Raw genomic sequence first — 100198 nt, 5'->3', positions numbered from 1 at the left:
AAAACCGCTCGTCCTGCCCGCGCGCATCGAAGACTTCGATATCCGCGATTTTGTATAACCCGTTAACAAGAAACGACAATGAAAGAAAAAGACTACGGATAAGGTGCACCTGCTGCCACTATATCCACAAGAAAGTTAAGTAAGACAATTCAATCCAACCCCGACGGGCGGCGCATGGCCGTTTTTCATGCGCGCCCGTCACCAAACAACGCTTTATGAACAACAAGTAAAAACCATTTCTTTTGCATTCTGTGTTGGGGACTGACCATTTCAAAGCAGAATGCGATAAACTCTTTTCTTGCTTCTCTGCGCAACTCCTTGTACAATGTTTTCAGTTGCGAATGATTGCCATTGATGTAGATTTCATACATATACTCGAAGATATTGTCCACTTCGTAGTATCGGCATTGCTGGCTGGGTGTCTTGCTGTGTCTTGTTTTCATCTTGAATTATGTTATAGGGTGAATATCCAAAGAATAAGGGCGAAAAGACTTACGAGGGTAAGCACGTAGAGGACTATTGCCCAAAAGATGCGGAGCACACCTGCGATGACTTCCGCAAGCAAACCGACAACCACACCGACCGCTCCAAAGGCGATGTTTATAACGTTTGTGAGCAGCAGGCGAAGGGTTGCGCGCAAGGCTCGGTGAATGTTGATTGACTTTTCCATTTTATTCGAGTTTTTAATGTTTAATGCGGATCCAAGAGCTTGAGGGAGTTGAGTTTCACTGCTTATCCGTCTCTCGTTTATCCGACATTTTTTTTAATGTGTCTTCCTGTCGCATCGGTCGTTTTCGTTTCAGGTGCCTCACAAAGGTAGGGATGAGCGAATGCAAGGTTTTTGAGGGAAAATACTACCCGAAGTAAAACGCAGTGGAGCGCAGGCGTGGAGATTTTCTCCAAAACCGAAGGCACCGACCTTGCAGCAGCGTAGCATCCCGGAATTACCTTTGCGCCTGAACGGGGACGACCAGCGGATGCGATACGGTGAAGACCGCTCCAAATGGAGGTAAACGGAAAAGAGACAGATTCGGATGAAATCAAAAATCTGATAGCATGCCATACAATCAGATAGTAAAAAGCGTAATGAAGCGGGCATGTAAAAGCCACCTATAGAAGACAAAGACGGAAGAGGAAAGGTACGAAGTCTGCCTTTCGGGCTTGCTGCGATGGGCAGGCGTGTACTTTTCCTACGGCTTTGTCAGACAAGTCGGAGGTGTCGGAGGTAGACGGGTGAGGGATTTATCACCACCTGAATAGCTCCGACTTCTTCGACGACAAACAATGCGGCTTTTACAACTGCTTCCAAGAAAAGGAAAAACATCGAAAAAGAAAAATCTGAAAAATTGTCTTGCCGGAATCCGTACCTTAGAAAGTATGACCAATACACAGAAATGTGGCAGGAAGCAGATTTGCCGAAACTCTTTCGACAGACTGCTCCCTGCCTCTTTTGTCGGTCATGCTAAAGGCAGGAATGTGTTATGCCTGATAGCGAAGTTTACGAAGAGAGAGCATAACTTGTTCCTGCCGAAGATGAGAAGGATTTCAGCAAGACAATTAAACCATCGAAATAGCAAAAGAAAAGTCTGCTCGACAAGAAAAAACAAATGTTTTCTTTGGCCGTACAGCACATTTTAGTTATCTTTGTACCAATAACAAGAGTTGTTTGAAACGACAGCAAATCAAGGAAGTCCGGGGAATTTGAGTAGTAACCAAATCGTAACCCTTTTCCTTTCTTCAATTTTATAAGTACTTATAATCAAAGAGTTATAAAGAACCGACTCTTTCCTATCAAAAAACTGCAGTTTTTCATCAGATTTTTTCTTTTTCTGCCAAAAAACTGCAGTTTTTCATCGAAAATTGTTGTTGGCTGCTCAGAAACTCGAGTTTTTCATCATAAATTGTTGTTGGCTGTTCAGAAACTTGAGTTTTTTGATGAAAATTGACGTTGTGCGCGTTTCGTGCGGAGCGGAAATGCGCGTGGCATGTATTTCTACTTTTCTCTCAACGGCACGGAGCGCATGATGCGGTTGGCGTTCTCGATGCGTGCTTGCGACGGGGGCATGACGCCGGCGAGCGGATATTTTATTCGGAGCTGTTCGTATTTATAGGTGCCGAGCGTGTGGTAGGGCAGGATTTCGATGCGCTCGATGTTGTGGAGGGTTTTCAGAAAGGCTGAAAGTTCGCGCAGATAGGTGTCGTTGTCGGTCAGCCCGGGGATAAGCACGTGGCGTATCCACACGGGCTTGTCGATTTCGGAAAGATAGCGGGCACAGTCGAGAATGTTGCGGTTGGTCCACTTGGTTAGTCGGCGGTGCTCGTCGTCGCGAATGTGTTTGATGTCGAGCAGCACGGTGTCGGTTGCGCGCATCAGTCGTTCGAACTTTCTGAACCAACTGCCGTTGCGTGTGAAGGGCTGGGCCGATGTATCGAGGCACGTGTTGATGCCGCGGTCGTGGGCATGCTCGAAGAGTTCGATGAGGAAGTCGAGCTGCAATAATGCTTCGCCGCCGCTGACGGTGATGCCTCCGGTGCCGGCCCAATAGGCGCGAAAGCCTTCGGCTTTGTCGAGCAGCTCGTCGGCTGTGGTTTCGTTGGTGCTTTCGATGGCCCAGGTGTCGGGATTGTGGCAGAATTGGCAGCGCATGGGGCAGCCTTGCAGGAAGATGACGAAGCGGATGCCCGGTCCGTCTACGGAGCCGAATGTTTCGATGGAATGGACGCGGGCTGTGTTTTGCTGCGCGTCGTGCGTGGCGGCGGCGTGCTGTGTGTTGTTGTTGTTCATAAATTTCTGAATGTTTTGTCGGCGGTTTATGTTTCGCCCCCTGTCGCTCTCCCGAGGGGGAAGGACAGGGGGCGAGGGTGGGGTTCGGACGGTGTTTTCGTGCAGCCGTCCGGGGTGTCTTATAATCTTCCGTGTGCCTGACGGGCAATCACATCGAGTTGCTGTTCGCGGGTCAGGTCGATGAACTTAACGGCGTAGCCGCTGACGCGTATGGTGAAGTTCTGGTAGGCCTCTTTCTCTGGGTGCTCCATGGCGTCTTTCAATTTTTCGACGCCGAAGACGTTTACGTTCAGGTGGTGTGCGCCTTGGTCGAAATAGCCGTCCATGACGCCGACAAGCGTGCGCGAACGTTGCTCGTCGTCGTTTCCTAAGGCTCCGGGCGAGATGGTTTGCGTGTTAGAGATGCCGTCGAGCGCATACTCGTAGGGAAGCTTGGCCACGGAGTTGAGGGAGGCCAGCAGTCCGTTCTGCTCGGCGCCATACGATGGGTTGGCCCCGGGCGCGAGCGGTGTTTCGGCCCTGCGTCCGTCGGGCATGTTTCCGGTGTATTTTCCGTAGACAACGTTTGACGTGATGGTCAGGATACTGGTCGTGGGCTCCGAATTGCGGTAAGTGTGGTATTTTCGTATCTTGCTCATGAAGGCCTTAAGCAGCCATACGGCAATCGCGTCGGCGCGCTCGTCGTCGTTGCCGTAGCGGGGGAAATCGCCTTCGGTTTTATAGTCCTTGGCGAATCCTGTCTCGTCTCGCACGATGTGTACCTTCGCATACTTGATGGCGCTGATGGAATCCACGACGTGACTGAAGCCTGCGATGCCCGTTGCGAACGTCCGGCGCACGTGGGTGTCGATAAGTGCCATTTCTGCTGCCTCGTAGAAGTACTTGTCGTGCATGTAATGGATGAGGTTGAGCGTTTTTACGTAGATGCCGGCCAGCCACTCGAGCATGGCGTCGAAACGCGGCATGAATTCGTCGTAGGTGAGCACATCGGCCGTGATCGGGCGGTAAGCCGGGCCGACCTGCTCGTGTGTGCGGCCGTCAACGCCACCGTTAATGGCATAAAGAAGGGCCTTTGCGAGGTTCGCCCGCGCGCCGAAGAACTGCATTTCCTTTCCTGTTTGCGTCGCGCTCACGCAACAGCATATCGAATAGTCGTCTCCCCAAATCGGTCGCATCACATCGTCATTTTCATACTGTATGGAGCTTGTCGTAACCGAAATCTTTGCGGCGTAATGGCGAAATGCCTCGGGAAGTCGGCTGCAATAGAGCACCGTTAGGTTGGGTTCGGGCGACGGTCCCATGTTTTCAAGCGTGTGAAGGAAGCGGAAGTCGTTCTTCGTCACCATCGAACGGCCGTCTTGCCCCATGCCGGCAACTTCGAGCGTAGCCCAAACCGGGTCGCCGGAGAATAGCTGGTTGTAGGACGGAATGCGTGCGAACTTCACCATTCTGAACTTCATCACGAGATGATCGATAAGCTCTTGCGCCTCCTCCTCGGTCAGTTTGCCTTCCTTGAAGTCGCGTTCGAAGTAGATGTCGAGGAAGGTTGAGATACGCCCCACCGACATTGCTGCGCCATTCTGCGTCTTCACCGCGCCAAGATAGCCGAAATAGAGCCATTGAACGGCCTCGCGCGCGTCGTTGGCCGGCTGTGATATGTCGAAACCATAGATGGAAGCCATCTCTTTCAAGCCTTCGAGTGCGCGGATTTGCATGGACACTTCCTCGCGCAAACGAATGACTTCGTCAATCATTTCACGGTCGCCAAGGTTCTCAAGGTCGCGCTTTTTCTCGGCAATCAGATAGTCGACGCCGTACAAGGCCACGCGTCTGTAGTCGCCAACGATGCGTCCTCGGCCGTAAGTATCAGGCAAACCGGTCAGGATATGATTGTGGCGCACGCGCTTCATCTCGCTGGTATAGGCATCAAACACGCCGTCGTTGTGCGTCTTGACATAGCGTGTGAAGATGTCATGCAGCTGCTCCGACGGCTGATAACCATAGGTTGTGCAAGCCTGTTCGGCCATTTTAATACCGCCATAAGGCATGAAAGCGCGTTTCAATGGCTTGTCGGTTTGCAGGCCGACTACGCGTTCCAAGTCTTTTGTCTCATGGTCGATGTAGCCCGGTCCGTATGCCGTCAGTCCCGAAACCACCTCAGTCTCCATGTCGAGCACACCGCCTTTGGCCCGCTCTTCCTTTTGAAGTGCGCGCAATTTCTGCCACAATATCTCCGTGGCACGCGTAGGTTGGGCCAAGAAATGCTCGTCGCCGGTGTAGCCCGTATAGTTATTTTGAATGAAATCCCGCAGGTTCACTTCTGTCTGCCACTTGTTTCCTTTGAAACCTCTCCATTCTGTTCTCATGATTCAGTAAAGTTTATGATTAAAAAATAGCTGTTGTTGCATTTAAAGGTAGCGGGAAAACAACCTGAAAGTCATTCCCCCGCTCCTTGTTCCGTTATCCTCGGATCATCGTAATCACCATTTTGAAACGCTCGTTGGCCTTTACGGAGTGACGGGCGCCACTTGGAATGACGAAAGACTCACCTGACTTGATGTCGAAAACCTTGTCTTCAACGGTCAATTCCATCACGCCATCGATCACTTGCAACAGTGCATCGTACGGCGCAGTGTGCTCTGAAAGCCCCTGACCTGCGTCAAAACTGAACACAGTAACGCTGCCCGCATTGCTGTGAATGAACTCTTTACTGACCACACCACCGTCGGTATAGTCGATTACTTCGGTTGCCTTGAATACTTTTCCTTTTTCAAACTTAGTCATACTTATTGTTTTTAATTGGTTATGGAAGATATGATAGCGACCATCAGCATGGTCTTTCTCTTTCTTTTTCATCAATATTGCAGCAAGAATGATGCCGCATTGCCCATCGGTAACATATGTGGCCGAAGCCTGCCGCGGCCACTTTAGAATGCAGCCTCACGCTCGAAAGTCATTCGTTTGCCCGTCGTTGGGTGCGTGAATGACAGTGCTTCGGCGTGAAGATACAGGCGGTCGGCCTTGGTGCCATAGAGTTCGTCGCCCTTGATGGGGTCGTTCAACCCGTCGGGGTGGGCACAATGCACGCGCAGTTGATGGGTCCTGCCTGTCAGCGGCCTGAGAATCATGCGGCCGTTTCCTTCATGTTGATAAACGGTCACGGCCGTTTTGCCATGCAAAGTATCGACAACTTGGCGCGGACGGTCGCAGGGGTCGGGGCGCAAGGCCAAGTTTATTCGTCCTTCGTTTGCTTCAATGGGTCGCTCAAGTTGTGCGATGTAGCGTTTTTCCACGCTGTGTTCCTTGAATTGGCGTTGCAGGTTGAGATACGATTCCATGCGGAGTGCTACTACAAGCAGCCCACTTGTCGCCATATCGAGGCGGTGAACGATGACCGGCCCCGTGGCTTCAGGGTGGCGTTCGCGGACAAGTGAAAGCACACTTTCACGTCCGTTCTTTCCCGGAACGCTCAACATTCCGGCCGGTTTGCACACAACGGCGATGTCATTGTCCTCGTAAATCCACTCCAATTCCTGCTTTGTTTCGGCCTCCAATGGGTGCTCTTCGATGGCAATATCGTTCAACATCCATTTCAATATAGGCTTGCATTTGCCGTTACAGGCCGGATAGAAGTGCAGATGATGGCGTATTTCGTCGCGCGGACTCGCCCCCCACCAGAACATAGCCATGCGCAATGGCTGCCAACCTTGACTGAAAGCGTATTGCAACAGCTTGGGTTCGCAACACTCACCGCTGCCTGCCGGCGGTGTAAAAGGGGCGAAAATGCGGAGTAAATCCTTTTGATTTCCGTGGCTGTCAAGCATGACAAAGTGACCGAACAACCAGCGTTGCAGGGCGTCACTTTGCTGCCGTCGCTGTGCTTTCAGGGTGATTATCTCGGCTTCCATCTTGTCAACCACCGTTTTTCTATCGACAATTTGAAGGGCCAGACGCTGTTTCATGCGATGCAATTCGGCCTTCAGAAACTGCGAACGGCGTATCATTTCGGGTGTCAACTCCTTGGGGCGACCTTCCTTTTCGCGCTTGATTTCAATCTTGAATGCCGCAAGTTGCCTTTCAGCCTCATGCGTCGCGTCCTCCCATTCGCGGCGTGCAGTTGCTAAATCCTTGCTTTGTTCCAATGCTTCGATACGCTTGTTGAGTGCCGTTATGGCTGCCTCATGCCGTTTGAAATAGCCGTCGGGCTGCAGATAATCAAAGACGGCAGGCACGAATCCCGGCCAATCACTACGCCCGTTCAGCTGTCCGCTGTAGCCGGCCACAAAGCCGATGTCGTGCTTCCGCCTGACAATAAGCACACCAAACATCTTGCCTTGGTCGGCTTCGGCCTTGAATTCGGGCGGAGCTTCTGTAATCCAGCGTTTCACTTCGTCCACGGCTGCGCGGCAAAACACATCGGGCTCGTAGCAGAACGGATTGTTCATGCGGGCCGGAAGGGCCGTGACAGGCAGGCGAAGTGGGTGGAATATCATTTCAATTTGTTGCGGTCGAGGATTTCAATCGTCTTGCCATCGACCCTTATAATGCCCTCTTTCTCAAAGTCGCTGAGCACTCTAAGGAGCGAAAACTTCTGAATTCCGAACGAGTCGGCTATCTCTTGGCGACTCCTTTCAAGGTGAATGGTGTTGGAATTCTGCTCACCTGCGCGCTCCAAAAGCAGGTAGGCAACCTTCTCCCTGACCGTGAACAGGCTCAAAACCTTCATTTTTTGCGTCAGGAAAACATCAATGTTCGACAGCGTATGGATAAAGTTCATGCGGATATCTTCGTCTTTATCGATCAGTGTCTTCAGCGTTTCAGGGGTCATGCGCAGGATATTTACCTTCGAATCTGTCTCCACACTGACGGGGAGCGTAGTGTCTTTGGCAAAGATAAAGGCCGGGGCAACGAGGTTACCCGGGCGCAACCGGCTCACTTCTACTTGCTTTCCGCTGAGCGAAACCATGCGGCAGATGAGGCTTCCGCTGATGATAATGTCGGCAAACCGGCAGGGCATACCCGCCAAAGCATAGACATCTCGCTTGTCATAGCCAACGATTTGATAGGCAACATTGCCCAAAGCCAACTCTATGCTGAGCTCGTTCATGCCGGCAAATAGGGGACACTTCTGCAGTGCCTGCATCACTTGGTCGTTTATCATCCTGTAGGTTGCTTTTTAATGTAGATGTGCAAAATTAGCAATAAAAAGGTGATAAAAGGTACATCGTAAGCAAAAAAGCAGTAACTTTACCGACAAATGAGTACTATTTGCATATGAAAAAAAGTTTAATCAGTTTGATTTTGCTGTGCGTCGTACTGGGAATACGGGCACAGGATTTGCGTTTCAAAGACGGGAAATTCAAGATTGTGCAGTTCACCGACCTGCATTATAAGTTGGGAAATCCCGCATCTAAGCAGGCAACCGACTGCATGTATGAAGTCGTAAAGGCTGAAAATCCCGACTTGATTGTGCTCACTGGCGACGTCATTTACGCCAAACCGGGCGACGCCTGCCTGCAACAAATCCTCAATGTTTTAACGGATTTGAAACGTCCTTTCTGCTATCTTCTGGGCAATCATGACCCGGAACAGGGCATAGCTGTGGGCAAATTGTATGACCAAGCAGCCCAGAATAGCTTCTGTGTGCAGCCAAAACGCGATGGCAATGTCCTTGATTATGCGGTGCCGATCAAGTCGGGCGACGGTGCAAAGACGGCTGCCGTGCTTTATTGTATGGACACGCATGCCTACTGTAAGATGGAAGATGTGGGGCTTTATCAATGGCTTTCGTTCGACCAAATCGGCCGTTATCGCGACTGGTCTGCTGCATTTACCAAGCAGAACGGGGGCAAACCGCTGCCTGCTTTGATGTTTATGCACTACCCATTGCCCGAATATGACCAGGCTGTAACCAGCAATCAAGTGCCCCTTTACGGTATAAGACTGGAGAAAAACTGCTCACCTTGTCTCAATAGCGGCATGTTTACGGCCCTCAAAGAGGGTGGGGATGTGATGGGAGTCTTCTGTGGTCACGACCATGACAACGACTATTCGACGATGTATTATCAGGTGCTTCTGGCCTATGGTCGCTTTTCTGGCGGCAATACCGAGTACAATCACCTGCGCAATGGCGCCCGCATTATCGTGCTTTATGAGGACCAACGCAAGCTGGATACGTATATCCGAGAGCGTGGCGGCCGCGTTCTTTGCCCGACAACCTACCCGGACAGCTACACAAAAGACGATTGGAAGAAGCGCAACGGCACGCGATAGGCCGGCTTTGGACAAGTATAAAACCGTTTGTTGTGCGACAGGTTGTCGCGTAATTCACCCATGATTGCATGACGAAACCGCAAGGAGACTCTCCTGTCCGCCAGCGGTCTATCCGAAAAATCAATCATTTTAGCGGGTAATATGGTAGGAGAAGGGATGTAGGGACGCACGGCTCGTGCGTCCGGCCCCATGGGGTTTGACGAGTAAACAAGTTGCCTTGTGAACGAGTTGCCTGCTTTGAGGCATGTAGGGACGTACGGTTCGTGCGTCCGCCCAGTGAGAATTGAAAGCAAATAGTATGGTTGATGGAGCGGACGCACGAGCCGTGCGTCCCTACATGCAATCAAACGAACCGAGGCATCGGCCACATTGATAATCAACGGCTTACACCTTGTGTTTCAATCTCAGCCATTTTACCGTGTAATCTCAGCCCTATTGCGCGGCAATATGGCTGACTTTACCGCGCAATATGGCTGAGATTGAAAAACGAAATAGGCGAGGCCGCAAACCACCGCATGGAAAACGCCTCGCAAGTAGGCCCACTATACGTCGCCATACCATGGAGAAGCGGGGGCTTGCGCAAGGTGCAATCAAAACGAAACGAATGCCGTCAGAGCCGCCCAACGCTCTTGATGCTTGTCGGGCATGGGCTTTAGCATCGGAGCCGTAGCGGGAAAGCCGATGGTTCCACTGTAGGAAACATCGCTTTTTCGGTTACCGTCGGCCAGATAAAGCTTGGCATTCAAACCTACATCCATTTTCTTCAGGCGGTGTAGCCACGTGATGTCCACCGCAATCTCATGGAGTTCGGCACACCGAAAAGCGTAAGGAGCAAAGGCATGTTGGAAGTCGAGGCGCTCAATCCCCCCGCGCTGAAGCGTCACATCATAGACATGGTCGGCCACATGCTGCCGGGCAAACAGCAGACTTAGCCCAATGTCGTCCCGAATGCCCTGTCGGTCGATGCCCAATTTGACGTGGGGCGTCAGCGTGCGCACCCTGATTTTGTGGTTGTTTGCCTTGTATTTCTCCTCAAAAAGCTCCGTCGTGGCTCCTCCCTGCAAGCTGATTTCAAACCGGGCAAGCCGTTTTGACGCCTTTAATGCGCCCGAAAACCGGCCCGTATTGCAGCTATAGTGCTGCCGGGTGTCGATGGTTCGGAAGTCATAAATGTTGTTTTCCCTGTCAATCAAGTATTCCTCGATGATGTTTTCATAGCCTTTGCGCAGCATAATGTCGCCCGTGGCGGCCAATTCCAATTGCCAGTCGCCCCGAAAGGCGTATGTCAGGCGCAAGAGTGGCGACAATCGGTGGCTACGTGACTCATATAGGTTATAGATGTCGCTCTCTTCGGTCTTCATATGGGCGAAAGCGTAGCCCAGCGCCGCATGTATGTGCAACGGTCCGGCCTGTGTTGACAGGTATTGCAGCCGTGCATTGAACTCATCGACGTAGTACATGCGTGACTTTCCGAATGAAACCGTACTCTGACGCGTGTCATATAGTCCGAAACCATAGCAAACGAAGAACCTGTCTTGCTGGCCCGGACGCCAGTAACGCAGCCGCACGTGCTGCTTGTTGCGGCCATATCCGGCATCAAGCAACAGCAGATGGTGTCCCAAATGGCGGGCCACGCCGGCATTGAAGCGCAACCATGTGGTGTTGTTCAGCGCACGTGGGTCGGTCAGACGGTAAGCTTGCTCGCCGTAAAAGGAGGCTTTCACGCCCAAAGTCCATTGGTTGAGTGTGAACGCATAGTTTCCTTCGGCGAAATAAGTGTCGAATTTGAAGTCTCCACCGCAGGAATCGGTCGAGATATAAGGCAAATAAAGTTCCGGAAGCCGCATTGCACTCCACCCAATGTGGCGATGTTTGCCTTGTGCATACTGGATACAACCTGACAAAGTGCCGCTTTTAGGCGTGTCATATTCGCCATAAGCCCCGGCACGATAGTCTGTTGAGCCGCTGCCTTCATAAGGAATGAAGTCTCCTTTGCCGTCGGCACCGCCCAATCCTGCGTAAACGATGGCCGAACGCCTGTGCGTGGTGGTGTCATTCACGTTGTTCCATCGCGTGAATGCGGGGTTTGCATAGGCAGTCTTGGCTCCGGCCAGCGCGAAGTCGGCGTTGTTGACATGGAAACGCGTCTCGGTTGGCGACAAACTGCGGTTCGCACGGTCGAGAAGTGCTTGAGAATAGAGCTGATTGCAGGCCATCAAGACAGACGAGAGCAGGTATATTCGTAGGTTACGTGTCATAGATTGAAGTTAAAATACAGTTCAAGTCCGAAATAAGGGTCGTGCCATTCGCGCTTGGTTATCTTGCTTCCCGAGAGATATTTAGGACTGACGTCGAGCAAACCATTGACAAAGAACGACAACTTGGTGCCTTTCGCGAACTCTTTGGTGGCCTTGATGTTCCAAAGCAGGGATATCGGCATCTTGTTGCAGGCATATTTCACGGGAAGAATCGTGCGACGGAAGTAGCGGAACGTGCCATCGTCGGCCTCGATCAATGAACGTATCCGCTCATCTACAGGCCGTCGGTTCCCTTGCATGTCGATATACGCCGTTGGGATATAGTCGTGGTTGTCCTTATACTGCGAAGTATTGAGCCAAACGACCTGAAAGAAGTTCGTCAGGAACAGTTTGAACTTCGGAATATGCGTGTTGAGCCACACGTTAGAGTTGAAACGGCGGTATTGGTTTCGTGCTCCATTGTCGTAAATGCACACATATGGATACTCTTTTCCGCCGATTTTCACGTCAGGATAGTAGTAGAGCGGCAGAGAAGAGGCGTAATCGGTCTGATAATAGGCGCCGTTGATTTCTATTGTCGTGAGCAATGGTTTTAATTTCGGTAATATCAGGCGGTATTCTATCCCTCGTTTGGTGACTTTTTGGGAGTTCTTGACCTGTTGCGACGTGGTGAAGATGCTGTATTTCTCTTGTATGTAGTCGCTCTTTTGGGGCGTTCGGCCCTCGATGTTCGCCCCGGGTTTCAACTGAGAGTAGAGGTCATAGGTCAAAGGATGATAGGTCGTGAAGTACTCAAAGCCTGCATCCGACTGCTCATAAAAGGCAGTAAGCGATAGACTGAAGCCGCGATAGTCGATGTCCCAGCCTGCTTCCATCTTGCGATTCTTGTTGACATGCAGGTCGCGGTTAGCCACATCGTAGATGTTGGTGTATGTGATGAGGTGGCGATAGCGCGGGTCTATCGTGTAAGCATTGAGCATATAGAAGTCTTTATACAGCTTTTCGGGATAGAGATAGTCAAGCGTCGGCGTCTTACTCTCCTCACCATAGCCCACACGGAACGTGTTTTTGAATGCTTTTCCCATGATATAAGAGAGGTTCAAGCGTGGGTCTTTCAGCAAATAGCCATGCAAATAATAGTCACGGGGTAGATTTAGCAACATAGAAGCACGGCCCCCGACGGAGAGTTGCAGGACATTGCTGTTGTTATCATCGTAAATGAAGTCTGCCTGTGCGTAGATTGCACCGTTACCCAAGGCAGGTATGGCCCAATTAGGCCTTGGTCTCATGTACGAATTGTCGTAAGGAAAGGGCGGACGTGACTCATCTTCGATGACAGCTCCAGCTCCGTGGTTCTTCACATTGCTGTATTCTGCGCCGTATTGCAGGTTGAGCATCGTGTTCTTCAGCAGTTGAATGCGCGAAACGGCATTGAGTTGGGCATAGAAGTTCAGCGGTTGATTGTCGATATAGAAGTCACTATAGTACTTACGGGGCAGATATATGCCCTCATGTTCGCCCGCTTCGTGGGCCAAAGGCATGTTCAATGGACCCGAACCTGATAGGACCATGCGATGACGAGTTATCCTATCGCGCGTGTAATCGGCTGACATGATCAACTCCAATTGGCTCAACCACGGCTTACCGAGCGTCAACAGGCCCTTCATCATCAAGGCCGTGCGACTGTAATCGGCCTTGTAAGACTCGTTATATTCATAGGTCAGCTCGTCTTTCTTCATCTTATTGGCAGTGAGGGTCTGGCTTAATCGACCGTCAAGGTCGAGGGTATAGCTGCCAAGCTTCACCTTATTATTATAATAAAGCTGTCCCGTTAGACGCGAGAACTTGTCCATTTCCTCGCGAATGTCATCAATTGAGTGCAGAAAGTCAATGCCTGCGTGGAGCGAACCAGCCTTTTCACCGAGTCGCCAGCCTTTCCCTGCATACAAGAGCGTGTTCTTTAGATCGCTTTTCAGGCGTACACGCAGCGGAGTCACGCCATGTTTCGACGAAATACTTATCATTCCGCTCGACAGATTGCCGTAACGTGAAGACGAGATGCCACGCGTGAACTCCACACTTTGGATATGATCGGTAGAAATCATGCGCATATCGGCCCCTTGGTTGATGCCCGTTCGGCTGCGAACCTCGCCATCATAGTGTTCGCTTCCCTCGGTAATGCCCACCAATTGAGAACGAATACCGTCGTTTGTCACTGGCGCTCCGTCGGTAACAATGCCCACACCGAGCGACGTGTTGGCGTCAGTTCCTACCTGACGGCTACTGATTTGCGCGAATTGTGTCAGGTTGTTTTCTTTATAAACACTGCCCGGAAGCAGCAACATCACGTCGGCCAGCGAGGTAGGTTGGATATATTCCAATGCAGCCTCGTCGACAACGACTTTTCCCTTGCGGCTTTTCCTTGCCATTATCTCAAACTCCGGCAGGGTGAAACTGTTGCTTTGCAACCGAAGCGACAGGCTGACGTCTTTCATGGCCATGAACTGATGCTGCAATTTGACGTAGCCCAGACACTCTACCTCGATGGTATGTTTGCCAATCGGTACATTACGGAGTTCAAAGTAGCCGTTGACGTCAGACAAGGTGCGTAGTTCTTGGTCCCGGATACTGACGATGGCGAAGCTTGCTGCCTCGCCATCGTGGTCAGTTACAATCTTTCCCTTCACCGTGCACGTCTGTCCTACGGCCGAAATCACCATGCAAAGTAGGGAAAGTGTAAAAAGTAGTGTTCTATTTTTCAAAGTGTTCTGTCGTTGTTTCCCACAGATCGACTGGCGGGTTTACTTGTTTCGCCAGCCAATAGGGAAGGCGTTTTGGAAGTGTCCGGCTGCTTTTCTTGCTTTCGCGTTCTGCATATCCTCAACACTATTATTGGTATCTTTGTAGAATATCTTGTTGCCCACTTTTATTTCCTTGCGGATACAAAGCTCTTGCTGGTGACATCCGCTGACAAGGAACTGGCCGCGGTCTACAACTTCAGGCACTACGCGGGTCTTTACCTTCTGATTTTCGTCGCTGGTTTGAATGCCATCGATGATTTTATCCGTCTCAATGGCGAGGATATGAATGTCGATGTCGCCTTCGGGCGTGTCCTTTGTTGCCTTTACATGGGTCTTCGACGTCGTAGTATGGCTCTTGACGAAGGCATCAACGGTTGACTGTTGGCCGTTTTCCAAGCGGAACATCACCGGAGACCAATAGCCTCTGGGGTGTAAGAAGAACCCATAAGTGTCGCCATTCTCTGTGAGTAGCACGTTTGGAACAGCTGGATTGTCCACGTCTTTGCTCTTAGGACCGTAGTAAATCTCAAAGTCTGCGCCGCTCAAATCAACGGAATTCTCATAGGCAATGCCTCCGTTTACAATCTCATGATGGTTGATTGCGGTGAAAGCTATCACGAGTTTCTCGCCCGGTTGCACGGGATGGTCTTTCCCATTGCCTGGAATTGTGATGAAACCTCCTATGGGTACGCGGGTAGGATAGTATTTATTGTACCACAATTGCGGGTCTTGAAAAGCCGCATGCATGGTAACACCGATGCTCACACCGTCGGCATAGAGCACATTCTCAGTCGGATTGAACAGCACAATGTACTGATCGGGGTGCATCATACGCCTTGAATTGGTCTCACCATTGAAGAAAACCTCGCTGAAAATAAAGTCCTTGCCAAGCGCACTGGCTGGAAGTGAGTTCACATAGCCCTCGATTTTCTGCCCTGCGGCGTTCACATTGACATTCTCCATGCGTAAGGAAATCATCACTTTTTCGCCTTGTGCGTTGGTAATCTCCTTGTCTATGGCAATGTCATAGACGCCCATCGGCAGCGAAACAAGTGCCTTTCCAGTGGCATCGAGCGGGAACTGGCTCGTGTTTTGGCTGCGCACCTCGGTGAACTTGACGGGTGTTCCCGCCAAACTTGCGATATCCAATGCCCCCGAAACCCTCGGAACGGCGTTGAATGTCAGGTCAATTTTCTTCTCACCCTCGTCGTCTGAAGAGCAAGAAACGAGGAACAACGGGCAGAGAAGCACTACCCATGCAATTTTTATTAATCGATTCATACAGTAATAAATTATAGATTGTTTACTTGGTTTCCTTATCATGTCCGCAACCTTCGCCACCACACTTGTGTTCGCCGGCTTTTTGTTGCTTCGTTTTCGTACTGCAGCGATGCTCCGGCGCCTTTCCTTTGTGCTTGCAATCGCCCTTTTGGTCGCAAGGTGCAGCCACTTTGGCCTCGAACTTGGCCTCGGTCAGTGCCTTTTGCAGTGCCTCGACATTGGTTTTTGCCGCATCATAGCTCACATTGACAGCCTTGCAGGCAAGATCCACCTTCACTTCGCCGACAGCCTTATTGGCTTTCAGGGCCTTTTCCACGCGATTTGCACAGTTCTGACAGTGCATGTTGCTTATTTCAAATCTCACATTGTCTGCCCAAATGCTTGTGGTGAACAAGCAGGCAAACAGCATCATCACCATTTTTTTCATGTTATTGTTTGGTTGTTAAATTGTTTTTCCGAATGCAAAGATACGTTCCTTTCTTGCAATATGCAATACCTAAAAATTAGTCTTTTTCATACCTAATAATAATGACATTGTATTTAAGTATTCATCTCAGTCCTATTGCCACGCAATAGGGCAGGGGAGGCATGTAGGGACGCACGGTTCGTGCGTCCGTTCCAATGCGTTTGACGAGTAAATAAGTTGCCTTATGAACGAGTTGCATGTTTTGAAGTATGTAGGGACGCACGGTTCGTGCGTCCGTTCAAGGTGAATGGAAACGCAAATACATGATTATTGGAGCGGACGCACGAGCCGTGCGTCCCTACATGCAATCAAACGAACCGAGGTATCGGCCACATTGATAATCAACGGCTTACACCTTGCGTTTCAATCTCAGCCATTTTACCGTGCAATTTCAGCCATTTTACCACGCAATATGGCTGACTTTACCGCGCAATATGGCTGAGATTGAAAAACGAAATGGGCGTGATGATGGTTCAATAGGAAACAACACGTGTCGCAAGGCGTGTGAAACCCGACTTGAAAGGCCGCTTTTTTGCGGCGCAACGGAAAGAACATTGCACTGCCATTCTCTTTTGTTAAATTTCCTTTTCGCGTGACAACGAATCGAATAAATCGCTATATTTGTTACGAGAAAACATGACACGAACTTTAATAACGAAAGGGAAACAACTATGAAAATCGGTATTCCAAAAGAAATCAAGGACAATGAGAACCGCGTGGGCATGACTCCTGCGGGCGTAAGTGAGCTGTTAAGGCACGGACATGAGGTCTTCGTGCAGCACAAGGCGGGCGAGAATAGCGGCTTTCAAGACTGCGACTACGAGGCCGTGGGGGCCAAAATACTGTCCGACATTGCCGAGGTTTACCGGCAGGCCGACCTGATCGTGAAGGTGAAAGAGCCCATCGAGCCGGAGTATTCGCTTGTCCGGAAAGACCAAGTTGTGTTCACTTACTTCCATTTCGCCTGCGAACGAGCCCTCACCGAGGCTATGATTGAGAGCGGAGCTGTGTGCATTGCCTATGAAACCGTGCAGAAACCGGACGGCTCTTTGCCCCTTTTAATCCCCATGAGTGAGGTTGCCGGCCGCATGGCTACACTCAATGGGGCCTACTATTTGCAGACGACGAAAGGCGGAAATGGCAAGCTTTTCAGCGGAGTTCCGGGCGTAAAGCCGGCCAATGTGCTTGTGCTTGGTGGCGGAACCGTGGGAGAAGCCGCCGCAAGAGTGGCCGCCGGAATGGGCGCCGAGGTCACGATTACCGATGTAAGTCTGCCACGTTTGCGCGAATTGGACCTTGAATTGCCGGCCAATGTACACACGCTCTACTCGTCGGACTACAACATTCGCCGGCAAATTCCCACGGCCGACATCGTCATCGGCTCTGTTCTTGTGCCCGGAGACAAGGCGCCCAAGCTCGTCACCCGCGACATGTTGCACCTCATGCAACGTGGTTCGGTGCTCGTAGATGTGGCTATTGACCAAGGAGGATGCTTCGAAACGTCGCGTCCGACCACCCATTCCGAACCCGTATATGAGGTGGATGGCGTGCTTCACTACTGTGTGGCGAACATTCCGGGAGCCGTTCCTAACACCTCGACTACGGCACTTACGAACGCAACATTACGCTATGCGGTGGCCTTGGCCGATAAAGGTTGGCAGCAAGCTTGCCGAGAAGACGAGACTTTGCACAAGGGATTGAACATCGTCAACGGTAAAGTTACCTACAAAGCCGTGGCCGATGTCTACGGTCTGGCCTATACGCCTATATAATATAAGGTGTATTTCGGTAAAGAAAGGCTGTCATTGAAAAGGGAAAGCGCAATCACGGTGTGCGCTTTCCCTTTTTCTGCATGGTTGAACAAGGCCTTCGGGCTGCTTTTATGCATAACTGTGCATGCCACCGAGCACGTAGTTCACGCCGAAATAGGTCATGATGATGGAGAGAAATGCCAAGAGTGTGTAGAGATGATAGCCCATCGGGCGACGCAAAGCAGGCAGACTTTGCGCGTGAAGCGGCACGGCATAGACCATGAAAGTGATGAGTGCCCACGTCTCTTTCGGGTCCCACGACCAGTAAGTTCCCCAACTGATGTTGGCCCAAACGGCACCGATGAAGATGCCAAGCCCCAAGGTTGTGACGGCAGGATAGAGGAACAGTTGCGAAAGACCGGTGAGTTGGGCGTTGACCTTGGCCACCTGCGGCCGCTGACTGCGTGCCGTTAGGAAATAGGCAACGGCACTGACGAACGTAAGTGAGAAGAGTGCGTAGGCAATCATGATGATGCTGACGTGCAAACTTAGCAACGGACTGTTCAAAACCGGCATGCGTGGCGTGATAGCGGGGTCCATTTGGCCGATGTGACTCACCAAAAGCATGAAGCCACTCATCAGCAATCCGAAGGTAGTCATCAGGCGTATACGTCGCATGATGGGCATCGACAGCAGCATGACGAGCCATGCAAGGAAGAGCATCGTCTCATATCCGTTGCCAATGGGGACCGTTCCGCTGATAATCCAGCGAAGTACCAAGGTGAACGTAAGGACACTCCACGACAATGCCATGAGCCAAGCAAAGCAGGCGTAGCCTTCCCGGCGCGTGAGGAAGCCGATGGAAACAAGACCGAGCGTGAGATTGAAGATGAAAAGCAGCGTAGCAAAGGGCACATGGTTGTAGACCTTCTCCGCCCACACCTTGGTTTGCGACGGAACGGTGCTGCCTCCGAACCGGTATTGATACTTCCGCAGCCGCTGAAAGAGGTCGTTCAGCATGTCAATCTTGCCCTGAACGGCCAGTTCTCCGGCCAAGCCAATGATGGAACGGACGTATTGTTGCTGCGCTTTCGGCATGGAACGGGGCAGTCGGTCGGCCGGGGCGAACCAATCGACACGGCCGTTTCGCTGCGCATAAGGGAACATCTTGAGCGTTCTGCCCTGTGCAAGGTTCATCAGCAACGCCATCTTGTCGTCGATGTCAAGCACTTGGCGTGAAAAAGCGTCTTGGTTTTCCTGCGCATCTTGGAGATATGGGCCGAGGATATAGCCTTGTTGGCCGAACAATCGCATGGGCGCCACATATTCGTCGAGCTGAAAGCGGGTGCGCAGTTCGCTGCCTTTCAGTCGGAGAACGGGCTCCTGCAGCCACTCATTACGCCAAAACATGAAGCCTGTGAGCACTTGGCACGGCGTGAAATCCTTGTAACGGGCCTTTCCATAGAGCTTTTTCGTGAAGTCAATGGCAAAGGTTTCCACGGGACAGATGCGTCCGTTGTAGACGATAAAGGCTTTTCCGAATGCCTCGGCCGTGGCCTTGGGCAACGCGGGCTGTGCTTTCAGCGACGAAAAGGCAGACATCAGCAGCAATAATGCCACGGTTGGGCGCGCCATCAAGTCGCTCTTCAGCAGCCGGCGGAACGTTCCTTGCCGGTCAATCAGCATACCTATCAAGCCAATAAAGAGCAAAGCGTAGCCCAAATAGGTGACCGGAATGCCGAAAGGGTCGGCATTGACTGACAAGTAAGAGCCTTTCAGGTCGTCATCGAAGCTGCTTTGATAGAGACGTATGCCGTAGTTGTCGTAGATTTTGTTCATGGAAATGCGGCAATGTGTCTCGTTTCCGTCGTCGTTCAGCGTCACCTCCGACGTATAGTCCATGGCGGCGGCGTTGCCGGCATGGTAGCTGATGCTGAATTTGTCTAACCTGATGGTGAAAGGCAACGGCTTTTCGGCCCCGTCCTTGGTGGTATAGCTGGCGACCCATTGCCCCTGACGGAGGTGAATCATGCCGCGTCGGGCCGTGACATGGGTGAGAAAGGCCCCAAAAAGAATGACGGCGAACGACAGGTGCAGGACGACAAGGGCGGGACGGCGCACCTTTTGGTGGACGAAGTAGGCCACGGCGACGGCCAATCCCAGCGCCCAAAGCAGGCAAAACCACCACGAACCGAACACATGGTCGGCCGCATCGGCTTGCCCGGCATACTTTCCTACGACTGTTCCCATGGCCATCACGGCGATAATGAGGACATAGAGGGCTTGTAATGTCTTTTTTAGTTGCATGTTTCAAATGAAAAAGGAAGGGGTTCCGTCTAAAGTAGGACTACATCTCGTGTGAAGTAGGACTACATCATGTCTAAAGTAGGACTACATCTTATCTAAAGTAGGAGTAGACGGAACCTGCATCTGGACTCGAATTTGACAAGTATAGGACTTGTGCCCCACAAGTATAGGACTTGTAGTCGACAAGTATAGGACTTGTGCCTCACGGGTATAGGACCTCTACTTGACAAGTATCGGCCCCGTACCCGTGCTTGATGGTTCGCCTTAAATCGAGCGAATGAACTTCACGACAGCGTCCCTGTCTTTCTTCGGCAGTTTGTAGAACTTCTCCGCAGCCCGGTAAGCCTGACTGTTCTTGCTGTAGGCATGCCACATGATGGCCTCGACTTCGTTGCGGGCACGCGCATCGTGCAGTCGATCTTCGGCTCCTGAGTTGATGAGCGACAGGCCTCTGCCCCACAACGGCGTGGTGCGACACCACGAACCGTGTATGTCGTTCTTCATATCAAGCTTGTGTTGAATGAAATCCGAGTAGGGATAAATCTTCTGTTTGGCGTACTTAGGCAGTTGTTTGCTGCCCAGAATGCGAGAAGAACCATGATTGTCGGCCCCCGTGGTCCATGAGGCACGGTGGCAATTCACGCAACCGAGGGCGCCGGTGAAGAGCTCTTTGCCACGTTGCACAGCCTTGTCGTTCAGGTTTCTGGCGCGCGGAACGGCGATACCTCTGTGCCATACCATGAAAGCATGATAGGCATCATCGGTCATTTCGGGCTTGAAATTGAAGTAAGGGTTGTTGTATAGGTTCACATGGTCGCCCGGCGAGAGCAGATAAGCCACTGCTTTCTTGATGCCTTCGCGTGTTCCGTCGTTGTAATAAGGGTGAACATCGGAGAAAGGACTCTTGCCGTTGCGTTGTATATAGTCGATGACTGCGCTGTTTTCTGACATGGCTTTGGCCCATGCTTCAGTGGAACAGATGTGCTTGATGTCTGAACGAAGCACGTTAAGTTCGTCCCACAGTGCGACATCGTTCTCAAGACAGCCGTCGAGCAGGTCGTAATTGAAGCGCTTAATGAACTTGTTTCCGAAGTAATCGCTGGCGTATGCGTCGGCTTTCAGCCTCTTTGCCGCGTTATCCCACAGCTCCGGGTTCAGCTGAACGAACTTTCCTTCGGCCTTATATTGCGCTTCTAAGTCTTCATTTGAGATGGCATCGATCAGTCCAAGCCCTTGGAAATTGCACGAAGCGATGAGCCTTACGGCATAGTTGCTGGGCTTTGGATTGGTATTAAAGGCCGATTGGGGTATCTCTACCGATGGATAACGCAGCCGGAAAGCCTCACCATCGGGGAATTTCATGGGAAGTCCGCTCGGCATTGCAGTCACATCATGCCACGTAATCTTGATTTTTGTGGGGTCGAGTGGCGGAAGGAACGGCTCTACGGCCTGAAGCATGGTGAACGTTGTCAGCTGATCGACGGGCGTTCCGTTGTTGCTTCCGGGGGCATCTGGGTAATAAACCGAAACGATATAGCCGTTTCCCTTCACGGGGTCCATGTCGCTGCGGCTGTGTCCATGGGCATAACCGCCCGAATGGCAGTATTCGCATGACCGACGCGAGGCAATTGGCCCCCAACCTTTGTAAGGTTCGGTGTTCAGTGTGTATTTTGCGCTTGCCATAAGGTCGCCTTGGTTGAACAAATCGCTCAACCCTTGGTCGTCAACTGCAGGCGTATTGTCTTCATAACAGTTGGAAGAGGTGTTCTGTGTCGTGCCGAGTGCGCCGCCGGGATACCACTCCTCTGCGGTAAAATTGCCCACGGCCTGCCCGATGTACTTGGCTTCGGGTTCTTGTTTCTCGGGTATAACGGGGTCACTGTCGTCATCCGAGCAAGCAGAGAACAGGCATAACAAAGCCAAAGAGGCCAATGGCACGCGATAGCTGTTGATTTTCATAATGTCATCATTTGTTGATTAAACGTATGAAACGCAGCCTTGCCTTTTCAGGCAAAGCCACGTTCGTTCTTAATGTTTCAAGTGTTATCTATCAAGGCATGCGTTCTTTCTTATTCATCTGCCTGCATGTCGATCCACTTTCCTGCTTCGTTCAGTGCCTCATTGAGCGCATCAACCTTGTCGATGCAGGTCTTCACCTGAGGATCACCGGGTTTGTCGATGAAAGCCACGCCGCTCTTCTTTGCCTTTTCCAATGCATTGATGGCCTCGTTGAGGGCATTGTTCAAGTCGTTATACTTGGTATAGCCCTTGTTCTTCAAGTAAGTCATGATTGAATTGGCTGCCGGAGTAGAGATGTTCTCAGTGCCACGAACGCCATAGAGCGAGTTCTTGATGGAATAAATATTGTCTTGATAATCTTGGAAAGACCGTTTACTGTAAGGAGACTCGATATAATTGGCTGCATCATCCTTTGTTCCGGTTCCCGTTGCAGTGCGATAAGCCTGTCCCAGCTTCTGTGTTGCAACCTCTTCACAGATGTTTGAGCAACCACCGACAAAGATATTCTGCAATGTTTCGTGCCATGTTGGGAACAATCCTTTGTCTGTTCCCGCGCTCTTCACGTAATCACGATAGGGAATACCCTTTGGAGAGAGTCCTTTATTACGCAGTGCTTTGATGACCCACATGGATTTAGCAAGCTGATTCTGGTGAGATACGGCTGCACCTGAGCCCAACCAGCCATATTCCAGCAGGTAAGTCATGTTGCGAAGGTCACCGGAAACGGCTGCAGCAAAAGCAGCTTCGTTCACCGTCTTCACGCTGGTCAGACCATTTTCCTTCTCATTTTCTGACATGAAATCGCTGAGCTTGCGGTTTGCCCCATTGCGGAACAGCACGAACTCCAGTCCATGGAAGCCTATAACACTGTCGAAATCCTTGTGTGCATTGTAAACATACTCGACAGGATTGTTGCCGTTGATGCCAGCTATCACGTCTTTATTGTTCAAGGCCTTTACCAATTGGTCATGATCCAGCGGCCATGAGTCGATATGCGGGTCGATTTCGTTATCGGAAGCAGCTCCGTAAAGGAATGCTTCGCTTTGTTCCCAATCCCTTCTTGCATCTTTGAACGCCTCACAAGCTGCGTCAATGTCGGCCTGTGTCAGTGTTTTAGCCTTACGTTTGGCGTAAAGGTTCTGGCAAGCCTCGTAGAGTTTGTCGGCCTTGTTGGCCAAATCCTGATAGGTTGGCTTGATGACTGCCTCCAAATAGTTGGCAACCACCTTGCCCATTGCCGTCTTTTCGGCATTCGAATTGGCGTCACTTTCAACCTTTTTCAGGTTGTTCTGCTGCTCTTCTGTGAGCAAATCGTTCTGCAACACTTCCTCGTCGTCGCTACTGCTGCATGAGAATAAGCCCGTTGTCAGTGCTCCTGCAAGGAGGAACATGGCAAATCTTGTTACTTTTTTCATTGTAATCTGTCTTTTATTGGTAGTATAAATGTTGGTTATGAATGTGTTCTTATAAGAAGAAACCCTCGTAAGCGATTCCTATATTGACTGAAGGTTCATCATTATATCCGCTTTTCAGCTTGCGATAATGATACTCTGCTTTAATCGCTATCTGTGGAACTGGGTGATAATTAACGCCACCTGCGAAGATAGTTTTATTGGTCCATTGCTTCGTTGTCCCGTGAACATAGGAGTCATAGTGCTCAATATGTCCGAAGATATAAAGCTTTTGGTTGTCTGAACGAAGCTTTTTGATTTGCGAAAAGACGTCATAACCGGCCTCAAGCATCATGGCCATGGCATGGCTTCCGAAGTTTTTTCCATTGCCGGATTGGTAAGGTTTGACGTATTGGACATTCGGATAAGTCAGTTGGGATATCTTGTTTGCATCGCTGACATAGCCATAATCGGCGTTTCCTCTAACAATCCAGTTGTAACGGTTGTAGGTAAAGTCCACACTTCCCACGTAAACGTTGCCCTTGATCTTCTTTTTCTCGCCTCGTTCACTGTCATGTGGTATGTTGTTATGCATGGATTGGCCCGCATAACCGCTGACTCCGATGCGCAATCCGGGGACGGTATAGTTGTCAACACGCAGCAGGAAGCCGTATTTGTTGGCCACTTCAAACTCGAACGGCGTGGAGCTTCCACCTTGAATCCAATTGCTTCGGCTGAAATGATAGGCGTCCAAACCGGCCACCATCTGTGCTTCATAACGGAAATCTCCCGTGCGTCCCCAGATAGAAACACCCGTCTGATGCCACGTACAGGGCAGAATGGTGTTCTCACCTTCAGGCCGATACACCGTAAAGAAGTTCAATGGTTCGTGATGTGCATTGGTTAGTCCTAAAGGAACAACGATATGGCCGGCCTTAATGTTCAAAGCACGTCCGAAAGTCTTCTGAATCCAGAACTGTTCCAGCTCAACTTCGCCGCCTTTCTCCGTTTCGTGCTCGAATTCTATAGCCTCATCGGCTTCATATTCTATGGAAGCTCCGGTGCCACCATGCTCAAATTCGATCTCAGAACCCATGGACCAGCCTTTGCCGAAGTCGTATCCGAGATAGATAACAGCGTGCGGAATGTCGAAACGCCCATGACTTGGGTCTTTCTTGTACGAACTTGGCGTCGTATAACGATTGCCGTTGTCACTGTAGTACATGCGTGAAAAGGTGGCTTCTCCATAACCTCCCACGCTAAACCGGTTACCTTTCGCATGACTCATCACCGAGTCTGAAGCGTTTACTTGCGCATGTGACTGCACTGCTATCCCCATTAAAAGAACGCTCGCCACTAATCTGAACTTACAACTTCTCATTTATTCCCTTTAAATTAAGGTACATTTATTTAATAAAGAAAAGTGCAGACTATCTGATTGTGAACCATGTCTCACGAAAGAGGCACCTCTATTGAATAGCAAAGCGACCTTCGAAGAAATTCAAGGAGGACAATCACCACTGCACTTATTCGCTTGCAAAGATAGTTGAAATAGTGATTTCCATCAATACCTAAAAGTAATGAAATGCCAAACCCATGTTTTTCATTCTTTTTAGGTATTGCAACTTTATCGGAAAGCCGTTAATTTTGCAACCGTGATTAAACCAGATATCAATTCAATAACAACAATAAAAACAAGAAAGGAAATTAAAGATGAATAAGACTTGTATCATCTATGGCTCGTCAACTGGCACATGTCAGGACCTCGCTTCACGTATTGCAGCAAAACTCGGCGTAGACAATGCCGACGTATTCGACGCAGGTAGCATCTCTGCCGAGCAGCTTGAAGGTTATCAAAACCTTGTTCTTGGCACGTCAACATGGGGCGCCGGCGAAATGCAAGACGACTGGTATGACGGAGTGAAAGCCGTTAAGGCCGCCAATCTCAATGGAAAAACGGTCGCAATCTTTGGTTGTGGCGACTCAGAAGGCTACAGTGACACGTTCTGTGGCGGTATGGGCGAGCTTTACAACGCTGCTAAGGAGGCCGGAGCCAAGGTTATTGGTCAGGTTTCAACTGATGGTTACACCTATGATGACTCAGAAGCCGTCGTTGATGGGCAGTTCGTGGGACTCGCTCTTGATGAAGTGAACGAAGACGACAAGACCGATGAACGTATCGACGCGTGGGTTGCCGCCATAAAACCAGAACTTTAAACGCCAATATCCATCATGCTGCAGACTGAAGTGATGCCTACCGACATGAGAGTGCTCGCCGAGCAGATCTATCAGTATAAGAAAGGGGTGCGAAATATGGTGCTTTACACCTTTCCTGAGCGTTATCAGCAGTTAGCTGTGGGCAAATTGGAACGGCAAGGCATTGATTATCTCATTCAGCCTGTAGGAAACAAACGCATCAACCTGTTCTTTGGACGCAAGGAGTGCATGGATGCCATACGAAACTTCGTGCAACAGCCACTCAGTAACCTTACGCCTGAAGAGGATTTCATTCTCGGTACACTGCTGGGGTATGACATCTGCGGCCAGTGTGAGCGTTATTGTAAACGCAAGGCATAGTCCTTGCAGACTTGTTTAGCCATAACAGATGCAGAGAGAGCCCGCTTGTGAAAGTCTGCTCGCCTCTGTTTGATATATTAGATTACCATTATCAATTCGAATAATCTTGTTCGCTACATAGATTTCATAATGTTTTTGTATAATGAAAAAGGCTTGTCGTGAGACAAGCCTTTTATCGTTGGTGCCCGTGATAAGTCAAGAAAGACATCAATAGGGTTGAGATGGGTATGTAGGGACGCACGGTTCGTGCGTCCGTTCCATTCAAGATGTATGCATATATACGTGGTTTTGGGAGCGGACGCACGGGCCGTGCGTCCCTACATGCATTCGAGCAACTCGTCCTATCAACCATTTTATACATCAATCCGGCCATGACGAGTATGTAGGGACACACGGTTCGTGCGTCCGTTCCATTCAAAATGTATGCATATATACGTGGTTTTGTGAGCGGACGCACGAGCCGTGCGTCCCTACATGCATTCGAGCAACTTGTTCTATCAACCATTTTATACATCAATCCGGCCGTGATGGGTATGTAGGGACGCACGGTTCGTGCGTCCGTTCCATTCAAAATGTATGCATATATACGTGGTTTTGTGAGCGGACGCACGGACCGTGCGTCCCTACATATATTCAAAGTGATTTGTTACATCATTCGTGTTGATAATCAATTACTTATGCCTTACGTTCCAATCTCAGCCATTTCACTGCGCAATCTCACCCATTTTACCGTCTAATCTCAGCTATTTTGCCGCGCAATATGGCTGGTATTGCGTTACGATATGACTGTAACAAAAAGGCGGGACGGAGAGAATGGAAGTTCAATATGAGACGACGATACGTTGATTTCGCTCAAAATACGGGCTTAGTAGAAATTGAATGGAGGAGAATATGTTGCATTTAACCAACAAACCGCATCGCGGTTTCGTTGTTTATAGGACAGGGTTGCCGAACATAGTGAGGCAACCCTGTCTACGGAATGCACGAGAAAGCAACGCCATCGGTGTTGCATTTTCTTCTTATAGAATGGATATCGGCATGTTGTATGCACCAAAACATGAAATTCATGCGCCTATATGCAACGTTTGGAAAAAGAGAACGCAACACCTACAGCGTTGCTTTCGTGCGCTATCTTAGGCCGGGTAGCCTCACTATGTTCGGCAACCCAGCCCTATAAACAACGAAACCCCGATGGGGTTTTAATTTGATTCATCAACGCAATCAGTGTATAAAACAAGCGTAAACAACGAAATCGAGATACGATTTACAGCTTTCAGGTTTCTTATTCTTTCTCCATTCAATTTCTATTGACCTTAAAATACGGGCGAGAATAAGCCGACTGACAAGCAAATACGACGTAGAACCCTCTTTCATCAGGAACTTCTTGCAACATGAAACACGTCGACCTACCGTCGAATGCAGCCGAGGACCGAAGAATATTCGGCCCTAAAAGGCCCGGCATTCCAAAAGAAATGATTAACTTTGTGGGGCATATTGCTGCGCAGGGTGACTCGGGCTCGTCGTCGATGTGGCCCTTTCGGCAAGGTCTATGCATGAAAACTGAAAATCAAAACGATATGGCAAACGAATTGAAATTGGGGACTTACAATCTCTTGCGCGTGAAAGAGCCGGCCCGCCGCGAGGGTTTCGGCGAGGTGTTCGGCCTCTATTTGGACGGAGGACGCGAGGGTGAGATTCTCATGCCACAGAAATACGTGCCCGAAGGAGCCAAACCGGGCGACGAAATAGAGTGTTTCGTCTACTTGGATCAAGACGAACGGCCCATTGCCACCACTGAAAAGCCGTTGGCAACAGTAGGGGATTTCGCCTATTTGGAGTGCGCTTGGGTCAATGAATACGGTGCTTTCCTGAACTGGGGCCTGACAAAAGACCTCTTTTGTCCGTTCCGTGAGCAGAAGAAACGCATGGAAATCGGCAACAGTTACATTGTGCATGTGCACATAGATGAGGAGAGTTATCGCATTGTGGCAAGTGCCAAGGTGGAGCATTTCCTGAAAAACGGCACGCAAACCGGCCTGAAACGCCATCAGGAAGTGGACATTCTCGTTTGGCAGAAGACGGAATTGGGCTTCAAAGTCATTGTGAACAACCGCTATCCGGGCCTCATTTACCGTGATCAGATATTCAAATACGTGCACACGGGCGACCGAATGAAGGCCTATATCAGCAGTATTCGCCCCGACGGAAAGCTCGATTTGACGCTCCAACCCACGGGAATGGCTGCCGCCGAGGACTTCTCTTCGGTGCTGTTGCAGTATATCAAAGAGCACAACGGCTATTGTCCTTTGGGCGATAAAAGCGACCCCGAGGTCGTTAAACGGCTGTTTCAGGTGAGCAAAAAGGTGTTCAAAAAGGCCATAGGCGACCTTTATAAGCGGCATTTAATCAGCATTGAGGCAGACGGTTTACACCTGATTGCCTCCCTCGTTAAATAGCTTTAACAGGTTTTATAAATGTCGTAAAACCATTCGATAACCGAAGAAATATTGCTATATTTGCATGCAATAAATTCAAAATCACAATATGTCGTCATTTGTTGCAGATAAAATTGTAATGGACGGGCTGACTTTCGATGACGTCCTCCTGATACCTGCTTATTCAGAAGTGCTTCCTAAGGAGGTAGAGTTAAGAACCCCATTCACACGTAACATCATTTTGAACGTACCTTTCGTGACTGCGGCCATGGATACAGTCACTGAGGCGGCCATGGCCATAGCTATTGCACGCGAAGGTGGCATCGGTGTCATTCATAAAAACATGACCATAGAAGACCAAGCCCGCCATGTTGCCATCGTAAAGCGGGCAGAAAACGGCATGATCTACGACCCGGTGACGATTAGACGAGGCAGTTCGGTCAAGGAAGCACTGGCCATGATGCACGATTATCACATCGGTGGCATTCCAGTTGTTGATGATGACAACCGATTGGTGGGCATTGTGACCAACCGCGACCTGCGTTTCGAGCGCCACATGGATAAACTGATTGACGAAGTAATGACAAAAGACCATCTTGTGACGACGCATTTGCAGACCGATTTGGTGGCCGCGGCACAGATACTTCAAGAAAACAAGATTGAGAAACTGCCCGTTATAGACAAGAACAACCGCCTTGTGGGCTTGATAACTTATAAGGATATCACCAAAGCCAAGGACAAACCAATGGCTTGTAAGGACGAGAAAGGCCGCCTACGTGTGGCAGCTGGCGTCGGTGTTACAGCCGATACGATGGATCGGGTCGCTGCTCTTGTCGAGGCAGGTGTCGATGCTATCGTCATTGATACGGCTCATGGACACTCTAAAGGGGTGGTCGAGAAGTTGAAACAAGTAAAGGCTTCTTTCCCGAAAGTAGACGTTGTCGTTGGCAATGTGGCCACGGGAGCCGCGGCAAAGTACTTGGTTGACAACGGAGCCGACGCCGTTAAGGTGGGCATAGGCCCGGGTTCTATCTGCACAACCCGCGTGGTTGCCGGTGTGGGTGTGCCCCAATTGAGTGCCGTTTATGATGTTTATACCGCGCTGAAAGGCACAGGTGTGCCTCTGATTGCTGACGGTGGGCTTCGCTATTCGGGCGACATTGTGAAGGCATTGGCAGCCGGTGGCAGCAGTGTTATGATTGGATCGCTCGTTGCAGGCACTGAAGAAAGCCCCGGAGAAACGATTATTTTCAACGGACGTAAGTTCAAAAGCTATCGCGGAATGGGCTCCCTTGAGGCCATGGAACAGAAGAACGGATCGCGAGATCGCTATTTTCAGAACGATATCAGCGATGCCAAGAAACTCGTTCCCGAGGGTATTGCCGGCCGGGTTCCCTACAAAGGCACCGTTCAAGAGGTGATTTATCAACTCACGGGCGGCCTGCGTTCGGGCATGGGTTACTGTGGTTCGAATTCCATCGAGCGGCTTCATGATGCCAAATTCACCCGGATTACGAACGCAGGTGTGATGGAAAGCCACCCACATGACATCGCTATCACGAGCGAAGCACCCAACTATTCGCGTCCGGAGTAAGGCTTATGCAGAGAGAAAAGACTGTCATCGCGTCATTGGCCATGCTTCTTTGCGGGAGCATGGCTTTTGGTCAGGCCGGCGATCCCGTGGTGATGACGGTCAACGGCAAGCCCGTTCTGCGCTCGGAATTCGAATATGCTTATCAAAAGAGCAATGCGAACGGTGTCATCGACCGGAAAACGGTGGCCGAATACGCCGACTTGTTCGTGAATTATAAGCTGAAAGTGGAGGCAGCACTCGAGGCACGGCTTGACACTTTGACCTCATTCAAACAGGAGTTTGCGGAATATCGCGACCAACAGGTACGGTCTTCGTTGGTCAACGAGGCCGATATGGAGAACGAAGCCCGCCGGATTTACGAGCAAACCCGGCAGCGGGTAGACTCGTTAGGCGGCTTGGTTAAGTTGCGACAAATCCTCTTGAGACTGGGACAACGCGCTCCGCAAAGTGCAGAAGCACAGGCCAAGCAGCGCATAGACTCTATTTATGAGGCCCTGCGGCATGGCGCTGACTTCGCAACATTGGCAAAGAAATATTCAGACGACAGGGTTTCGGCCGAAACCGGAGGCAGTTTACCTTGGATACAGCCTGGGCAAACGTTGCCAGAATTCGAACTTCGGGCCTATAGTCTGCAAAAAGGTCAGATGAGTGAGCCTTTCTTGTCTCCTGCCGGCTACCACATTATTATATTAGAGGACCGTCGGAACTTCTTTCCTTATGACTCCTTGCGAGCCGATATCCTGCGTTATATCGACCAACGCCATCTAAGGGAGCAGCTGATCGAGGCCCGTCTGAACGAGAAAGCCCGTGAAACGCATGCTACACCGGCTGCCGTGCTGAAACAACATCAAAAGGAAATGGAGTCGAAAGACCCGTCATTGAAGTATTTGATACAGGAGTATCACGACGGTTTGCTGCTGTTTGAAATCATCAATCGTGTCGTTTGGGACAAAGCTGCACATGATGAGGCCGGATTGACAGCTTATTTCAACCGCAATAAGAAGAAATATAAATGGGAATCGCCCCGTTATAAGGGTGTCGCTTACAGCGTGAAAGTGTCCGAAGACGTAAAGAATGTGGCCAAGGCCCTGAAACGAGTGCCCTTCGAACAGTGGGATGAGGTGATTAAAGCACAGTTCAACCAGAACGGGATGGTCCGTGTGAAGGCCCGGAAAGGGCTGTTCAAGCAGGGCGACAACACCATTGTAGACCACAAGGTGTTTAAGCAAGGCAGTCCAAAGCCCGAGAATGATTATCCTTTTACGGCCGTTTATGGCAAGATGCTCAAGGCTCCCAAGACGTTGGATGATGTGCGTCAGGTGGTAATTGCCGACTATCAGGAGGAACAGGAGGCACAATGGGTGGCAACCTTGCGGACCAAGTATCCCTTCAGCATCGATCAAGCGGTCTTGGCTACAGTGAAAGAACAGCAATGACAGGAATAAAATAAAGAAATCATACAGATATGAGCAACGAATATAAACTTTTTGGTGGCTTTATCGGCCTGCTGTTGTTGGCAGGTGTCACGGCGCAGGCCAATAAAGTAGGTGGCAATGCGGCCGAAGTCAAGGATTCCGTAAAAACAGAAGTGAAGGTTCCGGAGCATTGTGTCGTAGATGAGGTGGTATGGATAGTGGGTGACGAACCCATTTTGAAGTCCGATGTCGAACAGATGCGCCTGCAAGGCGAGATGGAAGGCATGAAATGGGGTGGCAATCCCGACTGTCGGATACCCGAACAGATAGCCGTTCAGAAGCTGTTTCTGCATCAAGCCGCCCTTGATTCCATTGAAGTGACGGAGTCAGACATTGCCCAAACGGTGGAACAACAGATAAACTTCTGGATCAACTCGGCCGGTTCGCGCGAGAAATTAGAGGAATACCAAGGCAAAAGCCTGAACCAAATCCGCGCTGACCTGCATGATGACGTGAAAAACAGCAAGATGATTCAGCAAATGAAGAAGAAAATCATGGCCGATGTCAGCGTGACTCCGGCCGATGTGCGCCGTTATTTCAAGGATTTGCCTAAAGATAGCATCCCATTTGTGCCGACAGAAGTCGAAGTAGAAGTGTTGGTTAGGAAGCCACGTATCCCACAAAGCGAGATAAATCGGGTCAAAGACCAACTGAGAACCTTTACGGATAGGGTGAATAAAGGCGAAACTTCGTTCAGTACATTGGCCCGGTTGTATTCTGAAGACCCCGGTTCGGCTCGTCAAGGTGGCGAGTTGGACTATTCAGGACGTGGAACTCTCGATCCAGCTTTCGCGAGTGTGGCTTTTAATCTGACCGACCCCAAGAAGATTTCAAAGATTGTTGAGTCGGAATTCGGCTATCATATCATTCAATTGGTAGACAAACGGGGCGACAAAGTCAAGGTGCGTCATATCTTGTTGAAGCCGAAAGTGTCGGGTGAAGCATTGACACAGGCATTGGAAAGATTGGATTCTATCGGCAAAGATATCAAGGCCGGGAAGTTTACCTTTGAGGAAGCGTGCTCTTATTTGTCTGAAGATAAAGACACACGCAATAATCATGGACTCATGGCTTATAGTGATAACCAGACAGGAAAGATTACTTCGCGGTTCCAAATGCGTAATCTGCCCACCGAGATAGCTGCCGTTGTCGACACAATGAAGGTGAATGAAATCTCAGCACCGTTCAAAATGACCGACAATAAAGGGAAGACCGTCGCTGCGATCATTAAGTTGGTGAACCGAGTCGATGGCCATCGCGCCAAAATCACTGAGGATTTCCAAACCATGCAGGAGGTTGTGACGCAGAAAGAGAGTGAACGGAAACTGCATGATTGGGTGGTCAACAAGATAAAGAACACGTATGTCCGCATGAACGACCGCTATAAGAACTGCGACTTTGAGTATCAAGGGTGGATAAAATAGTGAATGAAGCATAGCAATATCATACATCTTTGCGGGCATAGTGTCGTCATCAGGGTGGCTCTATGCCTGTTTGGGCTAAGTATGTTTCAGTGGATTGAGGCGGAAAATAGGAAAAACAAGCGCCTCAAAGCCGACGAAATGATTTATTTGGTCCATGCCGATGAATTGCGATATGACCAATTTGGCCCCACAGGCGATGCCCAAATCGTGAAAGGGCGCGTGCATTTTACGCATCAAGGTTCAAGCCTTTGGTGCGACAGTGCCTACTTTTATCAAACTTCAAACTCTGTGAAAGCCTTCGGAAACGTGCGATATGTGAAAGGAAAAGAGCTGTCGTTGAAGGCCGATCGCGCTGCTTATGATGGTATGAGACAGCTGTTGGAAGCTCGCAAAAACGTTGTTCTTCATCATTCAGGTAAGACACTTTACACCGATAGTCTTGATTATGACCGCTTCAACGACTATGCTTATTTCTTCGAAGGTGGCCGATTAATCGACGGAAAAGACCGGTTAGTGTCCGATTGGGGCGACTATAATCTGAAGACACGTGAGGCAACTTTCTGGTATAATGTAAGGATGAAGAGTGCTAATCGGACGATAACAACTGACGAATTGCACTACGATACGCGGCAATCTAAGGCACATGTCGTCGGTCCGAGCACGATTGTGCAGAACGGAAGCATTATTCATACGTCGGATGCTTACTTCAACAGCAAGACTGACAAGGCCGAAATGTACGGCCGTTCCACTGTAACCGAAAAGGATAAAGAGATAACCGGCGACAGTTTGTACTACAATAAGCGGACAGGATTGGCGCGCGGGTTGGGCAATGTGGTCTATGTGGACAAGCTGAACAAGAACCAATTGACCGGACAACGGCTGTTTTACAATGAAAAGACAGGCTATGGCTTTGCCACCGGACGGGCTTTGGTGAAAGATTATTCGCAGCGTGACACGCTATATCTGCATGCCGACTCCATGAAACTCTTCACTTTCCACCTCAATACCGACTCCATGTACCGCAAGGTGCATGGCTTCAATCACGTAAAAATCTATCGGAAAGACGTCCAAGCCATTTGCGATTCGTTGGTGTTCAGCAGCAAAGACTCCTGCATAACAATGTATCACGACCCGATTGCATGGAGTGGCGACCGCCAAATCCTTGGCGAAGTGATCAAAATCTACATGAACGACAGTACAGTTCGAGAGGCCCACGTCATCAATCAGGCCTTGAGTGTGGAGCGTATTCCGCAACAAAAGTACTTCAACCAGCTGTCGTCGAAGGAGATTTCCGCCTATTTCACTGACGGAAAGATAAGGCGCACCGTCGCTTCGGGCAATGCAAAGGCCATATTTTACCCTGTTGACGACAAAGACTCAACCTTACAAGGCCACATTTACATTGAAACCGACACCATCAAGATGTATATCTCGCCCGAAAGGAGGCTGGAAAAGATATGGACGCCTAAGAATACGGGCGTAATGTTGCCCATGACGCAAATACCTGCATCGAAATTGAAGCTCCCGGAGTTTGCTTGGTTCGAGGAACTACGCCCAACCGACCCGCAAGATGTGTTCGTTTGGCGAGGCAAAGGAGAAGACAATGCGTTGAAAATCATCAAGCGTCATCAGGCGCCATTGCAGAACTTAGCCGACACAACGCCATGAGTTTTTTCCGACAACCACGTCCCCGACGCTTCCATCACGAGTATATCTATGTCGATGAGCGCAAGGAACGCCTGCAAAGAATCGAACAACGGGCCAAGGAAACGCTTGGTCTTGCGACGCACCGGCCCTTGGATCGTGAGCAATTGCACGAGGCTTTCAAGGCCGCCATGCCCCACATGGCATGCCGAAAACGTCGTCATAGTCCGGCAAGGCAGTTGTTAGAAACGGGCTTTTTGGCTTTCCTGCTCGTGCTGTTCAGTTTATTATTGATGTTTTTACTATAGCTTTATGAGTGATATCATACAACTCTTGCCCGATTCTGTGGCCAATCAGATCGCCGCAGGTGAGGTCATTCAGCGGCCCGCATCGGTCATCAAGGAATTGGTTGAGAATGCCGTTGACGCTGGAGCCAAGAACATCAGGGTGCAAGTCATCGACGCTGGCAAGACATCCATACAGGTCATCGACGACGGAAAGGGTATGTCGGAGACCGATGCACGCCTTTCTTTCGAGCGACATGCCACGTCAAAGATCCGCAAAGCCGATGATTTGTTTGCCTTACACACGATGGGTTTCCGCGGAGAAGCCTTGGCTTCGATTGCCGCTGTGGCGCAGGTGGAACTGCGAACCCGGCAGGAAAAGGACGAAGTTGGGACGCAACTGTTTATCGCGGGCAGCCGTTTCACGGGCCAAGAGCCGTGTTCCTGCCCCGTAGGAAGCAATTTCTCAATTAACAATCTCTTTTATAACGTGCCGGCACGCCGCAAGTTTCTGAAGTCGAACGCCACTGAATTGAACAACATTATCGCGGCTTTCGAGCGCATAGCCTTGGTCTATCCCGACATCGCTTTCAGTCTTCATAGTAACGGAACGGAGCTTTTTAACCTCAAAGCCGGCCTACTTCGACAGCGTATCATCGACATTTTCGGCAAGCGACTCAATCAAGATCTGCTTCAAGTCAAGGTGGATACGACGATGTGTCGCATCAATGGATACGTAGGAAAGCCGCAATCGGCTCGCAAGAAAGGTGCACATCAATACTTCTTTGTCAATGGTCGCTACATGAAACACCCTTATTTCCACAAGGCAGTGACGAATGCTTTCGAGCGACTTGTGCCTTCTGGCGAACAAATACCTTATTTCTTGTACTTCGAAGTGGCTCCCGAAGATATCGATGTCAACATTCATCCCACCAAAACCGAGATAAAATTCGAGAACGAAGTGCCTATTTGGCAAGTCCTTTCCGCTGCGGTAAAGGAGGCTGTCGGCATGTTCAACGACATTCCCGCAATAGATTTCGACACCGAAGGACGCCCCGATATCCCGGTCTACAGCCCAAATGAGCAGGTCGCAGCCCCCACTTTGAAGTACAATCCCGACTACAATCCCTTCCGCACAAGCGGCGGTTCTGCTAAACCTTCATCTGCCAATCGTTGGGAAACGCTCTATGAAGCAGCCCAAAGTCAGCCGAGTCAGGAGTCGGAACTCTTCTCCTCGAAGATGACAATGCCTGAGCCGGCAGACGAACCTTTGTCGATTGCGAGCGTCATAGCCGAGAAATCGCCGGCCCATTATCAGTATAAAGGCCGCTACATGATGACGGCTGTGAAGTCGGGACTGATGATTATCGACCAACATCGGGCGCATGTCCGCATTCTTTTCGACCGTTATGTGGAGCAATTGCGGCGGCGTGAGGTGGTGGCGCAGAAGATTTTGTTCCCCGAAAACATTCATCTTTCGGCCTCGGAGGAGGTCACCTTTTCGAAAATCTCGGCCGAATTGCAAGACCTTGGCTTTGAAATCAGTGCCATGGGTGGCTCGAGTTATGCCGTTCAGGCGGTTCCTGCAGGCCTCGAAGGACTGAATATTCCCGACCTTTTGCGTGATATGATTGCCTCGGCACAAGAGAAAACCACCGCTATTCACGACGAAATCAACAGTACTTTGGCCCTAACCATGGCCCGAAAGGCTGCCATTCCCATGGGACAGGTGCTGAGTAACGACGAAATGGAGAACATTTTCAACTCGCTTTTCAGTTCTTCCAACCCCAATTACACGCCCGATGGCAAGAATATCCTTTGTATCTTGAAACAAAGCGAGATAGAACATCTCTTGGAATAGGGCAGAAGCTGTCGCAATAATCATTTTGTTGTCAGGTGTTTCAGATGGAATAGCTATTAGAATAGAGAAAAATCGACTCCTAATTCCGCCCAAGAAGAATGCCATAACAATACACGTTCGTCTATAATGCCTCGGGCCTATCGCACGAATTCCGCCCAAGAAGAATGCCATAACTATCCATATCATCCCGCTTGGAAGCTGCATTCCCCTCCCTTGGGAGGGGTTAGGGGTGGGCTTTAGAGGGGATATAGCTGGGCTTCCCCTCCCACTTTTTCCTGCAAAATCTTTGATTTCGATTGTTTTTTTGCCTTTTTTATTTGCTACTTTCAAATAAAATGCCTACTTTTGCAATCGCTTTTGGGCACAAGGGCGTTTAGCTCAGCTGGTTTAGAGCATCTGCCTTACAAGCAGAGGGTCGGCGGTTCGAATCCGTCAACGCCCACATGGGGTGTTTCCCTGTAGTCTTTCGGGACTGCAGGGATATTTTTTTGCCCCGCACCGAGGCCCACCTTGAATAACCTCAGCACAGCAATTATCGCGTAATATGGCCGGTATAGCGATGTAGGGACTTTGCCTTTGAACTTTGAATTTTGAACATTGAACTTTAGGGGTTAGCTGCTTTTGAATTTTGAGCTTTGAACATTGAACTTTAAGGTTAGCTGAAAGATAAGATGATTTGTGGCAAGAGGTATGTAGGGACGTACGGTCCGTGCGTCTGTCCCATTCAAAATGCGTGCATATATACGTGGTTTTGCGAGTGGACGCACGAGCCGTGCGTCCCTACATGCATTCGAGTAGCTCGCTTCGTCAGCCATTTTATGCATTAATACGGCTGATGTGGGTATGTAGGGACGCACGGTTCGTGCGTCCGTTCCATTAAAATGCGTGCATATATACGTGGTTTTGCGAGCGGACGCACGAGCCGTGCGTCCCTACACGCCGTGGACTTGGTCTAATCTCATTCCTTTTGCGACGCAATTTCGCCTGTATGGCTGTGTAAAACGGTTCGTTCTGTCACACAAACCGGACTTTTGGAGCACATTTCCTTGATTAATGTTTTTTAAGAAAGAAATCAAAAAAGCGAACAAAAATGGCTGATTGGGGTTGCAACATGTGCACGGTGGTTTTACATTCTCTATCATCTTATTTTACAATATGGCTTGTTTCGCAAGTCAATCTGGGCTGTTTTGTAAGCCAAAATAAGCCACTTCGGCAATCAAAACAGAAATTTTTGATGAAAAACTGCAGTTTCCTGCCATGAAACGGCATGCTTCGCTGCACCATATGGCTTGTATCGGCCCGGCATCAAGGTCCGGTTCGTTCAAGTTCTTTCTTGGTTTGGAACCTTCGATACGCACCTATCAGCGCAAAGAGGGCGACATAGAGGCAGAAGGTCTGCCATGCAGAGATGTAATGGCCGTCGAGCGAGGCGCAAGGTAGGCGCGAAATGGCGGTGACGGCCGTGTTCATGTAACCTGCAATGGTGGTCATGACATGGAAAAACAGGGCTTGCAAGGCCGCAAAAGGCGTGGAGAGCAAGAGCAGAAAGGCCAGAGAAAGGAGGAGTGTTGCAGCAGGTATGACGACGAAATTCGTGAGTAAGAAGTACGAAGCGAAGCGTCCGAAGTAGTGAAGCAGCAGGGGAAACGTGAAGAGTTGAGCCGAAACAGAGACGCAAGTCATTCCCCAAGCCCACCGGAGCAGTCGGTTTGCGGGGTTGAACACCTGGAACAGCGGTTTATAAACGATGAGAATACCGGCCACGGCCATGAACGACAGCCGGAAACCTACGTCCCACAGCGCCATAGGATGGGCCACAAGGATAACCAAGGCAGCCAAGGCCAGCGCATTGAGACCGCTGCTTTGGCGGCTAAGCAGACGGGTAAAGGCATAGATCGTGAGCATCACAGCACTGCGAACCACCGAAGTTGGCAGGCCAACAAGCATCGTAAAGGCCCACATTGTCATTACCGATAGCGTCAAACCCACGCCACGTTGGCCGAAAACCAGCAGGAAAATACTGAAGATTATACCGAGATGTAGCCCTGAAAGTGCAAGGATATGGCTGCCACCGGAGGCTGCATAAGCTTCGCGGGTGGCCTTGTCGAGCACCTGACGGCTGCCCAACACCATCGCTTCCAATAGGGCTTCGTCTTGTTGTTCGACGTGTTGCCGACGGAAATGTCGGACGATTCGGTCGCGAAAGCAGCGGGCCTGCAAGATGATTTGTTGCAGACGACCGAGCCGAACGGGGAAAGCTGCCGTCCGCAATTGCCAATATGGAATGAACGTTTCGGCCTGATAGCCGTGTCGTTTCAGCCAAAGTGCGTAGTCGAAACGGGGATTTTGCAGGCGGTTCTTCGGCTTTTCAAGAACCGATGAAGCGATGATGCCGTTGCCGGTTTGCAGCCGTAGCGGCGCATTGGGGTCGTTCAAGACGGTCGCTTTCACGGCTATGGGCTTGCTGAGTGGCTGTCCGTTGAGCTGAACGAGCAGCAAATCGCACAGCAAAGTCTTGCCCTTTGGCACGGGATTATCGGTGAGAACGGCCTCATAACGGATCTCTTTCCGCGGCAACGGCCGGTCTGTTTGCCTCTCGCTTCGGCTGACCAAGGCGGCTCCCAACGCCAAAGTGACGAAGCAGATGCCGCCATTTCGCCCCCATTCCGACCTGAAGAGGAAGGCAGCCGCAAGGCCCGTGACGGCACAGACGAGCCAAACTGCCGTGCCGACTGCGGGATAACAGGCGTCGCCGACCATGATTCCGATAATCAAAAAGAGGGCTATGCGTAGCAGCGGATAGCGTTGTAGGCGACCGTTTACCTGCATCTTTACTTGTAACCCGGGTTTTGTTTAAGGTTTGTATTGCGCTGAAGGACACCCTTGGGAATGGGAAACAGGCAGGTAAAGCGCGTATTTTCGCCCTCAATAGGCCTGCGCACGTCGTAGGCTTTGTGGAAAAGTCCGAAGCGAATGAGGTCATTTCGTCGCCAACCTTCCCACATAAATTCGAGCAAACGCTCGTCAAGTAGGTTGGAAAGTGTGGCAGGTAGCGACGCCATTCCGGCACGGTTGCGCACAAGGTTCATGGCGATTGAGCCGTCATGTCCGCTGCGTAACTGCGCTTCGGCTTTCATTAAGAGCACGTCGGCATAGCGAAATAGCACGATATCATTGTCTTGTAGGCGGCCATCATCATGGGCCATGCGGTCTATTTCGTACTTGGCCATGCGCGCACCTGCCGTTTTTTCGTATTTACTTCCTGTGAGACTGAGGGCCACTTCCAAAGGATGATAGACCAAAGGTTCGCCATTGGAGAGGTAAACCACCTTGCCATCGACGCGCAAAGTGTCGCTGAAGAAGTTGATGGCATAGCGTTTATCCACCTGCGGAGTGCCGTATTTGTAGGTCGAAAGCGTGGAAAGCGTGGCGCAACTTCCGTTCTCTGCGTTCATTCCTATGGCTCCTCCGTGACTGTAATGCCGGCTTCTAAAGAGGTTAAGAAACTTATTTTCGTAGCGAATCTTATCCATCGGGATTGTGAAAATGTTCTCTTTAGAGTTCTCATTGTGCACGAAGAAGTTCGCTGCATAGTTGCTTTCGAGGGCATATCCGGCCTCGGTTATCTTGTCACAGCAGGCAATGCAGGCCTGAAGGGCATTGAGTTGATGGCCGTCGATGGTGAATTTCAACGTCTTATCTCCAAGATAAACCTCATGATTGAGCAGGATTTTGGCCAGCAAGAAATAGGCCACAGGGCGCGTAAAGCGGCCATAATAGTTACCTTCATGGTTGCTATGGGCATCGGAAAGATAGGGAATTGCGGCCTGAAGTTCGGCAATAAGCGTCGTTGTCACGTCCTTTCTTGTCGATTGCTTCACGTCTTTCAGCGATACATTTTCCTGCATCATGAGGGGCACATTGCCCCACATATCCATGATATAAAAGTAGAATAGCGCACGAAGACCGCGAGCTTCGGCCGTGAATTCCTTGTATTGTAGGTCGGTAAGCAGCTGTTTATGGCGGTCAATCTCCTTGAGGGCGTGGTTGCAAAGGCCCACGCTTTTATAGAGATAGTTCCAAGTATTGAGCAAAGGAAGGTCAGTTTCGGTCCATTGATGCAGGTATAAATTCTGCCAATATCCGCCATCATACCAGTCACCGCCACGAATCGGGAGCATAGCTTCATCGGTTGTGAACGTATTATAGTCGTAAACGCCACGGTAAGTGCCCTGTAATCCCTGACTATCTGCATGACCTCCTATCTGAAGGTAAAGGTTTCCCACGGTATTAAGATAGAGCGTGGTGGCCGAAGTGTAGGCTTTGTCCTCCTCCATGAGGCCTTTCGGGTGTTCGTCCAAGCAGGCATTGAGGAGCAACGACAAGGCGATTGCCGTGAAGAAACGGCCGAAGTATTTCATTGGTTCATTCATATTTCAAGGCACTTAGAATTGAATACTGACGCCGAAAGAGTAGGCTCGATACGGAGGATAGCTGCGCTTGTCGTCAATCCCCAGCGTGTTGTTGACGATATAGCTGTTGATCATCGGTGTTTGGCCGCTATAACCCGTCAGGGTGGCCAAGTTATTGACGGAACATGAAAGCCGAAGCGCGCTGACATGGCGTGACTTGAGGGGTATGTTCCAGCCGATGGTGAGGTAATCCACGTTGAGATAGTCGCCACGTTCAAGCCAATAGTCGGTGGCAATCTGGTCTTTGATGTTCATTCCGGGCGCTTTGGCCATGACATTATAGTCGGGAAAGCTCGTCATGTTCATGTAAGTGAGACTCGTTCCGTTGTAGATTTTGTGCCCGAATGCACCATTTATCTGCATAGAAACATCGAAATCACGGTATCGAAAGCTGATGTTTGAACCCAAAGTCCACTTAGGTGTGGCCTGTCCGGCAATGTAACGGTCGCCTCCATCCTCTATGTTAACACGCCCGTTGTGGTCAAGATCGGCAATGTCATAGCTGTAACTGCCGTCCGGGTTCCGCTTTAATCCCGTGCAATGTGGCAGATAGAACACGCCCAATGGCTGACCTACAATCTGATAAACAATGTTGTTGTTGCCACCATGAAAGCCTGCGCCGTTCAATTGCCCTATCGTTGTGATGTCAGCTGCAGAAAGTTGCACGCCGTTGTAGTCACCTGACAGCGAGATGAGCTTGTTCTTTTGGAAAGCTACATTCATATTGACGTTCAACTCCATGTCCTTTGTGACAATAGGTGTGACACCTAACCCGATTTCCAAGCCGCTATTGCTCATCTTTCCCAAGTTGGCAAGGAACTTATCAAACGTGAACGGCGGCACAGGCACGTCATATTGATAGAGCATATTGGTGGTTAAGCTGTAGTAATACTCTGCCGTGAGCACGATACGGTTGTGGAACAGGCCGACATCCGTGCCGATATTGAACGTGCTTCTCGTCTCCCATCGCAGGTCAGGATTGGTGTTTCGGAACTGTCCCAAGGTGATTGTGGGCGTTCCTTGATAGCTAATGATGCCCAAGGGCCGCAGAAGAGGGAGCGAATTATAGGAGTCTATGCCCCCTTGATTGCCGCTTTGGCCATATCCGGTGCGTAGTTTCCAAAGGCTGACCACCCCATTCAAGGGCGCAAAAAAGGGCTCTTGACCGACATTCCATGTGAGGGAAGCAGACGGAAAGAAGCCCCATTTGTTGGCATTCCCAAACAAACTGCTACCGTCGGCCCGCAGGTTCACGTCCAAACTGTAGCGTTTAAGCAACGTATAACCGATGCTTCCCAACACCGAAGCCACGGAGGGAGCACTGTAATCCGAGCCGGTTCCGCCGTAAGGACGCAGTGAACCGGCCCCGAGATTGTCGTATCCAAAGTCGTTAGATGTAAAGCCTTTGACGGTAGTCCAGAAGCCCCTGCGTTGGCTTTTCTGGTATTCTGTCATGGCAGTTGCGCTGAATTCGTGTGCACCTTGGCAGAAATGATATTCCAATGTGGCGTTTCCCAGCCACGCTTCGCCCTTATGTTCGCCCCGAAAAGCTTGGCCTTGAGCCCACACCCACGTTGGAAAGAACGTGGCATTCTCAAGGGAATTATAGCTATAACTGCCGAAAAGCTTCAGCAAAAGCGCCTTGTCGAGCGTGAACGTGAGGCCTAAATGGGTGTTGAAATTCAGGTTTCTGTCGTCGTCTTTCTGCTTGAGTAGGGCCAAAGGCGAGGCGATTTGGCTAGCAGTCGGGTTGCGGTCCCAACCTCCCTGCGCGTTCTTTCCGGCGCGAAACGTGGGGTTTTGCGTGGCAGTACTGTAGAAAAGCTTTTGCTCATCGGGCAGGTATGCGTTCTTTTGTGACGAACCAAACACGCCAAAATCAATGAGAAGAACATCGTCGAAGGCCTTTTGTGAAAGGTCAAACTTGGCAACGAAGTTGTTACTTTCAATCACTTTGACCACCATGTTGTGCTGCATTACGCCGATAGATGCGCGATAATTGCTGTTAAGTGCACCGCCACTGAAGGCCACATGATGGTTTTGTACGAAGCCTATTCGGGTGATAGCGTCTTGAAAATCAGTAGCATAACCACCGTCAACATAATGAAGTTGCAATCGCTTCGCCGTGTTTTTGTAGTCGGATGCCGACAACATTTCGAGGTTACCGAACTTATGTTCGAAGCCGATATTGCCGTCATAGCTGATGTGAAACAGGCTTCCACTGCCCTTTTTCGTGGTGACTTGAATGACACCCGAAGCTCCTCTGGAGCCATATTTGGCTGTTTCCGTGGCATTCTTCAGGATAACAAAGCGTTCAATATCGGCAGGATAGACCGTTGAAAGCGTGCTTAAATCACTGTAAACACCATCGATTATCACCAAAGGGTCATTGCCTGCGGTGAGCGAAGTGGTGCCCCGGACGCGCACACTGTTGAGTTGTGCCATGCGATTCTCGCCAGATGAGATGTTCACACCGGCCACCTGACCGCTCAAAGCATTCAAAGAGCTGGTCACCAAGCCCTTGTTCATCTGCTTTTCTGTGATGATGTCCACCGTTCCGGCAATGGTTTTAGGGGCCAGTTTCCTTATGGTCGCCGTGTCAATCCGCGAACTTACGCTTTGTGCCATCGCAGAATTCGCCGACAAAAGCAGTCCGCAAAGAAGAGTTTTCCAATGTATCATGTCCCGATAATCTATCATGAAGTGAAGCGATTGATATACATTCAGCAACCTTTTAACAGGAACAACCCTGCGAAAGGGTGTGTCTTGCGAACGATTGTCCGCACGATGAGCACGCAATATCACGGCTCATGCGAACGCTCACAGCTGCTATGTTTGACAAATATAGCTAAAATTTTCCAATTGCAAGGCCGATATGATAAAAAAACAAAATAATTTGGCGCATAACCCCATGCAGATTGCAAAACCATTCGGGACATGTTGTGCGGCAAAATGGCCATGACGGCGATGTAGGGACTTGGACTTTGAACATTGAATTTTGAACATTGAACTTTAGGATTTGTTGACTTTGAACTTTGAATTTTGAATATTGAGCTTTAGGATTTGTTGACTTTGAACTTTGAATTTTGAACATTGAACTTTAGGATTAGCCGAATGGCAGGATGATTTGCGGGCAAGAGGCATGTAGTGACGCACGGTTCGTGCGTCCGTTCCATTCAAAATGCGTGCATATATACGTGGCTTTGCGAGCGGACGCACGAGCCGTGCGTCCCTACATGCATTCGAGTAGCTCGCCTCGTCAGCCATTTTATGCATTAATATAACTGATGTGGGTATGTGGGAACGCACGGCTCGTGCGTCCGTCCCATTCAAAATGCATGCATATATACATGGTTTTTCGAGCGGACGCACGAGCCGTGCGTCCCTACATGATTTGATTTGATAATCAACGACTTGCACCTTACGTTCCAATCTCACCCATTTTACCATGCAATCTCAGCCATTTTACCGCCTAATATGGCCTATATTACCGCGCAATATGGGTGATATTGAAAACCGAAACAACCGACATTGCCCGCAAGCTCGGGCTCCCCTCCCCCGGGAGGGGACGGGGTGGGCTCCCCGTTCCATGCTTATTGCCTCACTTTCTTAAAAAGTATGAAATGTTGGCAAGGCTGTTTGGCCGTCTCAAAGAATATGTTTACTTTTGCAATATAATCCAACACACGGGACAGGGCGTTTAGCGCAGCTGGTTTAGAGCATCTGCCTTACAAGCAGAGGGTCGGCGGTTCGAATCCGTCAACGCCCACATGAGAAAGAGATTTGATAGGTTTCAAATCTCTTTTTTTATGATGTAACCCCAAAAAAAGATTATTTTTGTGTCACAAAATGCTTCAGCTTGCGTATGAAGAATAAAGAAACGAGTCAACAACGATGACCATCGAGGAATATAAAAGCGAGGTGGAACGCAACCGAAACCACATGCTGAACACTGCCCGAAGCTATCTGAAGGACGGTGACGAGGCTGAAGATGTGGTGCAGGATGTGCTGTTGAAGCTCTGGCAATTGCTGGATTCACTGCGCTTGCCCATGGGTCCTCTGGCCTTGGTGCTGGTGAAAAACCGTTGTATTGACCGCTTGCGGCGACGCCAACCCATTGTCAGTATGCCTGAAAATGTGGCAGAAAGCGAACCAACATGGGACGAACGCTATGAGAAAGTGATGCAAATCATCGACGAATTGCCCACGATGCAGCAGACTATCATGCGGCTTCGGCACATGGAAGACATGGAAATGAGCGCGATTGCCGCACTCACAGGAAGCAAAGAGGCTGCGGTGAGGAAGGTATTGAGCCGTGCGCGACAAGCGGTCAGGCTGAAATTCTTAAAACAACAACAATGAATAAGGACGAAGAAATCAGAATGTTGGCAGCCCGTTTCATGGCGGGCGAGACCTCACTTGACGAGGAACGGCGGCTCTACCGCTATTTTTCGGGCAACGAGGTGGCTGCGGATTTACTGCCGATGCGCGAGTTTTTCTGTTCGCTCTCGGCCATGATGCCGCTTGAAAAGCCTGAAACGGAGCGCAAACGGCAGCCGGTTCGTCTGCTTTCACGGCAGACATTCATCGGCATAGCAGCCTCGGTGGCCTTGCTATTGGCAGTGGGAAGCCTGCTGTGGAGCCCCGAACGGCAGGACTATTGCGAGGCTTATATCTATAATCGGCACGTGACCGATCCTGCCACAGTGATGAAAGAGGTGGACGGAACACTGCAAAGCATTCACGGAAATGATGGCGCCAACGTTGAAAACCAGCTGCGCGACATCTTCGGAAACGAGTAAAACGGAAACAAACATCATCAAATATAGCGTTATGAAACATCGCATTCTCTTGACAATCGCATTGGGATTGCTTGCCTTTGTGGCCCATGCACAGCAGGGATTGAGCGTGAATTCGCTCTTTCAAGGCAAGGTTGTGCCGCGCGAAAACATGGTGGAAGTGCGCGTGAAAGGGCGTGCCATCAGCAAATACGGGCTCGAATTCTATCGCAGTGTGCGTTTTAATGCCACCGAACAGCAGTGGAAAACGGTGGACGAACTCGTGGAACGCGACGGCAAAACGGCCACGAGTACGGAGCAGACCAAGCGGAACGGAACGGTGACGCTCATCATGACGTTGCCCCGGCAAGGCGATTTGTACCGCTATCTGTGCTACCTCACGCTGCGAAAAGGGCGCACGGCCGTGCTTACCGTGGTCTATATGGAAGGCAAGGTGGCGAGTGTGGCCGAACTAAGAAAACTCATACATTAAACATAAACATATGAAAACAATCTTCGTTTGCATGGCATTGGCCTTCAGTTTGACGGCCGGTGCGACACCATCTGACAATGACACCGTGGTCATAGAGAAGCCCCGGCGGGTGAAAATCATCGTGGGCGACTCCTTACAGCACGTGGAAGTGTGGGGAAGCGAGGGCAATCCGGCCTATCATTACGAGAACAGTATCCAATTGGTCGACAGCAATTACGTGAGTACTTCGGCCATTAACGACGAGACATGGAAGTTTTCTATCGCCGGTTTCAGCAAGAAACGCGGGCGAAAAGCGCAGACAGAGTGCTCCATGAACTTTGCCGCGGGCTTCAATAACGCCGTGGGAATGCCTTCAGGTGCCGACATTCAGCCCTTCAAGTCTTGGGAATTGTGGTGGATTGTGGCAGATTGGGCCTATCGTCCGTGGCGCAATCAGCACGCTTTCTCCATCGGATTGGGCCTCGATTGGCGCAATTATCGCATGACCGATGACCTGCGTTTCGTGAAAGACAAGCGTGCCGTGGCCCTTGACGCCTATCCTTCGGGTAGCCAACCACGCTTCTCTCGCATCAAGGTCTTCAGCATCAACGTGCCCATCAGCTATCGGTTTGAAGGCAAACGGATAGGATTCAGCATCGGTCCGGTAATCAATTTCAACACCTATGGCAGCCTGAAGACGCGCTACACGCTGAACAATCACAAGGTGAAAGACGTAGACACAGATGTCCGTATCAGCCCCGTTACCGTCGATTTCATGGGAAAACTCCTCCTTCATGGGCTGCCCGACGTCTATTTCAAATATAGTCCTTGCAACTTATTGCGCGATGGTTACGGGCCAAAGTTCAGGACATTGTCGTTCGGCCTCATGTTCTAAGCCGTCAGGTCCCTATATATAATAAGGTGAAAGCCATGAAGGTTTTCACCTTATTATATGCTGTTAACGGCCGACCTTACTGTTAAAAGTTTTTAATTCAGCCGTTATTGATGGATAGAGACGCGCGTTTCTATCCATAAAATATGTAACTTTGCAAACCGATTGTCGGGAATAAGCTTAGAATTCCCGGTAGTTTGGCAGTGTTAATAGCCTTTTCTTTGGCCGGAATTGGCGGTTAGTGAATCTGTCAGACAGCAGAAAGAAAGCTGTGGATGGTCTCTTTTAGACTGGAGGCGCCGCGAGGTTTCTGTTATCAAAGCATCAAAACATTGTTTTTTAGTAGTAAAATTAAATTTTAGAAATGGACACTTTAAGTTACAAGACTATTTCCGCAAACAAGGAAACAGCTAAGAAAGAGTGGGTGGTAGTAGATGCCAGCGATCAGATTGTAGGTCGTTTATGCTCTAAAGTAGCCAAGTTGATTCGCGGAAAGTACAAACCCAACTTCACTCCTAACGTCGATTGCGGTGACAATGTCATCATTATTAATGCCGAAAAAGTGGTCTTTTCGGGCAAAAAAGAGACCGATAAGGTCTACACACGCTATACTGGTTATCCCGGAGGTCAGCGTTTCAACACGCCAGCAGAGCTGCGTACGCGCAAGAACGGCATTGACAAAATCATCCGACATGCTGTAAGAGGCATGCTTCCCAAGGGCCGTTTGGGTCGCACTTTGTTAGATAACCTTTACGTATTCGAGGGCTCTGAGCACGATAAACAGGCGCAGAAGCCGAAGATAATCGATATTAACCAGTACAAATAATAAGGATTAAGATGGAAGTATTAAATGCAATTGGTCGCCGTAAGAGTGCAGTAGCTCGTGTATACCTCGCTGAAGGAACAGGCAAGATCACTATCAATAAGAAGGATTTAACCGAATTCTTCCCCTCAGCTATTCTGCAATATGTAGTTAAACAGCCCTTGTTGCTGCTCGAAGCTGATGGGAAATACGACATAAAAGCAAACCTTGACGGTGGCGGTTTCACTGGTCAAAGCCAGGCACTTCGCCTTGCTATCGCCCGAGCTCTCGTCAAAGTAAATGCTGAAGACAAGAAGGTTCTGAAAGACGCAGGCTTCCTTACGCGCGATAGTCGTGCAGTTGAACGCAAGAAACCGGGACAACCGAAGGCTCGTCGCCGCTTCCAGTTCAGCAAGCGTTAATGACTTTGAACTCTTTTTCTTTGAACTTTGAAGTTCAGGATATGCTAAATGAGATTGGCTTATTGCTGATAATAGCACCCCAAAAGCGTAATCATGAAGTTCAATATTCAATCTTCAAAGTTCAGAATTAACTGAGCATGAACTTCAAAGTTCAATGTTCAAACTTCAAAAGAAAAGCGTTCAAAGCTCAAAGGAAAGTGAGTTTAGTATCTAAACCGGGCAGACTCTGAGGCTAAAAACAGATTACTGCCGGGTTGGTTCTGAGCAAAATAGAGCTTGTTCACAGCCATATTACGACCGTGAACAGCCGAAAGAATTAACAAAGAAAGTAAACAAATTAAAACAACAAAAGAAATGTCAAGAACAAATTTCGACCAATTACTCCAAGCAGGTTGCCACTTTGGGCACCTTAAACGCAAGTGGAATCCCGCCATGGCTCCTTATATTTTCATGGAGCGTAACGGCATTCACATCATTGACCTCCACAAAACGGTTGCCAAAATCGATGATGCTGCCGAGGCTCTCAAGGCAATTGCAAAGTCAGGAAAGAAGATTCTGTTTGTCGCTACTAAGAAACAAGCTAAGGAAATCATAGCAGATAAGGCCGCATCTGTTAACATGCCGTACGTAAGTGAGCGTTGGGCAGGTGGTATGTTGACCAACTTCCCGACCATTCGCAAGGCAGTTAAGAAGATGACAAACATCGATAAGCTGATGAACGACGGCACTTTTGCAAACCTATCTAAGCGTGAATTGCTGCAAATCACACGTCAACGCGCCAAGTTGGAGAAGAACCTTGGTTCCATTTCCGACCTGACTCGTCTGCCAAGCGCACTCTTTATCGTCGACGTAATGAAAGAACATATCGCCGTGAAAGAGGCAAATCGTCTCGGTATTCCTGTGTTTGCGATTGTTGATACGAACTCCGATCCGAAGAATATCGACTTCGTTATCCCTGCAAACGACGACGCCAAGGACAGTGTAGAGGTGATTCTCACTGCTGTTTGCGGTGCCATTGCCGAGGGACTTGAGGAACGTAAGGCCGAAAAAGCCGACGAAAAGGCTGCAGCTGCGCAGCCCGAAGAGGCCGTAGAGGTGAAGAAACGCACCCGAAAGGCCCGCAAAGAGACCGAAGCTGCGCCCGTTGCAGCCGAAACCACAGCTGAACCCGAGGCCGAAGAAGCCAAGGCAGAGTAACTATTCATAGGGTCTTATTGATAAGGATAGGCTCTTATAAGCCCCTATACCGTGTCAATAAGTCCCTATTTGTTTTTAAATTCATAAAGAAGAAGAAAGGAATTACAATTATGGCTATTACAATTGAGGATATAAAGAAACTGCGTTCCATGACCGGTGCAGGTCTGGCAGACGTTAAAAAGGCCCTGACCGAGGCCGAAGGTGACTTCGATAAGGCAAAAGACTTGCTGCGCGAGCGTGGCTTGGCCATTGCAGCAAAGCGGTCAGACCGCGAAACTTCCAACGGTTGCGTGCTCGTTAAGTGCGTCAATGGCTTTGCCGCTATGGTCGCAGTGAAGTGCGAAACCGACTTTGTAGCTGCAGGTAAAGACTTCATTCAGCTCACTCAAGACATTCTTGACGCAGCAATCGCTGCAAAATGCAAGACACTTGACGAGGTGAAAGCACTCAAATTGGCTAACGGAGACGATGCCGCAACAAACGTACAGCACCGTTCCGGCATCACAGGAGAGAAGATGGAGATTGACGGTTACAACTTCCTTGAGGGCGAAAACATCTCTGTTTACGACCACATGGGCCGACATACGCTGGCAACAATGGTGCAACTGAGTGCCAACAACGAAGAAGCCGGCCACAAAATCGCCATGCAGGTGGCTGCAATGAAGCCCGTTGCACTCGATGAAGCCTCAGTTCCGCAGGCAGTTAAGGACGAAGAGTTCAAGGTTGCCATTGAAAAGACCAAGGAAGAGATGGTAGAAAAGGCCGTCAACGCAGCCTTAAAGAAAGCCGGAATCAATCCCGCGCACGTCGATTCAGATGATCATATCGAGAGCAACACGAAGAAGGGATGGCTCACGCAAGAAGATGCCGACAAAGCTCGCCAGATAAAGGCAACCGTTGGCGCAGAGAAAGCAGCCAGCCTCAATGAGGATATGATTCAAAACATCGCAAAGGGCCGGCTCAACAAGTTCTTCAAGGAGAACTGTCTCGTTGATCAAGAGTTCCAATTCGGCGATGATGAAAAGCTGAGCGTCAGCGAATGGCTGAAGAAACAGGGCGATGTGAAGATTGTGGCCTACAAACGCTTCACGCTTGTGGCTGAGTAAGCCCGCGAAAATCGCTGTCAATCAAATATAAAACGGGTGTCCCACGTCATGTAGGACACCCGTTTTCGTATTCCGTCCGGCCTGCCTTGTGCAGCAATCTTTTGTACCTTGCGGATAATGGCGGTCATTTCGGTTTTCAATATCACCCATATTGCGCGGCAAAATGGGCCATATTAGGCAGTAAAATGGCTGCAATTGCACGGTAAAATGGGTGAGATTGAAACGCAAGGTGCAAGTCGTTGATTATCAAATCAAATTATGTGGGGACACACGAACCGTGCATTTGCGACTTCATTCATATGGAGCGGACGCACGAACCGTGCGTCCCTACATACCCATACAGGCCGGATTGATGCGTAAAATTGAGGAGAGGGCGAGCTACTCGAATGCATGTAGGGACGCACGGCCCGTGCGTCCGCTCGAAAAACTATGTATATATGCATACATTTTGAATGGAACGGACGCACGAACCGTGCGTCCCTACATACCCATACAAACTGGATTAATGTGCAAAATGAAGGAGAAAGCGAACTGCTCGAATGCATGTAGGGACGCACGGCTCGTGCGTCCGCTCAAAAAACGAGTAAGGCACGGAAGTAAAAACAAGCGGATTGCCTCTTTTCATCGCGAATATCAAGCGGTAAAGACCGGCGGTCAGAGCAGCTGTTCCAGCTTTTCAACGGCCGAACGCATATCGTCCGGAAAGGAAGTATGGGTCAACAAGAAGCCCTCTTTACCGTCGGAAAGCCAGCCATAGAGGGAAGGATCCATCTCATAAACATATTCACTGATGGCATATTCGATGTCATCTTTTTGGCGTTCGCTGTGAGAAAAGGCGTAAACCTGCCATTTCTGGTGAAAGAAACAATAGGCTGCTTCGATGCTATCTCGGCTGAATTGGGGCGTATTCATAGGCTTAATACCATTGCACGGCATTGCTGTAGCCGCTTCGTTTGTCGTATTTCAGGGCGTCGGTCAGCGTACTTGCGTTGCATCGGAAGCTGAAGTTGTAGCTCGTATAAGGTGCAAGTACCACCTGACAGCTCATGTTGAAGCAGTGAAGGTCGCGTTGCAGGCTGGCCGTTGTCATGCTGATTGCGTGGTTCTCAAAGTCATATCCCGATGAGAAACTGATGTTCCAGCCATCGCTAATGCGCAGGTTTCCGCTGAAATTCAGGGTCTGTGTGAACATATAAGGATAGCGCATGGTGCGGTAGTTGAACTTTCTGACGTCGGTATTCTCGCGCATTGTGATGCCATAACCAACGGTTAGCGACCACGGCATGGAGAACATCATGTAGCCATCGTCGTCGGTTTCGGCCTTTCCTGTGGCTTTCTTCTTGCGTACACTGCGCTGTCCTTCGATCATATCGTCGTCAACATTCGACTCAACATTGGTGTCCACGCCTTCTGCTTCGGGGTCGTTGCGCTTGCCTTTCGGCTCATCTTCGTCGCTACTTCCACCGAAAATCTTTTTCAATTTCTCGGGGGTGAGGGTGAAAGACACGTTCTGTGACATGCCTTGGAAGCGGCCCCACTTGCCCATTCCCCAGTAGGTATGGTTGCCGACGTAGGGCTTTCCGTTCGCATCCAGCTCGTAAGCGTAGGACGCAAAGACCGCATTCATGTTGAAAGTATAGTTCTTCCACCACTTCAGACGCAGGTTCATGCTGAGGTCGCTCCATGGTTTTTCCTTGGCAGCCATGTTATATGACATGTTGAAACCAAGGTTATCGATGATGCTAATCTTGCGTATGCCGGTCGTATCTTTGTCGGATTTGATTTTCATTTCGATGTTATTGTCGAACGAAAAGTTGAAACTTCCCATCTTTCCGCGGCCGGGTACGCCGTAAAGGCTGTTGGCATAGGGCGAATATTCCACGAGGTCTACGGTGCCGTCTGTGTTGGTTCGCTGGTAAGTGGCATAGTAACCGTAGCGCGAAGTGCCGAAGTCGGGGGCGTAACTGAAGCTAACCGACGGCGTGATGACATGGCGAATGGCCTGTATTTTGTCGCCGAAAAGCTTGCGATTCGGTATGAACATGCCGTAGAGTTTGGTGCTTGCACCGAGGCTAAAGTCCCAGTTATAGATATTATGGAAGCCATATGTGGTGTCGGCGACTTCCTTTTTGGCTACCTTGTCCCATGATCTTGTGACCTTATTGGTGTACATTCGGTCGGTGAAATTGAAAGAAGGAGTCACGTTAATGTAGTTGAACAGCGTGAAACTTCCGCTGACCGGAATGCGATGTTGCATGCCGTTGCGCCAGTCTTTGATGAGATTTGAACGGAAAAGTCGGTCTTCTTTCGTGTTGATAGAGTTGCTTATCTGTCCCGTATAGCTTACGGAAATCTTCTCATACCAGCGTTCTGTGCCCGCCGCATGCGCCCGTTTGAAGGGGTAAAAGCGGCTGATATTGATGTTAAGATCAGGCAAAGTGAGGGCTATACTCGAGTCGCGCATGTTCTGATTCAGGTTAGCTGTGGAGCTAAGAGAGAGGCCGATGCTCGAAAAATTGGTGCTCCAACTGACCGAAGATGTGTGGGTGGACTGCGTAAGCGTCTGCGGATTGTAAAGGCTTCCCATGTTGTTTCGCTCGTAACTCGACGAAGCAAAGTTCACACTTGCAGCCAAAGAGCTGAACGGATTGGCCTTTTGGTCCTGCCGATGGCTCCATTGTATCTTGAAACTTTGCTGGCGGGTGAAGTCCGGAAGCCCCTTATCTCCGGTCTTGGTATCCTGATATGCGGCGTAGAAAGTGCCGCTATAGCGATAGCGTTTGTGGTAGTTTGTGGCCGCACTTAAGCCCCATGAGCCTCGAGTATAAATCTCTCCGAGGAGCTTTAAGTCCCATTTATCGCTCATAGCAAAGTAATATCCGCCGTCTCGAAGATAGAAACCGCGGGTGCTTTCATCGCCATATGTGGGCATAATAAAGCCGCTTGAGTAACTCTTTGTGAATGGAAAAAAGCCGTAAGGTATGGCTAATGGCAACGGAACATCAGCCACAACGAGATAGGCAGGCCCGAAAACAACGTCCTTTCCCGGGCGAACCTTGGCCCGCGAAAGGGCAATATAGAAGTCGGGATGGGGCTCGTCGCAGGTGGTATAGCGGCCATGTTGCAGGAAAATCTCGCCCTTGTCGTTGCGCTTGGAGAGCTTGCTTTGCAGGAAACCTTCCTCCTGTTGGGTGGCAACATTCTGTATCAAGCCCTTCTTGGTCTTGAAATTAAAGGACATAGTATCACTCTCATAGTTGTCCGATCCCATTGAAAATACGGGCGTACCCTTTAGCCCTTTGCTCGCAGTATCGCTCACTCCGGTGGCATGAACGAGGCTACTATCCATGTTCAAGTGGATACGTTCGCTCTTGAGGTCCATGTTTTCGTACTTCACATTCGACGAACCATAGAGGAAAGCCGTCTTGTTTCGTGCGTCATACACCATGGAATCGTTGGCAGAAAAGTTCACCGGAGCATCTATTCCATTCTTTTTCTGCCGGTTAAGTGAGTCAAGATGAATGGAGTCGTCAATGGTTTTGTTGTGCCGATAGATGGCCAGTTGCAGGGAATCCATCGTAGTTGTGTCGATGATTTCACGGCCCAAGGAGTCTCGTTTCATGGCTTTGTCTACAGCAACACTGTCAGAAGAGACACGTTTATGCCTCTTTCGGGACTGATAGTCGGCGTTGGCCAGCATGAAAAAGAAGGCACAAAGCAACAGAACTGTAAACGAAATTCTCCTCATTTAGGGTGCAAAGATAGTAATAAATCGCTGAAACAGTCTGCCTTTCAGCGTTAAAAGATATTTTTATTCGAACAGTCTTTCCCACGATTTGAAGCGTTCCAATCCCGCTTCTCCAAAGCGTTGAAGACTCTTTTCGGCCTGTTCTATCGTCTTTTCTTGTTCAGGTCGGGTCTTTGAATAGAACTTATCGGCATAGCAAATGACCTTTTCTTCCATCGTTTCGGGCAGAAAATCCTGCGGTGGAAGCGGCAAATTGAGACGCAATATCTCCTCTTTTGTGATGCCGGCCCCCGTGTGTCTTTCACACACTCTCGCATGTTTTGGAAGCCCTTCTGCCCGAAGTAGCTCCGCACCTATGCGGCCATGAGTAAGGTAAGGAGCCTTTCCAAAGCATTGAATGCCTGGTGCATCGCATTTAAAGATACCGATATCGTGGAGCATGGCGGCCTCAATAATGAACCGACGGTCAAGGTTTAGTTCGGGATGATGGTCACAAATGCGCACAGCACGCTTCATTACAAGCGTGCTGTGTGTCATATATATGTCCCTAAGACGGTTGTCTTCGGGATAGTATTTATCAATGATTGCCTGATAATCCATGTCTGATTATGCCTCAGGACGCTGGATATAGGCAATCACATCGCCCTTTCCCACCTTGCTACCTTGCTTGGCATTGATTTCAACAAGCTGTCCACCGAGGGCCGAAGGAATAGAAACAAACTCGCCCCAAGAGGTGAGAATGTAACAGAATATGTCGTCTTTTGCATACTCTTTTCCAATGAATGGCTCCACAGCGGGGGCTGCTTCGCCCTCTCCTTGGAACTCCCAAAAGAGCTGACCCTTTACAGGTGAGACGATAGCATCAGCCTTTGCGTGCTTGAAAGCGGCTGCCTCTTCGGGGCTTACCTGCGCACCCAACTTTGCATCCTTAGCCTTTTGGAGGTCTGAAAGGAAGTTCTTTTTGGCCTGACCGCTCTTATAATTGCGGTATTGTTCAGGGTGCATGGCCAGCTCAAAGAGCTCTTCATCGTCCTGACCATAGTCCCATCCGTTCTCATCCATTTCCTTTTTGAAGTCCTCAAGCGCATTGGTAAGTAGCGTATGTGGGTCGGCATCGGTGAATTCGCGGCCTTGTTTCTTGGCCAATTCCACCAATTCGGGGTCGATATCTCCAGGCACTTTGCCGCTCTTTCCCAGTATCATGCCCCACATAGACTCGTCCATCATGACGAAACGTCCCTTACCTTGCTCCATTGTTAACAGGTTCATAAGAGCTATGTTCTTTACATATTGGCTGAAAGGAGTAACCAATGGGGGATACCCAACACGTGGCCAAACGTGCTCAACCTCGCTGAATAGCTTCACAAGCATATCGTCCATGGAGAGCTCTTCCTCCCCTTTCTTCTTGCGAAGGTTGTTAATTGTCTGTCGAATACCACCCAAATCGGCCATCATTGAACCCATCATTCCACCGGGAAGTCCGCAACCTAAGAGCAGAGAAGACATGATTTTGTTGGCCGGATTGATGAAATATCCGAGCCATTCATCAATGAATTCCTGTGTCAAAGCACGTGCTTTCATGTAGGCATTCATATTGATTTGCGGCACATCGAAGCCCTCATTGCGCAGCATACTCAATACAGATATGATGTCAGGATGCACCTTTCCCCATGACAAAGGCTCCATAGCTGTGTCGATAATGTCGGCACCATTGTTGCAAACCTCAAGGATCGAGGCCATCGAAAGCCCTGGTCCTGAGTGCCCATGATACTCAATCAAGATGTCAGGATACTTGGTTTTGATAGCCTTTGTCAGCTTACCCAGCAGGGCTGGTTGGCCGATACCGGCCATGTCTTTCAGGCAGATTTCCTCGGCACCTGCCTCAATCAGCTCATCAGCAATACGTGTATAGTATTCCAAAGTGTGTACCGGTGAGGTGGTGATACACAGTGTTCCCTGTGCTGTCATGCCTGCTTCCTTGGCCCATTTGATGGAAGGTATGATGTTACGCACGTCATTTAGGCCGTCAAAAATACGTGTTATGTCGGTCCCTTGTGCATGTTTTACCTTATACATTAAGGCGCGAACGTCGTCCGGAACGGGGTACATTCGAAGGGCATTCAGCCCACGATCAAGCATATGGGTCTTGATTCCGGCCGCATGAAGCGGCTTACAAAAGGCGCGAACTGCCTCATTTGGGTTCTCTCCGGCAAGGAGATTGACCTGCTCAAAGGCCCCTCCATTGGTTTCAACACGCGCGAAACAACCCATCTCAACAAAGACAGGAGCGATGCGTTCCAGCTGATCTTTGCGAGGTTGGAACTTGCCTGAACTCTGCCACATATCCCGATAAACGAGACTGAACTGTATTTTCTTTCCCATTATAATAATAAAATATGTATTTGATATCCTTGTCCTAAAAAGGGAACCTCCAAGCCGTTGCTTTCCAACAAGGGCATGATAGGCACCCGTTAGGCTGCAAAATTAGATAAAAAATTCCAAAAACGACCGCATTACATCTATTTTTTGCAAATATTGCTTTATATTTGCACAAAATTTGAAGCAATGAAATTAAAGACTTGGATGGCTGTCGTTTGCGCCGTTATGGGCCTGATGGCCTGCGGAGACAAGGCGAAACAGCCCACTAAACGCAAGGGATACCTCAACGAAGAACTGCGTATCAAGGGCGACAGCACCGTCTATGGCTTGGCATGTGAGGGATGTAACGACTCAACCATCGTGCTTTTGCCCACCGACGGACGCGATCCTGTGCCCTATGATATCATCGATGCGCACCGCAATGGCCGTGTTTTGGGCGACATACAGATAGGAGATTGGATTGGAATAGTGGTCAACAAGCAAGACAAACACATGGCGGACGAGGTGGTGAATCTCGACGAATTGAAAGGTATTTGGTGCTATATTGTCATGCCACAAATGCGCGATTACAAGAAAATGAGCAAGAAATTGCAACAGAGAATGATGCGCGACATGCCCGATTCCATCAAGCAAACCTACCTTATTCCACGCGAATACGGCTTTTGGTTGCGTCGTCAATGGGCGGCACAAAGCGTGGGTTACGTCAGTGAACAGTCGGCGTTGGAGCAGGAAAGCCCTGTGGTTTATCCGCAACTCAGCTTTTTCACGGGCTGGCATATATGGAACGGACAACTCATTGTGGAGAGTGCAACGCCCGTATTCAGCAAGGACAACACCATCACCACCATCAATCCGCGCAAGGATACCTGCATTATTGTCTACTTGGGACGCGACTCTCTCGTGCTTAGCGACGGTATCGACTCGCGCAGTTACTATCGAAAACGCAGCATCAATGACGTTAATGTCAAGGCCAGATACATAGCCGAGAAACTCAAGAAAGAAGCTTTGAAGAAGGCGATGCGGCAGGAATAGAAGCCCAAAAGCCTCACTCTCGACCCCTCTTCCAAGGAGAGAGGAGCCAAAAACCTTATTGAATAGCGGTTAAAAGCGGGGATTTTGGTTGCTTTTTGCAACGGATGACGAGCTTATCTCTTGGAGTAAGAATGTCAACAAAATTCATACCGTATTTGCATTCGCCTGTAAAAAGTATTATATTTGCATCAGGGAAGGTCGTGAAAGGCCTTCCCTTTTTTCGTACAAGCCGAAGAAACGGGCTTCAAGATGATTGAAACAACGCATCAATATCAGCTATTTTTGAGCAGGAAACGCGTGTTTTTCATCAAAAATTTCTGTTTTGTGGCAGAAAATGACCGATACGGTAATGTAGGGACTTGGGCTTTGAACATTGAACATTGAATATTGAACTTTAGGATTGGCCGAATGGCAGGATGATTTGCGGGCAAGAGGCATGTAGGGACGCACGGTTCGTGCGTCCGTTCCATTCAAAATGTTGTGCATATATACATAGTTTTTTGAGCGGACGCACGGGCCGTGCGTCCCTACATCATTCAAACAGTTTTCTAATATGGCCCATATTGCGCGGTAAAATGGGCCATATTAGGCGGTGAAATGGCTGCGATTGCGTGGTAAAATGGCTGCGATTGGAACGCAAGGTGCAAGTCGTTGATTATCAATATGGACGCATGTAGGGACGCACGGCTCGTGCGTCCGTTCGCATTTCAGTTGACAGTAAACAAGTAAATGAGTAGACAAGTTGATTGTTATACGGTATATAAGGACGCACAGCCCGTGCATTTACGATTCCATTCACATGGAACGGACGCACGGGCCGTGCTTTTACGATTCTCCATTCACATGGAGCGGACGCACGAACCGTGCGTCCCTACATTGCTTCCTCTGCCATTTTGCAGATATGAGTACAAAAACAAGCATGGCGAAGCAGGCGAAATCTACTCCTATTTTAGACGAGGTGTAGTCCTACTTTAGATGGCATCTACTCCTACTTTAGACAAGATGCGGTCTTGTTTTAGCCCACGTCGCCGGCTGATGTGCATCGAGTTCGATGCGCAAACGGCAAGAATCAAAGCTTCAGCAGGCGCAAACGGAGCGTCTTCGAGCGCAGGATCAGCTTGCTGTTTGATAGGTTTTCAATCTTAAAACCCTCTTGCAGACCGTTCACACCAAAGGGTTTTACGGTCTTGATGTCCGTGATTTTGATGTCATCTTTATCGCGATCGGAGAGGTAGGGCGACGATAACAAGAGGCTGTCGCCCCGATGTTTGAAGCTGAAATAGAGGTCGCTCCCGCCCTTTGTGTCGCGCATTTCGAGTAAACGGCCCTGAAAAGCCCACGTCAGGCCGCTCGTTTTCAAGTCCAAGGTGTGCCGGTTTGCAAGCGTGTCTACGGCCCTCAGCTGCCAGAAGCCATCGAGTTTGCCGTTGTCGGAGAACTCTATTGTGCAGCTTGTCAGCAGCAATAGCAGTGCCAAAAGAGATGTGTTTCGTTTCATTTCCGAGTGCGTTTGATATTGAAAATCCCTGATTTCGAGAGCGTAATCTGCCCACCTATGTTGTTGCCATAGAGCTTTCCGGCGTCCAATCCGAATGCTCCTGTCACGCTCCAGCCTGCAAACCGCATGCCTTCGGGGCAGGTGTAACGGGCTTCAAACATGAGACTGAAGTCCTCTTTCGGGTCGGGATAGAAGTCATAATAGGTGCCGTAGCCTTTCTGATAGGTGGCCAGCAAGCGATAGTCCAAGCCGTTTTGCAAGCTTCCTTCGGCCCCGAAGTGCCACGCAACGAAGCGGTTATTCTTCACTTCTACCGTGCCTTCGGTGTTATAAAGCGGCGACATGTAGAGCGGATTGCCCATCGTCATGCCCCAATGTTGCCAACCTGTGAAGAGATAATGGTTGTAATAGCTGTCTCGTCCACATATATGTTCGTTGATATTTGCCGTATGATCGTGATAAACGGGGCCGCCCTGATACTTCGTATAGAGATATTCTGCGACCAATTTCCTTAGCCAAGGCGTCGCTTTCAGGCGTAGTTCGGCCCCCAACATCCAGTCTTTGAAGTCGTAAGCAAAGTATTTTGAGCGTACTTGTTTGTGTGCATCAGCTCCCTTTCCCCAGCCATTTTTGTTGATATGTATCATGGAGGAGTTGTCTTCAAAGTATTGATCGGCATAGCAACTCAGGCCCCATTGCGCGTTATCATAGTTGAAACGGGCCACCCAACTGCCCAAGTGATTGCCCTCTTTGTTGACGAATTTGCCGTCAGTAGCATCTGAACCGCCGGGGAAAAAGGCGTTCCAAAACGAGCGAAGTCCGCTTTGGTTCTTGATTTCCACCATTTGATTGCCCTGCCGAATGAATGATTTCCCGCCAAACTGGCACGCCATTTCGAGGCCCAATTCAAGGGAGAAGGGGAGCTGCTCGGGCTTTCCAATCATCAGATAGCCTGCTTTGCTGTGGAAGAGCACCCCTTTTGTGTAGCGGTTTTGCCCTTGTGTGAAGTCATGTTGCCACGTATCGTCGGTCGTTTTGCCGAAGGCAACGTGCCCTTTCAGGCGCAACCAGCGGCCAGTAAAGGGCAGAATCCAATATTCGGGCAGCGATAATCGCACCTGAGGAACAGGCCTTGCGTTGATACCCAAGGTCTGTGAACCCGACGAAAGCCGGTTGTCTTTCAGCTCCATCGGCTGCTCTTTCGCCCCGATTGTCACCACGCCGTGCAGCCATCTGGCCTCAACAAAGGCCTGTTGCACGACAAATTGGCTCGTGAAACCCGTGGGGAGAGCCAAGTCTATGCCGTATCCTATGCCCCAACGACGGCCGGAATCGCGTTCCAAAGGGCGCATCATGGCGGCCCGGACATAGCCGTTTGTGGGCTTTAATGTGCTTAGTCCGTAGCGATTGGCAGTGAACCAAAGGGGCGATTTACCGCTCGCCGTGCTCCCTTGCCACGTCAATTGATAGTGAAGATGGTGTGTCAAGTCTGGCTTGTTCAGGCTGTCTGCCTGCCCGTCATGGGCAGAAAGCAAGGTCGAACCCGCCAGAAAGAGGGCCGTGGCAAGTAATGTTCTCGGAGATTTCTTCATCAATAAAAGGCAAATAAAAGTGAAATCATGTGTCTGAATGCCCGCTAATGCGCTGCAACCTTCCCTTGAAGCATGTCTCGAAGCACGCCGACGGCCTCTTCGACCGTGGGAATGGCATCGATACTTAGCAGCCGTCGCGTGCCAACTTGCTTGAAATCGCACCGCCGGGGGTGGCTTCCTACGTAGTCAATAACAGTGGAAAAGGTGCGGCTTTGATAGTAGGGACTGTCGGGATTGGCCACGAATTGCATGTTCATCTTGCCTTGTCGGAGCATGATTTTCTCGCATCCGAGCTGCTTACCCAGCCTGCGAAGCGGCACGACTTGCATGAGTTCGCGTCCTTCATGTGGCACTTTTCCGAAGCGATCTTCCAAGCGTTGGCGATAAGCCTCAAGGTCTTTGTCGTCGTTGATGCTGTCAAGTTCGCGGTAAAGCAGCATGCGTTCGCTGCTTCCGGGCACGTAGTTATCGGGCAAATACATCTCAAGGTCGCTCTCAATGGCACAGTCTTCGACGAACATTTCGCCTGTATCGTTGCCATCTGCCAGCTGTTCGGCGTAAATATCATGGAACTCGTCGTTCTTCAGCTCTGTAATGGCTTGGCTAAGTATCTTCTGATAGGTCTCAAACCCCAGGTCTTCCATGAACCCACTCTGCTCAGCTCCGAGTAAATTCCCTGCACCTCGTATGTCAAGGTCCTGCATAGCGAGGTTGAATCCGCTTCCCAATTCCGAGAAATTCTCAAGGGCTTCGAGTCTTCGGCGGGCTTCCGGGGTGAGCAAACTCTTTGGGGGTGCGAGCAAATAACAAAAGGCCTTGCGATTACTTCGGCCAACCCGGCCCCGCATTTGATGCAAGTCACTGAGGCCAAAGCGGTGAGCATCGTTGATAATCATGGTGTTGGCGTTGCTGATATCGATGCCGTTTTCAACGATAGTTGTCGAAAGTAACACGTCATAATCATAGTTCATAAAGCCCATAAGCACCCGTTCAAGCTCCTCGGGTGGCAGCTGTCCGTGCCCAATTGCTATGCGACAGTCAGGCACATACTTGTGAATGAGGTTGGCAACTTCCTGCAATCCGCTGATACGGTCATGGACAAAGTAAACTTGTCCGTTGCGACTCATCTCGAAATTGATGGCATCTGCAATCACTTCATGGCTGTAATTGGCCAGCTCGGTATGTATGGGATAGCGGTTAGGTGGCGGCGTTCGAATGATACTCATGTCGCGTGCGCCCATCAAAGAGAACTGAAGTGTGCGCGGAATCGGCGTTGCCGACATCGTAAGCGTATCGACATTGGTCTTCAATCGGCGCAGTTTCTCCTTGGTGGATACGCCGAACTTCTGTTCTTCGTCAATGATCAAGAGACCCAAATCGTGCCACTTCACGTCCTTTCCTATCAGCTTGTGCGTGCCAATCAAGATGTCTATCTTACCTTCGGAAAGGTCGGTCAGCACCTGTTTTGTCTGCTTTGCCGACCTTGCCCTTGAGAGATAGTCCACCCGGACGGGCATTCCTTGCAGTCGATTCTTGAAGGTTTGATAGTGTTGATAGGCCAAAACGGTCGTCGGAACGAGTACGGCTACCTGCTTACTGTCGCAGGTTGCCTTGAAAGCGGCACGCACTGCGACCTCCGTTTTGCCGAACCCTACGTCGCCACATACCAGCCGGTCCATCGGTCTTTGGCTCTCCATATCGGCCTTTACCGCTTGGGTTGCCTTGCTTTGGTCGGGCGTATCTTCGTAAATGAAGCTGGCTTCGAGTTCGTGTTGCAGGAAACTGTCGCCGCTGAATGCGTAGCCCTTTTCGTGACGGCGCTGTGCATAGAGCTTAATCAGGTCGCGGGCAATGTCTTTGATGTGCTTTTTAGTCTTCTCTTTCAGCCGTTCCCACGCTCCGGTTCCAAGCATATTGAGACGCGGAGGCCCACTATCCGCCCTACGATACTTACTTATCTTGTAAAGAGAATGGATACTAACGTCCACTTTATCGTTGTGTTGATAGACAATTCTTATCATTTCCTGATAGCTATTGCCTGTCGGAACGCGCACAAGTCCGCCGAATTTGCCGATACCATAGTCCACATGGACGATGAAATCGCCCGGTTCCATCTCCTGAAGTTCCTTCATCGTGAGGGCCATCTTGCCTGCTCTGGCCTCGTCGCTCTTGAGATTGTACTTATGGAAGCGGTCGAATATCTGATGATCTGTGAAGAAACACACCCTTAAATCATCGTCTGCAAAGCCTTCATGCAGCGTTTTGTTGACGGGTTCAAACCTGATTGACCGCGCTTTCGGGCTGTCCATGTCGGCAAAGATGTCCTTTAATCGTTGCGTCTGTCGCTCACTATCGGCCAGAATATAGAGCTGATAGCCCTTCAACATATAGTCTTCAAAGGTGTCAACCAGCAGGTCGAAGTTCTTATGGAACAAGGGTTGGGGTGTGATGTTGAACTTCAATACACTGTATTTCGACGTATCTTTTCTTACATCTGCCGCCGTCTTACCGGCATTCATGCCGAATTCAACCCGGCGAAAGCAAGCTGCTTCTTCCGTAAAACGGTGGGCCGTGAGGAGCGAAGCCTCTTTGTTCAGCTCGCTTAAAATTTGCTTTTGCTCCATCTCCGTGGCCCCTTCGAGTCGCTCGGCGACGGCTTGTTTGGCGAAACCTTCATGGTAAACGCGGTCGATTACATCGTGAATGTAGGCAAAATCCTTCACAACGAGCACGCTGTCTTCAGGCAGAAACTTCAGAAAAGAAATCTTTTCAGCGGTCAACGTGGCCAGTTCGGGCACGATTTCTGCCTCGTTCCGTCGGTCTTTCGACAGCTGGTCCTGCACTTCAAAGGTGCGAATGGTGTCGATTTCCCGCCCGAAGAAGTCGATTCGGAACGGATATTCGCAACTGAAAGAATAGACATCGAGAATGCTTCCACGCACGGCAAACTGCCCGGGCTCGTAAACATAGTCCACTTCCTCAAAGCCATAGCCGCGCAAGGTGTGCTCCACTTCGGTGATATCTACCTGCCCTCCGACCCTCAAAGACAGTCTTTGCGCGTCTAACCGCTGCTTGGAAACCACCAATTCTGACAGTGCTTCGGGGTGAGAAACAATGAAAAGAGGTGCCGAACTGCCTGCTTCTCGGGCCGAAATACGGGCCAATACCTCTGTTCGCAATATCTCATTGGCACTGTCGCGCTGCCCATATCTGACCGAACGCTTGTAACTTGACGGGAAAAACAACACGTTTCTCGTGCCCAAGACTTGTGTCAGATCATGATAAAAATAGCCGGCTTCGTCGGCATCCTGCAAGGCAAAGAGGAACGTCCGCGCCGTTTTTTCGGCCACAGCAGCAAAGAATAGGGGCGCAGCCGAGGCCATCAAGCCTTGCAAAAAGACGTTCTCGGCCTTCTCGTCCTCCAGGAGTTTCAGCAAAGCCGCGGCTTGTGGGGCCTTCACATAACGTTGTTGTAGTTCGCGAATGTCCAAACCTAAGCCTTCATTTTAGGGTATTTGCGAAGCCAACCATCGAGCCTCAACCGCATCACACCAAAGAAAGCCTCGCCGAAAATGCCCCCGTTCATCTTGCTGACACCCTCACGTCGGTTGACAAAAATCACGGGAATCTCTTTTATTTTGAACCCTATCTTGTGGGCGGTGTACTTCATTTCAATCTGAAAACCATAGCCTTTGAAGCGCACTTCGTCCAAAGGTATCGTCTCAAGAACGCGACGTTTGTAGCAAACAAAGCCCGCCGTGGTGTCGTGGACGGCAAAGCCCGTGACGAAACGCACGTACTTTGACGCGAAATAACTCATCAGAACGCGACCTATCGGCCAGTTGACAACGTTCACACCGCACACATATCGCGACCCGATGGCCACATCGTAGCCTTCCCGGGTGGCTGCATAAAGGCGCGGAAGGTCGTTGGGATCGTGGCTGAAATCGGCATCCATCTCCGTCACATAGTCGTAGCCGTGGGCTAAAGCCCATTTGAATCCCGTGATATATGCCGTTCCGAGGCCCAGTTTCCCCTTGCGTTCGATGAGGAACAAGCGGTCGGTAAACTCGCTTTCCATCAGCCGTTGCACGATAGAAGCAGTGCCATCGGGGCTCCCATCGTCTATGACAAGGACGTGAAAACACTTTTCCAAGCCGAAAACGGCACGTATGATCTTCTCTATATTCTCCTTTTCATTGTAGGTAGGAATGATGACTAAGGAATCACTTTCATGCATATTGCTGTTCGATTTTAGTACTGCAAACTTACATAAAATAATCGAATTCCACGCTTGAGAGATGAAAAAAAGAGTGAAAAAGGGCGAGGTTGGCGTCTGGTGCCAACGCCGTTACCAAGTAAAGTGCATGAAAGCAACGTCAAGAGTATTGCGTTTTCTTCCGATTAAAGTTTTTTTTTCTTCTAACCGCAAGCGGTTTATAATAGAATATCAGAGAATAAATAAACGAAAATAAGCCCTATTGATTTATAAAATTCTCTTGGATATTCTATGATTTTCGTCGATATACCACTTGCGGTTAGGGGGATTAAAACACGATGCTTTTCATGTTGGAAATCAACGACTTACATTCTGCGTTTCAATCTCAGCCATTTTACGGTGCAATCTCAGCCATATTAGCCGCTAAAATGGCTGAGATTACCGTGCAATATAGCTGAGATTGCAAACCGATTCAACGGGTGTAGAGACGCACGGGCCGTGCGTCCGCCCTACGTTTCAGTTGACAGTGGACAAGTAAACGGGTGGACAAGTTGATTGTTCCGCGTTGAGCGGACGCACGAACCGGGCGTCCCTACATTGATGTCATGGCCGGGTTGATGTATAAAATGATTGATATTGTGGGTCGTGCGTCCCTATATTCGCGTGTAACGCCTTTGTTGTTGTCTCTTTTTAAAATCATTTTGTTAACAGAGAGGCATGCCGTTGCCCTCTTTAAGGAGAGCAATTGAGGGCGAGGTCTCAATGAGTTCCTTGAAAATTCGGTCTTGTTTGAGGAGCTTTTCATTGCCCGTCAGAATCAATTGGCGGCGTGCCCGTGTGATGGCTACGTTGAGTTTGCGGTCGATAATGTGCCCGTTTTCCTCGAAACTGTTGGCCGTCAGGAAGCCGAGTTGATAGCGGTGACGCACCGTAAACGAATAGATTATCACGTCGCGCTGGCTGCCTTGATAGCGTTCCACGGTGTCGATGCTGATTTGTTCGAGGGCTTTTATTCCCATTTTCTCTATCTCTTTGCGTATCATGGCAATCTGATTGCGATAGGGAACGATGACTCCGACGGTCTTGTCGGCATCAAACCGCTCGGCATAGAAGCGGTGAATGCGACCCAAAAGGCGGGCCACAAGTCGTGCTTCGTGGGGATTTACCTTGTCGGAAACCTGCGGATTGCCACTGAATTCCGACGGAATGAAGAGCACACGGTGGCTTTTCAGCGCGTCGTCGAGGGCATCAATGGAAGGCAAGGTGTAGTCGAGTTGCTCCTCTAACTGATGGGGAAGGGGAACCGGTTTCAGCCGTTCTTTGAAGTAAAACATGCGGTTTGGGAAGGCAGCAATGGCCGGATGCATACGCCCTTGTGACTGCAATACGCCTACGAAGTGGCTCCTTTCGGCGGCTTCTTCCACATGAATGAGGCGCTCGAAAAGCGAGTTTCGGCAGTTAGTCAGGCCGATATTGTTGAGTTGTTTGTCGTGAACGGCCGACACGTTTGGCTCTTGTTGCACCACTGCGGGCAGTTGTTTGTGGTCTCCGATGAGGACGAATTTCGGCAAACGTGACAGCAATCCCACGAGATGAGGCTCCAAAATCTGACTCGCTTCGTCGATGATGGCCATCGAGAATGACTTGAGTTCGAAGAGATAAGTCTTGCTTTGGAGCGTGCTGGTGGTGCCGACAATGACCTGAGATGACTGCAATTGCAGGCGAATGTGGTTCAGATGGGGGTGCTGTTCGATGTATTCCGTGAGCAGATGTGAGCGATATCGCTTGTCACAACTGTAGGGATTGCCGATGCGAATGTAGTCGATAGCGTTGTCGGAAAGCATGCCGCAGATTTCATCTACGGCGCGGTTGGTGTAGCTCATCAGCAGGATTGACTGCCTTTTTGCCAGTGCTTCACGCACCATGAACTGAAGGGCCATGCTCGTTTTGCCCGTTCCCGGAGGCCCCACGAGCAGGAAATAGTCTTTTGCCTGAAAGGCTTTCAGCAGCAAAGGGTCGTAAGTAGGGTGATAGCTTCTTGTGAGTTGCACGGCAGCATCAAGCTCCGGGGCACGCTGGGCCAGCAATAATTGCCGGCAACTTGGGGCCGATGAGACGAATTGATGCAGCGAACGAATGGCCGAAGTGGCGGCAATGTCGCTGCCACTGTGCTCGATGGCCCACACGTTTCCAGCCTTCGGAATGGGGTTTACGGTCTTGATGGTGACGCTATCTGTGTGGATTTCGATGAGGTTTCCCTTGAAAAGGAGCGCCTTTCTGACGTCGGGTTCTTCCGAAGGGCTATAGGAATAGAGGTAAACCATGTCGCCCAAGCGGAAGTTGGGCAGGAAGTCTTCGCCCTGATTGGGCACATCGAGCGTGATGACATCATAGCCGTTGAGTTGCTTGCTCTTTGCTTTTCGGGCAATGGTGAGGCCGGTATAGATGTTTCCCGTCTCTTTTTTGACGGCCAAAGGCATGTTCCATAGGTCGGCCATACTGTTGCCCAAGCCCTCTTGCGCCCCTGTTTTTGCAGCCAATTGTTCGCGGAAAACGAAGGCCATCATGCGTTCGTAGTAGGCCTTTTCGAGTGGCGTGAGCCGGTGAAGCGGCTCAATGACACTGTCGAGACGGGGCTGAATGTAGTTGAAAAAGAATGGCGTTGCGAGGTGACGTTCGTTGAGAATGTCGGCCGAAAGCGCCTCCGTTGTGCCCTCAAAACCATTGAGTGCGAAGCCGAATTCATTGGCAACGATACGGTTGCGCAGCCGGATTGCCTCGCGAAAGAGCTTTTGATAGAAGTTCACAACGACCAATCCACCCGGCAAAGGGTACTTGGAATAGAGCAGTCGCATGTCGATATTGTGACTCGAAATGCGGAAGTTTTGACGCAGAACTCCGTAATATAGCAACAGTTGGACATAGTGTTCTTCCTTCTGAAAGCTGCCATATTTGTTCGGTTTTTGGCTTTGAATGTTGTAGTTACTGCCTGCTTTTTGCTCCACAAGTAGCTTGAAATCGGTGGTCATTAGGTCGACACGGCCTTGCAATCCCAGCTGTTCGCAGACGAAAGATGGCTCAAGGACGGCTTTTTCCCGACTGAAACTGCCGGCTTTATGCGGCTTTTGGGGGTCGCTGTGGAGGTCGCCAAAGAGTTCGGTTACAATGTCCTGAATGTTTTGGGTCTGCCGGAGTGCGGCCGCGCGGAAGTCTTCTTTGCGGTTAAGGTCGTCGCAAGTGCAGTATTCCAACGCCTTGTCTTTGAAGTTCTTCTTAAAAGTTTCCTGCCAAAGATAGCGTCCGTTGCCGTTGATGATGTCGTCGAGTGCGGTGCCGGCAAAGTTACCCAAGAGGATAGCCTGACTGTTTGCGGGCGGCAACATGGCGTTGACGAGGTAGGAAAGCGGGTGATGTCCGTAGTCTGTAAAGCAGCGGGCGATGCTGCTGATGTCGAGAAGAAAGTCGGGTTCATAGACAATTAAGGAGGCTTCTTGGGCTGAATCGACGTCGATAAGGTTTACTTGTGCACCGGCATGAAGCAGGGTTTTGAGATATGATTGATGGGGTTTCAGCCGAATGGTGAGCTGCTTTTCGGTGGTATCTTGGTCGATATTGACGGTGAAACTGTCGTCGGTGACCTCGTTGACAAGGCCGCGAATGCAGCGATAATCAATGCGGTTATAGTCCTGCGGCTTGTCTTCTACGGGCAGTTTGCCCACCAGAAAGGTCGGAATGTCGGCATCAAAGACCGCAGAAACGAACACGGCGAGGGCCCGACAGGCATACATCAGTTCCTCATGCGACAGACTTTCCGACCTGTTGCTGGCCCTTCTCATGCGCTGAATGGCTACCGTATCGCCCACGGAAACACGATGTTTCTTGCAAAGGAAGTCCACTTGGGCAAACAAGTTGCCGAAGGCAAGGTTACTTCCTGCCAGTCCTTCGCTGCATGCAAGCACCAATGTCTCGTGCAACAGCTTGTTGACAACGCTCGTTTCGGCTGAAATGGCGGCCTCGATGCGGCGGAAAAGTTCGTCGCTCGCTATGAAATCAGACATTTTCCGTTGTCGTTTTTTCCCACGCGATGAGTTGTTTCTTCAGTTCACGTCCCCAATGATACTCACCCGTCGTGCCGTCTTTGTGGATAATCCTGTGGCAGGGCACGAGCAAGGCGATGCGATTTTCGGCCACGGCAGAGGCCACAGCGCGCACCGCTTTGGGCTGTCCTACGCGCTCGGCCAACTGCTGATAGGAGATGGTTTCGCCCTTTTTGGTCTTTAAAAGCGTGCGCCACACCTTCTTTTGGAAGTCGGTTCCGCGCAGGTCGAGCGCCAGATGATGGTCGTAACCATCAAAGATAACGCGCTTCACCGTGTCGGCCATGCGGTCGTTTTGGGTCGTCGGGGTGTACGTTCCCCAGTGTCTTGCCAGTTCATGTATCACTTCCATGCGGTTCCAACCCAAGAACTGGAGGTCGCAAATGCCGTCGATCGTTCGGGCAACGATGATGGTTCCGAACGGTGTTTCGGCGAATCCATATACGATTTCGTTAGCCATTGTTGTGCTTGGAATAATCTTTGATTGAGAAAACGTCGTAAAACATGCGGTGTTATTTGCCTTATATCGTCGCATATTCTGCGACAAAAATACGCATAAAATGTGGCAAAAGCAAGAATGATGGGCTGAAAAGTGGCGTCATACGCCAAATGTTACTTGTCACCCTTCCCTTTGGAGGGGGCGGGGGAGGCCCTTATTCATTGCCCACCCAGCCTTTCAAAGAACGTAATCACCTCTTCCCACGTCTTGAACGCATCGCTACCGAAGGCGATGGTCGTGCCCATGAAGTTGGGATCAGGCTGCGGGTCGATGAAATAATCACCATAGAGGAGGTTCTTTTGATTGGTGAACACCACACGATCGTAGGCCGGTGCCGAGAGATATTCCTCCACCCAACGCTGCACTTCGTCCGTGTAAGCATGATTGTTTGTGGGCACCGGAGCCACGACATACACCTGATAGTGCTCCAACAGCAGTTCATAGGCTTTGTGCATGCTGCTTAATGGCTTGCTGAAATGGTCGTGCAGGGCATCATAATGCAGATAGATGATGGGACGTTCCGTGCCGTTCTGCCGGTCGTCTATCCAGCGAATGACGGGCACGAGATAGTGGAATGCCACCTTGTCTATAAGCCGATGCTCACCATGAAAACGGATAGCATTGGGGTAATGCGCCTTGAACAGGTCGAAAGTGTGCACAACCGGATCGTTATCCCCAAAGAGACCGTAGACGCGTTTGCGCTCTTCGGCATCGATATTTGCAAAACACTGCGCCGTGATGTCCCTGTATTCCTTGACGAGTCCCTTGGTGACAATCACCTCCTGCACGCCATCCTTGCGCGGATTTTGAAACACTTGACGCCCCATCATGCTGCTCATGGTGTCGCCCATCTCAAAGGCCGGATTGACAAGAATGCGGTCCGTGCCCCGCAACATCTCCGTGTACATGCCGCCCATCGACGTTCCGATGATGAGGTCGGGGCGCTCTTCGTCGACCATATTGCGCAATAAAGGCATGGCATCTTGAGGGCATAGGGGTATGTCTTCGGCTACAATGGTGGCTCCGGGTATGAGCTCTTGCAGCATTTTCACCGTTCCGCTCTGCGCCGAGGACAAGAAACCGTGCACGTACATGATTTTCTTTCCCCGCATCAGCGTGGGGAACTGTTTGCTATAAGCGTTTTCCATTTCTTCTGTTTCGTTTGTTCTGCCGGATTGCAAAGCTACAAAAAAGTACGTAAAAGCAGGAATAAAAACACAAGAAAATAGAAGCGGTTTTTTGTTCCCAATCCGTCATAGGTCTTGCGCTGCGTGGGCAATTCATTTTCCGATTGATTTGAGGCTTCCGCCCCAGGGCGACGTTAACACCTATTTGCGTTTGAAGCTTTCGCCCCGGGGCGATGTTAAGACATGTTTACATTTGGAACTTTCGCCCTAGGGCGAAGTTAATATCTGTTTACGTTTGGGCTTGCGCCCTAGGGCGACGTTAACATATGTTTATGTTTGAAGCTTTCGCCCCGGGGCGACGTTAATACACGTTCACATTTGGAACTTTCGCCCTAGGGCGAAGTTAATATATGTTTACGTTTAGGATTTGCGCCCCGGGGCGCAAGCAACATTTCCTTCGATTTGAGAATTGCGCCCGGGGGCGAAGGTCAATATCGATGTAGAATAATGATGACGCGCCTTCAATTATCCTTCCAAAAGGCGGGGGTAAAGATGACGAGAATGGTGAAGATTTCGAGACGACCGACGAGCATCAGCGTCGAGCAAAGCCATTTGATGCCCGATGGAAGCATCGACCAGCTCATTGTGGGACCGATTTCGAGGCCGAGCGACGGGCCGACGTTGCCGATGGAACTCAGGACGATGGTGATGGCGTTGGTGTTGTCAATGCCCGCGGCGATGATGATGAACGAGGCCACGAGGCAGAGCACGAGGTAGACGGAGAGAAAGGAAAGCAGCGTGACGCGGTGCTGCACGGAAATATTGTTGCCGTCGACATGAACGGGTAGGACGGCGTTGGGATGAAGGATTTGTCGGAACTCGTTGCGGATAATCTTGAGCAGGACGACGATGCGGATGCTCTTGAAGCCGCCGCTCGTGCTGCCCGAGCAGGCACCGAGGAACATGCAGGTGGCAAGGACCACCCATGTGACGTGGGGCCATGTGGCGGCGTCATCATTGAAGAGACCCGTCGTCGTGATGAACGAAACCACTTGGAAGATGCCGCAGCGGAAGGCTTTTTCTATGGCGTAGCCGTTGTGTATCATCAGTTCGGCCATGATGAAGATCGTAAAGCCGAGAACGACGAGGGCGTAGAAGCGGAACTCTTCGCTTTTATACATGAGTTTCAGCGAGCGGTGGGTGGCCGTCGTGTAGAGTAGCGTGAAGTTCACGCCCGAGAGGAAGCAGAAGAAGGTGGCGATGTATTCGATGGCGGGCGAGCGGAAGAACTCGGCGCTGTCGGTGTGGGTGGAGAAACCGCCCGTGGCCGTGCTGCCCATGGAGTAGTTGATGCTGTCGAACCAGCCCATGCCGCAGGCCATGAAGCTGAGCGTGCAGCCGACGGTGAGCACGAGGTAGACCATCCATATCCACTTGGCGCCGGTGCTGAGGCGCGGGTGGAGTCGGGTGCTGACGGGTCCTGTGGCTTCGGCTGCGAACACTTTGACGGAACCGCCGACGAAGGAGGGAAGAATGGCCGTGGTGAAGAAGACGATGCCCAAGCCGCCTATCCACTGCGTCATGCTGCGCCAGAAGAGCAGGCCGTGGGTCAGCTTGTCTACGTCGTCAATGATGGTGGCACCGGTGGTGGTGAAGCCCGACATGGTCTCGAAGTAGGCGTCGGTGAAAGCGGGTATGTAGCCACTGATGATGAAGGGAAGCGTACCGAAGAGGCTGAAGATGACCCACGAGAGCGTCACGACGAGGTAGGCGTCGCGTCGGCTCATGTAGTTGTCGGCGTTTCGACCGAGAAAGCGGAGCACGATGCCCGATAGTAAGGTCAGGATAATGGTAATGATGAAAGCCGGGACGTCGTCTTCCTGATAGCCGATGGCCATGCCTAAGCAACTCAACAGCAACGCAGCTTCGATGAAGAGCAATGAGCCGATAATCTTGAATATGATGTTGCGGTTGATCATTTGTTGAAGATTTTTTCTATTGCCTTCATGTTGACGTTGTGGCAGAACACCATCACCGAGTCGCCGGCGTTAATGCGTGTGTTGCCCGATACAAGGTAGCCTTCGCCGTTGCGAACGAGTCCGCCGATGGTCATTCCGTAGGGCAGTCTCATGTCTTTGACGGCTTTGAGCGTGATACGCGAGCCTTCTTGCGGGATAAACTCGGCCACATCGGCGTTGGCGTTCATCAAGAAGCGCACGTTGTGCACGTTGGCGTCGAGCATCATCTGGTAGATGTGCCCGGCCGAAATGGCTTTCTTATTGATGATGGTACCGATGTCCAAGCTTTCGGCCATGTTCACGTAGTCTACGTTCTCGACCATGGCCACGGTCTTCCTGACGCCCATACGCTTGGCCGTGAGACAGGCAAGGATATTGGTCTCGGCGTTCCCTGTAAGGGCCACGAAAGCCTGCGTGTTGCGGATTCCCTCTTCCTGCAGCAGTGCGACGTCGCGCCCGTCGCCGTGAATAATCAATGCACGGTCGTCGAGCAGTTCATTGAGGCGGTCGCAACGGCGTTCGTCGGCCTCGATGATTTTCACGTCCATGTATTCGGGCATCGTCTTGACGGCCCTGACGGCAGTGCGTCCGCCGCCCATCACCATCACGTGCTTCACGTCGACGTAGTGTTCCTTGCCCACGATTTTGCGAATGAAAGGGATATACTGTCGCGTTGTCATAAAGTAGGCCATGTCGTAACGTTTCAGCACATCGTTTCCACCCGGAATGATAGTGTCTCCGTCGCGCTTGATAGCCACGACGTGATAGGGGTCTTCGGGTCCGCTGATATCTTTCAGCGGTTTGTCAAGTATCGTACATGTCTCTCGGAGCTTGATGCCCAGCATCACCAAGGCACCGTCGTGCACGTCCCAACGCTGGCGAACCCAACTCATCTTCAGCCCGTTGTTGATGTCTGTAGCGGCCAACAGCTCCGGATAGATGACGGAGCTGATGCCCAAATCCTCAAAGATGTCCGCGGAACCGGGCGCCACGTATTCGTAGTTATCCACCTTGGCCACCGTCTTCTTGGCTCCCAATGCCTTGGCAAGCATGCAGCCCATCATGTTCTTGTTCTCGTCGGGGGTGACAGCGATAAAAAGGTCGGCCGACGCGATGCCGGCTTCCTTCAACACCTTGATACTGGTGCACGAGGCATTCATCGTCATCAAGTCGAAGTCGGAGCCGAGCTTGTCCAGCTTCTCCTGACTTTCGTCCATCAAGATAATGTCTTGATTGTCTCTTGAGAGCAGTTTGGCAAGATACGTTCCTATGGTATATGCACCGGCAATAATGATTTTCATTTCTTCGTCTCCTTAATGGCAGCAACGATGCTGTCGATGTCCATGTTACAGATGCGTTTCAGTTCGGCTACGGTTCCGTGCTCGACGAATTCGTCGGGCATTCCCATGCGCTTCACGGTGGGCGTGTAGCCGTGGTCGCTCAACCATTCGAGCACGGCCGAGCCCATTCCGCCGTTGCGCGTGCCGTCTTCGATGGTGATAATATGCTTGAAACGTTTGCCTACTTCGTGGAGCAATTCCTCGTCGAGCGGCTTCAAGAAGCGCAGGTCATAGTGGGCGACTTCTTCCTCCGACTTCGTTATGGCAAGCTCGACGTCGTTCCCGATCGGCCCGATGCTGATAACGGCCGTCTGCTTGCCGTCGCGCAGTTTGCGACCCGTGCCCACCTCGACCGCTTCCAACGGGCATTGCCAGTCTTTCCTTACGCCTCTTCCACGCGGATAGCGAATGACGAACGTACCTCGGCCGGGCTGCTGAGCCGTGTACATCAGCCGACGCAGTTCGTGCTCGTCCATCGGCGCGGCTATCGTCAGGTTGGGAATGGGGCGCAGGGCCGCCATGTCGAAAGCACCGTGATGCGTCGGCCCGTCTTCTCCCACAAGTCCTGCGCGGTCGAGGCAAAGCACCACGTTCAGGTTCAGCAGCGCAAGGTCGTGAATGATGTTGTCGTAGGCCCGCTGACTGAAGGCGCTGTAGATGTTGCAGAAAGGCAGCAACCCGTCTTTTGCCATACCGCCCGAGAAAGTCACGGCGTGCCCTTCGGCGATGCCCACGTCGAACACGCGGTCGGGCATCGCTTTCTGCATGATGCTCATCGAGCAACCCGTCGGCATGGCCGGCGTCACGCCCACGATACGTTTGTTCTGCCCGGCCAGCTCGAGCAGCGTCTCCCCGAACACGTCCTGATATTTGGGCGGCATATTGCTGCAATCTTGCACGATGCGCTCGCCCGTCTCGGGGTCGAACTTGCCCGGCGCATGCCATATCGTGGCACTTTTCTCGGCCGGTTCGTAGCCTTTTCCTTTCGTAGTGTGCAGATGAAGCAGCTTCGGCCCGCGCATATCCTTGAGCTGGCGCAGCACGCGCACCACCTCTTTCACGTCGTGCCCGTCGAACGGACCGAAATAGCGAATGTTCATTCCCTCAAAGATATTCTGTTGATGGCTCAGCGCACTCTTCAGCGCATTATTCAGGCGCAGGATGCCCTTCTTGCGCTCCTCGTTCAGGTAGCCTTTGCTGTGGAGCCACCGACTGGCCTTGAAGCGCAGCCTGTTGTAGGTCTCGTTGGTATCGAGGTTCAACAGATACTTCTCCATGCCGCCCACCGCACGGTCAATCGACATATCGTTGTCGTTGAGAATAATCAGCAGGTCGTTGGGCGTGCTCGACACGTTGTTGAGCCCCTCGAAAGCCAGTCCGCCGCTCATCGCACCATCGCCGATGACCGCCACGACATGCCTTCCGCTGCCATTCGCCGCCACAGCCATGCCCAAGGCCGCCGAAATCGAATTGCTGGCATGCCCGCAGGCGAACGTGTCGTATTCGCTTTCGGCCGGACTTGGAAACGGACAGATGCCATGCAGCTTCCGGTTCGTGCAGAACCGGTCGCGCCGCCCCGTCAGTATCTTGTGCCCGTAGGCCTGATGCCCCACGTCCCACACGATACGGTCCTCCGGCGTGTCGAAAACGTAATGCAGGGCCACCGTAATCTCCACGGCACCCAACGAAGACGCGAAGTGCCCCGGGTTCACCGCCACTTCGTCGATAATCTTTCCGCGCAGCTCCTTGCACACTTCGGGCAACCGCTCGAGGTCGAGCCGCCGCAGGTCGGCAGGGTATTTGATTTGGTTTAATAATTCGAATTTGTCACTACTCATCAATACGTGCAGCATGATTAACGCTGCAAAGGTAAGCTAAACAAACGTAACACGCAAAGAAAACGTCTATTTATTTCAGCCACCCTTTCCCTTTTTCCTTTTCCGTCCCCTTATATAATAAGGTGAAAATATTTTCCTACCGCATCTTTTATAACGCATAACCGTAGAGAAATGCTTTTTCCTCCGCATGTCTTGTGACTCCCAACCGTATATCTTATGATTTACAACCGTATATCTTGTGATTTATAACCGTATATCTTATGATTTACAACCGGAGGGAAACATTTTTCCTTCCGTATGTTCCGTGATTTCCATCCGTATCTTTTTGAATTATCTCCATGGAGAAACGAACTTATCTCCATGGAGATAAATATTTTTCTCCACGGAGATAAGAATTTATCTCCACGGAGATAATTCAAAAAGATACGGACGGAAAAAATAAAAGATACGGAGGAAAATGTCTTTCCTCCGTATTCTAAAAACGTTTTCATCTTGAACGGACGCACAGCCTTTGCGTCTCTATCATCATTTCTCAGCCTTTTGCGTGGCCGACCAATGCGTTCAGTAGTCCTTCCACGCCGTCTTCAATCAGGTCGAGCGCCCGTTCAAAGTCGGCGGCGCCGCCATAATAGGGGTCGGGCACGCTCGTTGCGTGCGGGTGGGCAGTGAAGAAGTCGGCCATTCGCACTACTTTCCGAGCCTCTTCGGGCGCGGCTTTGGCGGTGATGATGCGGTAATTGTCGTCGTCCATGACCACAATGCGGTCGAAATGCTTGAAGTCTGAAGGCCGGATTTGTCGTGCGCGATGGTCGATTTGATAGCCGCGACGGGCGCCGTGCTCGCGCATTCGGCGGTCGGGAAGCTCTCCTTCGTGCCAGTTTCCTATGCCGGCGGAGTCCACTTCGAAGCGGTCGGATAATCCCCGTGCGTCGATTGCCTTTTGAAACACGGCGTGGGCGGCCGGCGAACGGCAGATGTTGCCCAGACAGATGAAAAGAATCTTGGTGCGTGCAGTCGTTTTTGTGTTCATGTTTGTTGTTGTTGTTGTCAATTGCGTGCAAAGGTAAGAAAATGTGGGCAGTCTTGCAACCCTGTACGGTTTCTTTGGGCCGCCTGCCTTGCTGTGTTGCGGCCGGAAGATGGTTGCCTTTCGTTTATAAGGTAAATACAGAAAGACAGTCAAAGTCGTGTTTTTGTGGCAAAATGAAGATTATTCTGGGTGGTTTGCTTGCATTTTAACGATTATTGCTTATCTTTGCATGCAGAACTAAAATGTAAGAAAAGGAATTGCAATGAGTAAACTGATAAAGCCCGAAGGCTATAAAGCGCTGCTCGACATGTGGCAGACCGAACAGGGAATCAAGTTGATTAAAGACTTTTTTCAGCAGAATCTTGCCACGGAATTGCGTCTGCGTCGCGTGACCGCCCCACTGTTTGTGCTGACGGGGCTGGGCATCAACGACGACCTCAATGGGGTGGAGCGGCCTGTCAGTTTCCCGATAAAAGATCTCCACGATGCGCGGGCCGAAGTGGTTCATTCTTTGGCCAAATGGAAGCGATTGACGCTCGCTGATTATGGCGTTGAGCCGGGATATGGGGTCTATACGGATATGAATGCCATTCGGGCCGACGAAGAATTGGACAATCTTCACTCGCTTTATGTGGACCAATGGGACTGGGAGGCTGTCGTAAGCAAGGAGGAACGCACGATTGGCTTCCTTGAGAACGTGGTGCGGCGCATCTATGCTGCCATTTTGCGAACGGAGTATCTGACGTGCGAAACTTATCCGATGATTAAACCCTTCTTACCGCGCGAGATTCATTTCGTTCACAGTCAAGACCTCTTGGAGATGTACCCCGAACTCGAACCCAAACAGCGTGAAGATGCGATTTGCAAGCAGTTAGGTGCCGTGTTCATTGAAGGTATCGGCGGGAAACTAAGTGACGGGAAGAAGCATGATGGCAGGGCTCCCGACTATGACGACTGGAGTACGGTGGGAGAAAACGGCAAGAAGGGGCTTAACGGCGACATTCTTGTTTGGTATCCTGTGCTGAACCGCGCGATAGAATTAAGCTCCATGGGCATCAGGGTGGACAAGGATGCCTTGCTGCGACAACTGAAAATAGAGGGAAAAGAAGACCGAAAGGCGTTGTATTTCCATCAAAAGCTGCTCAACGGAGAATTGCCTTTGAGCATCGGGGGAGGCATCGGGCAGAGCCGTCTTTGCATGATTATGCTCCACAAGGCTCACATCGGTGAGATACAAGCCAGCATCTGGCCCGAAGAAATGCGCAAGGAGTGTCGCCGTTCGGGTATGCCTTTGATTTGAACGGCGCAGGCTGCTTTCACGACATATCCAAGTTGAGCGTCTGACACAGCCTGGCGAGTGCCGGGTTTTCTTTTTTCATTTCTTCGAAACTTTCACGCTTGGTGAGCAATTTCTTCACTTCGGCCCCTTGAGCCACGCGCCAATCGATGTTGATTTGGCCGTTGTTCAGTTCTTTAGCCAATGTGGCTTTGATGCGCGGCTTAATGGAAGCCACCTGAGTGAGAATGATTTGATTGTCAAGCACAATCTCTATGTTTGGAAACTCGGTTATTCGGGGCGTTACGTTCTTCAATCGCGTTGCCAGAACCTGAAGTTCCTGTGGCATTCTGACCAACATTGCAAACCAAGAAGTCTCGAGTTGGTCTTGCGTGAAGTGTCTTTCCTGTGTCGTGTCTACTTCGAATTGCTCCGTTTTCGGCTCTTCGGAGCGGTTTACCTGCGCCCGATGCCCACGGAAAGTGAAGCCGAGGGTATCGATGTTCACGTTGGAGAGGGGCTTTGTCGGTGCCTTTTCGAGGGTGTTTGTTGCCGAAACCGCAGGCGAAGAGGCCTGAACAACGGTTTCGGTAGGTTTTGGTTGCGTTCTCTCTCGGGGAGAGACGGCGTGTTTCTCAGCCGCAGCCACCTGCAAAGCTGCTGTCGTTGGCTGAGATTTCATCAGATTTTTGAACAGGGATTTCAATCGCTTAGGGCTACGCCCCGCGCCGGTATCGTCTTCGGGCTGCGTGATTTGCGCCATTTGTATAAGTGTCAGCTCCACCAACAGCCGCTTATTGCTGCTCTGTTTGTAGTTGATGTCGCATTGGTTGAGCACTTTCAGCGCCTGATAAAGGAAGTTCACGGGGCATTTCTTGGCTTGTTCGTGATACTTTTCCCGCTGTTGTTGGCTCGTTTCCAAGAGCGGCAGCGTCTGTTCGTCACGAGCCATGAGCACATTTCGAACGTGTGCGGCGAGCCCCGTGACCAGATTGCCCCCGTCAAAGCCCTTTTTTAGAACGTTGTTGAACAGCAACATGATGTCAGAGACCTTGTTTTGCAGGGCATCGTCTACGATTTGGAAGTAATTGTCGGCATCCAGCACATTAAGGTCCTCTATTACCTTTTGATAAGTGATGTTTCCTTGGCAGAAACTTGCCGCTTGATCGAAGATGGAAAGTGCATCACGCATGCCACCATCGGCCTTTTCGGCAATGACGGCAAGTGCTTCTTCCTCATAGGTGATGCCTTCTTTGTCGGCAACCGTCTTCAAATGCGCAATCGTATTGCCCACCGTCATGCGCTCGAAGTCGTAGATTTGACAGCGAGAAAGGATGGTCGGAAGGATTTTATGCTTCTCTGTGGTGGCCAAGATGAAGATGACATGGGCGGGAGGTTCCTCAAGAGTCTTCAGAAAAGCATTGAAGGCAGCCGTCGAAAGCATGTGCACCTCGTCGATGATAAACACCTTATAGCGACCCACTTGCGGCGGTATTCGCGTCTGTTCCATCAGAGATTTGATGTTCTCCACAGAGTTGTTGCTGGCCGCATCAAGCTCGAATATGTTGTAAGAACGCTGCTCATTGAAAGCCTTACAGCTTTCACAGGCATTGCAAGCCTCGCCGTCTTCGCTTGGATTTTCACAGTTAATGGCCTTCGCAAAGATGCGAGCACAAGTGGTTTTCCCTACACCTCGCGGGCCACAGAACAAGTAAGCATGCGCCAGTTTCCTGCTTTTCACCGCATTCTTCAGCGTTGTTGTGAGCGCATGTTGGCCCACAACGGAGTCGAAAGTCATAGGGCGATACTTCCTTGCCGATACAATATAATCTTCCATTTTTTCTGAATTGATGATGCAAAGATAGTAAAAATTATTATCTTTGCAAACAAATAAACAATAATGGCAGGCCGTTTGAATGGTATCTTGGGGTTCATTGCCCACTATAAATATCTTATAGTGGTTGTCATTGGAGTGCTCATTGTCGGCTTGATCGATGAGAATAGCTTCCTGAAACGTGTGCAATTGGAACTCCGAATCAGTGACCTGAAGCGCGAAATCAACAGATATACGGAACAGTACGAAGCCGATTCTCGCCAATTGGATGAGCTGAAACGTCACCCAAAAGCCATTGAAAGGATAGCCCGGGAGCGTTATTTCATGAAGGCAGATGACGAGGATATCTACGTGCTGAGCGATGATGAACAACCTATTGAGACGAATAATGAAACAACTGAATAGTCTACAAAGTCTTCTTTTTATCGGTGGTGGGCTCCTCATGGTAGTGGGAGTGGGCTGCTATGTGTTTATGTTTGCCATGCAAATCGTCTGTTGGATAGCACTGACAGGCTGTATTCTGTTTGCTTTGATGCAAATGATGCAGACCTATGAAGGCAACAGTCTGACCCTCAAACGACTGAGAAATATCCTTAATTTTGCCGACATGCTGTTCGTTCTCGCTGGTCTTTTGATGGTTGATAACGCATATGGTTTCTTGCGCTCTGCATTTGGCAATCAAATTGACTACATTACTTATATATATAACAAATGGGTCGTCGTTCTTTTGATTGCCGTCGTCGTCGAAGTGTATGCGGTTCATCGCATCGACCATGAACTGAAGAAAGAAAATAAATGACAGACAGAGCCATCGCAATGCCGATTACGAAAAAAACATAAAAGGAACACTCGATAAATTAAATAGCATAAATTTTCTTTCGCACTCCGTTACTTCCTATTATCTTTGTTAACAGAACAAGAAAACAGTTATGAATAAAGTCTTATACGCCTTTCTGACGCTTTTAGCCTTGACATCTTGTGCAGATGCTTACAACATTGTGGGCACCTCAAACGTGTCTAATCTCGATGGAAGAATGCTGTATTTGAAGATACTTAAGAACAATGAGTTCAAGACACTCGACTCTTGTGACGTCGTTCATGGGCAGTTTAAGTTCTCAGGAACGGTGGACTCTGTTTGCATGGGCAATATTTTCATGGACGAAGAAAGCGTACTTCCGTTGGTAGTTGAGGCCGGAAACATTACCATAAAGATTGACAATACACAGCAAACTGTCAGCGGAACTCCGCTGAATGACAAGCTTTTTGTGTTTTTCAACAAGTATAATCAATTGAAAAACCAAGAGTCAGAACTCGTTCATAAGCATGACCAGGCTATTATGAACGGCCGTAATATGGACATTGTGAACGCCAACTTGAGTAGGGAAGCTGCCCGATTGACGCAGAAAGAAGACGAACTTGTCACCACGTTTGTCACCGAAAACTTCGACAATGTGCTGGGCCCCGGCATCTTTTTCATGGTGACCGTGGGTTATCAATACCCTGAATTGACGCCTTGGATAGAGGATATTATGAGCAAAGCTACTGATAAGTTCAAGAACGATCCCTATGTAAAGGACTATTATCAAAAGGCACAAGAGAACCAACAAATCATGAATGGATTGCGTGAAGTAGAGCCTTCGGCAGCCGAAAACAATGCTCCACAAACGGATTCTCAGCCTGTTCGTCCGGCTCCGACACCTGCACAGATGGCGCAACCCGCTGCCCGATAACTGCAAAACGATGAAGACGATCATACAAGGTGGCACAGTCGTCAATGAAGGTCGCTCCTTTCGGAGCGACATTGTCATTGAAGAAGACCGTATAACTGCTGTTTGTGAAACCGCAGAAACGCCTCGGGGAGTCTACGACCAAACGGTAGATGCCTCGGGGTGTTTTGTTTTTCCGGGTGTCATCGATGCTCATGTGCACTTCCGTGAGCCCGGTTTGACGCGCAAAGCCGACATTGAGAGTGAGAGTCGCGCGGCTGCTTTCGGTGGCGTCACCTCGTATATGGAGATGCCGAACACCTCGCCTCAGACCACCACTCCCGAGGCTTGGCAGGAGAAGATGGCCATTGCCGGTCGTAAAAGCCATGTGAACTACAGCTTTTTCTACGGGGCCACGAACAGTAATGCCGACACTTTTGCCTCGCTCGACCGTACACTTTTTCCGGGAATAAAGCTTTTCATGGGTGCCAGTACGGGCAATATGCTGGTGGATAAGCGCGACCGTCTGGAATATATATATAAGGTGTGCGCCGACTTAGACCTGCAGTTGATGACCCATTGTGAGGACACCGACATCATCACGTCCAACATGTTGCGGGCCAAAAGCCTACAGGCTGACCCCGATATCAGCCTACATCCGCTCATCAGAAGCGAGGAAGCCTGCTATCGGAGCACGGCTCTCGCGGTGGAACTGGCACGGAAATACGGCACAAGACTCCATGTTGCCCACCTCACAACGGCCCGTGAACTTTCCTTTTTCGGCCTCGATGGCCGCATAACGGCAGAGGTAGTGCTGGCCCATCTCCTCTTTTCCGACGAGGATTATCAGGCTTTAGGCACACGCATCAAATGTAATCCTGCGGTCAAAACCAAGGCCGATCGCGATGCACTTCGCCGTGCCTTGACCGATGGACGCATCACAACCGTGGGCACAGACCATGCACCTCACGAACTTAAAGACAAGGAAGGTGGGTGTTTGGCTGCTTCGGGCATGCCGATGGTGCAGTTTTCGCTCGTTGCGATGCTTGAATTGGCCGACCAAGGCATACTGTCTCGCGAGCGAGTTGTCGAGTTAATGTGTCACAATCCGGCCCGCCTTTTCCGTATTGATGACCGCGGTTTCCTGCGCAAAGGCTATAAGGCAGACCTCACCATTGTGCGTCCTGCGAGTCCATGGACCGTGACAACCGACACGATTGAGAGCAAATGCAAATGGAGTCCGCTGGAAGGTCGCATCTTTAATAACCGCGTTCAAACAACAATATGCAATGGACACGTCGTCTATGACCGCGGCCTTTTCGATGCTTCCTACCGTGGAGAGCCGCTGACATTCCATACATCATGAAAGAATGATACTGCATTACGATATTCAAGACATCGTTCCCTATATCAATTGGCTCTATTTTTACCACGCTTGGAGCATGAACGGGAAGTCCGAAACGGCAAAGTTGCAGTTGCGGAAAGATGCAGAAGAGATGTTACGCACTTGGGAAGGATGTTATCATACACATGCTGTTTTCGGGCTGTTTGATGCGAACAGCGATGGAGATGACCTCATCTTGGGTGATAAACGCCTGCCGATGTTGCGCCAACAGAAGCCAAAGAAGCCCGGATACCCCAATCTCTGTTTGGCCGATTTCGTACGTCCTGTTGGTAAAGGTAAGGATAAAGTGGGCGTATTTGCCACGTCGGTGGATGCCGAATTGCAGAAAGCTTATCTGCATGATGACTATCAACGCATGCTGTCACAGGTGCTTGCCGACCGCTTGGCAGAGGGAACTGCCGAGAAAATGCATGAAGAAGTGAGGCGAAACTACTGGGGATACGCTCCCAATGAACGCCTGACAATGGAGCAAACGCATAACGAACAATATCAAGGAATACGTCCTGCTGTGGGCTATCCTTCCCTGCCTGACACGAGTATCAACTTCATTTTAAATGAATTGATCGATATGAAAGGCATCGGAATACGCCTCACCGAGAGTGGAATGATGACGCCCCATGCCAGCGTAAGCGGCCTGATGCTGGCCCATCCCGGCAGCTGTTATTTTGAATTAGGGCGTATCGGGGCCGATCAAATCAATGACTATGCCCGCCGACGTGGACTGCCTGTCGAACTGATACGGCGGTTCCTCAAGGGCGTTTAAAACCAAAATAAACGATGATAGCAAGAATTATCTTTCTTTTGATACCGATGATTGTGCTGAGCGACTTCTATATCGAGCGGTACTTTCTACGAAACCATCCGCGTTATACGCCCGTTAAACGACTCTTTTGGTGGCTTCCGGGCGCATTGATGCTACTGTTTTGCTTGGCATTGGCATGTTGTGGAAAGTTCGTTCCAGATGATATCCGCTGGATAAAGGCCTTCCTTATCCTCCTTGGCATCGTCGTTGTGCCCAAGACAGTCTTTGCCATCATCTCCTTATTCGGCCGACTTTGCCGGTGTTCTCGGCGCAATGGCAGGCGATGGAACCTTTTTGGGCTCGCATTAGGCATCATCTGCGGTCTCACGATGGTCTATGGTGTGCTCATAGGTCCGCGGAAATTGCGCGTCACCCGAATAGATTTGGCTTTCAAAGACCTGCCCGAAGCCTTCGACGGACTGCGCATCGTGCTCTTCAGCGACGCACATGTGGGCACCTTTAATAATGGTTGGGAGCACCTTTTACAGCGAGATATCGATACAATCTTGGCACAACGGCCCGACATGATTTGCTTTGTTGGCGACCTACAGAACACACAACCCGCCGAACTTCTGCCCAATATGGCACTGCTTTCCCGCCTTTCCAAGCAGGGAGTTCCCATGTATAGTGTTCTTGGAAACCATGACTATAGCCAGTATTTCTATGGAGACAGCGTGGCAAAAAAGGCGTGCGAAGAAGGCATAAAAACGTTGGAACGCCGAATGGGATGGCGGCTTTTGCTCAACGAACACGCTGTTTTTTACAGCAAGGATAAGCGCGATTCGATTGTCATTGCTGGTGAGGAAAACTGCGGAGTTGGCCATTTTCCTGACTATTCTGACCTTTCAAAGACCTTGAAAGGCGTAGATCGGAAGGCATTTGTGGTCTTGTTGCAACATGATCCCAAGTCTTGGGAGAGCCGCATCTTGCCGAAAAGCCATGCCCAACTGACGCTTTGCGGTCACACACATGGCGGACAAATCAACCTTTTCGGGCTGCGTCCGACGATGATAAGCTATCATGATGACTACGGACTTGACGAGAAAGACGGGCGTTTCCTCTATGTCACGTGTGGTATCGGCGGCCTTGCTCCGATCCGAATTGGCGTAGATCCCGAGATTGCCGTCATCACCTTGCGAACGAAAAAATAAAGCATTCACGGCCTATGAAGTATCTTTACCGACTCTATCAACTCGTTATCTGCCTGCCAATCCTGCTGTTGGCGAGCATGATTACATCGCTTGTCACCGTCATTGGCTGCATGGTTGGCAACGGACATTTCTGGGGTTACTATCCCGGAAAGTGCTGGGCGTGGCTTTGGATACGCCTTTTGCTGCTGCCGGTCAGCGTCGATGGGCGCGAACATCTGGTGCCCCGGCAGTCTTATGTCTTTGTGGCCAACCATCAAGGTGCCTTTGATATCTTCCTCATTTACGGCTTCTTGGGTCGCAATTTCAAGTGGATGATGAAGAAAGGGCTGCGGAAAATACCCCTTGTAGGCGTGGCTTGCCAATACGCCCACCATATTTTTGTGGACAAAAGTGGGCCATCTAAGATACGTGCCACCTATGATGAAGCACGTCATATCCTGCAAGAAGGCATGTCACTCGTGGTGTTTCCCGAAGGAGCCCGCACGTTTACGGGACACATGGGCGTGTTTCGTCGCGGTGCATTCATGCTGGCCGACGACCTCCAACTGCCCGTCGTTCCGTTGACCATCAATGGAAGTTTCAACGTAAAACCACGCACCAAGGACCTCTATTGGGTCTTTTGGCACCCCTTGAAGCTCACTATTCATGAGCCTATCATGCCCATTGGACAGGGCCCGGAGAACATTAAAAACCAGTTGGAACGCAGCTATCAGGCCGTCATGGACGGACTTGAACCGGCCTATCAAGGCTTTGTTGCGAACCCGGATCAGTGAGGCTCACCCTCAACCCCCTAATCCTCACCCTCTATCCCTCCCAAAGGGAGAGGAGAATGGGCTTGTATTTGCAGGCCAATGTAGGGACATACGGCTTGTGTGTCCGCTCAAAAGGGAAAACAAGCGTCTTGTTTCTTTCATGTAATACCCGTCAAACAAAATAACATTTCAACTTAAACCATCAAGCAATGGCATGTAATTCAGATTTCGTAACCTATGTTGTTGACCAATGTTCCGGCGCAGGTGACATCACTTTTCGCAAGATGTTTGGTGGCTATTGCCTATATTGTTGCGGTAAAATCTTCGCGTTAATATGTGACGATTTGCTGTTTTTGAAACCCACAGAAGCAGGCAGGAAGCTACTCAAAACGGAAGACCTCAGACCGCCATATCCGGGAGCCAAGCCCTATTTCTATATCGCCGAAGTGGACGATCGTGACTATCTTACGGCCCTTATCAAGGCTTCTTGCCGTGAATTACCGGAGCCGAAGCCCAAGAAAAAGAAGTAGGCAAGGTTGTAACTCCGGCCTCTCTTTGCAGAAAAGCGAGCAAGAAGACCATAAAGAAACGGTTAACATTTTTTACAGAAACACTCAACTATCTTTACATTCTTGGCTGCCTCGTCCTACGATTTGCCTTGGTTCATCGTGCAATTTGGGGCAAATTGTCCTCCAATATGACGCATTTCGCACGGTGAAATGGGGCATATTGAAGGCTTGTAGCACTGCTTTTGGTCAGCATTTTGGCCCATATTGTCTCCTTGTTTGCATGAAAGCATGAAAAAAGGGAAAGCCGCGAAGGGCTTTCCCTCATACAAATATACTGTTTTTTGCAGGCGAATGCAAACCGAAGCTGAAAGAAATTGACAAAAAGATATATCATCTTGCATTTCGAATGCCGTCTATTTATCGGCTGAAATATATTGATGTTTTCAGCGATTCTACGATGTTTTTCTATAATCTGCCTGCGGGCTGGAGCCTCTCCTTGTGCTTTTACCGCCTAATTGCAGGCGGTTTATCAGAGAATAGCTAAGAATATCAAAGAATAATCATGTTATATGCTGGTTGAACGGGGCTTTGTGAGCCGCAATAGGGCTGAAACAAAAGGCCCGTTCTTTTTGTCTCGGCAGCAACCTTGTTGAACCGGAACCGCCACAAAGCGGATATGTCACTTCAGTTTATAAAGCCGCAAGTCGCAGGAAGCATCGTTTTTGAACACCGTATAGCGGGTTTCAAGTATGGGGGCTATCTCTCTTGCATGTCCCTTTACGAGTATCCATTTGGCATTGCCGCTGAATTCCTCCCGCATCTTGGCTTTCAGGGAGTTACTTCCATGGCACTCAAAGTCCTGAAACACGAAGAAACGATAACAAGGAACAATGTTTTCGTAAAGATATAGGTCGGGATTGCAATTGTATGCAATGAATGACCGGCGATAATCAGCAGGAAGGTCGCCCAAGAGCGTTCTATAGCGCGCCAACTCTGTGTTTTCATCATACAACGACATGAATACAAGGTAGGAACGTGCGCAGTAAACCGTTGTGACAAGGCCGTACAAGGCCGACAACGATATGACGAAACCGCGAAAAGCACGTGAAGACGCGTTCTCGACCATCAGCTTCACTTCCAAGAAAGCAATGCAGATGCAAGGCAAGGAGATAAGACCATAATGCGGATATCCGTTACCTCGCAACAGCCAGACAATGGAAAACAAAGAGACGAAGAGCCAGATAAGACCGGCGAAACGCCTGCGGGGATTTGCTATTAAAACGAGAACGGACACAAACAACAGCAACCATGTGTCGGCAAAATGTATCAATGCCTTGAGAATTGCAGGCAAGGAATGCAGCTCGGAGGACGATGCTGCGGCATAGTCCAAGTTATATAGGAACGTTCCATACCACATTTCGTCAAATGCATGATGGAAAGTAAAATAAGAAGCAAAGGGGATAAACAAGACGGCAAAGCCCAAAATGAAATACAAAAGGTTGGAGAACAGATTCTTGAAACGGCCTTTTATCATCAGCCAAAAGGCAATAACGGCTACCGCGGCACAGATGCCTAAGGCGTTCGTCAGCCTTGTCAAAAGACTGAATGCCAAGACAAGACCATAGACAAATGCGTATTTTGGCGGGTGATTTGCCGCTTGTTGCTGGTCAGGATCGGAAAGCCATTGATACAACAGATAAAAGGATAAAGCAAGCAATGGAAGAAGATATTCCTCAACACAATTGCCGCCTACGTTATTGGCCGCAAAACTAAAGGTCGGGAACAGCAGCAACAGCGATGAATATTTAGCCGAAAAGCCTATTCGCAGCAGCTTCCAAAGAAGATAAAGCGTAATGGTCAGCGAGACCATTTCAACGATAAACACCCCCAAACGAGAGCCCGTTAACAGGTAGCCCAAATAATTCATAAAGAAAATAATGGGGCCCTTCAAGTCCCATAAGGCTACATATGGCAGCTTTCCGTCTACCCATTCCTTCCCAATTAACTGGAAAATGGCAGAATCCCCAGCTCCCGGCTCATGATAAAAGGGTGATGTCGTGTATCCATATACTGACAGGCAAGTGAATGCAAGGGCCACACAATATAAAAGAACCCATAGGTTTGATTTGTGTTTCATTGTCTCCGCGCTTTATAGTTCTCAATCAAATAGGTCGGACGGTGCTTTGCCTCATTGAAAATACGCCCGATATACTCTCCCAAAATGCCAATGGCAATCAACTGAACCGCCCCTAAGAACAGGATAACGCTTATCAAGGTAGGGAAGCCCGCAACCGGATCGCCCCAGAAAGCAACCTTAATCAAAGTCCAAATGAGGTATAGGATTGCGCAGAAAGCCGTCGTACAGCCGATAATGGTAGCGAAACGCAATGGCGTTGTCGTGAAACTTGTGAACCCTTCTATGGCTAATCCTGCCAATTGCCAAAAGCTCCAATGCGTTTGACCATACGCTCTATCTTTACGATCAAATAGGATTTCTCTCTTCTTATAGCCTATCCAGCAGAACAATCCCTTTGTATAGCGCTCGCTTTCACGCAATTGTTTCAGGGCTTCGATGCACTTTTTATCCAATAATCTGAAGTCTCCGACATTCTTCAGCACCTCGAAACGGGTAGACCGGTCCAGCATATTATAAAACATCATGGACAACTTTTTGCGAAGCCACGGCTCCTTTCCTCTGTCTTTACGCTTGGCATAGACATCTTCAAAGCCTTCTTCCCAATATTGCAGCATGTCTTTGATCAAATAGGGAGGGTCTTGCAGGTCTGCATCTATCATGACGGCACAGTCTCCTTTGCAATAATCGAAGCCTGCAAGCATTGCTTTCTCCTTACCGAAATTGCGGGACAAGTCTACATAAGCTATGCGCTTGTCCGTGTCATACAGGCTTTCGATGATGGACAAAGTCTTATCTTTGCTTCCATCATTGATGAAAAGAATCTCCCAGTCATAGTTGGGCAATGATTCCATTAACTTTTTCAGCGCCTCATACAGGTGAAGCAACGATGCTTCCTCATTGTATGCAGGAACAATAACAGAGACTAACTTCGACATCATTAAAAATTTAAGGTGGATTTTCCGGGCTATAAATCATTCAATGCAACCGGCTGAAGCATGAGTTGACATTGCCATAAGTTTCTGAATATGTTTTGGTAGTATCCAAACAATAATCATATAACAGCTCTACTTATTAAAAAAGTGACTCCGTTGGGATTCAAACCCAAGACCTTCAGAACCGGAATCTGACGCTCTATTCAGCTAAGCTACGGAGCCAAGTGCATGCAAAGTTACGAATAAAAAACTGACTGTGCAAATGTTATTTGCCAATTTATTTTGCAATCTATGTGATTTGTCGTATCTTTGCGATAGAAATCTTGTGGAAATATAATCAGAATCGTTCCACATTTAATATTGAAACAGAAGCATGGACCTTACAGAAAGATTTATCAATTACACAAAATTCGACACACAATCGTGCGAAGATTCCGACAGTGTGCCCTCAACGGCAAAACAACTTGACTTTGCCAAGTATCTGAAGAAAGAACTTGAAGACGAGGGGCTCAGCGATGTCGAGATGGACGACATGGGATATATCTACGCAACCCTTAAAGCCAACACCAAGAAGAAGACGCCAACGATCGGCTTTATCTCGCATTATGACACCAGTCCTGACGCAAGTGGCAAGGATGTGAAGGCCAGAATCATTCGCAACTACGACGGAAATGACATAGAACTCTCGCCGGGCATCTTCTCGACAACCGAGAAATTCCCTGAACTGAAGGCGCATGTCGGCGAGGATCTGATTGTCACCGACGGCACAACATTGCTGGGAGCAGACGACAAAGCGGGCATTGCTGAGATCGTGCAAGCCATGTGTTACCTGCGTGACCACGATGAAATAAAGCACGGAGACATTCGCGTGGGCTTCAATCCCGACGAGGAAATCGGCATGGGTGCCCACCATTTCGATGTCGAAAAGTTTGGTTGCGACTGGGCATACACTATGGATGGAGGCGACTTGGGCGACTTGGAATACGAGAACTTCAACGCTGCGGGCGCTAAAGTATATATAAAAGGTGTAAGTGTCCACACCGGTTACGCCAAAGGAAAGATGCGGAATGCCAACCGACTGGCGTGCGAATTCAACGCCATGATACCCGAGACCGATATCCCCGAAACCACGGAGGGTTATCAAGGCTTTTACCATCTGCTGGGCATAGAGAGCCGGACGGAAGAGGCGAAACTAAGCTATATCATTCGCGACCATGACCGTTCGATGTTCGAAGACCGCAAGGATTTCATGGAAGAATGTGTCAGGAAGATGAACGAAAAGTATGGTGAAGGCACCGTGAGGATCGAGCTTCACGACCAATACTACAACATGAAAGAGAAGATTGACCCCAACATGCACGTGATAGACATCGTGCTCCGGGCCATGCAAGAGAACGGAGTGGCCCCGAAAGTGGAGCCTATCCGTGGCGGAACCGACGGTGCACAACTGAGTTTCAAAGGCCTCCCGTGCCCGAATATCTTTGCGGGCGGCGTGAATTTCCACGGTCCTCACGAGTTCGTTTCCATTCAAGTGATGGAGAAAGCGGTGGCTGTTATCGTCAAGATTTGTGAGATAACGGGCAATTTTGAAGATTAATCATCAAATAGAACAAAGAGGAAGTGCCAGACCCCGTGTCGCCCGATGATTTCAGAAGCATCTCCATCTGATTGCAAAAAGAGGGGGATGTAATTGCAAAGAGAGGGGGATGTTTTTCGAAAAACATCCGGATGTTTTTGAAATTAGAGGGGGATGTCTTTGGAAAGAGATAGGGATGTTTTCAGAAAAAACTCCCCATCTGTTAGAAAACGGAGACAGAAATGGCCTGACGCACGCCCTTTTATACTTTCATTATGGCAGAAATTCCCAGCTTGATAGAAGACCTTGCACTGGTGTTGGTCGTCGCAGGTGTCGTCACCCTTGTGTTCAAGAAGCTCAAACAGCCTCTTGTTCTCGGCTATATCGTGGCCGGTTTCCTCGTCTCTCCGCACATGCCTTACACCATGTCAGTGGTAGACAAGGGCGATATCCACACATGGGCAGACATCGGTGTGATGTTCCTTCTGTTCTCGTTAGGGCTTGATTTCTCGTTTAAGAAAATCCTTAAAATGGGAATGGCGCCCGTGATTGCGGCCCTGACGATTATCTTTTCGATGATGACGCTCGGCATTCTCGTGGGCCATGGCTTCGGTTGGGGTAAGATGGATTGTATCTTCCTTGGGGGAATGCTCGCCATGTCGTCCACGACAATCATCTATAAGGCTTTCGACGACCTTGGGCTTCGGCAACAACGTTTTGCCTCGCTGGTGATGAGCGTGCTGATACTCGAAGACGTGCTGGCCATTGTTATGATGGTGATGCTGAGTGCCATTGCAAGCGGCAATGACCCTGATGGCGGCGAGATGTTAGGCTCGGTGCTGAAGATTGGTTTCTTCCTGGTGTTGTGGTTCGTGGTAGGCATTTTCCTCGTCCCACTCTTCTTCCGCAGGACCCGCAAGCTGATGACAAGCGAGACGATGGTCATCGTTGCCCTCGGACTTTGCTGCCTGATGGCCGTTCTGTCCACGAAAGTGGGCTTCAGCAGCGCATTCGGGGCTTTCGTTATGGGCAGTATCATTGCCGAGACGGTAGAGGCCGACAAGATTATCAAGCTCGTCGAGCCCGTAAAGAACCTCTTTGGGGCCATCTTCTTCGTGTCCGTCGGTATGCTGGTCGAGCCGAAAGTGCTCGTAGACTACGCCATTCCGATTCTTGTGCTCGTGCTGACAATCTTGCTTGGGCAAGGCGTTTTCGGGACGGCAGGCTTCATGTTGAGCGGTCAGCCGCTGAAGAATGCCATGCGATGTGGCTTCTCTATGGCACAAATCGGAGAGTTTGCATTCATCATTGCGTCGCTCGGTCTGTCGTTAGGTGTCATCGGTGACTTCCTTTATCCGGTTGTTGTGGCAGTCTCGGTGATTACAACTTTCCTCACACCTTACATGATGCGCTTTGCAGAACCCTGCTACAAGCACATCGAAAAGACTTTGCCAAGGAAGTGGGTGCGCCGTATGAACCACGCCGGGAACGCTCATCAGAACTCTACGGAGGAGGAGAACGACTGGAAGGTGCTGCTGCGCAAGATGCTTGTTAACACCGTTATCTATGGCATTCTGTCCACAGCTGTGATAACATTGATGCTCACTTTCTTCCTTCCTTTCAGCAGACACGCCTTCGGTCACTGGCCCGGCAACGCGGTATGCGGGCTGCTTACAGTGCTGATAATATCGCCTTTCCTGCGTTCCATGGTGATGAAGAATGTGCATAGTGACGAGTTCCGCCGCTTATGGACGCAGAGCTTGCTCAACCGTTTGCCCTTGATATTCACCATCATCGTGCGGGTCGTCGTCGCCGCGATGTTCATTTTCTATATCTGTAACTATCTGACGCGCTTCAAAAATGCCTTGATGATAACGATTGCGGGCGTGGCCTTGATACTCATGATACTGTCAAGGAGCCTGAAACACCGCAGCATCAAGCTCGAACGCCTGTTCATCAAGAACCTTCGTTCGCGCGAGATTGCAGCTCGGGTGAGCGGAGAACGCCGCCCGCTTTTCGCAGGACACCTTCTCGATCGCGATATACACATCAGCGATTTCGAGGTCCCCGAAGACTCCACTTGGGTGGGGCGGACGTTGAAGGACCTGCAGTTTCGCAACCGCTTTGGCGTTCATGTGAGCAGCATTCTGCGCGGTTCGCAACGCATCAATATTCCCAACGGCAGCAATATCATCTTCCCCGGCGACCGGATCTCAGTCATCGGGAATGACGAACAACTGAAGGTTTTCAGCCAAGCCATAGGGAATGAGCTCATTCCTGAGGACCCCGAGATAGAGAAAAGAGAGATGAAACTGCGGCAGTTCGTCCTGTCTTCCGACACGCCTTTCATCGGAAAGACTCTCGCCGAGAGTGGCATTCGCGACCAATATGGCTGCATGGTGGTCGGTGTTGAAGAGGGACAAGAGAACTTAACGATGATAGATCCGCAGCGAAAGTTCGAGAAAGGCGATATTATCTGGCTCGTGGGAGAAGAGAACGACTTAGAGAAAGTAGAACGGCAGATGGCGGCTTCTCCCACAATCCCGACCACTTCGAGAGAATAAATAGATACGAAAGACAACCAAACACCATGGGAAAAGAACAATGCATCGCGCTTCTGACCAATCACGGCATCAAACCGACGGCCAACCGCATCGTGATTGTCAAGGCATTGGCGGCAACCGAACACCCGTTGTCCATGAAAGAGCTGGAATACAGCATTCTCTCCATCGACAAATCCAACATCTTCCGCACGCTGACCCTTTTTAAAGCGCATCATTTGGTGCACGTGATTGAAGACGGGAACGGCGGCATCAAGTATGAATTATGCCTCAGCCACGACCACGAAGAGGACGAAGATGAACACGTACATTTCTTTTGTGAGCAGTGTCACAAGGTGTTTTGCCTGCACGAAATACCCCTTCCTACAGTGTCGTTGCCCGCAGATTACGAACCGCACGGCATCAATTTCGTCGTAAAGGGACTGTGCCCGGAATGCCGAAAACGGTGAGCTTTGAATGTTGAAGATAGAACGTTGAGTTTATAATCAGTTATACTACGGTCTTGTTTGCATTTGCATGCCTACAGCTTCACGGCAGAAATATCCACCAAATGGTTGACGATGGCATAGATCGTCAGGCCTGCGGGGGAATGAATCTGTAGTTTTCGGGCGATGTTCCGGCGGTGTGTAATCACTGTGTTGACCGATATAAACAGATGGTCGGCTATCTCTTTGTTGCTCATTCCCTGCACCACGCCAATGATGATCTCCTTTTCGCGGTCGCTCAATTGGTCGTCTCCCGATGCCGAAGGGCTGATCATCTTCGATATGTTCAGTGTCACGCCCTGCTGACTCAGGCTCTTTTCCAACCGTTTGATGGCCGGAATGAAAATCAAATCCTCTACTTTCGAGTGCTGACTGAGCCACGATTCACTGTTGTAAATATCGTAAAGTGTGGCCGTGAGCAGGTTGTTATGCAAGGCATCCGAAGGTAGATACTTGATAATGATGCTTTTCAATTCCGACAAACGCTGCTCTACTTGGCGATGATGTTGCGAGAATGTGTTGATATCATAATTGCTCATGACGACGCCGTTCAGCAGTTGTTCCACATAAGGAAACACGGTTTTCTCCTCATAACGCATGTGTTTGATGACCTCATGCGCGTTTTCATCATAGAGTTTCAGTATGAATTGGGCCAGACTGTCACGCTCGTCAAGTGCCTCGACCAGTTCTTTTCGCATCGAAGGCAGGCGGAATTCTATGTAATAAGCATGTGAGGCCTTCAAGTATTTCAGCAGGGTCTCCACCGAAAGATTACCGGGATCGTCCTTACGATAATAGCCGTTGATGGTAAGATTGACGATGGCAAGGAACGTATTTGTGTCTACATGCTCGCTCTCGCACACTTCTTTGACGGTCTTATCCCCGAAACCTAAACTAATACCAAAGCCTCCCAAGCTCTGTAATATGTCGCAGTTGTCTCGGATAATGCTTATCATTTTATCATCAGCTTCGTATATCTTCTGATTTTTCATAATGTTTCACAGTAATTACATCGCGCAAAGTTATACAAAAAAAAGCAAATACACAATACCCAATACTAATGAAAAACTTTGAAAAATGAACTTTTCTCCTTCTGCTTCATAATGATTTTGACTTGCTCTGTCAAGACTTCAACAGCTGACATGAGGCTTGTCAAGTGTCTCCATCTGCCTATTAGCATGTCATAAACCTCAAAGTTCAAAGTTCAATATTCAAAGCCCAAAGTTCAATATTCAAAGTTCAAAGTCCCGACAGGGCCATGCAAACGTTTACACATACTTTATCTTAGTTGACATATATCAAGAAATCGTTTGCCTGAAAAATAGTTATACATTTGCAAATGAAACCATAAATTTTAACTTATGAAGCGATTTTACACACTCATTCTGATGACCTTGGCTGCTTTGGGCACCTTTGCACAGGGCTGGCCCGAGAAATATGACGGCGTCATGTTGCAGGGATTCTATTGGGACAGCTATGCCGATTCCGACTGGAAGACCCTCACCAATCAGGCCGATGAGCTTTCGAAGTATTTCAATCTCATTTGGATTCCCAACTCAGGTAACACGTCTGACTTCTATCACAGCCACAGAAAGACGATGGGATACGACCCTTGTTTTTGGCTTAACCACAACAGTTGCTGGGGAACGGAGGCCGAATTGCGCGACATGATCAGGACTTTCAGGAGCAAAGGGACGGGCTTTGTCGAAGATGTTGTCATCAACCATAAGAACGGTTTGAACGCTTGGGCAGACTTTGCACAAGAGAATGTGACGGGACCCATAACGGGAAAGACCTACAAAGTGGAGTGGGACAACACGAACTACAGTCAGATTTGCAGCACCGACGAGGCCAACCGAAATCCTAATTCGGGCGTAGCCGGCAGGATAAAAGGCGCAGCTGACACGGGAGATGACTTTGATGGGTTCCGCGATCTTGACCATACCAATGCCAAAACACAGGAAAACGTGAAGACTTATCTCGACTTCTTGCTCGAAGACCTTGGCTATGTGGGCTTCCGTTATGACATGGTGAAGGGCTATGCTGCCCGATATACAGGACTTTATAACGCGGCCGTGAAACCTCAATTCTCTGTGGGAGAGTTCTGGGATGGCAACAAAAACAACGTAACGGGCTGGATTGAAGGTACCAAAGTGGACGGGAAAATCCAAAGCGCAGCCTTTGACTTCCCATTGAAATACGCTATCAACGCGGCTTTCAACAGCGGACAATGGGATCGTTTGGCCGACGCTTGCCTGAGCAACGACCCCTATTACGCCCGTTATGCAGTCACCTTTGTCGACAATCACGATACCGGTCGCTACAACCACAACGAAGGTAACGCGCCCGTCTACGGCTATGTGGAGGCCGCCAACGCCTTTATGCTCTCCATGCCGGGCACTCCTTGCGTGTTCCTTCCCCATTGGCAGAAGCACAAACGGGCCATTAAGCAACTCATTCTCACGCGTCATGCCGCCGGAATTGACAATCAAAGCACCATCTTAAAGGCTGAGGCTACAGCCGAAGGCTTCATACTTAACGTGCAAGGAAGCGAGGCTAAGCTGCTCTTGCTCTGCGGAAAGAAGGCAGAATATAGCACAAATGGCTATCAATTGGCAGTGGAAGGCGAAGGCTTTAAGCTCTATATCAGCGACGATATCGACCTTTCTGAGGTCAAAGGGGTGGCCGATTTGCCTTATCATTTCACCCTTCCTGCGGGGCTAAAAGTCAACAAAGGCGAACGCTGTGCCTTCTTTGAAGCGCCCGAAAGTTGGGGAAATCCGACCGAAGTTTCATGTTGGAACTGGGATAAAACGGCCAATTATACACAGGGAAACTGGCCGGGAACGAAGTGCGAACAGGTGCTCACGATGCCCAATGGCCGCCATGTTTACAAGTGGACCATGGCAACAAGCGACAAGAGAAACGCCAACAACGGCAACGAGGGCATCATTTTCAGCTATCAGAACGGCAGCGATCGCGTCCAAACCAAGGACATGCCGTTCATCAACGGTGGCTATTACACGGAAGAAGGTGTGCAGTCTACGATACCGGGCGTCACCACTTCGATTGCCCAACCGCATGCTCTCGCATCGGAAAATGGCGCGAAACGGCAGGGTTGGTACACGCTTCAAGGCCAGAAACTCAGCCAAAAGCCTTTGCAATCCGGCGTGTATATCCACGACGGAATGAAGAAAGTGGTGAAGTGAGAAGCCTCTCCTAATTCCTTGAAGAGCCTACCCGTCCCCTCCGAGAGCCTCCCCCGAACCCCTCCAAAGGAGGGGAGTAGCCTCTTGAACACATGCAGAGGTGAACGGTTTTTGTGTCCTTCAAGAGAAACATTATAGCTTTTGTGAGCCGTTATCAATCAAGCGGTTGTAAAAAACAACGCAGATTGCGATGTAGGGACGCACGGTTCGTGCGTCCGCTCAAGGTGAATGGAAGTGCAAATGCATGATTGTCGGAGCGGACGCACGAGCCGTGCGTCCCTACATGCTGTGCAACAATCAACTTGTTCACCTGTTTACTGCTAACTTGTCAACTAAAATAAAATCGGACGCATGAGCGGTGCGTCCCTACATGCTGTGCAACAATCAACTCGTTCACCTGTTTACAGCTAACTTGTCAACTAAAATAAAATCGGACGCACGAGCCGTACGTCCTTACCTCCGTTTTCTTGCCCATCAATCTCAGCCATTTTACCGCGCAATATGGCCTATTTTACCGTGCAATATGGGTGAGATTACACGGCAAAATGGCTGAGATTGAAACGCAAGGTGTAAGCCATTGATTATCAATGGGACTGTATGTGACGATCCGTTTGGCTGCATGTAGGGACGCACGGCTCGTGCGTCCGCTCCGACAATCATGTATATGCACCTTCAACTCACCTTGACTTGGCACCCGATTCGGGCGTCCTTGCATTCTTCATCAATGGCTATTCAAAATCAAATGCTACATAATTCACTTGCTTTAGCTTTCACTTTGATATGTTTGTTGCGGTTTTTTGCAAAGATTAATAAAAATAATTACCTTTAGGTATTGACGCATATGGGAATTTTCTTTATATTTGTAACGAGAATCAAATGTTATTTATGGACTTTAAGATGGTACGATTATGAACACAAAAAAGACTTTACTTCCTCAGATCTTGCAGGAGTTCAAGCGGGAAGGCGAACTTGAAACTATCGATGTACACATCATTGAGACTGATGTTTGGTACACTTGACCTTGCAATGCCTAAGACTTGACGCAGGCTTCGAACCAAATAGGGGGGCAAAATCGCAGAAGCGGGAGGGTTATTCTATTTCGAATAAAATAAAGTTTACATCGGCTTCGGCGATAGAATAGAGAAAATTATGCCCTTTGGATAGCTCCGGAGCCTGCCATGAAAAGCAGAAAAGCGGATGAATGCACGTCATTCATCCGCTTTTTATGGGTTTTCTTTAACTGATTCTCTCTTTTTTTGATTGGCACTACAGGCTTAGCGGCCCATAGATATGTTGTTGTTAACGTTTACTGCGAGAGAAACTGTTGCTACAACTACTGCCAATACCATCATTAATGTTACCATAATCTTTTTACCTTTCTTTTCTTTTTGGAGGCCGTTTGCCTCTGTTGTTATCCTATTAACTTTCTAATTACGATGCAAAGGTCGCGAGGTTTTGCGGTATATGCAAGCCTTTGGAAGGAAAAACGGCTGAAATAGCCGTTTTCTTGCGCTATATCAAGAAAGCCCGATGGGCAGTTATGTTGCTCCATCAGGCTTTTAAGATGATGCATATAGCCGTATATTCCTTTCTTAGCTTGCCCTTATTCGCTGCGTGGTTTGCTGTAGGTGTCTCTGATTTTACGGGTTCTCAACAGCAAGTCGTTGTAGTGTAGGGCATTGATGTCGTCTGTTGCGACGTTTTTCAGCTGTTCGCGGCAGAAATTGTCTATCATTTCGAGGTGCTTTAAGGCGTAGAGTGTGGCGTCGGAACGACCGTATTGCACGTTGTTCTTCTTGTCGTCCTTGACGGGATTGATGGCCGCTCCTATGAAATCTACGTAGTTTTGCTCCACTCGGCGGCGGAAATTGTTGCCGCGTTTGTCTGTGGTGCTCATGGGTTTCCATACATTTTGAAACACGTCTTTCAGGTAATCGTCGAGCGGATAAGGCTCACTTGCGGTGTAACTGTTGGCCATACAATTGTAGAGTGTGGCTGCAGAAAGAAGGTAAGAGAGGGCTGTATTGGCCCTGTCGGTCACTTCATCGTTGGTGTCGATGCCCAGTTTGTCGACGATTTTGTCGGGATATAGCCATGCAGGAACCGTGAAAACGTTGCGCCCAAACCATGAAACAGCCTGCTTCTGGAGGCCTTTCGGCACGATATCGTTACGGCGTTCAGAGGGCCAATTGTCGCTATATTGGCCGTTAATATAGCGTTGCACGTGGTTCACATAGCGTTGAAATTGCGCAAAGACACTGCGGTATATGGTGCTCAAATCGTCTGTTTGGTCGTCGGGTTGAGCCGTCCAAGCCTCGATGTTCAGCATCACTCGTTTCAGATTCTTAATGCCGTATTCAGACGAAATCATGGCATTGTCGCCGAGATCTTCAGTTTGTGAGCGTGGATCTTGGCCGCGTCCCTCATCGCTTTTATAGCGTAATCGCTTGTTATTTTCAAGCATTTTGGTGACCTCACTGCGCAAGGTTTTCTTCTCATCGAACTCATCTTTGAACTCCGGACGGTACTGATAGCCCCATTTGATGGCCCATTTGTCGTAATCATTGATACGTGGGAAGAGGCCAGCCTCACCGATATTATCCTCTGGTTGTGCGACATAATTGAAGCGAGCATAGTCCATAATGCTTGCCGTATGCCCGTGTTTTTCGACCCAATCTT

The 100198-nt window shown here is 49.8% G+C and carries 72 protein-coding genes and 3 tRNA genes (1 of these 75 cut by a window edge); 35 read left to right on the top strand and 40 right to left on the bottom strand.

Annotated elements, in window-relative coordinates; translation table 11 throughout:
- Nucleotides 1-185: 185 nt before the first annotated feature.
- The 7 genes from HMPREF9944_RS07255 to HMPREF9944_RS07225 form a co-directional block, all read right to left on the bottom strand.
- Nucleotides 186-443 carry a hypothetical protein gene (locus tag HMPREF9944_RS07255; protein WP_008565494.1) on the bottom strand — a complete coding sequence of 86 codons (258 nt, stop codon included), beginning with the start codon at nucleotides 441-443 and terminating at the stop codon, nucleotides 186-188.
- Nucleotides 444-454: 11 nt separating this feature from the next.
- Nucleotides 455-670, bottom strand: coding sequence for a hypothetical protein (locus HMPREF9944_RS07250; protein WP_008565493.1), 216 nt, complete (start codon nucleotides 668-670; stop codon nucleotides 455-457).
- A gap of 1323 nt (nucleotides 671-1993) precedes the next feature.
- Nucleotides 1994-2785: a pyruvate formate-lyase-activating protein gene (pflA, locus tag HMPREF9944_RS07245; protein ID WP_008565492.1), complete on the bottom strand. Its 792-nt coding sequence runs from the start codon at nucleotides 2783-2785 to the stop codon at nucleotides 1994-1996.
- Between the two features lie 119 nt (nucleotides 2786-2904).
- Complete coding sequence (gene pflB / locus HMPREF9944_RS07240; protein ID WP_008565491.1) at nucleotides 2905-5151, bottom strand: formate C-acetyltransferase; 2247 nt, start codon at nucleotides 5149-5151, stop codon at nucleotides 2905-2907.
- A gap of 94 nt (nucleotides 5152-5245) precedes the next feature.
- Nucleotides 5246-5569 carry a cupin domain-containing protein gene (locus tag HMPREF9944_RS07235; protein WP_008565490.1) on the bottom strand — a complete coding sequence of 108 codons (324 nt, stop codon included), beginning with the start codon at nucleotides 5567-5569 and terminating at the stop codon, nucleotides 5246-5248.
- 143 nt (nucleotides 5570-5712) lie between these two features.
- The gene (locus HMPREF9944_RS07230; protein ID WP_008565489.1) at nucleotides 5713-7278 is read right to left on the bottom strand and encodes an RluA family pseudouridine synthase; all 1566 of its coding nucleotides are present in this window, start codon (nucleotides 7276-7278) and stop codon (nucleotides 5713-5715) included.
- Nucleotides 7275-7946 (bottom strand): Crp/Fnr family transcriptional regulator, encoded by a 672-nt coding sequence (locus tag HMPREF9944_RS07225; RefSeq protein ID WP_008565488.1) that lies wholly within the window; start codon nucleotides 7944-7946, stop codon nucleotides 7275-7277. The genes HMPREF9944_RS07230 and HMPREF9944_RS07225 overlap by 4 nt, the downstream gene beginning before the upstream one ends.
- A 113-nt stretch (nucleotides 7947-8059) precedes the next feature.
- On the opposite strand from HMPREF9944_RS07225, the gene HMPREF9944_RS07220 reads away from it, so the two are divergent.
- Nucleotides 8060-9058, top strand: coding sequence for a metallophosphoesterase family protein (locus tag HMPREF9944_RS07220; protein ID WP_008565486.1), 999 nt, complete (start codon nucleotides 8060-8062; stop codon nucleotides 9056-9058).
- A gap of 590 nt (nucleotides 9059-9648) precedes the next feature.
- Here the strand turns inward: HMPREF9944_RS07220 and HMPREF9944_RS07215 are convergent.
- The 4 genes from HMPREF9944_RS07215 to HMPREF9944_RS07200 are packed head-to-tail and all read right to left on the bottom strand — an operon-like array spanning nucleotide 9649 to nucleotide 15825.
- Entirely contained in the window at nucleotides 9649-11316 is a 1668-nt protein-coding gene (locus tag HMPREF9944_RS07215; RefSeq protein WP_008565485.1) for a DUF6850 family outer membrane beta-barrel protein, read from the bottom strand.
- Nucleotides 11313-14078: a carboxypeptidase-like regulatory domain-containing protein gene (locus tag HMPREF9944_RS07210; protein ID WP_244861133.1), complete on the bottom strand. Its 2766-nt coding sequence runs from the start codon at nucleotides 14076-14078 to the stop codon at nucleotides 11313-11315. Before HMPREF9944_RS07210 ends, HMPREF9944_RS07215 begins: the two co-directional genes overlap by 4 nt.
- Nucleotides 14079-14117: 39 nt before the next feature.
- On the bottom strand, nucleotides 14118-15398 hold the full coding sequence (locus tag HMPREF9944_RS07205) for a DUF4876 domain-containing protein (RefSeq protein ID WP_008565483.1): 1281 nt from the start codon (nucleotides 15396-15398) through the stop codon (nucleotides 14118-14120).
- Between the two features lie 22 nt (nucleotides 15399-15420).
- Nucleotides 15421-15825 carry a heavy-metal-associated domain-containing protein gene (locus HMPREF9944_RS07200; RefSeq protein ID WP_019966974.1) on the bottom strand — a complete coding sequence of 135 codons (405 nt, stop codon included), beginning with the start codon at nucleotides 15823-15825 and terminating at the stop codon, nucleotides 15421-15423.
- A 710-nt stretch (nucleotides 15826-16535) separates the two neighbouring features.
- On the opposite strand from HMPREF9944_RS07200, the gene ald reads away from it, so the two are divergent.
- Entirely contained in the window at nucleotides 16536-17636 is a 1101-nt protein-coding gene (gene ald / locus HMPREF9944_RS07195; protein WP_008565480.1) for an alanine dehydrogenase, read from the top strand.
- A gap of 108 nt (nucleotides 17637-17744) precedes the next feature.
- Here the strand turns inward: ald and ccsA are convergent, their stop codons facing one another.
- The 4 genes from ccsA to HMPREF9944_RS07175 form a co-directional block, all read right to left on the bottom strand.
- Entirely contained in the window at nucleotides 17745-19922 is a 2178-nt protein-coding gene (gene ccsA, locus HMPREF9944_RS07190; protein WP_008565478.1) for a cytochrome c biogenesis protein CcsA, read from the bottom strand.
- 264 nt (nucleotides 19923-20186) lie between these two features.
- Nucleotides 20187-21881 (bottom strand): di-heme oxidoredictase family protein, encoded by a 1695-nt coding sequence (locus HMPREF9944_RS07185; RefSeq protein WP_008565477.1) that lies wholly within the window; start codon nucleotides 21879-21881, stop codon nucleotides 20187-20189.
- A 110-nt stretch (nucleotides 21882-21991) separates the two neighbouring features.
- Nucleotides 21992-23356 carry an imelysin family protein gene (locus HMPREF9944_RS07180; RefSeq protein ID WP_008565476.1) on the bottom strand — a complete coding sequence of 455 codons (1365 nt, stop codon included), beginning with the start codon at nucleotides 23354-23356 and terminating at the stop codon, nucleotides 21992-21994.
- 49 nt (nucleotides 23357-23405) lie between these two features.
- Nucleotides 23406-24671, bottom strand: a complete 1266-nt coding sequence (locus HMPREF9944_RS07175) for a hypothetical protein (protein WP_406674630.1) — start codon at nucleotides 24669-24671, stop codon at nucleotides 23406-23408.
- A 374-nt stretch (nucleotides 24672-25045) separates the two neighbouring features.
- On the opposite strand from HMPREF9944_RS07175, the gene fldA reads away from it, so the two are divergent.
- From fldA to HMPREF9944_RS07125, 10 genes are all read left to right on the top strand, one after another.
- Complete coding sequence (fldA, locus tag HMPREF9944_RS07170) at nucleotides 25046-25549, top strand: flavodoxin FldA (RefSeq protein WP_008565473.1); 504 nt, start codon at nucleotides 25046-25048, stop codon at nucleotides 25547-25549.
- A 15-nt stretch (nucleotides 25550-25564) separates the two neighbouring features.
- On the top strand, nucleotides 25565-25909 hold the full coding sequence (locus tag HMPREF9944_RS07165; protein WP_008565471.1) for a DUF2023 family protein: 345 nt from the start codon (nucleotides 25565-25567) through the stop codon (nucleotides 25907-25909).
- A gap of 1577 nt (nucleotides 25910-27486) precedes the next feature.
- A complete protein-coding gene (locus HMPREF9944_RS07160) occupies nucleotides 27487-28365 on the top strand; it encodes a CvfB family protein (RefSeq protein ID WP_008565469.1) in 879 nt (292 codons plus the stop codon).
- Between the two features lie 88 nt (nucleotides 28366-28453).
- Complete coding sequence (gene guaB, locus HMPREF9944_RS07155; protein ID WP_008565468.1) at nucleotides 28454-29938, top strand: IMP dehydrogenase; 1485 nt, start codon at nucleotides 28454-28456, stop codon at nucleotides 29936-29938.
- A 5-nt stretch (nucleotides 29939-29943) separates the two neighbouring features.
- Nucleotides 29944-31374: a peptidylprolyl isomerase gene (locus HMPREF9944_RS07150; RefSeq protein WP_008565467.1), complete on the top strand. Its 1431-nt coding sequence runs from the start codon at nucleotides 29944-29946 to the stop codon at nucleotides 31372-31374.
- Nucleotides 31375-31403: 29 nt separating this feature from the next.
- Entirely contained in the window at nucleotides 31404-32837 is a 1434-nt protein-coding gene (locus HMPREF9944_RS07145; protein WP_008565466.1) for a peptidylprolyl isomerase, read from the top strand.
- Between the two features lie 3 nt (nucleotides 32838-32840).
- On the top strand, nucleotides 32841-34505 hold the full coding sequence (locus HMPREF9944_RS07140) for an OstA-like protein (RefSeq protein ID WP_008565465.1): 1665 nt from the start codon (nucleotides 32841-32843) through the stop codon (nucleotides 34503-34505).
- Entirely contained in the window at nucleotides 34502-34789 is a 288-nt protein-coding gene (locus HMPREF9944_RS07135; protein ID WP_044113492.1) for a hypothetical protein, read from the top strand. The genes HMPREF9944_RS07140 and HMPREF9944_RS07135 overlap by 4 nt, the downstream gene beginning before the upstream one ends.
- A 4-nt stretch (nucleotides 34790-34793) precedes the next feature.
- The gene (gene mutL, locus HMPREF9944_RS07130) at nucleotides 34794-36626 is read left to right on the top strand and encodes a DNA mismatch repair endonuclease MutL (RefSeq protein WP_008565463.1); all 1833 of its coding nucleotides are present in this window, start codon (nucleotides 34794-34796) and stop codon (nucleotides 36624-36626) included.
- Between the two features lie 367 nt (nucleotides 36627-36993).
- Nucleotides 36994-37068, top strand: a tRNA-Val gene (locus HMPREF9944_RS07125).
- 863 nt (nucleotides 37069-37931) lie between these two features.
- Here HMPREF9944_RS07125 and HMPREF9944_RS07120 read toward each other — a convergent pair.
- From HMPREF9944_RS07120 to HMPREF9944_RS07110, 3 genes are read right to left on the bottom strand one after another with little or no spacing between them, the layout of a single operon-like run.
- Nucleotides 37932-39455, bottom strand: a complete 1524-nt coding sequence (locus HMPREF9944_RS07120; RefSeq protein WP_008565461.1) for a ComEC/Rec2 family competence protein — start codon at nucleotides 39453-39455, stop codon at nucleotides 37932-37934.
- Between the two features lie 2 nt (nucleotides 39456-39457).
- The gene (locus HMPREF9944_RS07115) at nucleotides 39458-41059 is read right to left on the bottom strand and encodes a RagB/SusD family nutrient uptake outer membrane protein (RefSeq protein ID WP_044113491.1); all 1602 of its coding nucleotides are present in this window, start codon (nucleotides 41057-41059) and stop codon (nucleotides 39458-39460) included.
- Between the two features lie 12 nt (nucleotides 41060-41071).
- A complete protein-coding gene (locus HMPREF9944_RS07110; RefSeq protein ID WP_044113502.1) occupies nucleotides 41072-43780 on the bottom strand; it encodes a SusC/RagA family TonB-linked outer membrane protein in 2709 nt (902 codons plus the stop codon).
- 1012 nt (nucleotides 43781-44792) lie between these two features.
- On the opposite strand from HMPREF9944_RS07110, the gene HMPREF9944_RS07105 reads away from it, so the two are divergent.
- From HMPREF9944_RS07105 to tsf, 9 genes are all read left to right on the top strand, one after another.
- A tRNA-Val gene (locus HMPREF9944_RS07105) sits at nucleotides 44793-44867 on the top strand.
- A 125-nt stretch (nucleotides 44868-44992) separates the two neighbouring features.
- The gene (locus HMPREF9944_RS07100) at nucleotides 44993-45460 is read left to right on the top strand and encodes an RNA polymerase sigma factor (RefSeq protein WP_008565454.1); all 468 of its coding nucleotides are present in this window, start codon (nucleotides 44993-44995) and stop codon (nucleotides 45458-45460) included.
- Entirely contained in the window at nucleotides 45457-45900 is a 444-nt protein-coding gene (locus tag HMPREF9944_RS07095) for a hypothetical protein (RefSeq protein ID WP_008565452.1), read from the top strand. The genes HMPREF9944_RS07100 and HMPREF9944_RS07095 overlap by 4 nt, the downstream gene beginning before the upstream one ends.
- A 31-nt stretch (nucleotides 45901-45931) precedes the next feature.
- Nucleotides 45932-46369: a DUF6108 family protein gene (locus HMPREF9944_RS07090; protein WP_044113490.1), complete on the top strand. Its 438-nt coding sequence runs from the start codon at nucleotides 45932-45934 to the stop codon at nucleotides 46367-46369.
- A 10-nt stretch (nucleotides 46370-46379) separates the two neighbouring features.
- A complete protein-coding gene (locus HMPREF9944_RS07085; RefSeq protein WP_172633985.1) occupies nucleotides 46380-47243 on the top strand; it encodes a hypothetical protein in 864 nt (287 codons plus the stop codon).
- 361 nt (nucleotides 47244-47604) lie between these two features.
- Complete coding sequence (gene rplM / locus HMPREF9944_RS07080; protein ID WP_008565449.1) at nucleotides 47605-48066, top strand: 50S ribosomal protein L13; 462 nt, start codon at nucleotides 47605-47607, stop codon at nucleotides 48064-48066.
- Between the two features lie 11 nt (nucleotides 48067-48077).
- On the top strand, nucleotides 48078-48464 hold the full coding sequence (rpsI, locus tag HMPREF9944_RS07075; protein ID WP_008565448.1) for a 30S ribosomal protein S9: 387 nt from the start codon (nucleotides 48078-48080) through the stop codon (nucleotides 48462-48464).
- A gap of 354 nt (nucleotides 48465-48818) precedes the next feature.
- The gene (gene rpsB / locus HMPREF9944_RS07070; RefSeq protein ID WP_008565447.1) at nucleotides 48819-49661 is read left to right on the top strand and encodes a 30S ribosomal protein S2; all 843 of its coding nucleotides are present in this window, start codon (nucleotides 48819-48821) and stop codon (nucleotides 49659-49661) included.
- A gap of 110 nt (nucleotides 49662-49771) precedes the next feature.
- A complete protein-coding gene (tsf, locus tag HMPREF9944_RS07065; RefSeq protein ID WP_008565446.1) occupies nucleotides 49772-50767 on the top strand; it encodes a translation elongation factor Ts in 996 nt (331 codons plus the stop codon).
- Nucleotides 50768-51421: 654 nt separating this feature from the next.
- Here the strand turns inward: tsf and HMPREF9944_RS07060 are convergent.
- The 4 genes from HMPREF9944_RS07060 to HMPREF9944_RS07045 all read right to left on the bottom strand — a co-directional run bounded on the left by HMPREF9944_RS07060 (nucleotide 51422) and on the right by HMPREF9944_RS07045 (nucleotide 56897).
- The gene (locus HMPREF9944_RS07060; protein WP_019966953.1) at nucleotides 51422-51679 is read right to left on the bottom strand and encodes a hypothetical protein; all 258 of its coding nucleotides are present in this window, start codon (nucleotides 51677-51679) and stop codon (nucleotides 51422-51424) included.
- Between the two features lie 4 nt (nucleotides 51680-51683).
- On the bottom strand, nucleotides 51684-54515 hold the full coding sequence (locus HMPREF9944_RS07055; protein WP_008565444.1) for a putative LPS assembly protein LptD: 2832 nt from the start codon (nucleotides 54513-54515) through the stop codon (nucleotides 51684-51686).
- Between the two features lie 63 nt (nucleotides 54516-54578).
- Complete coding sequence (locus HMPREF9944_RS07050; protein WP_008565443.1) at nucleotides 54579-55115, bottom strand: HD domain-containing protein; 537 nt, start codon at nucleotides 55113-55115, stop codon at nucleotides 54579-54581.
- A 6-nt stretch (nucleotides 55116-55121) separates the two neighbouring features.
- Complete coding sequence (locus tag HMPREF9944_RS07045) at nucleotides 55122-56897, bottom strand: oxaloacetate decarboxylase (RefSeq protein WP_008565442.1); 1776 nt, start codon at nucleotides 56895-56897, stop codon at nucleotides 55122-55124.
- Nucleotides 56898-57080: 183 nt separating this feature from the next.
- Between HMPREF9944_RS07045 and HMPREF9944_RS07040 the strand changes: the two genes are divergently transcribed.
- Nucleotides 57081-57926, top strand: a complete 846-nt coding sequence (locus tag HMPREF9944_RS07040) for a lipocalin-like domain-containing protein (RefSeq protein ID WP_008565441.1) — start codon at nucleotides 57081-57083, stop codon at nucleotides 57924-57926.
- 276 nt (nucleotides 57927-58202) lie between these two features.
- Here the strand turns inward: HMPREF9944_RS07040 and HMPREF9944_RS13205 are convergent, their stop codons facing one another.
- The 12 genes from HMPREF9944_RS13205 to HMPREF9944_RS06985 form a co-directional block, all read right to left on the bottom strand.
- Nucleotides 58203-58412 (bottom strand): hypothetical protein, encoded by a 210-nt coding sequence (locus tag HMPREF9944_RS13205; protein ID WP_216594336.1) that lies wholly within the window; start codon nucleotides 58410-58412, stop codon nucleotides 58203-58205.
- A 583-nt stretch (nucleotides 58413-58995) separates the two neighbouring features.
- Nucleotides 58996-59424: a lipocalin-like domain-containing protein gene (locus tag HMPREF9944_RS07035; RefSeq protein ID WP_008565437.1), complete on the bottom strand. Its 429-nt coding sequence runs from the start codon at nucleotides 59422-59424 to the stop codon at nucleotides 58996-58998.
- Entirely contained in the window at nucleotides 59421-61016 is a 1596-nt protein-coding gene (locus HMPREF9944_RS07030; protein WP_008565436.1) for a capsule assembly Wzi family protein, read from the bottom strand. Before HMPREF9944_RS07030 ends, HMPREF9944_RS07035 begins: the two co-directional genes overlap by 4 nt.
- A gap of 44 nt (nucleotides 61017-61060) precedes the next feature.
- On the bottom strand, nucleotides 61061-64507 hold the full coding sequence (gene mfd / locus HMPREF9944_RS07025) for a transcription-repair coupling factor (protein WP_008565435.1): 3447 nt from the start codon (nucleotides 64505-64507) through the stop codon (nucleotides 61061-61063).
- A 2-nt stretch (nucleotides 64508-64509) separates the two neighbouring features.
- Nucleotides 64510-65256 carry a polyprenol monophosphomannose synthase gene (locus HMPREF9944_RS07020; RefSeq protein ID WP_008565434.1) on the bottom strand — a complete coding sequence of 249 codons (747 nt, stop codon included), beginning with the start codon at nucleotides 65254-65256 and terminating at the stop codon, nucleotides 64510-64512.
- Nucleotides 65257-65939: 683 nt separating this feature from the next.
- Nucleotides 65940-69293, bottom strand: a complete 3354-nt coding sequence (locus HMPREF9944_RS07015; protein ID WP_008565433.1) for a DEAD/DEAH box helicase — start codon at nucleotides 69291-69293, stop codon at nucleotides 65940-65942.
- The gene (locus HMPREF9944_RS07010; RefSeq protein WP_008565432.1) at nucleotides 69286-69792 is read right to left on the bottom strand and encodes a methylated-DNA--[protein]-cysteine S-methyltransferase; all 507 of its coding nucleotides are present in this window, start codon (nucleotides 69790-69792) and stop codon (nucleotides 69286-69288) included. Before HMPREF9944_RS07010 ends, HMPREF9944_RS07015 begins: the two co-directional genes overlap by 8 nt.
- Nucleotides 69793-69989: 197 nt before the next feature.
- The gene (locus HMPREF9944_RS07005) at nucleotides 69990-70979 is read right to left on the bottom strand and encodes a YqiA/YcfP family alpha/beta fold hydrolase (RefSeq protein ID WP_008565431.1); all 990 of its coding nucleotides are present in this window, start codon (nucleotides 70977-70979) and stop codon (nucleotides 69990-69992) included.
- 500 nt (nucleotides 70980-71479) lie between these two features.
- Complete coding sequence (locus HMPREF9944_RS07000; RefSeq protein WP_008565430.1) at nucleotides 71480-72937, bottom strand: TrkH family potassium uptake protein; 1458 nt, start codon at nucleotides 72935-72937, stop codon at nucleotides 71480-71482.
- Nucleotides 72934-74277, bottom strand: a complete 1344-nt coding sequence (gene trkA, locus HMPREF9944_RS06995) for a Trk system potassium transporter TrkA (protein ID WP_008565429.1) — start codon at nucleotides 74275-74277, stop codon at nucleotides 72934-72936. The genes HMPREF9944_RS07000 and trkA overlap by 4 nt, the downstream gene beginning before the upstream one ends.
- Nucleotides 74274-76154 carry a 1-deoxy-D-xylulose-5-phosphate synthase gene (gene dxs, locus HMPREF9944_RS06990; protein ID WP_044113489.1) on the bottom strand — a complete coding sequence of 627 codons (1881 nt, stop codon included), beginning with the start codon at nucleotides 76152-76154 and terminating at the stop codon, nucleotides 74274-74276. The genes trkA and dxs overlap by 4 nt, the downstream gene beginning before the upstream one ends.
- Nucleotides 76155-76686: 532 nt before the next feature.
- On the bottom strand, nucleotides 76687-77184 hold the full coding sequence (locus HMPREF9944_RS06985; protein WP_008565427.1) for a low molecular weight protein-tyrosine-phosphatase: 498 nt from the start codon (nucleotides 77182-77184) through the stop codon (nucleotides 76687-76689).
- A 262-nt stretch (nucleotides 77185-77446) separates the two neighbouring features.
- On the opposite strand from HMPREF9944_RS06985, the gene asnA reads away from it, so the two are divergent.
- Complete coding sequence (asnA, locus tag HMPREF9944_RS06980) at nucleotides 77447-78484, top strand: aspartate--ammonia ligase (protein WP_008565426.1); 1038 nt, start codon at nucleotides 77447-77449, stop codon at nucleotides 78482-78484.
- Nucleotides 78485-78500: 16 nt separating this feature from the next.
- Here asnA and HMPREF9944_RS06975 read toward each other — a convergent pair whose 3' ends face one another.
- Nucleotides 78501-80297, bottom strand: coding sequence for a DNA polymerase III subunit gamma/tau (locus tag HMPREF9944_RS06975; RefSeq protein ID WP_008565424.1), 1797 nt, complete (start codon nucleotides 80295-80297; stop codon nucleotides 78501-78503).
- Between the two features lie 63 nt (nucleotides 80298-80360).
- Here HMPREF9944_RS06975 and HMPREF9944_RS06970 point away from each other — a divergent pair, with 63 nt between their 5' ends.
- The 8 genes from HMPREF9944_RS06970 to HMPREF9944_RS06935 all read left to right on the top strand — a co-directional run bounded on the left by HMPREF9944_RS06970 (nucleotide 80361) and on the right by HMPREF9944_RS06935 (nucleotide 86640).
- Entirely contained in the window at nucleotides 80361-80699 is a 339-nt protein-coding gene (locus HMPREF9944_RS06970) for an FtsB family cell division protein (RefSeq protein ID WP_008565422.1), read from the top strand.
- Nucleotides 80683-81093 (top strand): hypothetical protein, encoded by a 411-nt coding sequence (locus tag HMPREF9944_RS06965; protein WP_008565421.1) that lies wholly within the window; start codon nucleotides 80683-80685, stop codon nucleotides 81091-81093. Before HMPREF9944_RS06970 ends, HMPREF9944_RS06965 begins: the two co-directional genes overlap by 17 nt.
- Before the next feature lie 130 nt (nucleotides 81094-81223).
- Nucleotides 81224-82024 carry a DUF4369 domain-containing protein gene (locus HMPREF9944_RS06960; protein ID WP_008565420.1) on the top strand — a complete coding sequence of 267 codons (801 nt, stop codon included), beginning with the start codon at nucleotides 81224-81226 and terminating at the stop codon, nucleotides 82022-82024.
- Nucleotides 82025-82034: 10 nt separating this feature from the next.
- A complete protein-coding gene (locus tag HMPREF9944_RS06955; RefSeq protein WP_008565419.1) occupies nucleotides 82035-83366 on the top strand; it encodes a dihydroorotase in 1332 nt (443 codons plus the stop codon).
- A 4-nt stretch (nucleotides 83367-83370) separates the two neighbouring features.
- Nucleotides 83371-84168 carry a vitamin B12 dependent-methionine synthase activation domain-containing protein gene (locus HMPREF9944_RS06950; protein WP_008565418.1) on the top strand — a complete coding sequence of 266 codons (798 nt, stop codon included), beginning with the start codon at nucleotides 83371-83373 and terminating at the stop codon, nucleotides 84166-84168.
- A gap of 14 nt (nucleotides 84169-84182) precedes the next feature.
- Nucleotides 84183-85358, top strand: coding sequence for a metallophosphoesterase (locus tag HMPREF9944_RS06945; protein ID WP_008565417.1), 1176 nt, complete (start codon nucleotides 84183-84185; stop codon nucleotides 85356-85358).
- A 14-nt stretch (nucleotides 85359-85372) separates the two neighbouring features.
- The gene (locus tag HMPREF9944_RS06940; RefSeq protein WP_008565416.1) at nucleotides 85373-86131 is read left to right on the top strand and encodes a lysophospholipid acyltransferase family protein; all 759 of its coding nucleotides are present in this window, start codon (nucleotides 85373-85375) and stop codon (nucleotides 86129-86131) included.
- A gap of 188 nt (nucleotides 86132-86319) precedes the next feature.
- On the top strand, nucleotides 86320-86640 hold the full coding sequence (locus tag HMPREF9944_RS06935) for a TfoX/Sxy family protein (protein WP_008565415.1): 321 nt from the start codon (nucleotides 86320-86322) through the stop codon (nucleotides 86638-86640).
- Nucleotides 86641-87298: 658 nt separating this feature from the next.
- Here HMPREF9944_RS06935 and HMPREF9944_RS06925 read toward each other — a convergent pair.
- From HMPREF9944_RS06925 to HMPREF9944_RS06915, 3 genes are all read right to left on the bottom strand, one after another.
- On the bottom strand, nucleotides 87299-88756 hold the full coding sequence (locus HMPREF9944_RS06925; protein WP_008565414.1) for a glycosyltransferase family 39 protein: 1458 nt from the start codon (nucleotides 88754-88756) through the stop codon (nucleotides 87299-87301).
- Nucleotides 88753-89691, bottom strand: coding sequence for a glycosyltransferase family 2 protein (locus tag HMPREF9944_RS06920; RefSeq protein WP_044113487.1), 939 nt, complete (start codon nucleotides 89689-89691; stop codon nucleotides 88753-88755). Before HMPREF9944_RS06920 ends, HMPREF9944_RS06925 begins: the two co-directional genes overlap by 4 nt.
- Nucleotides 89692-89836: 145 nt before the next feature.
- Nucleotides 89837-89910, bottom strand: a tRNA-Arg gene (locus tag HMPREF9944_RS06915).
- 151 nt (nucleotides 89911-90061) lie between these two features.
- On the opposite strand from HMPREF9944_RS06915, the gene pepT reads away from it, so the two are divergent.
- From pepT to HMPREF9944_RS06900, 3 genes are all read left to right on the top strand, one after another.
- Complete coding sequence (gene pepT / locus HMPREF9944_RS06910) at nucleotides 90062-91285, top strand: peptidase T (RefSeq protein WP_008565412.1); 1224 nt, start codon at nucleotides 90062-90064, stop codon at nucleotides 91283-91285.
- Between the two features lie 254 nt (nucleotides 91286-91539).
- Entirely contained in the window at nucleotides 91540-93828 is a 2289-nt protein-coding gene (locus tag HMPREF9944_RS06905; protein ID WP_008565409.1) for a cation:proton antiporter, read from the top strand.
- 26 nt (nucleotides 93829-93854) lie between these two features.
- Nucleotides 93855-94274 (top strand): Fur family transcriptional regulator, encoded by a 420-nt coding sequence (locus HMPREF9944_RS06900; RefSeq protein ID WP_008565407.1) that lies wholly within the window; start codon nucleotides 93855-93857, stop codon nucleotides 94272-94274.
- 71 nt (nucleotides 94275-94345) lie between these two features.
- On the opposite strand, the gene HMPREF9944_RS06895 is transcribed toward HMPREF9944_RS06900, so the two are convergent.
- A complete protein-coding gene (locus HMPREF9944_RS06895) occupies nucleotides 94346-95302 on the bottom strand; it encodes a LuxR C-terminal-related transcriptional regulator (RefSeq protein ID WP_008565406.1) in 957 nt (318 codons plus the stop codon).
- A gap of 369 nt (nucleotides 95303-95671) precedes the next feature.
- On the opposite strand from HMPREF9944_RS06895, the gene HMPREF9944_RS06890 reads away from it, so the two are divergent.
- Nucleotides 95672-97519 (top strand): alpha-amylase family glycosyl hydrolase, encoded by a 1848-nt coding sequence (locus HMPREF9944_RS06890; RefSeq protein WP_008565404.1) that lies wholly within the window; start codon nucleotides 95672-95674, stop codon nucleotides 97517-97519.
- Nucleotides 97520-99122: 1603 nt separating this feature from the next.
- On the opposite strand, the gene HMPREF9944_RS06885 is transcribed toward HMPREF9944_RS06890, so the two are convergent.
- Nucleotides 99123-100198 carry the 3' portion of a zinc-dependent metalloprotease gene (locus tag HMPREF9944_RS06885; RefSeq protein ID WP_008565402.1) on the bottom strand. The gene runs 1405 nt beyond the window's last position, so the window shows 1076 of its 2481 coding nt (coding positions 1406-2481); the start codon falls outside the window, past its right edge — the gene reads right to left on this strand; the stop codon is at nucleotides 99123-99125.

This window comes from Segatella maculosa OT 289, assembly GCF_000243015.1.
GTDB lineage: Bacteria > Bacteroidota > Bacteroidia > Bacteroidales > Bacteroidaceae > Prevotella > Prevotella maculosa.
Note: the sequence above shows the minus strand (reverse complement) of the source record. Positions and strands in the feature narration are given on the sequence as shown.

Excerpts from the sequence above, each read along its gene's own strand:
- HMPREF9944_RS07255 (WP_008565494.1), bottom strand. The coding sequence starts at position 443 with ATGAAAACAAGACACAGCAAGACACCCAGCCAGCAATGCCGATACTAC.
- HMPREF9944_RS07250 (WP_008565493.1), bottom strand. The coding sequence starts at position 670 with ATGGAAAAGTCAATCAACATTCACCGAGCCTTGCGCGCAACCCTTCGC.
- pflA (WP_008565492.1), bottom strand. The coding sequence starts at position 2,785 with ATGAACAACAACAACACACAGCACGCCGCCGCCACGCACGACGCGCAG.
- pflB (WP_008565491.1), bottom strand. The coding sequence starts at position 5,151 with ATGAGAACAGAATGGAGAGGTTTCAAAGGAAACAAGTGGCAGACAGAA.
- HMPREF9944_RS07235 (WP_008565490.1), bottom strand. The coding sequence starts at position 5,569 with ATGACTAAGTTTGAAAAAGGAAAAGTATTCAAGGCAACCGAAGTAATC.
- HMPREF9944_RS07230 (WP_008565489.1), bottom strand. The coding sequence starts at position 7,278 with ATGATATTCCACCCACTTCGCCTGCCTGTCACGGCCCTTCCGGCCCGC.
- HMPREF9944_RS07225 (WP_008565488.1), bottom strand. The coding sequence starts at position 7,946 with ATGATAAACGACCAAGTGATGCAGGCACTGCAGAAGTGTCCCCTATTT.
- HMPREF9944_RS07220 (WP_008565486.1), top strand. The coding sequence starts at position 8,060 with ATGAAAAAAAGTTTAATCAGTTTGATTTTGCTGTGCGTCGTACTGGGA.
- HMPREF9944_RS07215 (WP_008565485.1), bottom strand. The coding sequence starts at position 11,316 with ATGACACGTAACCTACGAATATACCTGCTCTCGTCTGTCTTGATGGCC.
- HMPREF9944_RS07205 (WP_008565483.1), bottom strand. The coding sequence starts at position 15,398 with ATGAATCGATTAATAAAAATTGCATGGGTAGTGCTTCTCTGCCCGTTG.
- HMPREF9944_RS07200 (WP_019966974.1), bottom strand. The coding sequence starts at position 15,825 with ATGAAAAAAATGGTGATGATGCTGTTTGCCTGCTTGTTCACCACAAGC.
- ald (WP_008565480.1), top strand. The coding sequence starts at position 16,536 with ATGAAAATCGGTATTCCAAAAGAAATCAAGGACAATGAGAACCGCGTG.
- ccsA (WP_008565478.1), bottom strand. The coding sequence starts at position 19,922 with ATGCAACTAAAAAAGACATTACAAGCCCTCTATGTCCTCATTATCGCC.
- HMPREF9944_RS07185 (WP_008565477.1), bottom strand. The coding sequence starts at position 21,881 with ATGAAAATCAACAGCTATCGCGTGCCATTGGCCTCTTTGGCTTTGTTA.
- HMPREF9944_RS07180 (WP_008565476.1), bottom strand. The coding sequence starts at position 23,356 with ATGAAAAAAGTAACAAGATTTGCCATGTTCCTCCTTGCAGGAGCACTG.
- HMPREF9944_RS07175 (WP_406674630.1), bottom strand. The coding sequence starts at position 24,671 with ATGGGGATAGCAGTGCAGTCACATGCGCAAGTAAACGCTTCAGACTCG.
- fldA (WP_008565473.1), top strand. The coding sequence starts at position 25,046 with ATGAATAAGACTTGTATCATCTATGGCTCGTCAACTGGCACATGTCAG.
- HMPREF9944_RS07165 (WP_008565471.1), top strand. The coding sequence starts at position 25,565 with ATGCTGCAGACTGAAGTGATGCCTACCGACATGAGAGTGCTCGCCGAG.
- HMPREF9944_RS07160 (WP_008565469.1), top strand. The coding sequence starts at position 27,487 with ATGGCAAACGAATTGAAATTGGGGACTTACAATCTCTTGCGCGTGAAA.
- guaB (WP_008565468.1), top strand. The coding sequence starts at position 28,454 with ATGTCGTCATTTGTTGCAGATAAAATTGTAATGGACGGGCTGACTTTC.
- HMPREF9944_RS07150 (WP_008565467.1), top strand. The coding sequence starts at position 29,944 with ATGCAGAGAGAAAAGACTGTCATCGCGTCATTGGCCATGCTTCTTTGC.
- HMPREF9944_RS07145 (WP_008565466.1), top strand. The coding sequence starts at position 31,404 with ATGAGCAACGAATATAAACTTTTTGGTGGCTTTATCGGCCTGCTGTTG.
- HMPREF9944_RS07140 (WP_008565465.1), top strand. The coding sequence starts at position 32,841 with ATGAAGCATAGCAATATCATACATCTTTGCGGGCATAGTGTCGTCATC.
- HMPREF9944_RS07135 (WP_044113492.1), top strand. The coding sequence starts at position 34,502 with ATGAGTTTTTTCCGACAACCACGTCCCCGACGCTTCCATCACGAGTAT.
- mutL (WP_008565463.1), top strand. The coding sequence starts at position 34,794 with ATGAGTGATATCATACAACTCTTGCCCGATTCTGTGGCCAATCAGATC.
- HMPREF9944_RS07120 (WP_008565461.1), bottom strand. The coding sequence starts at position 39,455 with ATGCAGGTAAACGGTCGCCTACAACGCTATCCGCTGCTACGCATAGCC.
- HMPREF9944_RS07115 (WP_044113491.1), bottom strand. The coding sequence starts at position 41,059 with ATGAATGAACCAATGAAATACTTCGGCCGTTTCTTCACGGCAATCGCC.
- HMPREF9944_RS07110 (WP_044113502.1), bottom strand. The coding sequence starts at position 43,780 with ATGATACATTGGAAAACTCTTCTTTGCGGACTGCTTTTGTCGGCGAAT.
- HMPREF9944_RS07100 (WP_008565454.1), top strand. The coding sequence starts at position 44,993 with ATGACCATCGAGGAATATAAAAGCGAGGTGGAACGCAACCGAAACCAC.
- HMPREF9944_RS07095 (WP_008565452.1), top strand. The coding sequence starts at position 45,457 with ATGAATAAGGACGAAGAAATCAGAATGTTGGCAGCCCGTTTCATGGCG.
- HMPREF9944_RS07090 (WP_044113490.1), top strand. The coding sequence starts at position 45,932 with ATGAAACATCGCATTCTCTTGACAATCGCATTGGGATTGCTTGCCTTT.
- HMPREF9944_RS07085 (WP_172633985.1), top strand. The coding sequence starts at position 46,380 with ATGAAAACAATCTTCGTTTGCATGGCATTGGCCTTCAGTTTGACGGCC.
- rplM (WP_008565449.1), top strand. The coding sequence starts at position 47,605 with ATGGACACTTTAAGTTACAAGACTATTTCCGCAAACAAGGAAACAGCT.
- rpsI (WP_008565448.1), top strand. The coding sequence starts at position 48,078 with ATGGAAGTATTAAATGCAATTGGTCGCCGTAAGAGTGCAGTAGCTCGT.
- rpsB (WP_008565447.1), top strand. The coding sequence starts at position 48,819 with ATGTCAAGAACAAATTTCGACCAATTACTCCAAGCAGGTTGCCACTTT.
- tsf (WP_008565446.1), top strand. The coding sequence starts at position 49,772 with ATGGCTATTACAATTGAGGATATAAAGAAACTGCGTTCCATGACCGGT.
- HMPREF9944_RS07060 (WP_019966953.1), bottom strand. The coding sequence starts at position 51,679 with ATGAATACGCCCCAATTCAGCCGAGATAGCATCGAAGCAGCCTATTGT.
- HMPREF9944_RS07055 (WP_008565444.1), bottom strand. The coding sequence starts at position 54,515 with ATGAGGAGAATTTCGTTTACAGTTCTGTTGCTTTGTGCCTTCTTTTTC.
- HMPREF9944_RS07050 (WP_008565443.1), bottom strand. The coding sequence starts at position 55,115 with ATGGATTATCAGGCAATCATTGATAAATACTATCCCGAAGACAACCGT.
- HMPREF9944_RS07045 (WP_008565442.1), bottom strand. The coding sequence starts at position 56,897 with ATGGGAAAGAAAATACAGTTCAGTCTCGTTTATCGGGATATGTGGCAG.
- HMPREF9944_RS07040 (WP_008565441.1), top strand. The coding sequence starts at position 57,081 with ATGAAATTAAAGACTTGGATGGCTGTCGTTTGCGCCGTTATGGGCCTG.
- HMPREF9944_RS13205 (WP_216594336.1), bottom strand. The coding sequence starts at position 58,412 with ATGCACAACATTTTGAATGGAACGGACGCACGAACCGTGCGTCCCTAC.
- HMPREF9944_RS07035 (WP_008565437.1), bottom strand. The coding sequence starts at position 59,424 with ATGAAACGAAACACATCTCTTTTGGCACTGCTATTGCTGCTGACAAGC.
- HMPREF9944_RS07030 (WP_008565436.1), bottom strand. The coding sequence starts at position 61,016 with ATGAAGAAATCTCCGAGAACATTACTTGCCACGGCCCTCTTTCTGGCG.
- HMPREF9944_RS07020 (WP_008565434.1), bottom strand. The coding sequence starts at position 65,256 with ATGCATGAAAGTGATTCCTTAGTCATCATTCCTACCTACAATGAAAAG.
- HMPREF9944_RS07015 (WP_008565433.1), bottom strand. The coding sequence starts at position 69,293 with ATGTCTGATTTCATAGCGAGCGACGAACTTTTCCGCCGCATCGAGGCC.
- HMPREF9944_RS07010 (WP_008565432.1), bottom strand. The coding sequence starts at position 69,792 with ATGGCTAACGAAATCGTATATGGATTCGCCGAAACACCGTTCGGAACC.
- HMPREF9944_RS07005 (WP_008565431.1), bottom strand. The coding sequence starts at position 70,979 with ATGGAAAACGCTTATAGCAAACAGTTCCCCACGCTGATGCGGGGAAAG.
- HMPREF9944_RS07000 (WP_008565430.1), bottom strand. The coding sequence starts at position 72,937 with ATGATCAACCGCAACATCATATTCAAGATTATCGGCTCATTGCTCTTC.
- trkA (WP_008565429.1), bottom strand. The coding sequence starts at position 74,277 with ATGAAAATCATTATTGCCGGTGCATATACCATAGGAACGTATCTTGCC.
- dxs (WP_044113489.1), bottom strand. The coding sequence starts at position 76,154 with ATGAGTAGTGACAAATTCGAATTATTAAACCAAATCAAATACCCTGCC.
- HMPREF9944_RS06985 (WP_008565427.1), bottom strand. The coding sequence starts at position 77,184 with ATGAACACAAAAACGACTGCACGCACCAAGATTCTTTTCATCTGTCTG.
- asnA (WP_008565426.1), top strand. The coding sequence starts at position 77,447 with ATGAGTAAACTGATAAAGCCCGAAGGCTATAAAGCGCTGCTCGACATG.
- HMPREF9944_RS06975 (WP_008565424.1), bottom strand. The coding sequence starts at position 80,297 with ATGGAAGATTATATTGTATCGGCAAGGAAGTATCGCCCTATGACTTTC.
- HMPREF9944_RS06970 (WP_008565422.1), top strand. The coding sequence starts at position 80,361 with ATGGCAGGCCGTTTGAATGGTATCTTGGGGTTCATTGCCCACTATAAA.
- HMPREF9944_RS06965 (WP_008565421.1), top strand. The coding sequence starts at position 80,683 with ATGAAACAACTGAATAGTCTACAAAGTCTTCTTTTTATCGGTGGTGGG.
- HMPREF9944_RS06960 (WP_008565420.1), top strand. The coding sequence starts at position 81,224 with ATGAATAAAGTCTTATACGCCTTTCTGACGCTTTTAGCCTTGACATCT.
- HMPREF9944_RS06955 (WP_008565419.1), top strand. The coding sequence starts at position 82,035 with ATGAAGACGATCATACAAGGTGGCACAGTCGTCAATGAAGGTCGCTCC.
- HMPREF9944_RS06950 (WP_008565418.1), top strand. The coding sequence starts at position 83,371 with ATGATACTGCATTACGATATTCAAGACATCGTTCCCTATATCAATTGG.
- HMPREF9944_RS06945 (WP_008565417.1), top strand. The coding sequence starts at position 84,183 with ATGATAGCAAGAATTATCTTTCTTTTGATACCGATGATTGTGCTGAGC.
- HMPREF9944_RS06940 (WP_008565416.1), top strand. The coding sequence starts at position 85,373 with ATGAAGTATCTTTACCGACTCTATCAACTCGTTATCTGCCTGCCAATC.
- HMPREF9944_RS06935 (WP_008565415.1), top strand. The coding sequence starts at position 86,320 with ATGGCATGTAATTCAGATTTCGTAACCTATGTTGTTGACCAATGTTCC.
- HMPREF9944_RS06925 (WP_008565414.1), bottom strand. The coding sequence starts at position 88,756 with ATGAAACACAAATCAAACCTATGGGTTCTTTTATATTGTGTGGCCCTT.
- HMPREF9944_RS06920 (WP_044113487.1), bottom strand. The coding sequence starts at position 89,691 with ATGTCGAAGTTAGTCTCTGTTATTGTTCCTGCATACAATGAGGAAGCA.
- pepT (WP_008565412.1), top strand. The coding sequence starts at position 90,062 with ATGGACCTTACAGAAAGATTTATCAATTACACAAAATTCGACACACAA.
- HMPREF9944_RS06905 (WP_008565409.1), top strand. The coding sequence starts at position 91,540 with ATGGCAGAAATTCCCAGCTTGATAGAAGACCTTGCACTGGTGTTGGTC.
- HMPREF9944_RS06900 (WP_008565407.1), top strand. The coding sequence starts at position 93,855 with ATGGGAAAAGAACAATGCATCGCGCTTCTGACCAATCACGGCATCAAA.
- HMPREF9944_RS06895 (WP_008565406.1), bottom strand. The coding sequence starts at position 95,302 with ATGAAAAATCAGAAGATATACGAAGCTGATGATAAAATGATAAGCATT.
- HMPREF9944_RS06890 (WP_008565404.1), top strand. The coding sequence starts at position 95,672 with ATGAAGCGATTTTACACACTCATTCTGATGACCTTGGCTGCTTTGGGC.